Raw genomic sequence first — 86808 nt, 5'->3', positions numbered from 1 at the left:
AATAGCAAGAGTGAACCACCTGATCCCTTCCCGAACTCAGAAGTGAAACCTCTTTGCGCTGATGGTAGTGTGGGGTTACCCATGTGAGAGTAAGTCATCGCCAGCTCATTATTCCTAAAATCCCCCTTAATCTTAAGATTGAGGGGGTTTTTTTATGCAGTGATTTTTATATGCTAAAAAATCCCTGCTGAGAGAGCCTTTGATTGGATGAAGTATTTCAACAAAATGAGGGTCGAATTAATGGGTATTCAAGCTTGAACTCAAAAATGGATATAGGTTCAAGCCATATTTCTCTCATTATTTTTAGCGAGATTTGACGATTTCTCATCGTTGTATTGTGTGCAACCGATGATGCCGATATTTTAAAATTCTTTGCTGTTTCTCCCATATCTAGCAGCTTCCCTTTATCTTTTCTACATTTGCGCTTGCGATAGGCTTATTGTTTACAGGCTTAATTTCTGACCGGTTTTGTGGTAAACCAATTATGGTTTGGGCACTATTTTAGCTGCCAGCCTATTGATCCTCAGTTCACTATTTCCTATATGGGAAGTATTTTTAGGCACACGGATATTGATTGGAATTTCGGTCAGTGGTGTGGCTGCTGTGCGATGACTTATATCTGTGAAGAAATTGCAAAGAAAGATGGAGATTTTGCCATGGGCTTATATATTTCATGTACCGCTATCGCTGGAATGGGCGGTCGTGGCAATGTTAAGCTTTTTGTTGATTTTATTTTTTGCGGAACATTCTCCCTCAATTAGTGGGGTATCGATGCAATTCATACAATATCGCGCAGTAGCCTCTTCACTTTATTTATTAAGTTACTACCTATGAACTCCATTATCATTTGGGTCAGTAGTAGGGGTTGAATGTGGCAAACTCTGGTTGGAAGGGCTTGGCTAATCGGCTCCATTGGCGATCATCTTTACAAGCCTTAAATAATTAAAAGTTTAAATCTCTGTTTTTGTATATTTTTTAATCGGGAATGTAAGCGGAATTCATGGTAAAATGATCGGCTTTCATCTTTGATCTCATTTTTAAGATCTTTCATCTGCCAGCCGAGAATTTGCTATCCATGTCTACAGCTTATACCGCACAGACAGCGCCGACCGCGTTGTTTGATTACGACAAATATTGGGCGTCTTGTTTTGAACCCGCACCATTTTTGCCGATGTCACGCGAGGAAATGGATCTACTCGGCTGGGATGCCTGTGACTTTATTTTAATTTGTGGTGATGCTTATATTGACCACCCATCTTTCTGTTCAGGCATTATTGGACGTACCCTCGAAGCACAAGGCTTCCGTGTAGGGATTATCGCTCAGCCAGATTGGACCGATCCTGAAGCATTCCGTGTATTGGGTAAACCGGCCATTGCTTGGGGCGTGACTGCCGGCAATATGGATTCCATGATCAACCGTTATACGGCTGACCGTAAAATCCGTTCCGATGATGCCTATTCACCAGATAATCAGCCAAACAAACGTCCAGACCGTGCAGCAACTGTGTATTGTCAGCGCTGCCGCGAAGCATTCCCTGACGTACCTGTACTGTTAGGTGGAATTGAAGCATCATTGCGTCGTATTGCACATTATGATTACTGGTCAGACAAAGTCCGTCGTTCAGTATTGATGGATTCAAAAGCCGATTTATTGATGTACGGTAATGGCGAACGCTCGATTACTGAAGTGATGCACCGTTTGGCCAAAGGTGAAAAAATCCACGAAATTACCGATGTTCGTGGTACAGCATTTATTGTCAATAAACATAACCGTGCGTCTAAAGCCAAATTTGTTGAAATCGCATCCAATGATGTCGATAGCATTGGACGTGTCGATGCAATCATCAATCCGTATGTGATGACGGAGGATTTGGATGGTTGTGAAATTGAAAAAGACAAAGGTAATTCTTTAACTCAATATCAGAATTTCCAAAAAGAACCGGTTGCCAATCCAATTATCCGCGAAGGGGATAATCTGGATGCCGATACGCAAATTGTTCAGCTTCAAGCGGCGCCATCCAAAGCGATTAAACATAAATTACCGCCACGTGAACTGGCGGTGATTCGTTTGCCTGCATTTGAAGAAGTGGCCAGTGATCCGGTACTGTATGCACATGCCAATCGTATTTTGCATTTGGAAACCAATCCCGGCAATGCCCGTGCTTTGGTACAAAAGCATGGCGAACGCGATGTCTGGTTAAATGCACCACCCATTCCGTTAACGACGGAAGAAATGGATTATGTGTTTGACTTGCCGTATGCACGTTTGCCACATCCAGTCTATGGTGAGGCACGTTTCCCTGCATTTGACATGATCAAGTTCTCCGTGAACATCATGCGTGGCTGTTTTGGCGGTTGTACTTTCTGTTCAATTACTGAACATGAAGGTCGTATTATTCAAAACCGTTCTGAAGAATCGATTCTGCGTGAAGTGGAAAAAATTCGTGATACCGCACCTGGCTTTACCGGCATTATTTCCGATTTAGGTGGGCCGACTGCGAACATGTATCGTTTGCAGTGCAAAGATCCTGAAATTGAGAAAAACTGTCGTAAACCATCGTGTGTATTCCCGGGTGTTTGTCAAAACTTGCATACCGATCATGCACCGTTGACGCAGTTATATCGTAAGGCACGTGAACTAAAAGGCATTAAAAAGATTCTGATTAGTTCAGGTTTGCGTTATGACCTAGCTGTATTGAACCCTGAATATGTGAAAGAGCTGGTTCAGCATCATGTCGGTGGTTATCTGAAAATTGCACCGGAACATACCGAAAAAGGTCCATTATCGAAGATGATGAAACCGGGTATTGGTACCTATGATCGCTTTAAGCAAATGTTTGACCGTTTCAGCAAGGAAGCCGGTAAAGAACAATACCTGATTCCTTATTTCATCGCGGCGCATCCGGGTACTACCGATTATGACATGATGAACTTAGCGATTTGGTTGAAGAAAAATGGTTTCCGTGCCGATCAGGTACAGAATTTCTATCCTTCACCCATGGCAACAGCAACCACCATGTACCACACTGGTAAAAATCCGTTGGCGAAAGTGGCGCGTTATACTGAAAATGTGGACATTGTGAAAGGGGACAAGCGTCGTCGTTTGCATAAAGCATTCTTGCGTTATCATGATTCAAACAACTGGCCATTGCTGCGTGAAGCATTGAAAGAAATGGGTCGTTCTGACCTGATTGGTAACTCGAAACAGCATTTGATTCCGACCTATCAGCCTGTAGGCACTGAAGGTCAGTATCAATCGGCGCGTAAGAAGAATTCGACAGTTGCCGGTGATTCGCAAAAACGTAGTAGTGATAATACTGTTCGTAATCAAACTACGGGCAGCCAAAGTCGTCCTTCAAATACCAAGAAGCGTCCTGAGCGTGGTCAAATCTTGACTCAGCATACCGGTTTACCACCTCGTGAAACAGGGGATGCTAAAAAACCATTTGGTGGCCCAAAACCAAAAGGTAAATCTAAGCCGAAATCAAAAGCTTGATTTCAAAATAAGAGAGAACGCTAAGGCGTTCTTTTTTATTATTCAATAAAATCAACCATTGCTAAAACAGCTCGTCGGAATTGTCCGACAATATGCCATAGTCTTATTGCATCACGACTTAGCCTTGATATAACCTATTATAGTGTCTGAGCAGGGATTAATTTAGACCAAGATGACACAAATAAAAGAACTGCAATTTTTTGTCAGTTTTTATAATGATTTCGTCATCATTAAATGAAGTTTGTTTACTTAAAATATTTAATAAAAATACTAGCTGTATACTCACTTTCATAACAATCGGTGTGACACCGGACAGATTATAAAAATTTTAAAGGACTAAGAGGATGATGATTTACATTTTAATTGCGAGTTTGCTTCTATTGTGTGTGTTAATGATGGCTTGGAAAAGCCTTGAAAGTAATACAAAACAGCAAGATAGCGCTTTAAAGCAAAGGGCTATTTTCAATATTAATCAACAATTAACCTATACGCGACTCACGGGAATATTGCCGAAGAGTACCGTATTGGCGCATGTTTCATTTGATGCACTATTGACGACTAAATACTCTCGTACCCGCTATAAATATCGCAATATGGTGGCAGATTTTGTCTTACTTGACGAGCATCATCAAGTCACCGCCATTATTGCACTTGATGATCCCTTGGCATTAAAACATTTAAAGAATGCGCAATATCAAGATGCACTTTTAGCTATGGCGGGATATCGGGTAATTCGTTATGAAGATGTACCTGAATATTATCAGTTAAGACAAGATTTTCTTCTTGAACAATCTTCTCACCTTGTATTAGATAGCCAAGCAGAAGATACACCAAAGAAGTATAGTTTTTATCCTGAATTGGAACGAAAAAAAATCCGAATTGTGGGTTAATCATAACAAGCATGAATTCATATTTCTCATGCTTGTGCATTTATTTTCTTTAACTTCAAGCACGAACAGCAGTCACCGTCATTTCCACTAAAACATCTGGTGTATAAAGTTTTGATTCAACACAAGTTCGTGCAGGTGCTTGACCTTCAGCCACCCATGCATCCCAAACTTCGTTCATTGCCGCATAATCTTGTTCTATATCTTTTAAGAAAATCATGACTGATAAAATATGGATTTTATCCGTTCCTGCCTCTGCCAATAAACGGTCAATATTATCTAGAGTTTCTTGGGTTTGCGCTTTAATATCAAGTGAAGTGTCATTTGCCAATTGTCCGGCTAAATGAACCAGATTGCCTGAAATCGCTACTTCGCAATAACGCTTTTCTATATGAAGACGCTGAACGCTCATAAAATTTTAATCCTGTGTTTTGGGCATCATCGCCGCGGCTATAGCTGTGAGTAAACAGCCAATAGCCAAGTAATTACTACATAATGCCATGAACCATTACCCCAAATCACTAGTGAAGTGGCAATAGCAGGGATGACCACTCACCGACAATACTTGTGACCTGATCGCCAATCCTTTTGCTGCTATAACGGTATTGGCTACCCAAAAGTGACGTAAAAATCGGTTGCTGAACATTGATCACCCTATCATGGGTAATATTGGCTAGAAAATAGAAATGAATACAATTATCTAAGTGGTAGAGATTGTGATTTGTCTGATGCTTAAACCACTTTTTCAATGAATTGTTGAGCTTCATCTGGATCATGAGGGATCCCTCTCGTACTGCCGATCAAGACAATACTGACAATGACGGGTATACCTCAGCCATGCCCAAGCGGCAAAAGCGTCAACCCTCAGAGCGACAAGAATAATCGAGATTGTACCAATAGCCAAAACCAGTTCAACGCCAGCACCCTTAAAGCTGCAACGCCCCCCATTCATTACTCATGAAAGCATCGTAGCGTGACTTATAGAACCGCTGCTTACCGGCCCATGGCTGTAAAGTTGCAGAATAAAGCAATCCCGAGGGTGGACAGTGCCATTAAGACTATAGGAATGACGAGCATTTTTTGTGTTCGAGTTTGTCACCGAAATGACCAAAGACTTCCTCACTCAGTGGACGGAATGAAAAGCCAACCCCAAAAGTTGCAAGCGTAGCTAAGCTGCCGATATGGTCATTTATACTCGAAAAAATTAGTTTTTAAAAATGAGTGCGGCCATAATGCCCTAAAGTAGAAACTGGTATTAACAACCTGCAACAGTAGCAATGAAACGACTGAGTGTGGCTTTACGCGCGCGTTGTTCTTATAGATTTATAAGGTGGATTTAGAGATATTGACAGAACACAAGCAAGAGAGAGTTCCATGGTTGACAACAGAGTTGCCCTGCAACATTCGGATTTGATCGTCACGCCAATCACAGGACAGCATGCTAAAAGTAAAGGTGATTTTTAGCATCTCAGCGGCTACATGGATAAATGTATCGCGCCAATAGAGTACCGCAAAATGCGCAGTTGTGTAGTATTAATTGGCCTGATTTTATTTTTTTGGTTGAAAAATATTCAAATAATTACCACAGAGAAAGCTGGGGCTGATCTTGCTGGTCGGAAAGTTGGTAGACCCCCACTCCGATTAAACGAAATTGAAAATGTTCAGGAATCTGCATTTCAATCAGCAATTGCTGAAGTACATCCTGCAGTTGTTTTTGATTTTGCAAGGGCTGTTTAAAACTTTTGCTGTGCTGTAAAATCTGGAAATTTTTTAGCTTGAGCTTGGCTGAAATACCACGTGCACAGAGGTTTTTTTTATCTAGACTTTGCCAGACTTGCTCCATCAGTTGGGGCCAATAATTCTGGCATTGGGTTAAAGTCAGGTCATCATCAAAGGTGGTTTCCTTGGAAATTTGCTGCCGTTCCCGTTCAGTTTGGACGGGGCGTTCATCAATCCCTTGCGCATAGAGAAAGAGCTGCCTGCCATATTTGCCAAAATGCTGAATCAGCATGGCTTCTTCGATTTGCTGTAAATCGCCCAAGGTTTCCAATTGCAAATTTTTGAGTTTTTCTTGGGTGACTTTGCCGACACCGGGAATTTTCTTCAGCGGTAAATGTTGAATAAAGTTTTGCACCTGTGATGGTTTAATCACCCAGATGCCATTGGGTTTATTCCAGTCTGAGGCAATTTTAGCTAAAAACTTGTTTGGCGCGACACCGGCTGATGCGGTTAAGCCGGTAATTTGAAAAATATCTTCCCGGATTCGCATCGCGACTTCAGTTGCACTGGGAATATTTTTTAAATTTTCCGTGACATCCAAATAGGCTTCATCTAAAGACAAGGGTTCAATGAGCGGTGTATGACGCTGAAAAATCTGATGAATTTGGGTAGAGACAGCACGGTATTTTTCAAAATTGGGTTCAAGCACCACCACTTGAGGGCAACGTTTTCTAGCTTGTGCCATCGACATGGCTGAACGTAGACCAAACTCACGTGCAGGATAAGAGGCAGCACAAACCACAGCGCGTGGATGATGCGAAGAAACCACCACGGGTAAATGCTTTAACTCAGGTCGGTCTTTGAGTTCCACGGAGGCATAAAAGGCATCCATATCGATGTGAATGATTTTTCTCATGCAGCCCTAATTTTGCCTCTAATTCTATATAGCTTGAGTATCTCATCTTCATGGTTGAGAGTGTAGCGCAGGATCAAGTGGATACGACACAGGCTGACTGAGTAAAATGACGTGTGTTTTTTGTTGCTCAGCTGCTTGAATCAGAATTTTTAAGCTTTTGTCGGTGTTATCGGCCAGATAAGGCAAAAACTCCAGAGGCTGCTTCCCGGCTTGGAAAAAATTGTCCCAATGAATCGGTACTAGCAGTTTAGGTTTTAAGGTTGTGAGGGTTTGATCGAGATAGTTTTGCTGAAATGCAGCGGACTGGCGGGAAAGCTGGGCAATGCCTAAAAATAAGATATCGACCTGTATATTTTTCAGCTGATCAGGAATAGCACCGGTACTGGCTTTGACTAAAATTTTATGACCTTGATGTTCAATGAGATAATCAAAGCTATGACCTTATTTAAATTCAGAAAAGCGTGTCGGTTGTGGCAGGGGTCGGGAAATTTCTTCACCCAAATCATTATTCACTGTAGTAGGTTGGGTATATTGTGAAGGAATGGCGGTGACTTTGAACTCGGCAAAATTCATGGGCTCAAAGGGTTGAACCTGAATAAGTTGCTGTTCTGCAACCCGTCCGCCACGGGCAATATTTAAGGTACTGTTTGAACCGATAATTTTTGTATTCGTGAGCTGTTTGCCCAGTTCAGCAATGTCTAGCGCATGATCATAATGTGAATGAGTCACTAAAATGGCTTGCGTACGATGTAAATGTTGTTGCTGAATTATCAGCTGGATCATTTCAGGCTGGCTTTGAATTTTATGAAATAGGACTTGGGACAGGGAAGGGCGACTAAAAAAGCCATCAATCAAAATCTGGGTTTTGTCATTATCAAAAAGCAGCGTCGAAACACCAAAGAACTTCACCGTTAGCATCGAAGATGATGCGGTTTTTGCAGAGGCTGGATATTGCCATTTTTGAAAACTGGAAACTTGAGCAGAAGGTTGCAGTAAAAAAACCATGCCAGCCACCAAAAATAGAATAAGCAGTCCCAATGAAACCCAAATTCCTTATTTAATCGACATAATTTTCCTGTTTGTAGTTGGGTGTTGTTGTTATTGTTGATGAAGACTTGAACTTGTCTTGTTATTTTTTCGGTAAATTTTCAATTGATTTTTGAGGGTAAATCTTATTTTTTTCTAAAAAACTGATCCAGTCAGATTGCTTACCATTAAACACATTTAAGTCGACCAGTTTGGAAATGCCTTTAATGGTTCCCTGATTGGTATGTTGCCAGAACAGCCATTTTGGATTGCCTTTTAAATCCGGTTTACCTTGATATTCACGTACCCACAGCGGCGTTTTGGAAAATTCTCCCGCCAGAATAATGTTATAAAACGACTTGGAAATATAGAAAATCGGTTGTTTGCCATAATGCTGATACAGCCGATCATGCATGACCTGAATTTCTTTAAGCAGTTGTTCCTTGGTATAGGTGTTGATGCAGTTACTATCATATTCCAGATCAATTACCGGCGGTAAGGCATCGGCTTTATTGGGTACCGTTTCAATAAAGTTTTGTGCCTGAATTTCACCATCACGGCACAAGCGATAAAAATGATAGGCACCGACCATCAAGCCATGTTCGCGAGCCTGTAGCCAATAGTCCTGAAATTTTTGATCTTTAAAGTCCCCACCTTCCGTAGCTTTGAGATAAACAAACTGATAGTTCTTTGGGGAAATCTGTTTCCACTGAATATCGCCCTGATGATGCGATACATCAAACCCTTTAACCGGATAATCCTGTGCCGAGGCAGGGTTGGTATGCAATACAAAAACATAAAAGATGATTGTGACACAAATCAGCACTAGGCCTGCGCAAGAGGCATAAAGCTTTTTCTGGCTGTTCCGAGCTAATCGTTTTTTAGGCATGAATAAGTTGGCGATGATTGATCGAACACATGATAACGCGATCTGAAGCTTCAGAGCACGTTGTTTCTTCAATCCGATTAAACCGGTGTGTTTCGGGGAATATGCCAAAAAATATAGGCAGTAATAATGTTAATGCCGCCCAGTAAAATTAAGGTGCTATGGAACGCGGTAGTGATCTGTTCGACACCATAATAGGCTGTGAAAACGTTGACCAAGGTTCCTGCCAAAGCCACACCAATACTCATTGACACCATCATGATCATCGACAAGAAACTGTTCCCACTGCTGGCATCCTGCTGCGGTAAATCCTTTAAAGTTAAGGTATTCATCGAGACAAATTGCAGAGAGTTTAGCATTCCGAAAATAAAGAAGTGCACCGCGCGCAACCAGATTGGAGTGTCCGCCGTAGTGAGGGCAAAACTGGCAATACAAGCGCCGACCAACAAGGTATTGACCAGTAACACTTTTCTATAGCCAAAGTGCTGAATAATTTGCCGAATCATCGGTTTTGATGCTAAAGAACCCAGCACTGTAGGAATCATTAGCAGACCCGTTATAAAAGGCTCAAAACCAAAGGCGACCTGTAGCATCAGGGGGATGAGAAAAGGCATGGCATTGCCGCCCAAGCGGGCAAAGAAATTACCCACAATCCCAATGGCATAAATTTGATTGCTAAATAACTTGCTGCGGAACAGCGCATTTTGATGACTATGCGCATGATAGGCATAAATAGCCGCCGCCATTAAACCTGCAGTGATTAATCCAGCACTCCACCATAAGGGCTGATGAGGGCTAGAAAAGTTTTCGATTCCCAGTGAAACGCCGACCATGGCAATTACCAACAGTATAAAACCGGAAAAATCGAATGATTTAACAGTAGGCTCTGTGATATTGGGCATAGCTTTGACTGTAATTAAACAGCCTAAAAGTCCCATCGGAATATTGATGAGAAAGATCCAGTGCCAGGTTGCCACTTCGACCATCCATCCACCTAGTGTTGGGCCGATGAGTGGACCCATTAACCCTGCCAGACTCATCAAGCTCATGGCAGATAAAAACTGGGTACGCGGAATGACCTTGAGCATAGCCAAACGGCCGACCGGTAATAATAACGCTCCGCCAATCCCCTGAATAACCCGATAGACCAGCAGTTCATTTAAGCTGTTGGCAAGTCCACAGCCTAAAGAGGCCAGAGTAAAGATAATAATTGCGCTAAAGTAGGTATTACGTACCCCAAAGCGGTCTGCAAGCCAGCCACTTAATGGAATACACGCAGCCACGGAAAGCACATAGGCCACCACGACACTATGCATCTGCAGCGGATCTTCACCCAGGTTTGCCGCCATCGCAGGAATTGCGGTATTGACAATGGTGGTGTCCAAACCTTGCATAAAAAAGCCAATAGACACCAACAAGACCAAGAGTCTAAATTCAGGTTGTAAGGCTTGATGTGTTGGCGTGGCGTTCATATAAGTATAAATGTGAAATTTTTAAACAGTTTAAAGGAATCCTCTAAAGATGGTGTAAGAAAAAGTTGTTCTATTAATCGTCTGCACAGCGCAAAAAAACCGGAGATCAGACGGAAACCTTATATCCAGTCTTGATTGATAAAATGGTTGAAATTTCATACAAAGCCAATAAGATCCAGAGCACAGTTCAGCTTTTGTTCTTCTCCTCCTCATAGATTTGGTCATTTAATGCGCAGCCATTCAGTTTATTTAAAATAAAAAATGCAGATAAAAACAACATGAAGCTACTTTTTTATAGACCAGAACAAAATCTTGTTATGCTTATGTCATTAAAATGACATAAAACTGTCATAATCTGACCCAGCCTCCAGCCATGCTGGACGAGTACTTTTAATTGGTGAAAAAGGTTTTGTTTTTATGACAATCGAAATTTTGATGATTGTTGGCTTCTGTCTAGCCGCGTATTCAATTGTCGGAAATGATGTGCCGCAAACCTTAGGCACCTTTATTTCATCCAATGCCCATCGTCCTTGGTGGATACTGTGGTTATATACCAGCAGTATTTTAAGCGTGGTGTTGTTTTATGGCTGGTGGGTTTCAGGTGTTGGTGATGCGTCTTATGGCCGTCTGGAAACCATTGCTTTTCCTGAGGGCGGAATTACCTGGCTGTATATTGTTCCCCCTATACTGCTGATTATTTTGACCAAATATGGTATTCCGGTCAGTACCACATTTTTAGTCCTTACCATTTTTTCGCCCAGCAGTTTGGGTTCCATGCTGACCAAATCAATGATGGGGTATGCCGTTGCATTTGTGGTGGCCATCATTGTCTATCGTTTTGTGATTAAAGGCATTTCAGTTTATTTCAGTAAAACCCGAGATCATAAAGTCTCTCATATCTGGATAGGTTTGCAGTGGGTCTCCACCGCGTTTCTGTGGAGCCAATGGCTGATTCAGGATCTGGCCAATATTTTTGTCTATGTGCCACGTCAGGTTCCGTTGGGATTCCTGATTTTCGCGATTTCGGTTTTTGTCATTCTATTGGGCATGATTTTCTATCAACGTGGCGGTGCCATCCAGAAAATTATCGACACCAAAACCGGTGTGGCGGATATTCGTTCCGCGACCATTATTGATTTTATCTATGCCCTTATTTTGCTGGTGTTCAAAGAGTGGAGCAACATTCCAATGAGTACCACTTGGGTGTTCTTGGGTCTGCTCGCAGGTCGTGAATTTGCCATGTCGATGCATCTGGCTGAAGTGAATAAATACCGGACTTCGCGCAATGTCAGTAAAGATGCGATGAAGCTGATGATCGGCTTAATCATGAGTATTGTCTTGGCAACCACGCTACCGTGGTTCTATAACTTTATCTCGAGTTTATAAGGTAGAAAGTGTAATTAAAAAAGTGGGCTTGAGGCCCGCTTTTTTATATTCAGATTTTGACTTTAAGTATTCGCTTTAAATGGCAAAGTGTTTCGGAGCGCCAAGGTTTTTAAGCGCATTCAGAATCTGATCGGCATGATTACAAATAATCAGTTTTGCCCGATGCTGTGGCGGTAAAAAGCCTTCACTGACCGCATGATCAAGCTGGGCAATTAAAGCATCATAAAAACCATTCACGTTATACAACATCATCGGTTTTTGATGCTGATTCAACTGACCCCAAGTGGCAATTTCCAGAATTTCTTCAAAGGTACCCAGGCCACCGGGCAGGGCAACAAAAGCACTGGCACGTTCTGCCATCATGGCTTTGCGTTCATGCATGTTGTTTACAATATGCAATTCAGTCAGCTGGTGGTGTGCAATTTCATAATCGAGCATAAATTCAGGAATTACCCCGACCGTTTGCCCACCGCGTTGTCTGACCGCGTCAGCGACTTGTCCCATCAGGCCAATACTGGCTCCGCCATAGACCAGTCCAAAATCTAGGTCTGCTAGCGCTTGAGCCAGAGCAATGGCTTTTTCTTGGTAAATCGGCTTATTACCTGAACGTGAACCACAGTACAGCGCAATAAGGGGTTGAGTGGTTTTAGGAGATGGATTTTTATGTTTTGGAGTCATTTTTAATACACTGTTCGTCATTATCTTTTTCACCATAGCATTTTATTTTTTCTTGCTCTAGCTTAAGTCGGAAATATGACAAAGCCGCTAAGGTCATGCATAGACTTTGCAAAGATTTGTTAAAACCTACTGGCAGAAGGCAGGCGGAGTGCTGAAAAAAAGATGAATTTCCAGTTCATCTTGTTATACTAAAAATCTGTTTTCCAATAAATGAATCAACATGAGTAGTGGTTGTCCTCACTCTGAACATATCAATTCTTCTTCAAAAATTATACAGAATGCTGTTCATAGAATATTTGCCGATTTTAATATCAACCTCCTAAAATCAGTCCTTAAGTCCCAGCAGGAGAACATCCAATGATCTTTGAATGGATGTCAGATCCATCTGCCTGGATTGGATTGGCTACTTTAGTGGTTTTAGAAATTGTTCTCGGTATCGATAATCTGGTCTTTATTGCCATTTTGGCGGAAAAACTTCCACCAGAACAGCGCAATACCGGTCGTATTGTCGGGTTGCTGCTTGCCTTGGGTATGCGCCTAATTTTGCTGGCTTCCATTGCTTGGGTCGTGACCTTAACCCAGCCCCTGTTCCATATTCTGGAGCATCCTTTCTCCGGCCGCGACTTGATTCTGCTGTTTGGTGGTGTGTTCCTTTTATTTAAAGGCACCATGGAACTGCATGAGCGTATTGAAGGAGTTCAATCACAGAAAGAAGAAAATCCGGTGCATGCCGCTTTCTGGATGGTAATTGTTCAAATTGTGGTGCTGGATGCAGTTTTCTCTCTAGACAGTGTGATTACCGCAGTCGGAATGGTGAAAGACCTTTCGGTGATGATGATTGCGGTGGTGATCGCAGTCGGTATTATGCTGTGGGCATCGAAACCGCTGATGGATTTCGTCAACAAGCATCCAACCGTGGTCATTCTATGTCTGGGCTTCTTGATGATGATTGGTTTTTCACTCATTGTTGAAGGTTTCGGTTTCCATATTCCAAAAGGCTATTTATACGCAGCCATTGGTTTCTCGGTGGTGGTTGAGTTTGTGAACCAAACCATGCGACGGAATCAGGAGAAGATGGTCACCACCACCGACTTGCGTTACCGCACCGCTTCTGCAGTGATGCGTATGCTCGGCGGCAAGTCAGAATCGCAAAATAATGAGTCAGAAGATGTGCTGGCCACCCGTGCATATGCCGATGAAGTTTTTAATGAACAAAATGGGGCTTACCACAGTGTGATGGTGCAAGGCGTACTTGGCCTGTCTGAACGACCGGTGAAATCGGTGATGACGCCGCGCCCTGAACTGGAATGGATTGATTTAGACGAAGACAATGCGGCCATTAAAGAACAGTTGTTGAGCATGACCCATTCGCGTTTGATTGTGGCACATGGTGAGCTGGACAACATTGCCGGTGTAGTCCTGACCCATAAAGTGATGAATGAATACATTGAAACAGGTGTAATTAATTTTGAACGTCACTTACGTGAACCGGTGATTGTGCATGAAAATGCCCAGGTATTAATGGTGATGGAGCAGTTGCGTCAGGCACCGTTACAGTTGGCAATTGTACTGAATGAATACGGTTCGATTGAAGGGATTGCAACCCCGATTGATGTACTTGAAGCGATTGCGGGGGAATTCCCGGATGAAGACGAATTTGAAACAGCAGCAGAAAGTTTGGAAGATGGCACTTTAATTCTGGACGGTTCTACTGATATTCGCCACATATCCTTACTTCTAGACTGTGATCTGGTCGATGAGTCTGACCAGTATTCCACCTTGTCGGGATATATTTTGCATCACTTGGGTCATTTACCCGAAAGTGGCGCAAAACTCGAAGCGGATGGTTATATTTTTGAAGTGGTGACAATGGACGGTCATAAAATTGATAAGGTTCATATCATTCCGCAAATTGAAAACAATGCCGATGATTAACTTAACTTACGGCCGATGATCTTTGAAGCAAGATAATTGATTAAAATAGCCCGCATTGTCAGGCTATTTTTTATTGGGAAAATTTGATGTCAGAAAAAAATTGTCCATGTGGTGTTGGAATGTATGCCAGCTGTTGCCAACCGTTTCATTTAGGGCAAGCGAAAGCACAAACTGCAGCACAGCTGATGCGTTCACGTTACAGTGCATTTGTCAAGCATGAAATTGATTATATTGTCAAAACCACAGCGATTGGACAACAACAGGCATTGGATGTGGCTGCTCTTGCTGAATGGAGTAAATCTAATCAATGGCTCAAGCTTGAAGTCGTACAAGCCAAAGAAAAAATAGATAAAAATCATGCACAGGTAGAATTTAAGGCACATTACCACGATGGTCAGCAGGCACAGGTACATCATGAAATTTCACATTTTGTGCTATATAAGGGGACTTGGTATTTCCTTGATCCGACCACAGCGATGCAAATCACCATGAAGCAAGCCTGTATTTGTGGATCGGGGAAAAAATTTAAACAATGTTGTGCCCAATATCTGTAAATTTCATCTGAATTTGCCTTAGAATAACGCGCATCGATTACCCTCAGTGGAAGAAGGGCAATGTTGCTATTGGTGATTTATATTATTGCAATTACGGCCGAAGCCATGACCGGCGCTTTATCGGCTGGTCGGCGTAGTATGGATTGGTTTGGGGTAACGCTGATTGCTTGTGTGACGGCACTGGGTGGCGGTTCAGTTCGGGATGTACTGCTTGGACATTATCCACTGACTTGGGTTAAACATCCTGAATATCTGGTGCTGACCTGTGCTGCTGCCTTTGTCACCATCCTGATTGCCAAATGGATGCGTCATTTACGCTCGATCTTCCTGATTCTGGATGCCATGGGATTGATTGGCTTCACCGTCATTGGATGTCAGATTGCGCTTCAGATGGGGCATGGTTTCGTGGTTTCGGCGGTCGCTGGGGTTCTGACTGGTGTATCGGGCGGTATTCTGCGGGATATCCTGTGTAACGATGTACCCTTGGTGTTCCGCCGTGAACTGTATGCCAGTATTTCCTTTGTTTCGGTCATTTGTTATTGGGTCTGCCAGGAGATTGGTTTCTCGTTGGAAGTCACTGTGATTTCGACCCTGATTTTCGGTTTTTCTTTACGCTGTATCGCTATCTACTTTGGGCTGGAAATGCCGAAATTCATTTATAAAGATGATGATGAGCAATCGGCATCTTCCAAGGATGCTTCATAAAAAATTGCACAAAAAATGATAAATGACAGAAGATATGAGCGATCAATATTTTCAATTAGCGTATAAAAATCAGCACAATTATAAATCCTGTTGGGAAAGCAGTATGCATCCGTTCACCAAACCAGAGATCTTGTTATGGATTTAGTCTCACGTGTACAACGCTTACCCATCGGTAAGTTTCACTATACTTTGCTATGGGTGATCGGACTCGGCTGGATGTTCGATGCAATGGATACCGGCCTGATTGCTTTTATCTTGACCACCATGGCCGAAGAATGGAACATGAGCCCGACTGAAAAAGGCTGGGTGGTGTCGATTGGTTTTGTCGGCATGGCCATTGGCGCAGTTTTTTCTGGTGGATTGGCGGATCGTATTGGACGTCGTAGCGTATTCGCGATTACATTGGTGACTTATAGTATTGCCACCGCTTTATGTGCCTTTGCACCGAATCTCACCTGGTTATTGGTATTCCGTTTTATTGTCGGACTAGGGCTAGGTGGGCAGCTTCCGGTTGCGGTGACTTTGGTCAGTGAATATATTCCTGCGCAAGTGCGTGGACGTTTTATTGTTTTACTGGAAAGTTTCTGGGGTTTAGGCTGGTTGGTTGCCGCCTTGGTATCTTATTTCGTAATTCCAAATTATGGCTGGCATATTGCATTTTTAATTGGCGGTTTGCCTGCCATTTATGTATTTATGATTCTGAAAAAAGTGCCGGAATCTGTTCCTTATTTGATTAACCGGGGACGCATTGAAGAAGCCCATGTTTTGGTTCAGAAACTGGAACGTCAATGTGGCGTGGAAGTGATTCAGCACATTGAAGTCAAACCGGTTGCAGAAAAACAGAATATTTCTTTTAAACAGCTTTGGACGGGACCGTTTGCCCGTCGTACCTTAATGCTGTGGCTGATTTGGTTTGGTATTGTCTATTCGTATTATGGGATTTTTACCTGGTTGCCAAGTTTGCTGGTCAAACAAGGCTATACCATCGTGCAGTCGTTTGAATATGTACTGATCATGATTCTGGCGCAGCTTCCGGGTTATGTCGCGGCAGCATGGCTGGTAGAAAAACTGGGGCGGAAACCAACATTGGCGGGCTTTATTGGCATGTGTGCCGTTTCGGCTTATTTCTTTGGTCAAGCCGATACCGTCAACATGATTATGTTCTGGGGCTGCCTGATGTCGTTCTTTAACTTGGGCGCATGGGGTGTACTGTATACCTATACGCCGGAACAGTATCCAACCAATATTCGTGCTTTTGGTTCGGGTTGGGCCTCTGCGGTGGGACGTATGGGCGGGATTGTAGCCCCCATGGTGGTCACCCATATGATGGTGATGAACAATGGTTTCACGCATGTCTTTACCATGTTTACTGCAGTATTACTGGCGGTGGCTTTGGTGATTTTAGTCTTAGGTGAAGAAACCAAGGGCAAGACTTTAGAATCGATGGGGCTGTAAGCCTCTATAACTTATTCAAAGTGCTGAACGTCAAACATGGGGAACTAGTCGATTACCCAATGTTTGGCAGAATGCACCACATCTTGATTTAAAATCAAGGCTATGCTTTGTAAGTTAAAGCTGTCTCGCTGCTCAGGTAATTGCAGTAAAATAGGCAATCGTGTCACGCCATTTTCGCCATCGGCAAAGGCATAATGGCGTACTTTGGGATCATCCGCAGAGATTAAGTTCTTCGCCTCTAAATAAAGACTGTGCTGAGAGAATTGTTTTTGAATACGAATAATCTCAAGATAACAGCGATGATGCACTTCAAGAAGTGATGCTTTTAATTCATTTATTTTCTTAATATTATTTTCTGGTTTACTGATTAGACGTTTGAGAAAAGTGCTTTTTACCGATTGTTTAGTATTGCGTTCCAATTGACGCAACTGCTGTTGCAGAAGACGACTTTGTTCAATGGCACCATTCACCTGATCTTGCAGTTGCTCCAAGGGAGTCGTGACTAAATTGAGATGCTGTCGATAGTGAGCTTGGTCTTCAAACTGAACAAAAATATAAGCACGACGCTGCTTTAATAAATTTAGATAAGCAATCAACCGGTACTTGAATTGACGTGCATGAGGATTAAATTGAATAGCAGGTTCCTGAGAGAACACTTCAAAACTGTGCAACAATTCGGTCATTAAACGTCGAATATTTAAAAAGCAAAATTCCAACTCATCGGGTTGCTGAATACTGTTTTTGAGACCGTTTTGAAAGGGTTCAAGAATGTTGACACATAAGTCTTTTTCAATTTCCGTTAAATGCTCATTGATCAGGTGATCAATTGAAAAACCCTTAATTTCAATAATTTGAGTTATTTTTTCCCGAAGTTGATGTTGATTGTAATGATGTAATGACTCCATCAGCTCGACAATATTAGGATTCATTTGGCGTTGTAAGCCAATCATTTTTCCCATCTGTTGTTTAAAGTTTTCAAGGTAGTCTGCAACATCAAGCTGTTTAGGATCAAGCACCAAACCACTCATATAAAACTTATTCGCCACGCCAAAATTTTCTTCGGTTAAAAAGCGTCGAATAGAATAAGAAGATACTCGGCTGTCGCCAGAACTGCCAATGACAAAGTAATAATCTGAGGTTGGAATAATTTCAAAGTCACGTACAAGTTGTTCATGACTAAAATAATCTTGAAAAATAGGCAGTTCCTGCTGCGCATATTCACTGGGCAAAATATGGGCAAACCAGCTTCCCAAAATTTCACTTTTCATGAAAACTTCAAATATAAAACAGCGCACTTGATCAGATGTTAAGCCACGAAAATTTTGCGTGACTGAAAAATTGATCTGCTGAATACTCAGCGCAGCATCATATAAAAATGCACTTTTTAATAGCTGTTGGGCCTGAATATCTTTTTGGTCCTGTAGCTCTAGACTATTAATTTCATAAGTAATGGTTTCTAAATAATCAGCAATTTGGACATCAGTTTGATATTTTTCTAAATACTGAAAGGTGGCACGAATTTTTTGCGCAAGCTGTAATAGACCTGAATGCTGGATATAACTATGAAGTTCATGCAGACCAACATGACCTTTAAACTCAAAAAGTTGCGATAGATAGTTCCAATGAATATTCTTGGGCTTTAAATATTCATCTTCTATCTTGCAATGCAGATGTTCAGCTGTGGAAGCCAACAGGAGACTAAGACGCTGTTGCCAGTGCTGATCTAAAATAGGGTCAATCTGTTTTAGTTTTACCCGAAGCTGATAAGGAATATACATTTGCATAGGATGAGTCAGACGCTTCCAAAAAAATGTTGCATAGTTAAATCAAAATGCATATTAATGTGATTCATATCGCAATATTATCTAGTATAGCCAATTAAAATAATATTTATACTTAAGTTTAATAGAATTTGTACTGCTATGCGGTTAATCGTTTTCAGTTGCTTTGTAAACATAAAATGAATATTTTTACTTCATAAGACACAATTTGTCGTGCAGTATCAGTGACTGCTCTTGTGTAGTCGGCACTCGCGACTTAGCATAGCCACATAGATACAAAAACGAATTATTTAGGATTTCACGCTTTTATGACCAGCCTTGTGCATCAAGCCACAGAAAATCGTTCCGTAGCAGAATTTACTGAGCAAGCTTATCTTAATTATGCCATGTACGTGATTATGGACCGGGCATTGCCGCATATCAGTGACGGCTTAAAACCGGTGCAGCGCCGTATCGTTTATGCGATGAGTGAGCTGGGTTTAAAGCATAGTGGCAAGCCAAAAAAATCTGCCCGTACGGTAGGTGATGTACTGGGTAAGTACCATCCGCATGGTGACTCGGCCTGTTATGAAGCAATGGTGCTGATGGCACAGCCGTTTAGTTATCGTTATCCGTTTATTGAAGGTCAGGGCAACTGGGGTTCACCCGATGATCCGAAATCTTTTGCAGCAATGCGTTATACCGAAGCCAAACTTTCACTTTACAGTGAAGTGCTGTTGTCTGAGCTGGGTCAAGGTACCTGTGATTGGCAGGACAACTTTGATGGCTCGATGAAAGAACCGGTCAATCTGCCTGCACGTGTACCGAATATCTTGTTAAATGGAACCACCGGTATTGCCGTGGGTATGGCAACCGATATTCCGCCACACAACTTGCGTGAAGTGATTAAAGGCACCATCGCCCTGATTCGCAATCCGAACTTAACGGATGAAAAAATTGCCGAATATATTCCTGCACCGGATTTACCGACCAAAGCGGAAATTATTACCTCGGCTGAAGATTTGTTAAAAATTCAAACTACAGGTCGTGGCAGTTATCGCATGCGCGCGGTGTATACGATAGAAAAAAATGAAATCGTGATTACAGAGCTGCCGTATCAGGTTTCAGGTTCAAAACTGATCAGCCAAATTGCTGACCAGATGCAGGCGAAAAAGCTGCCTTTGGTCAGTGATATTCGTGATGAATCGGATCATAGGAATCCGACCCGTTTGGTGATTGTGCTGCGTTCCAATCGTATTGATGCCGAAGCGGTAATGAGTCACTTGTTCGCAACGACTGACTTAGAGTCGAGCTATCGTGTCAATATGAACATGATTGGTGCCGATGGCCGTCCACAAGTGAAATCGATTCGTCGTATTTTGCTGGAATGGATTGAGATTCGTAAGAATACCGTGACCCGTCGTCTGCAATACCATTTAAATAAAATTGAAAAACGCCTGCATATTCTGGCCGGTCTTTTGATTGCGTATCTGGATCTGGATACGGTAATTCGTATTATTCGTGAAGAGGATCATCCGAAAGCCGAACTGATTGCACATTTTGGCATTGATGAAATTCAGGCTGAAGCCATTTTGGAACTCAAGTTACGTCATTTGGCAAAACTTGAAGAAATGGAAATTCGCCGTGAACAGGAAGAATTGGAAGCGCGTGCTGCCATTATTCGTGAACAATTGGCCAATCCGGAATCCTTGAAGAATCTGATCATTAGCGAATTGAAAGAAGATGCAAAACGTTTTGGTGATGACCGTCGTTCGCCAATCGTACAGCGCACAGAAGCCGCCGCAATTAGTGAACAAGACCTGATGCCCGCTGACCCAGTGACTGTAGTATTGTCGGAAGCAGGTTGGATTCGCTGTGCCAAAGGTCATGAAGTGGATGCAGAAAACCTGAATTTCCGCGCAGGCGATCAGTACTTAAGTCATGCAACCGGTAAATCAAATCAGCGCACTTACGTACTCGATGAAACCGGACGTAGTTATGCGTTAGCGATTAACAGTTTACCATCGGCACGTGGTTTAGGTGAGCCGTTAAGCTCCAAACTTGCTCCTGCAAACGGCATTGGCTTTATTCAAGTGCTGATTGCGGAAGATGAACAGGAAATTATTGCAGTAAGCTCTAAAGGCTATGGCTTTAAATCCAATGCAAAACAGCTGGATACCAATGCCAAAGCAGGTAAAGCTTTCTTGACGGTATCGGATGATGCTAAAGCCCTACCTTTGCAAATGGTAGAGGCCCATACACATCTAGCCATCCTCAGTACCGCTGGTCGGTTACTGGTGATCGATTTGTCAGAATTACCAATGCTGAACAAAGGCAAAGGAAACAAGTTGATACAACTTGAAGCGAAAGAACAAATTTTGTCCATGACATTGCTTGGTTTAAATGAAATAATTCAAGTGGTTGCAGGACAGCAACAATTAAAACTAAAAGGTGATGATCTTCAGAAGTATATTGGTAAAAGAGCCTCTAAAGGTCAACTGTTACCACGAGGATATCAAAAAGCAAATAAACTGTTCATTCAGAGATAAAACTAGCATCCATTGATCAAAATACGTTATATATGATTCGTATTCGTGTAAATGGATGTCATGTTATGCATAAATAAGTTCAATAATGACGCATAACATTGAAAAAGAGTTGAAAACTAGGGATTACAGATTGGAGATAAGGGCATTATGGAAAAGATTTGGTTCGCTGAATACCAAAAAACAGGGATTCCGGAAACTGTAGAATTACCACCAGAAAATACCTCACTTAATGATGTTTTTGAACGTAATTTTCAAAAATTTGGTTCACGTGATGCCTTTATCTTTATGGATAAAGTCTTAACATTTAATGAACTAGAAGAAGCAAGCCGTAAATTTGCAACCTATTTACAAAGCTTAGGTTTGGCAAAAGGTGCTCGCGTTGCAGTGATGATGCCAAACGTGCTGCAATATCCAGTGGTTGCATTGGGTGTATTCCGTGCAGGTTTGGTACTGGTGAATGTGAATCCACTCTATACCTCGCGTGAACTTGAACACCAGTTGAATGATTCGGGTGCGGAAGCATTGGTGATCATTGAAAACTTTGCCACTGTTTATCAAGCTATTATTGGTAAAACACCGGTGAAACATGTGGTGGTGGCTTCCGTTGGCGATATGCTTGGTGTATTAAAAGGCACATTAGTGAATTTTGTATTGCGTTCAGTACGCAAGCAAATTCCAGCTTGGGATATTCCTGGACATATCAAATTTAATGCGGCGATGTCTAAAGTTAGTGCCAGCAATTACAAACGTCCAAGCTTGACTTTAAGTGATACTGCTGTACTGCAATATACTGGTGGTACGACTGGCGTTTCTAAAGGTGCAGAGCTGACCCATCGCAATCTTGTCGCGAACATGTTGCAGTGTGACGGTATTTTCCAAAGTAAATTTGGTGCACAAGACGGCTCTAAAGATGACCGTATTTTCTGTGCATTGCCGCTTTATCACATTTTTGCGTTCATGGTTTGTGCCATGTACGGCATGTATAAAGGTCAAGCCAACATTCTGATTCCAAACCCGCGTGACTTGCCCGCGGTCATGAAAGAATTGCGCAAATATCGTCCATCATTCTTCCCGGCAGTAAACACTTTGTTTAATGCACTGGTCAATAATGAAGAGTTTAAACAACTTGACCATAGCAATCTTAAAATGGCGATGGGTGGGGGTATGGCAGTTCTGGCTTCTACAGCAGAAGCATGGAAAAAAATTACCGGTACAAATATCATTGAAGGTTATGGTCTATCAGAAACTTCACCGGTTGCGACTGCAAACCCGCCTTCATCAATGGAATTTAGCGGCACAATTGGTATTCCGTTGCCACTGACTGAAGTTGCGATTCTTGATGATGATGGCAATGAAGTTGCATTAGGTGAGCAGGGTGAAATCTCGATTCGTGGTCCACAAGTCATGAAAGGCTACTGGAACCGTCCGGATGAGACTGAAAAAGTCATGACCCATGGCTTCTTCCGTACCGGTGATATCGGTGTGATGGATTCGCGTGGTTATATCAAGATTGTTGACCGTAAGAAAGACATGATTCTGGTTTCTGGCTTCAATGTTTATCCATCTGAAATTGAAGAGGTGATTTCTCAACATCCAAAAGTATTGGAAGTTGCAGCAATTGGTGTACCTGATGAAAAATCAGGTGAAGTGCCTAAGCTGTTTGTGGTGAAAAAAGATCAGTCTTTAACTACGGAAGAAGTCCTTGCTTTCGCTAAGGAAAACTTAACCGGTTATAAACGTCCGCGTTATGTTGAGTTTATGGATGAGTTGCCAAAATCAAACGTAGGTAAAATCTTACGTAAAGATTTACGTAAAACAGCATAAACCCTGCAATAAAAAAGCGCCGTAATCGGCGCTTTTTTTTATCCCTAAACTTTTAATCTTTCATCAACCAGCGATCAATATAAGGGCGGCCTATACCCATAATCCAGATGAAGGTTGTGATACTACCGAACTGATAAAGGTAGCGCTGTGAATCAAATGCACCAAAGCTATAGAGGTTATCAAGTACACAGTAAACAGCCACGACTGTGGTCCAGATCCAAAGGGCTTGACGCTTAATACCGACCATCCAAAGTGCGATAATTGAAATCACAATGGTGAAAATCAGAGAAAACCTGTTTAAATTGGCACACATGACTGCAAGTAAAAATCCCACAATCGGCAGCACGATTTTGAGTACACGATCCACTCTAAGTTGATGCAAGTGCTGTTTTTCCAGGACATCCAACATTTTTTGCTGATCTGGGTTGACCATAGGGGAGCCTTATTCCTCATTAATAAAAACATTATAATTTAACAAAAATTATTACTGAACCGCCATGCTATGATACTTGGCAGAAAATCTTAATGAGAAAAATGAGATGCAAAACATCAGCGGAATAATCTATCTCATCTTAATTGCATGTTTATTGCCTTACGTTTTTACCATGATTGCAAAAAAAACTTCTGGCTTTAAAGGACGAGATAACCAAAATCCGCGCGATTTTTTAGCCAAAACCACTGGCTTGGCGGCACGTGCCAATGCAGCACAGCAAAATAGTTTTGAAAGTTTACCTTTGTTTATTGCTGCCATTTTAATGGCGGAATATATGGTGGTTCCTCAAACCGTAATCATGACCTTTGGTATGGCCTATATTGTGCTGCGTATTATTTACGGCATTTGCTATTTGGCCAATTGGGCAACGTTGCGTAGCATTGTGTGGACCTTGTCTTTGTTGTGTCCAATTTGCTTATTACTTCTGGTGATTAAATTAACTTAAGATCGGCATCAGTCTGTGGAAATACATATTTTGACGTGGCGGATGTATAATCGCAAAGTTATTTAATTCTCAAAAACCGTTATAATCGTGTCGGTTTAAATAAGATTTAACTTGTTAAAGAGTGATGCTATGAGCTACAGCAATATCCCAGCGGGTAAAGATGCACCAAACGACATCTATGTCATTATTGAAATTCCTGCAAATGCAGCACCAATCAAGTACGAAATTGACAAAGATTCAGATGCTTTATTTGTAGACCGTTTCATGGGGACAGCAATGTTCTACCCAGCGAACTACGGTTATGTACCCAATACCTTGTCTCTAGATGGTGACCCACTAGACGTATTGGTGGTAACACCCTATCCAGTTGAACCAGGTTCAGTGATTCGTTGCCGCCCTGTTGGTAAATTGAACATGGAAGATGACGGGGGTATTGATGCGAAACTGGTTGCTGTACCGCATGAAAAATTGACACCGATCTATAAAGATGTTCAGGAGTACACTGATCTTCCTCCTTTATTGATCAGTCAAATCGAGCATTTTTTCCAGCACTACAAAGACTTAGAGCCAGGAAAATGGGTTAAGTTAAGTGGTTGGGAAGGTGCTGACGTTGCGAAACAAGAAGTGCTTAGCTCAATTGAAGCTTACAAAAATGCATAATTGATTTTTGGTATTTAGCACTTATTGTTAAATATCAAAAACAAAAAAACCTGCACAATGTGCAGGTTTTTTATGTCTTGAACTTACTGTGAATTAAAATAATTTCACAGGAATATCAAGGAAGATACGCCATTCATTGGTATCACCAAGGTATGCATTTTGGTATGCATCATTAGCTCGGTAAATTGAGTTACGAACGCGTAAGCTTGCATCTTTGGCAAAGCCACTTTGAACCGTGTATTTTACTTGGTTAAAGAATTCCTTTTCTTTACCTTCTTGAGCAGTGCCTACAACATTAATGTCCCAACCATAAACATATGCAGTCGTCCAGTTCAAGCCTGGGATACCATAATCATTAAAGTTCAAGTTGTATTGAACTTGTGCTGACTTTTCATGGTTACCGATGAAGTCAGACAGGTATGAGTTAGGGAGATAGATACTTTGACCACCATCAGCATTTTCACCATAGTCATAGCCTGTATTGCCAGTATTTTGCTGGTAAGCAAGCATCACAGAGTGAGCGCCCTGATTTAAAGTACCAGATAAAGACCAAATGTTGTTGCTACGGCCTTCAACATTTGAATTACCTAATGATGAAGAATAAGTCGCAGCTTCTTTATCCCATTCTGTGTGATAGCCACTGAAATCATAAGTTAAAGAGCTGTCATTTGCTAAAACTTGTTTATAGTTTGCATTTACATAATGACGTTCTAAGGCATTTTTAGAATCTAAACCATAATAAGACGCATTCAATTGATCATTGAATTTGTATTTTGCACCCCAAACTACTACACGGTCCAATTTACGGCCATCAGTATTGATTTGGTCTGAATATTGGTCTTTTGTAAATTTACCGGCAGTTAATTCTAAGCCATTAATTTCACGACTTGTAGCTAGAACACCTTCAAAATATTCAGGAACTAGACGTGCTGTGTTGCTCGCAAGAACAGGTAGGTCTAATACTTGTGTACCATATGTAACGGTGGTATTTGAAATACGCGCTTTAACGTTTGCACCACCACGAGCCCAATGGTCGTAAGTATCACCCGAGTTTTCTTCGCCGTTCAGTGTTTCACGAGGAATCATATTGTTGCCGGCATTATTGTTATCACCGATTTTGAATGAACCATCACCAACAACACCTACACCAAAGCCAACAACACCTTTAGTGAAACCTGAATCAAGTTTTATAATCGCAGTTTGTGCCAAGGAACTTGTATCATCTACACCATTCTTTTTATCACGGCTAATATAACCAGTACGGAAAAGTACAGAACCTTCAGCATCTTCAACAAAGCCTTTGGCTTCGCTTTGTTCACTGGCATAGGCTGTCGAGATTAAAGCAGCTTGAATTAAAACTGCTAAAGTTAATTTTTGTGTTTTTTGCATTGGGAGAAGGCCTTATACAAAATTGAACGAAGAAATTGGAGGAATTGTATACGTAATGTAGAGCAAAAATAATCTTTTTTTATTGATTTTATTTCATTAAAGTTATGCATTCTTTGAATATAATATTGTACCTTTTCGTTGATAAAAATATTCAAATTTTACTGTTGGTTAAAATTTTTTTACAAAACAATAATATATTTAAAGTATAAGTAACCTGATAAGTGGTTTTGAACAGTTATATCAAGCTGTAATTTACGAATTACCCTAAATTCTATGAAGCTTTCCTGCTTTAAACTTTAGTCTAGTATGGGGTAAAAGTGCTGATTGATGAATGTTCATAAAGAAGCGAGTGAACAATTAGAAATTTTAAAAAAATTGTATCTCTATGGAAATTTCATTTAAATTTTTAAGGTAAAAATTTAATTTACTTCAATATCAAGCTGACTTATTGATTATTGGTTGAATAAAAGTAAGCCAGAATGATCTGAAAAATTAACCCAAAAGTATAAAAAAGTTCTAAAATTCGCAGCCAAATTCATTGTTGAACAGAATCTTAAATAGATTCTACATAGGATAAAAATGCTGCATAATTCACACAAAGTTGCGTTATCTTTATTGCTTACCATAATCACAATGCCTGCATTTGCAGAACAACAGTCAACTTCAGCAACAACGGGAGCATTAACAGGTAATTTTGCTGTGGTGAATAAATATATTTTTCGCGGTGGTGTGGAAAATGATGATGTTGCTCTACAAGCTGGCGTTGAGTATGCACATCAAAGTGGTGTTACAGTTGGGTATTGGGGTTCAACCCTCGATTATGATCCATCTGATGACAGTGAAGATAAAGATCATGGTTTTGAACATGATTTTTATGTGGCGTATGGTGATGAAATTAATCAAAACTGGAGCTATAAAGTTCAAGGAACTGCCTATTACTATCAGGATGGCGGTACTGTATACGGCGAAAATGACGATAAACGTAAAACCACAGCATTCGATGTATTAGGTGAATTGGCTTATAAAGACTTAACTTTAGGTGCCTCGCTAATGCTTGCCGATGCTTCTTTTGCAAATGCCGGGGATGTGTATTTAAGTGCAGCATATAGTTATGCTTTGCCGCAAAACTTTATGTTGAATACATCAATTGGCGCATCTATTTATAATAGTAGCCGTGATGACAGCATGATTGAAACTAAAAATACGGTTGCTTTTAATGAAGCGCGTATTGGTGTGAGTAAAGGAATTGCAAATACGGGAGCTACAGCCTCTTTAGATTATGTGATCGGTGGTCAGGATCGCTTCGATACAGATTTTGATGATCAGGTTGTATTCGGTTTGAATTTTAGTTTTTAAGCTTAAAAACTGTAAGAATTTTTGAAAGTGTATAAATTGCTTTAAATTTGTGCACTTTTTTTAAGCATAATAAAATAATCTGCTTAAAAAATAGCCTCAAAAAGAGGCATGATGTAAGTAAATATGAATCTTGCTTTAAAGCTGAAGTGAGTTTTAATGCTGAACCAACTGGCTATAGCATCAAATAAACTAAATTTCAGATAAGCTTGTTCAACTTGCTTAAAATTTAATTAAAACAATATGATATATTTTTTTATTTTTTATTTTCGATCACTGATAGAGATCTCGTTTTGTTTTTGGCATAGCAATTGCTACTACCTCATTGAGTTTATCGAAATAACCAAAAAAACCGTCGTAGTACGATGTGGGGGAATCAAACAATGAAATCAACTTTAAATGCATTATCTCTGGCTGTATTAGGCGCAGCATCTAGCTTTACTTTCGCAGACGAGGTGCCTGCATCACCATTCGGTTTGTCTTTTAGCGGTAGTGCAGCATTGACTTCAGACTACCGTTACCGCGGTATTACTCAAGCATTCAATGATCCAGCCATACAAGCAGGTTTCCTCTTATCTCATGAATCCGGCCTATATGCAGGAGTGTGGGGTTCAAATGTGGATTTTGGTGGCCCTGCACATCTAGAACTTGACCCTTATGTGGGCTATACAACCACTTTAGAGAATTTTGCCAGCAAGCCTGTGGTAGATGTGGGCTTATGGTACTACGGCTATCCAAGTGATGGTGACCTGAATTGGTTAGAAGGTTATGCTAAATTAAGCTTTAAGGATGTATTGGTAAAAGATGCAAGCTTATTAACTGCAGTCAACTACAGCAATGACTTTTTGGGTTTAGATACCAATGCTTGGTACTTCAATGCTACTTATAGTGCACCATTTGGTTCAACAGGCTTTGGTGGTGTAGCCAGTTTGGGTTATACCGTAACTGATGATTATGACTTTGGTGGTGGTGATGATAGTTATCTTGATTGGAAAGCTGGTGTAACTTACTCATTTGCTTCTGTTGCTGGCCTTACTGCTGAATTGGCTGCAGTGGGTACAAATATCGATACTGATGGTATGACACATGTTGCGAGCCGGGGGGTCGAAACTGGTGCGGTATTGACTTTAACCAAAACATTCTAATTTCTAATACTAATCTAAGTCATTAAAAACCTCCAAAGTATGGCTTTGGAGGTTTTTTTATTGAGATGATTTAGGGGCTTCTGACCTTTCATTCCCTTGCGCTGAAAATAAAGCATCGCTTTATTTTTATTCATATTGCATAAAATGCAGCATGATAACTCACGATTCCTCAAAGAACTTTCTGACCAGAAACCAAAACCTGAAAATATTTAGCCGAAACATGTTCTAAAGTGAGTTCAGGTATAGCGTTAAAACCAAATTTAGAATAAAAATTCGCATCACTTAATACCTCAAAGCCTTTTGCGCCAATCGTTTCTAATGGACTTGGTGTGGATGGAATCAGTGCTGAACCTATACCTTGCAGTTGTCATTCAGGTAAAACAGCAATAAGTGTTCCCAGCCATATTAACCCTCTATACCTGAAGAAATTCGGATAGCAGAGGTGGCAATATGCCCCACAATTTGCTGATTTAAAACAGTGGTTAAAGAAAGAGGCAGTGCATTTGCCTTTCGAAGTACATTCACAATATATTGCGCGATATGACTCCGAATAGTGCTGATCTTGAAAAGCCTATTCGATGACCTGAAATAGCAGCCCAATCAGCAAGATTTTCACTATGGGGCAGCATTTGCATTTTGGGCTAGCCCTGTTGCGCCCGATAAGACAACGCTTCGGTTAAATGCTGGCTTTGAATCTCGGAATGCTGGGATAAATCGGCAATACTTCGCGCGACCCGTAATACCCGATGATAAGCACGGGCAGACAGGTTTAAGCGCTGCTGTGCCATTTCCATGATTTTTTGTGCCTGTGTATCGAGAGGAACAAATTGTTCAAGCTGTTTAGGGCTTAAAGCGTGATTCAGACATTGCTGTCTTTGTATTTGTAGGTTGTAGGCTTCAATCACGCGCTCACGTACGGTCTGTGAATTTTCGACTGGCGTAGTATCTTGTAGTTCATGCGCTTGTAAGGGTGGCACCTCCAGATGCAAATCAATACGATCGAGTAGTGGACCTGAAATACGATTCTGATAACGCTTAATCGCATCCGCGGAACATTGGCAACGAATATCCTGATTAAAAGCATAACCGCAAGGGCAGGGATTCATTGCCGCAATCAGCTGAAAGTTTGCCGGAAAGGTGATTTGTCGTGAAGCACGTGAAATCACTATTTCTTTAGATTCCAGCGGTTGTCTTAAGACTTCCAATACTTTTCGGTCAAATTCAGGTAGTTCATCTAAAAAGAGGACACCTAAATGGGCCAGAGTGATTTCACCGGGTTTGGGATGTGAACCGCCACCGACTAGTGCGATCGCTGAAGCAGTATGATGCGGTGCCCGAAAAGGGCGCTGGCCAAAAGGGTGCGAGTTATTGGAAACTGAATAAATACTGGCAACTTCCAGATTTTCCTGACTGTCTAAAGGCGGTAAAATACTGGCAAGCCGTGATGCGAGCAGGGTTTTTCCTGAACCGGGTGGACCTTTAAACAATAAAGAATGTCCGCCTGCTGCGGCAATTTCCAAAGCGCGCCGTGGACGCAGTTGACCTTTGACATCGGCCAAATCAAATTTGTACTGATCGGGTGCAATACACTGGCTGGCTTGATATTGCTGGATGGGCTGTTGATGAGAAAGGTGATCACAGACATCTTTTAAATGTTTGGCTGCAAACACTTCAAAATGAGGCAGTTGAGAGGCTTGCTGGGCATTTTGTTCTGGCAAGATCAGTTGATGTCCTAACTGTTGGCAGGCAATCGCAATACTTAAAATCCCGGTGATGGGACGAAGTTGCCCATCCAAAGCCAGCTCACCGATAAACTCCAGATTGTCGGGAACATTTTCAGGGATTTGCCCAGATGCGATAAGAATCCCTAAAGCAATCGGTAAATCGAGACGTGAGCCATCTTTGGGTAAGTCTGCCGGGGCTAAATTGATGGTTAAGCGCTTAGTCGGAAATTGAAAACCACTATTGATAATGGCTGAGCGGACCCGATCTTTACTTTCACGAACTGCCGCTTCAGGAAGCCCGACAATGGTTAAAGAAGGCAAACCCTGACTGACATGAACTTCAACCTCAATTAAAGGCGCATGAAGTCCAAGCAGACCTCGAGTGTAAATTTTAGCAAAAGACATTATTATTGTTCCGTTATAGTGCTTTATTTTTAATCGTTTTGTGTCTTTTAATGCACCAAATAAGTGCTTATTTATTGTTCTTGATTTTAATTTCTAATGCTTCAACGTGTTTAAGCAGTTCATTCAGTCGTAAGTTGGCATTATTGAGTGCAGTACGTTGACGTTCAATTTCATCTTTTGAAACCAGATCCATCTTGGAAACAGCTTCATTAAGCAAGGCACGCAAATTATGTTCAATATCTTTTTTGGGCTGGTCTATTTGTTCCATGATTGCTTGTAATAAAGTTTCGATCATTGTTGATTCCCTAACGGTGCAGAAGTATGAGCAGTGTAGCATTGCTCAAACCTAGACTATAGCCCCCATCGATCAGATATAGTTTTGTTCGATAAGTAAAATCGTAAATTTTATAGTAAAAATGTCTGTTTTTTAAAGATCAGACTACGTTTAAAAGTATAAAATAGGTTATAAAGAAAACTCGTGCCGAAACTCTCTATTTTCCCCCAACCTTAGAAATTTTGGCACGAAATTTGAACATAAAACCTTACTGGTGAAAGAAGCCGAAGGAAACAAACATGAAGCTCGTAACTGCAATTGTAAAACCCTTTAAATTAGATGACGTGCGTGAAGCACTCTCTGAAATTGGTGTTCAAGGGATCACCGTAACTGAAGTCAAAGGCTTTGGTCGTCAAAAAGGTCATACCGAACTTTATCGTGGCGCTGAATATGTCGTTGATTTTTTGCCTAAAGTAAAAATTGAAATTGCAATTAGCGATGATATGGTTGATTCAGTGATTGAATCAATTACGCGTGTTGCAAGTACAGGAAAAATTGGTGACGGTAAAATTTTCGTGACTAATTTAGAACAAGTCATCCGTATTCGTACCGGTGAAACAGGTGCAGATGCTGTCTAATTTGGCACGAAGTTTGCTGAGTACCTAATAACTCAAAAAATACTAGGTTGGGGGATACGAATGAAAAAAATGCTCATTGCGCTGAGTTTGTCTGGCGCACTCTTAGGTGGTTCTGTTGCATGGGCTGAAGAAGCTGTAGCAGTACCCGCTGCTTCTCAAGATGTCACAGTGGTTGAAACTGCTGACACATCGCTCACAAATTCTGAATTAGCTGTAGCACCTGCTCCAGCTGAACCAACAGTCGTGCCTGCAGAAGAAAAAGTAAAATTAGATACAGGTGATACCGCATGGATTTTAGTGTCTACAGCACTGGTTTTGCTGATGACCATTCCAGGTCTGGCACTGTTCTACGGTGGTATGGTTCGTAAGAAAAATGTCCTCGGCACAATGGCACACAGCTTTGTGGCAGCGGCAGTGGTCAGTATTACCTGGGTGGTGATTGGTTATACCCTTGCCTTTGGTGAGGGAAATGCATTCATTGGTGGCCTAGATAAAATCATGTTATCCGGCATTAGCACAGAGGCCTTAACCGGAACCATTCCTGAAATTCTGTTTGTTATTTTCCAAATGACCTTTGCCATCATTACCGTAGCCATCATTACCGGTTCGATTGCAGAACGTATGAAATTCAGCGCTTTCGTTGCATTCATTACCATTTGGAGTGTGGTGGTCTATGCTCCAATTACCCACTGGGTTTGGGGTGGCGGCTGGTTGGGTAACGATGGCGCACTCGATTTTGCCGGTGGGACTGTAGTCCATATTAACTCGGGTGTTGCAGGTCTGGTTGCTGCATACATGCTTGGCAAACGTATGGGCTTGGGCCGTGAATCAATGGCACCGCATAATCTGACTTTAACTGTGATTGGTGCAAGCCTGGTTTGGGTGGGTTGGTTTGGTTTCAATGGTGGTTCTGCACTCGGCGCCAACGGTTCTGCAGGTTATGCCTTAGTGGTAACTCAAATTGCAGCGGCAGCCGCAGCAATTGCATGGTTAATTACTGAAAAAGTGGTGCGTGGTAAAGCCTCTGTATTGGGTGGTGCATCTGGTGCGGTTGCCGGTTTGGTGGTGATTACACCTGCAGCTGGTTTTGTGACGGTAGGCGGTGCAATGGCAATGGGCCTAATTGGCGGTGTGGTGTGCTTCTGGGGTATTACTGCACTTAAACGTGCACTGAAAGCCGATGACTCTTTAGATGCTTTTGGTCTGCATGGTGTCGGTGGTATTGTCGGTGCAATCCTGACTGCAGTATTTGCGAGTGAATTCATCATGGGGGATAAAGTCCCTACCGATATGATGCATCAATTATGGGTGCAAATTGAAGGTGTACTTGCAACGATCGCTTACTCTGGCGTACTGACTTTCATCATTCTTAAACTGATTGATTTGGTGATTGGTATTCGAGTTGAGGCGGATGATGAACGTATGGGTCTAGACTTAAGTCAACATGGCGAACGCGTAGAATAATAAAAAACTGATAATCAATATATGGTGTCAAACAGCCCTTATGGGCTGTTTTTTTTCCATATCTTGCGTAAGCCTCTACAAAGTGCAGAATTTTTGCTACACTCTAAATCCGATTTGATTTGTTCAATTAAACCGCTATGCATTGTCCGTTTTGCAACGCCGCAGACAGTAAAGTTATCGATTCGCGTTTGGCTGCTGAAGGCTGTCAAATTCGTCGACGTCGTGAATGTATCAGTTGCGGAGAACGATTTACCACTTTTGAAACCTATGAAGTGGTGATGCCTCGGGTAATTAAATCTGACGGCAAAAGTGAACCTTTTGATGAAGCTAAAATGCGCCGTTCATTGATGCATGCTTTGCAAAAAAGACCCGTCACACAAGAACAGATTGAAACGGTGCTCAGCGATATCCAACTACAAATTCGTCGCCTGGGTGAGCGTGATGTGAAATCACGCATGATTGGTGAAATTGTCATGCAATCCTTGTTTGCCCTCGATCATGTGGCTTATGTGCGTTTTGCCTCGGTGTATCAAGACTTCCAGGATGTAGAAGCTTTTCGTCGTCAAATTGAACAAATGCAACAGCGTGAACACTAAAAGAGTTTAAACATGTCTAAGTTAAGTCAAGATCCCATTCACCAAGATCAGGTGTGGATGCAACGTGCGATTGAATTAGCGCGACTTGGACAATACTCAACCAAACCCAATCCCAATGTTGGCTGTGTCATTGTTAAAGACGGTCAACTGGTTGGAGAAGGCTTCCATCCGAAAGCAGGACAACCGCACGCAGAAGTCTTTGCCATGCGTCAAGCCGGTGATCTTGCTCAAGGTGCAACCGCTTATGTGACTTTAGAACCTTGTGCGCATTATGGTCGTACACCGCCTTGTGCTAAAGGTTTAGTCGAAGCCGGTGTTACTAAAGTGATCGTGGCTTGTCCTGATCCAAACCCCTTGGTGGCAGGTAAGGGTGTACAGATTCTAAAAGATGCCGGCATTGAAGTTGAAGTGGGCCTGTGTGAATCAGAAGCAGAACAACTCAATCTTGGTTTTTTAAAAGCCATGGCAACCGGCATGCCTTATGTGCGTTTAAAAGTGGCTTCAAGCCTTGATGGCCGTACGGCAATGGCATCGGGTGAATCGAAATGGATTAGCGGTAGCGCTGCACGTCAGGATGTACAGCATTGGCGTGCGATTTCTGGGGTGGTGATTACCGGAATTGAAACGGTACTTGCTGACGATTGTCTGCTTAATGTGCGTCAGCTCAATGGTATTGACGATATCACCACTATTGTTCAGCCGAAACGTCTGGTACTGGATCGTCAAGGACGTTTACCGCTTCATGCAAAAATACTGCAGCAACCCGATACGGTGATGGTCATGGGACCTTTCCGTCAGGAATTGGCTGATTTAGGTGTACTACAGCTTGCAGTACAGCCTTTAAAAGATTTGCTGCAGACTCTATCTACACAGCACCAAATTTACGATGTACTGGTGGAAGCAGGATCAACATTATCGACTGTCTTTTTACAACAACAGCTGGTCGATGAAATGATCAGCTATGTTGCACCGACATTTTTAGGTCAAACAGCACGTGCAATGTTTAGTGCGGAATTTAGCCGTATGGCAGAGCAACTTCGATTTAAGCTCATGCAGGTCACCCAATTGGGGGATGATGTGCGCTTAAGGTTAATCCCTTCTCAAGAGACAGTATGAATTCAGAGTCTTCGGTTTATCATAAACGTCGTCATTCAGCACGTACCACAGACGAATATCTTTTCAATCAGCTTGTTCCGTATCTAGGCAACAAACGGCGTTTACTTCATCTGATTTTGGAAGCACTTGAGAGTACGGGAACCTTAAATAGCAAAAATGGTCGTGCTCCGATTTTTGCTGACTTTTTTGCAGGCTCGGGCGTGGTTTCACGTCTGGCGCGTCAAAATGGTTATCGTGTGATTGCCAATGACTGGGAACCGTACAGTCATGCTTTAAATAGTGCGATTTTATCCTGTACGGAAGCGCCGGCATTTAAAGAACTGGGTGGTTATCAAAAAGCCATCGATTACCTTAACCGTTTGCCGGAAGTCAAAGGTTGGGTCACGCATAACCTGTGTCCGCGTAATGATGAAATTTATGATCCGGCTCGTGATCGTCTGTTCTTCAAACGCCGTAACGGCATGCGTATTGATGCGATTCGTCAGCAAATTGCCGCTTGGCAGGCACAAGGGGCGATTGATGATGTCGAGATGTCGGCATTGCTTGCACCTCTACTTTATTCAGCCAGTTTTGTCAGCAATACTTCAGGTGTATTCAAAAGTTTCCATCATGGTTGGGGCGGTAAAACCCAAACCGCTTTGGAACGGATTGAATCATTACTCTGGCTAACACCGAGCCGTTTTTGTGCGGTGGGTGAACCGAAAAAGCCGGCAGCAGAAATGTGGTGTGTCGATGCACAGCATCTGGCCAATCAAATGAGTAGTTTTGAAGTGGATGTAGCTTATCTTGATCCACCGTATAACCAGCATGCCTATGGTAGTAACTATCACGTACTGAATGCTTTAACCTTGTGGGATCAGACAGATTTACCCAGTCCCGATACCAAAGGCTATAAGAGCGGGATTGACCGAGCATGGCGTAAAGAGCGTCCTAGTCAGTACAACTCTTCCAAGTATGCCAAAGATGCCTATGAGAAATTGGTTGCAACGATTAATGCACGTTATATTCTGACCAGTTATTCGACCGATGGTAATATTGAAGCGGGTGATTTGCTGCAGGCGAATCTGAAACGTGGTCGTGTAACTTTGCTCACGCAAGATGTGCCACGTTATCGTGTCAGCAAGCAACGTCAGTCGGAACGCGCACGTGTATTAGAGTTTATTGTGATTACCGATACTCATGCCAAATCGGGTCCACCACTGCGCCAATTATTGGGTCAGTTGTATCATTTTGCTGAACTGGGTGGTGTCGATACCACCGGTGTGAGTACGCAACTGGCATTGTGGTAAAACAAATATAGAATTAGAGAACAGGTTATGTTTACAGGCATTATTGAAAGTCTAGGCAAAGTGGAAAGTTTACAAAGCGTAGGCGGTGATGTCCGTTTGCGTATTGGTACCCATCTCGATATGTCAGATGTGCATTTGGGTGACTCAATTGCCACCAACGGGATTTGCCTTACCGTGATTGAATGGGGTGAAAACTGGTATGCGGCTGATGTATCGCGCGAAAGTTTAAACCGTACCACACTGGGCACATGGAAAGTCGGTCAGCGCGTGAATGTGGAAAAAGCGATGTTGCCTACCACACGTTTTGGCGGTCATATTGTCAGTGGTCATGTCGATGCGGTGGGTGAAATTACCGTGGTGCGTGAAGATGCCCGCTCCATTTATTATGAAGTGACTGCGCCTGCTGAAATTGCCAAATATTTAGCTGAAAAAGGTTCGGTGACGGTCGACGGGATCAGTCTGACCATCAACCATTTACGTGGCAATGTGATTAGCCTGAATTTGATTCCGCATACGGCTGAACGAACCAATATTGGCACTTGGAAAACCGGCGCTAAAGTGAACCTGGAAGTCGATGTTTTAGCACGCTATATCGAGCGTTTAATGCTCGGTGATAAAGCGGCTGAAACCAAGGAACAATCCAAATTAAGTATGGCATTTCTGGCAGAAAATGGCTTCTTGAAGTAAAAAATCATAGAATAGAAAACAGTCTGGTTGGAAAGTCAGACTGTTTTTTTTATTTTTATTTAGGTTTTTTAGTGGGCTGGGTAGATCATGGGGCTAAAGTGGATTTGTGAAAATGCTTGATTTTTTAATGCATATTGAACAATGGTTACCGACTTTACTGGACAACTATGGTCTGTGGATTTATGCCATTTTATTTCTCATTATTTTTGCAGAAACTGGCTCTGTATTTATGTTTTTCTTGCCTGGGGACAGTTTGCTGATTGGCATTGGTGCACTGTGTTCAACTACAGATGTGATCCATTTAAACTACATGGGACTGTTACTTTTTAGTGCTTCGGTATTGGGTTATACCGTCAATTACTATACGGGGCAGGTGCTGGGATTTAAGTTTTTTCATGAACATTCACGTTTTTTAAAACCTGAATATATTGTCAAGACCAATCATTATTTTAGCAAGCATGGTGGAAAAACCATTCTGGTCGCTCGTTTTGTTCCATTTGTCCGTTCATTTGCACCCTTTGCTGCCGGGGCCGGGCATATGAGTATGTTCAGTTTTATGCTTTATAACGTGGTCGGTGGACTGATCTGGATCAGTCTGTTATTGGGGATCGGCTATGGCGCAGGCAATATGCTGGGAATTGCTGTAGATTTATTTTAGGTTTTAAGCATTTAGATGATATTTGGATTTGATTAAATTGAATAAACAATCTAATCAAAATATGAAAATAAAAATAGTCCACCAAAGTAGACTATTTGGACTGGTCTGTTTCAGTGTTTGGTAATGGTGACAGCAGTACTTTCTACCAAAGATCTTAGCGCAGCAGGTATAGAAACAGAAAATTGTCCTTTTTCAGCTTCACGAGAAATATAAATCGAAACTGAATGGAAGTCGGCATGGCTAATCAGTAAGTCTTGAGCAGATACACGCCATTGTTCTCCAGCATTTAATGCAGCAATTTGAGTGGAAATTTGCTTCAAAATATCCATTTTTCTTCCTGTTAATATGATGTTAAGTATTAAAATAGCCTATCTTTAAATGTACTGATTTAAAGATATGACCATTCTGTGACATAAACATGTCATTTATATGACAGTAGAAAAATAGCCAGATCACGAGCCATGAGAAATTAGTGTTTTGGTTTCTCTGTTGATAAATCAGAATCTTTCAAAATATAGTCAATTTCGTCTTGGCTGGCCTGATGTAACTTGGCACGAAATACCGTCACCGCCTGTTCAATCAAGTTTTCAGCTTCTAATTCGAGACGTAAACGCACGCTTTCCAGTTCAGATAGCATGGTAGTGTCAGGAATTGACCGCATGCCTTTAGAAAAATTCAGTGCTGAGCCTTCAGGATTTTTATGATAACGTGCTGTATAAACATGCGTTTCATGCTCTAAATTTTGCCGGATAAAGGCCAAGGTTTGGCTTTGTTCGTCAAACTGTCGAGCTTCATCTAACTGTAAGGCTTGAGCATAGGCAGCCTGTTCCGCACGTTTATTTTCCAGCGACTTTTCTAGTGCAAGCTGCTTGCGAATGCGTGCTTCTTCAATTAATTGTGCCTTGCGCTCTGCGTATGCATGTTCAATTCTCTCAACAGAGTGTTGTTGTGCTTCTCTATCCTTCTCTAACCACTTTTGAATATTGGTTTCTGGTTTTAGCACATTGCAGACACGGTGCAGGTCATCAATAAAGACCTGACGAACAGCTTCAGGCACATCTAACCAGCGCTGTTTAAAATCTTGACCGACATTTAATGCCACCCCGTATCTCCTTATTGCAATTGACCGGCTAAAGCTTGAAGGTTCGTGGTTCAATACCTAAACGGCGATATTGTTTAAATTTTTCACGACCCAGTTGTTTTGCCGATTCGTTATTTTCTATGATTTCTATAATGTGACTAAATTTATCAATCTGTTCAAGTGCTTGATTGTTAAAATTAAACACAACCCAGTCAGATTGCTCTGGCAGTCGAGATGAAATACAAATCGTGGCATGTTCCTGATCAATCCCATGCGGAATAAAGCTGCTGGGATCAAAACTCCACAATTGTTCATCAAGCTGTTGCTGCACGTTTGTGTCGGAACAATACAACCAGATATGTTCCGGTTGTTTCAGAATTTTGCGGCACAAACGGCAAGTGCTCTCCACTTGCCGCTCATTACTTTTTTCAAATAGATAAAAGCTAACTTTAGCCATTCGACTGCGCACGGTTTGCCAGGAATTGAACCAGTAATGGAACAGGGCGGCCAGTTGCACCCTTGGTTGTACCTGAGTTCCATGCTGTTCCGGCAATATCTAAATGTGCCCAGCGATATTCACGGGTAAAGCGTTGCAAGAAACATGCGGCAGTTACAGCGCCGGCTTTAGGCCCGCCAATGTTGGCAATGTCGGCAAATGGAGAATCCAATTGTTCCTGATAGTCTTCGATCACCGGCATGCGCCATACGCGGTCAAAACTCGTTTGACCTGCAGCGGTAATTTCAGCTGCAAGTTCATCATCGGGTGTGAACATACCGGTTAGAACGGAACCTAAAGCCACCACACAGGCACCGGTCAAGGTTGCAATATCAATTACCAGCGCAGGGTTGAAACGTTTGATGTAGGTCAGGGTGTCACATAACACCAAGCGGCCTTCCGCATCGGTATTTAAAATTTCGACTGTTTGACCGCTCATGCTGGTGACGATATCGCCCGGACGGGTGGCATGACCTGACGGCATGTTTTCAGCTGCAGCAATTGTACCCACTACATGAATTGGCAGTTTTGATTCACACAGCGCGCGCATGGTACCGAGTACGGAAGCAGCACCACACATGTCAAATTTCATTTCATCCATACCCGCACCAGGTTTGAGTGAAATACCGCCGGTATCAAAGGTCACGCCTTTACCCACCAGCACGATCGGTGCCTGTTCGGTATTGGCCTGATATTCCATGGTAATGATGCGTCCCGGACGATCTGAACCTTTACTGACTGCCAGAAACGCGCCCATGCCGAGATCAGCCATTTGCTGTTCATCAAGAACGGTTACTTTTAACAGATCAGGATATTCTACCGCCAAGGCTTGCGCCTGTTCCGCCAGATATTCAGGGAAACAGATATTGCCCGGGCGGTTGCCTAAATCACGTGCCAGGCTTTGACCCGATTGCACCGCGTGAATCAAGCTAAGTTGTTGTGCATTTAAACTGCTGTTGTTTGCAATAAGATGAATGTCTTCTAGAACAAATTCATTTTTCTTCGATTTATATTCATCAAAAGCATAGCTGGCTTGAGTTAAAGCCAAAGCAAATAAATAATGCTGTTCGGGTGCTAAAGCAGAAATATCAATGCTGATCTGTTTGAATTTTTTTTGTGACGCTTTGATAATGGTTTGTGCAATTTTTGCTAATTTGGCCGGTTGAATTTCAGCTGCCTTATCAATACCAATAAGCGCACTGTTGCTACATGTCGCCACTTTTCCGATCAGGGGGAGCGATTCAGTTAGACTGGCTTTAAATTGGGCTGCTTCAACTAAAGCATTTAAATCATTGATTTCATAAGCAGTCGCTACCTTTTGAAGCTGCTCAGAATCAACTAATATCAACAAATATGGGCTAGATGCATTCTCTTGGAATGACGTATTAATTGTCAGTTTCATGTTCTGTATTCATGCCTGTGAAAGTTTGCAAACCATTAAACCATTGAAACATTTCTATGAATAGAGTTTCAATGCGCAACAACAGTATAGGTTTTATATTTTCACCATTCGGGTAAACTAGCGCTAGTTTTTATTAGCCTCTTTTTTGGAAGAATTAATTTGATTATTCGGCGTTATCTGGTCAAGCAAGTGGTGTCTACATCCTTGGTTGTGATTGCCTTGCTTACCTTGATCATGATGGGTGGTCGACTGATCAAGTACTTTGGCGTTGCGGCACAAGGTCGTTTAGATGTCAGTATTTTGTTCAGTATTATTGGTTATCGACTGCCGGAATTTTTAACCCTGATTCTTCCCCTGGGCTTTTTTATCGGCTTGATGCTGGTATTTGGCCGTCTGTATGTCGATCACGAAATGGCAGTCCTCAACGGCAGCGGTGTCAGTCGCCATCAACTGGGCCGGTTACTGATTCCGCTGGCTCTGGTATTTCTGGCTGTTCAAACCGTGTTGATGGTATGGATGTCTCCTTGGGGGCTGCGTCAGTTTGAAGAGTTGACCACCAATCAGGCGGTCAGAACCGGTTTCGATTTGGTGCGTCCGAAAGAGTTTATTTCCTCCGGTCCTTACACCATTTATGCCGGAGACCTGTCAGAAGACCGTCGTAATCTTAAAGATGTGTTTTTCTATCAACGCGCAGAAAAACCGGGTAAACCGGATGTCATGATTTTGGCGAAAGAAGCCACGCGTGTAGAAATGGCCAATGAAACGGCCAGTATTGTCGATTTATCTGAAGGCCGCCGTTACGAAATTTTTCCGGGAAAACCAAAATATACCCAAACAGAGTTTCAATCCTATCGTTTACGTTTAGAAAGTGATGCCGAAGCCAAATTTGAAAGTGCAGAAGTTGAAGCATTGCCGATTGGCAAGCTCTGGAACAACCGTACTGACCCTGTTGTGGCGAGTGAACTGGGCTGGCGGATCTTCGTGCCATTTTCAGTGCTTGTAGCTTTAATCCTGGCAGTTGGACTTTCAGAAGTGACTCCTCGTCAAGGACGTTATTTAAAACTATTTCCGGCTTTGCTGATTTTCGCTAGTTTGATTGTGGCACTAATGGCATTGAAAACCCGTGTCAGTAAAGACGAGTTGGGAATTTGGGCATATCCTTTGGTCTTGGTCGTGTATGGTATTGCGGGAGCCTTGTTCTCCCGAAAACAAAAGCTTGCGCCTAAAATCAAGAAACGAATTCAGCAGGCGAGGTCTTAAAAATGTTAGCACGTCGACTAATTGCCAAACATGTGACCAAAACCACGGCATTGGCCATGCTGGGGGCAACAGCAGTGCTCTGTGTTTTACAGGTACTGTTTACCTATTTGGGTGAACTGGGTTCACTGAACGAAGACTATGGTGCCTGGCAGGCATTTCTCTATGTCTTATGGGGTGCACCGCGCTATCTATATGAAATTTTACCGATCTCTGCCTTAATTGGTGCTGTACTCGGTTTAGGCACTTTAGCCTCCAATAGTGAACTGGTGGTGATGCGTTCAATCGGCATTAGCTTATGGCGTATTGTCGGTTGGGTGATTCGCTCCGCATTAATCTTGGTGGTGTTATCCTTTGTGTTAAGTGAATGGGTCATTCCCTATACCAATGAGCAAGCCAAAAGCGTAAAAGATCACCGCAGTGTAAGTTCACTGGGTGAAGTCAGCGGTTATTGGACCCGCGAAGGTCAGCGTTTTATATATATTGATTATGCCAATGCACAAGGGCAACTGAAACATGTCCAAGTGATCGATTTTGATGATGATTACCACTTGAAAGGTGTTTTAAATGCCGAGCAGGGGCAGTTCCTTAAAGACGGTGCCTGGAATCTGAAAAGTGCTGCGCAAATGGATATTTTGCCGCAGGGTAATTCAACTTTGATCAAAACCGATCAGCTGCCTTTGGCCTTAGCCTTGCAACCGAAATATGTGCATATGGTCACCATTGACCCGGAAGATTTATCACCGAGCCAATTGGTGAGCTTTATGAGTTATATGCATGAATACAGCCAAGTCCCGAAAACCTATAAGCTGGCATTTTGGCAAAAAGTCGGTTCGCCATTTGCACTCATTGCTTTGGTACTGATTGCATGTTCGTTTATTTTTGGGCCTTTGCGTCAACAGTCGATGGGTTTCCGTTTGGTCATCGCCTTATTTATTGGCTTGGGATTTTTCTATCTGCAAGATTTCTTGGGCTATGCAAGTCTGGTGTATTCACCTTCACCGGCATGGTTCGTATTTGTACCAATTGTGCTAATGATGCTGGTGGGCGGTTATTTACTGCGACGTGCACGTTAACAGACTTAACAGTGATAAAAACAATGTGCATGATCAGCTTTAGTCATGATCTGCACATAGAGTCTTGACTGAAAATTCGTTAAGATATCCCGATGAAATTGTAAACAAAAGAGTGTTCATTATGACGGATGCAACTGCAGGCAAAATCCCTCACGTATTGGTAATTATGGATGGTGTGGGTCATCGCGAAGCGGTCGAAGACAATGCTTTCTTGGCAGCAAAACGACCGAATTTAACTGCTATGCAACAAAAGCATCCACATGGTTTGATTTCAGGTTCGGGCGAAGATGTCGGTCTGCCTGATGGTCAAATGGGCAACTCTGAAGTGGGTCATATGAACCTAGGTGCAGGTCGTGTGCTGTATCAGGATTTCACCCGCATCACCAAGGATATTCGTACTGGTGCTTTTTTTGAGCATGAAGTTTTGCTTGATGCGGTAGAGAAAGCCAAAGCTGCAAATGGCGTAGTACATATCTTGGGCTTGTTGTCACAAGGGGGCGTGCATGCGCATGAAGACCATATTGTTGCCATGTGTGAATTGGCATTAAAACGTGGGGCAAAAGTGTATCTGCATGCTTTCCTGGATGGTCGTGATACGCCACCGAAAAGCGCGCAACCGTCTTTGGAAAAATTGGATGCAGTTTTTGCCGAATATCCGGGTCAAGGTCGGATTGCGACCATGATTGGACGTTATTTTGCCATGGATCGTGATAATCGTTGGGATCGGGTTGAACAGGCCTATCGTCTATTGACTGAAGGGGAAGCTGCACGTACCGCAGCAACAGCAGTTGACGGTCTGGAACAGGCGTATGCAGCGAATGAGTCGGATGAATTTGTGAAAGCCACCCGTATTGGTGAGCTGGCTAAAATTCAGGATGGCGACAGCGTTGTATTTATGAATTTCCGTGCCGATCGTGCGCGTGAGATTACCAAAGCCTTTGTCGAAAAAGAGTTTGCCGGTTTTGAACGTAAAGTGGTTCCCCACCTGTCTAAATTTGTGATGTTGACGCGTTACCAAGCGACGATTGATGCAGCTGTTGCCTATATGCCGGAAGCGTTGAAAAACTCGATTGGCGAATACTTGTCGAATTTGGGTAAAAAGCAGTTGCGTATTGCGGAAACAGAAAAATATGCCCATGTGACGTTCTTCTTTAGCGGTGGCCGTGAAGATGAATACCCTGGCGAAAAACGTATCCTGATTCCATCGCCAAATATTGCAACTTATGATCTTAAGCCTGAAATGAGTGCTTATGAAGTAACCGATGAACTAGTTGCTGCAATTAACTCGGGTGAATATGACTTATTGGTGGTGAACTTTGCCAATGGTGATATGGTTGGGCATACCGGTGTATTTGATGCGGCGGTACAAGCCGTTGAAGCTGTCGATACCTGCCTCGGTCGGGTATATGAAGCAGTGATGGCAAAAAAAGGTCATATGCTGATTACTGCTGACCATGGTAATGTCGAGCAAATGCAAGACTACAAGAGTGGTCAGGTACATACACAACATACCACAGAACTGGTTCCCTTCATTTATGTGGGACCAACTTCTGCGAGCATTGCTGAAGGCGGTGTACTGGCAGATGTGGCACCAACATTATTGAGCTTAATGCAAATTCCTGTACCGGAAGAAATGCAAGGTCGTAATTTGATTACTTTAAAATCATAAAATTAACACGATAAACAGGTGGAAGGATGGTTTTACAACGCTGGAAGATGGTTGTCGCTTTAACAACGTTATTCATCTGTGTGAGCCATTCTGCACTTGCGGCTGTGAAAAACCAGCCTGTCTTGGATTTTGATGATGAAGTCGAACAAAATTATGCTGAAGTTCCGGTGGAATCGATTCAGCAATTTGTACAAATTTATAGCATTGTCAAAGAAAATTATGTGGATGCGAAAAATGATGATGCTTTGTTTCAGCAAGCCATTCGAGGTTTGGTCAGTGGCCTAGACCGTTATTCTCGTTACCTTAGTCCAGAAGATTATAAACAGCTGATGCAATATACCGAAGGTGATATTGCCTCTGTCGATTTTGAACTGATCTATGATCAGCAGTTACATCAATGGGTGATTCAAGGTTTAAAGGATAAAGCTGATTCTACCAAGCAAGGTTTACGCAATGGCGTAACGGTATTTAAGATTGATGATCAAGAACTGAAGAAACTCAATCCCGATCAGGTCAATAGTCTGCTCAATGGCTCAATTGGTTCGACCTTAACTTTGCAACTGGCACAAAATAGTACGCCTATAATTTTGGTACGCAGTAAAAAAATAGAAACAGATATCCAAGCCAGCGTTTTGCATAATCAGGTTTTAGTGATCAAGGTAAAAGTTTTTCAGCAAGATACTGCCAATGAAATTAAACGCTTAATTGAAGATTATTCTTCTTCACGTCTCAAAGCAGTGTTGCTTGATTTAAGAAATAATCCCGGTGGATTATTGTCTGCTGCAGTTGAAACAGCGGATTTATTTTTAAATCAGGGGGTGATTGTCTCTACCAAAAGCCGTTCTGAAGGCGCTCAACAATTTCAGGCCCTACCGAGTTTTGAGTTTCAAAATTTAAAGCTGGGCATCTTAATCAATAACCGTTCTGCTTCAGCCGCTGAAGTCTTTACTGCCGCAATGCAAGACCATGGCCGCGCCTGGGTCATCGGTGAGAAGAGCTATGGAAAAGGCGTGGTACAAAAGCTATTCCCGCTTTCCAATGGTGCTGCTTTACAGATGACGGTATCGCATTATTACACCCCGAAAGGGCAGATGATTGAAGGTGTCGGAATTCAGCCGAATCAGCAATACCTGCTGCAACATGAGATGAAAGAAGAAAACTATCTTGAACATGTTGCAGAAATTATTCTAAACCGTAAATAAGCATTTATTCCTCATCGGTATCTAGGCCAAATTTCTTTAAGCGGTAACGTAAAGAGCGGAAAGACATGCCGAGTTTTTTGGCTGCCAGCGTTCTGTTCCAATGAGTCAAGTTTAGCGCATTGAGTAAAATATCTTTCTCAATATTCTCCAGATAAAGCTCTAAACCTTCATTCGGTAACTTTTTAGCAGAGACCAAGATGTCACTACGAAAAGCAGGGCTGGCTTCTTGCTGATGATCTAACGGTGCTGCTGTTGGATAACGCAATGGTGCGCTTTGTAAATGTGGTAAATCAATTTTATCTTCATCACTGAGCGTGATAGCACGTTCAATAATATTGCGCAGCTCACGGACATTGCCAGGATAATACTGGCCCAGCAAAAAGTTTTTCGCACGTTCAGTCAGTTGTTTTTGAGGAATGCTCCATTCCTGACTGATTTTTTGAATAAAATGATGCGCCAATAAAATAATATCATCACCCCGTTCACGCAGCGGCGGAAGGACCAGATCCATCACATGAATACGGAAGAATAAATCTTGTCGAAATCTGCCTTGTTGCACCAATGCATCCAAGTCCTGATGACTGGCGCTGATCACGCGAAAATCGACATCAATTTCAGCATCTGAACCGACTGGACGAATCCGTTTTTCCTGCACCGCACGCAGCAGTTTGACCTGCATGGTTAAAGGCAGTTCAGCAATTTCATCTAGAAAAAGACTGCCACCATGTGCAGATTGAATCAGACCTTGTTTGTCTTGCGTTGCACCGGTAAAGCTGCCTTTCTTATGCCCAAACAGTTCACTCTCCATCAATTCAGTGGGAATGGCACCACAGTTAATCGCAATAAAAGGGCCTTCATTACGATTGCTGAGTCGATGCACCAGATTGGCAATGACTTCTTTTCCTGTCCCGGATTCACCGCTAATAAAGACAGGCGCTTGAGAGCGGGCAATTTTATTTAAGGTAATGCGTAATTGCTGAATCGGCAGAGACTGGCCAATCAATAATTTTTGTTCTAGCGTATCTTCTTTGCTTTGGAAATTTTCGACCGGTTTGTTCAACGCTTTTTGTAAGAGTTGCTCCAGATGTTTCTGATTGATGGGTTTACTGACAAAATCAAAAGCGCCGGCTTTTAATGCCGCAATCGCAATTTCCATATTGCCATATGCAGTCAATACCGCTACAGGTAGGGTAGGAAAATGTTGACCAATCCATTCTACCAATTGCAGTCCATTACCATCCGGTAAATTTAAATCCGTTAAACAGGCATCATATTCGTTTTCGGATAAGCATTTTTTGGCCTGTTCAAGACGATATGCGATATGGGTCTTGATGCCCATGCGTGATAAAGACATTTGCATTAAAGTACACAAATCTTCCTCATCATCTACTAATAAAACAAGTGGTTGTCGTTCCAAAATTACACCCCAACACTATTAATTTAAAGCACCATCCAGGCATTCTATTCGAAAGCATGCGCCTTGTTTTTGTTCTACATAGTCCAGTTTTGCTTGGTTCGCCTCACAAAAACTATGTGATAAGTATAATCCTAAACCAGTTCCCGTGATTTCGGTACTAAAAAAAGGTTGAAATAAGTAGGTCAAATCTTGGGATGCCACCCCTGAGCCAAAATCTTGGACTTCAATTCGGACATTGGATCCATGTGAATAAATATTTAATTCAATATGTGAATGCTCAGGTGAATTGTGCCGAATTGCATTACGAATCAGATTAATCAGAACTTGGCGAAATTGTGCTTCATCAAAAGTAATTGAGATTTTATTTTGTATGGTGCATCGAATTTGATTGATGATATCAGATAAATCTTCCTGGATCATTTGTGGGATAAATTGATTCAGATGGATCTGTGCAGGATGTGTTTCCCTATTTCGCACCATATTCAAGGTGTCTTGGATGATACGGTCAATGCGCTGTGCTTGTTTTGCAATCATCTGACTTAATAGGTTTTGTTGGTTTGAATCACTATCAGGCAACAGTTCGTTGGCTTGAACAATAGCTGCTAAAGGATTGCGAATTTCATGGGCGATACTGGCAGACAATTGTCCTAAAGCAGCCAGTTTTAACTGTTGTACCCGTTGATTGATTTTACCCGCATCTTGCAGCATCAACAGGGTGAGGGTCTGATGCGGAACCATGAGTTTTTGCACTTCGATATGCATATGATAGCGGCTCAGCTGTGACTCGAATTGAAATCTTTCTCCATCTTGTAGCTGATCGAACTTAATCAGTTCAAACAGATCAGGTTGTGTTTTGTATAAAGGATATTTGTCATAGGCATAGAGTGGGGGAATGCCTAGCAGCATACACGCCGCAGGATTACTCAGTACGATATGACAGTTTTCATCCAGAACCAGATAACCGAGTTCAATCTGTTCCAGAATATAACGGTTCAGATTTTGCAGCCGATTGAGTTCCAAGGATTGAGAAAAATTTAAATTCTCCAGCAACTGGAAACGTCGTACAGCCACTTGAGCACTGCCATAAACCACAAAAAACAGAAATGCCAATAAGGCACTATTGCCAATATTATTTAATGAAGAGAAATCAAAAAGACTGCCTACAAATAGTTGATAAACAACACTGATAACGGCAATCAGGGTGATAATTAAAGCTTGTTGGGCATTTAAGAGTAAAGACGCGGCAAAAATGGTAATCACAAACAGGAGACTTAAATGCAGATTCGGACCATCCATCGCGAAAGTAAGTAAACTTAAAGCAATGACGTCGACAGCAAATACAAGCTCCAGTTGTTGTGGAACTCTGGAGCGTATTTTTTTTAGGCTCAGTAACTGTATGCAGCTTATCGATACTAAGCAAATCAGGACGTAAAGATAGAGCTGTGGATAGCGATAATCTGTATTTAAATGCTGGTAGGTGAGTAAAAAAATCAGCAGAAGACAGCTGGCAATGATCAGTCTGTAGGCGCCATACCAAATGCCTAAATGATACTGATTAAACTCAAAATTTTGGGTATGCTGCGTCATGCATGTCTTCTAGAAAGCTAAATCAAAAGCATTAAAGTTTAATCAGTCCATAACGAATGGCCAAATGGGTCAGTTTCACGTCACTATCTAAATTTAACTTTTCAAAGATACGATAACGATAAGTATTGACGGTTTTAACACTGACAAAAAGCTTATCGGCAATTTCTTGGGCACTAATACAATTCACTACCATCATCGCGACTTGCATTTCACGTTCAGAGAGGGAATCAAATGGCGATTGCTGGGTATCTGAAAGATATGAACTGGCCAGCTGTTCAGCAATGTCTGCACTGAAATATTTGCCACCTTGCATGACTTTATTGATGGCACGAACCATTTCGGTGACCGGTGCGCCTTTGGTGATATAACCTTTTGCGCCGGCTTTAAGCAATAAGGACGGATAAGGTTCTTCAGCCAAACCACTCACCGCGACAACTTTGGTTTCAGGTGCGCTTTGCAAAAGACGGCGCGTGGTTTCTACTCCACCGATGCCCGGCATATTGACGTCAAGTAAAACCACATTCGGATGATGGTGACGGACCAAGGTAATCGCTTCTTCCCCAGATTCAGCCTGACCAATCACTTGAACATCCGCATGGTCTTCGAGCATTCGGCAAATCCCGGTACGTACTAATTCATGATCATCTACTACTAAAACTGTGATCACCTATTTCTCCCCTCATATAAAAAAAGCAATTTTTTTGTTACATAAAGCAAAATAAGCTTGCAATGAAATGACAAAATTAGCAATCCTATTATTCATCTTTAAATGAAATGTTAAGCATAAAGGTTTATGCGTAAAAAGTGTTCACCTTTGTGTTTAAATGTAAGGCATATTTGAGGTAATACACAAATGTATCTTGCCTCCATGAGTTGAGTAAACCACCGTGAAAAATTCGAACAAGTCTTTAATACATGTGCTAAGTATGTCTATCTTACTTAGTCTGAGTTCTACCAGTTTTGCAGAACTTATCATGGATGCTTCTGGAGGCACAGGTCAAGCTGCTTTAAACTGGTCTTCTGAAGAGGCCAAACAATTACTCAATGGCGATGTTTCGACATTGAGCGAAGAACCAACGCCACTAGGTTCAACTAAAATTACCACTTCAGTGCGTAGTTCTAATGGTGTGATTAGTCATTCTGCACCTAAAACTGTACAAATTTTAGATAATTCAGGTTATAGCAATCAGCCTTCTGTTAACGCACGTGCTGCCTTGGTGATGGATTCACAAACAGGTGAAGTGCTATATAGTAAAAATAGTAACACCGCATTACCGATTGCCTCCATTACTAAGCTGATGACTGCAGTGGTAATTTCAGATGCTCGACTGAACATGTCTGAAAAAATCACTTTGCAATCGATTGATTTCGCAGGAGCGGGCGGTAAAAATTCGAGTTCGACCTTGCGTGCCGGCGATTCAATGAACCGCGCGGAAGCGTTATTGTTTGCATTGATGAAATCGGAAAATCCGGCTGCTGCTGCTTTGGCTCGAACTTATCCAGGGGGACGTGCTGCTTTTGTTTCAGCAATGAATGCAAAAGCAAAATCTTTAGGCATGAATTCGGCTCATTATTATGAATCGACAGGTCTTGACCCACGTAATGTGGCTTCTGCACGTGATTTAGGTATTTTGGTGAGTGCAGCTTCGCAATACAGTTTAATCCGTCAATTCTCAACCACACCAAGCTATGATTTTAATTTGGGCTACCGTGTATTGAAATCAAATAATACCAATGCTCTAGTGCGTAATGGGGGCTGGAATATTAATATTTCCAAAACCGGTTATATCAATGAAGCAGGGCGTTGTGTGGTCATGCATACCACTTTAAAAAATCGTCCAGCTGTGGTAGTGCTTCTTGGAGCAGATTCATCTGCCGCACGTACCAATGATGCCACCCGTTTAATGAACTGGGCGAGCCAACTTCCAAAACGTATTTAATCTTTGCTTTATGTGTAGCGAAAAAAAGCCCCGCAATTGCAGGGCTTTTTTATTTCTAACGATGCTAAAAAGAATTACATATTAGAAAGAATAGATTCTTTAACTTGGTTCATTGTCGCATCGATTGACAGCATCACAGCATCAGAACATTGTTTGATGGCAGTATCAGGGTCTTTCAAGCCATTACCAGTCACGGTACAAACAATCACTGAACCTTCAGCAATTTTTCCGGCTTTAATGTCACGGATGGCACCACCTACAGATGCTGCAGAAGCAGGTTCTACGAACACGCCTTCGTACATTGAAAGTAAACGCTGTGCTTCAAGAATCTCGCTATCAGTTAATTCATCAAACCAACCATTCGAATCACGAACAACCGCTTTGGCATGGTTCCAGCTTTGTGGATTACCAATACGGATCGCAGTCGCAACAGTTTCAGGGTTGGCAATAGGAGCACCACGTAGGAACGGTGCAGCACCCGATGCTTGATAACCCGCCATGATTGGAAGACCAGCAGGTTTAGGACCAGTGAAAGTATCTGTTTCAGCGTCGTAAATCACTTGCTCAAATTCTTCTTTCGGCTGATTGGCAACCGCTTCGGTATACCCCATCCAGTGTGCAGTGATGTTACCCGCATTACCGACTGGCAAGCAGTGATAATCAGGTGCACGACCCAAAGCTTCAACGATTTCGTAAGCAATGGTTTTTTGACCTTGCAAACGATAAGGGTTGATTGAGTTTACGATGGTTACCGGCGCTTGATCAGCCACTTCTTTAACCAAGCGCATGCCGTCATCGAAGTTACCGCGAATTTGCATGGTGATTGCACCGTACATCATTGCTTGTGCCATTTTGCCCATGGCAATTTTGCCTTCCGGGATTAACACGAATGCTTTGATGCCTGCGCGTGCAGCATAAGCCGCAGCAGCAGCAGAGGTATTACCGGTAGAAGCACAAATAATGGCTTTAGAACCTTCTTCAACCGCTTTGGTCACCGCCATGGTCATACCACGGTCTTTAAATGAGCCGGTCGGGTTTAAGCCTTCGTACTTCACATAGATTTCAACGTCTTTACCAATAATGCGTGGAATGTTCTCAAGCTTGATCAGTGGGGTATTACCTTCACCTAAAGAAATAGCACGAGTGGTTGCAGATACGGGTAAACGGTCGCGATAACGGTCAACTAAACCAGTATAACGATTGGCATTAGACATGATGATGTTCCAATTGTGTGTAGAGCTTGGCAAGGGGAATACTCCCCTCAACCCGATTAATTATCAAGCGATTCTAAACGAATTCGTACAATTTCGCCATGAATGAAAGGCAATGCTTGAATTTGTTGCATCGCTTCATCCATTTTTGATTCCACGATAGGATCAGTTAAAATCACGATCGGAATCAGGTCTTTTAAGCGTGGTTGCTGCATGATGGCGTCAATACTGATTCCGGCACGACTTAAAATAGTCGTCACATCGGCAAGTACGCCCATTTGGTCTTCGGCATTAATACGAATGTAGTAACCCGTGGTCATTTGTTCACGCGTTAAAATTGGTAAATCCGTTAAAGCTTCAAAGGCCAGTTGCGGAATAGTTCCGGCGCCATCTTCGGTATAAATAATATCACGCACAATATCGACAACGTCAGCAACCACCGCAGAAGCGGTTGGACCTGCACCAGCACCAGCACCGTAATACAGTGTTGGACCGACTGCATTGGCTTGTACCAAAACGGCATTTTTCACGCCGTTGACATTGGCAATCAGCTGGTCATCTGGAATTAAAGTTGGATGCACACGTAATTCAATCCCTGCATTGGTACGGCGTGCAATACCCAAATGTTTGATGCGGAAACCCAAGTCTTCTGCATATTTCACATCTTGTGCAGTGACTTTGCCAATCCCTTCAGTAAACACTTTATCAAGCTGTAATGGAATACCAAAGGCACATGAAGCCAGAATGGTCAGTTTATGTGCAGCATCAATTCCTTCTACGTCAAAGGTAGGATCGGCTTCGGCATAACCGAGTTCTTGCGCTTCTTTCAGCACATCTTCAAAAGCGCGGCCCTTTTCACGCATTTCACTTAAGATGAAGTTGCCTGTGCCATTAATAATGCCTGCCAACCAGTCAATTTTATTGGCTGCCAAACCTTCGCGAATGACTTTGATAATTGGAATACCGCCGGCAACAGCTGCTTCATAGGCAATTTGCACGGCGTTGTCTTCTGCCGCTTTAAATAGTTCATTACCATGTTCAGCAAGTAAGGCTTTATTGGCAGTGACAATATGCTTGCCATGTTTCATGGCTTCCATGATAACTTCATAGGCAGGGTGGATACCGCCCATCACTTCAACCACAACGTCAACATCCGGCTGACGTACAATTTCTAAAAGATCAGCACTTTGTTTGATTGATTCTGGAAGATCCAAATCAGGACGCGGACGACGTGTACCCACATGGGTAATTTCAATTTCCCGACCGGTGCGACGTCTAATCTCAGCAGCGTTTTCTTTTAAAAGTTTAAGGGCACCACCACCTACAGTACCAAGACCGAGGATTGCCAGACGAACTGGTTTCACGTCACACTCCAATATCTAATCAATTTTAAGCGAACCTAGATCATAGCTAAAAAAAGCATGAGACTCTAGGAAAGAAATCACTTTATCTTCAACCATAAAAAACAGTAATTTAACGAATAAAAATTAGTTATTTAAACGTTCTGCCAATTCTTCAGGAGACAGGTATCCTCCCAGATAAACACCAGCTTCATTGTAAATTGCCGGTGTGCCATTTACGCCCATATTCAGACCAAGTTGGTATTGATCTCTAACGGGGTTTTTGCATGTTGCTGGGGCAAGAGGCGCACCAGCAATCGCTTGATCAAAAGCAGCCTGACGGTCTTTGCTGCACCAGATGCTTTCCATGGCTGGCATGAACTGTTCGCCACGTGGCCATGCGATATAACGCACTTCAATGCCTTTGGCATTAATTTCGCTCATGTGTTCATGCAGTTTATGGCAATACGGGCAGCTGGCATCGGTAAATACATACACAATATGTTTGGTTTTGCCTTGCGCCTTATAAACTAAAAGATCTTCAGTTTTTAAGCCAGCCAGAAGCTTTTTGTTGGCTGCGGATTGTAGGTTTTCACTGACATTGTGAATTTTGCTGTCGCCCAAACGAAGCACGTCGCCTTGAATAATGTATTTACCATCTGCGGTTGCATAGACAGACGACATGCCTTCCAGGTTGACCCAATACAGGTTCGGTACTTCAGTGGCTTTAATATCCACCACTTTGGCATTGATATTGGCTTTTTTAAAGTGCTGTTGCAGGGTGTTAATCAAACGCTGCTGTGCATTGCGCTCGGAAATATTCGATGCCTGTCCGGTTGCCGGAGCGCTAGCCGTTAAAGTGCCTTGCTTTTTTTCATCGTTATTTGAGTTGGAACACGCAGTGATGAGCAGGCTGCTTGCCAAAGTGCATGCAATAAAAATTTTTGAGCGGGTAAGTGACATAAACAACCCTTTCTTTTAGCTATATAAAAATTGATGGCCTAGCATAACAAAAAAAAAGCCCGGCTCGTTAACACTTCTTAGTCTTAGATGATCAATGAAGATCAGACTAAGCGCGAGGGTGATGCGTGGCGTGCAGCTGCTGCATGCGAACTTGGGCAACGTGGGTATAAATTTGGGTAGTAGATAAATCACTATGACCCAATAACATCTGAACTACACGTAAGTCCGCGCCATGATTGAGTAAATGGGTAGCGAAAGCATGGCGTAAAGTATGTGGAGACAGTTCGGCCTGAACCCCGGCTTGTAATGCATAGCGCTTAATGGCATACCAAAAATTTTGCCGGCTCATAATGCCGCCGTGCTGAGTCAAAAAAACATAGTCGGTGGCAGATTTATATAAACTGGAACGTGCTTCATTGAGATATTTCTCAATCCACTCACAGGCCACTTGTCCTAAAGGTACCAGACGTTCCTTATTGCCTTTGCCGACAACGCGTAAATAGCCCTGTTTTAAATTAATCAGTTCTAGGCGTAAATTGAGCAATTCCGTCACCCGTAGCCCGCAAGCATAAAGTACTTCAAGCATGGCACGATCACGCAAACCCAAAGCTGTTTCAATATTCGGGGCATGAATTAAAGCCTCCACTTCTTGTTCGGAAATATCTTTAGGCAGCGAACGGCCAATTTTGGGGGTTTTGTGGGTCGCCACCGGATTGTCGGAGCGGAGTTTTTGTTCACGTAAAAACTTATAAAAAGAACGCAGTGCAGAAAGGGATCGGGCAATTGAGCGCGGACTTTTGCCCTGTTTGGTTAATGCCAGGAGAACATCAGAAATGTCATCGCTGGACCAATTCGGCATGGAATTAGAGTTGCATTCACTACATTGAACCAAATCAGACAGATAGGCATTGCGAGTATGCGGACTGACGGTTTGTGCAATTAAATAATCTCGGAAACCCTGTAAAAAACTTAAATGTTCAGGAATGCTCACCGGAGCAGGAATACGAGGTTTTTTATTGAGCATGACAGTTCTACATTGAATGAAAAATCCAAGTTTTTCTTGGCTTGGGTCAATTTAGAACAATTCCTTGCCAATGTCGATCTGAGAGAGCAGATGAGAATTGGAATCAAACCTTACTTGGTAATTATTCTCATTTGTTTGTATACTGTTCAAAATATTTTAGGATTAGATGCGGTGCGTTTATCTGATTTAAAAGTGAAACAAACGGCCATCATCAGCAAAGTCAATAAAACTTTAGATGGCAATATTTCTCAAAACGATTTGGTCGCAAGCCGTTTAGAAACGCTAGGGTTTGTTCCGGGCACAAAAGTAAAGGTGATTACCAAAGGTGTTTTTGGTGGCGATCCGATTTTGATTCAAGTTGGATTTACCCGATTCGCACTGCGTAAAGTTGAAGCTGAAAAAATTGAAATTAATTTTGACGGAGCACCTGCATGAGTGATGCGCTACGTATTGCCCTGGTAGGTAACCCAAACTGTGGTAAAACATCATTATTCAACCATCTGACCGGCACCCGGCAAAAGGTGGCCAACTATGCCGGTGTCACGGTCGAGCGTAAGGTGGGACAGTTCACCTTGCCATCAGGCAAACCGGTTCGTGTTCTGGATTTACCCGGAACCTACAGCTTAAATGCGACCAGCCCGGATGAAGCAATTACCCGCGATGTGGTGCAAGGAAAAATTGCCGAAGAAGGGCAGCAAGATGCGTTCTTGTGTGTGGTCGATGCCACCAATTTGAAACTGCATTTAGGTCTGGTGCTCGAGATGATCGAGCTGGGTCGTCCGATTCTACTTGTGCTGAACATGATGGATGAAGCGCGTCGCCGTGGTATGCAAATCAATACGCAAAAACTGGCGCAACGTTTAGGTATTCCAGTGGTGGAAACCGTTGCGGTACGTAATTCAGGCATTGAAAACCTGATGAATGCGCTCGATCAAGGTAAATATTCGACTCCACATACCGAACTCAGCGGATTAACTGGCGATAATCATCATAAAATCAGCACGATTTTGCATGATGTGGTGCAGTCAGTTGATCAGGAAGATAAACGCTCCGATTTCCTCGATAAAATATTTTTACATCCAGTCTTAGGTTTGGTCAGTCTGGCACTGATGATGTTTGTGGTGTTTCAGGCAGTATTTGCTTGGGCTGCACCCTTTATGGACGGTATTGAAGCCTTCTTTGGCTGGTTCGGTGAATTTGTTGGACAACACATTCCGCATCCTTTGCTGAACAGTTTGGTGGTTGATGGCGTGATTGCTGGAGCCGGGGGAGTGGTGGTGTTCCTGCCACAAATTCTGATTCTGTTCTTCTTTATTCTCGTCCTCGAAGAATCAGGTTATTTACCGCGTGCAGCTTTCTTGCTGGATAAGCTGATGTTTAAAGCCGGTTTAAGTGGTCGTGCGTTTATTCCATTGCTGTCTAGTTTTGCCTGTGCGGTTCCTGGAATTATGGCAACCCGCAGTATCAGCGACCCACGCGATCGTTTAACCACGATCTTTGTTGCACCGCTAATGACCTGTTCTGCCCGTTTACCGGTATATGCGCTACTCATTGCCGCATTTATTCCAGAGTATATGGTTTGGGGGGTGTTTAACCTGCAGGGTCTGGTGCTGTTTGCTTTATACATGGCCGGAATTGTCAGCGCATTGCTGGTTTCTTTTATCTTAAAGTTTTTCCAAAAAGACAAATCACAACATATGTTGCTGATGGAATTGCCAAGCTACCGTTTTCCCGACGTGAAAAGTATTTGGATTGGTTTGCTCGACCGCGGCAAAATCTTCTTGAAACGTGTCGGTGGCATTATCTTCGCGTTATCAATTTTGCTTTGGTTCTTGTGTACTTTTCCGCAGCCTCCAGAAGGCGCGACTTTACCTGCAATTGATTACTCGCTCGCAGGTATGCTCGGGCACGTGATGCAACCGATTTTTGCCCCGCTGGGCTTTAACTGGCAGATCTGTATTGCCTTGATTCCTGCCATGGCGGCACGTGAAGTTGTGGTCGCGGCACTGGGTACGGTTTATGCCTTGTCTGCAACCGATGATGATGCAATATCGCAAGGTTTGTCATCCATTATCAGCAGTGATGGTCACCTTGGCTGGTCGCTGGCGACCGGTTTATCGCTTTTGGTCTGGTTTATTTATGCACCGCATTGTCTGGCAACCTTGGCAACGGTGAAACGTGAAACAGGTTCATGGAAAACTGTGAGCTTTATGACCGCTTATTTATTTGGTTTGGCTTATTTAATGTCGTTCCTGACCTATCAAGTTGCGACCCACTATTTGGGTTAATTGAGTCAGGTTAAGTTGACTGAAAATAATCTGCACAGGAGATTGAGATGATTGAAGTTGTGATTGTTGCGGCATTGGTGATTTGGAGTGCAATTGTGGTCTTCAAAAAGGTATTTCCTCAGACGGCAAACTCAGTCTTCACGCAGTTGTCCAGTCTTTGTGATACGCAAGGGTGGCCAACACTGGCCAAATGGTTAAAACCTGCCATGGTCTCTGGCTGCGGTGGAAGCTGTGGATGTTCTGCAACGCAAGACAACACCCAGAAAAAACCGGAAGTTCAAGCGGTAAAATGGAAGTGATTTTCTAATTTTTGCCCAATTTAAAAAAACCGTCTTTTTTATGACGGTTTTTTTACGCGCGGACACAAAAAAAGACGCATAAAGTCAAAACAGAAAAAGCATTCAAAAGAGCAAAGTGCTAACATTTTGTCAGTTTTAAAACATACCAACCTATGGGGTAAAAATGTTAATTCAACGTGGTGGATTAAAAGTCGTTGCAGGACTCGGAATTTCAGGTGTTGCAGCAGTAAATTTCTTACATGAACATGGCTACCGCGTTGCAGTAACAGATTCTCGGAAGACGCCTCCGGGACACGATCAAATTCCAGGCGAAGTTCAAACCAGTTTTGGTCAGCTCGATCAAGAGATGCTATTACAAGCTGAAGAAATTGTGATAAGCCCGGGGCTAGATCCCAAAACGCCTGAAATTCAGGCCGCCATTGCCAAAGGCATTCCTGTAGTCAGTGAAATCCAGATTTTACGTCGTGCCACCGATAAGCCAATTATGGCAATCACCGGTTCAAACGCCAAAAGTACAGTGACTACGCTGATTGGCCTAATGGCGAAAGATGCCGGAATCAAGGTGGCAGTCGGTGGCAACCTGGGTCGTCCGGCTCTGGATTTAAGCAAAGATGATCCTGAACTGTATATTTTGGAGCTTTCCAGTTTTCAGTTGGAAACCACATCTAATCTAGATGCAGCAGTCGCAGTCATCCTTAATTTAAGTGAAGATCACTTAGACCGTCATGGTGACATGATGGGCTATCACACCGCAAAACACCGTATTTTTCAAGGAGTGAAAAAAGTAGTCCATAACCGCGATGACTCACTGACACGTCCATTGGTTCCAGATGTAACTCCGATGCAAAGCTTTGGTTTAAATGCGCCAGATATGAATCAATATGGCATCTTAAAAGAAGATGATGGTACCCTCTGGTTGGCACGAGGTCGTAAGCGTTTACTGAAAAGTTCCGACATGTACATTCAGGGAACTCACAATGTAGCCAATGCTCTGGCATGTCTGGCTTTGGGTGAAGCGATTGGTTTGCCGCTTGAGTCGATGCTGGAGACTTTAAAAACCTTTAAAGGTTTGGAGCATCGCTGTGAATTCGTAAAAGAAGTGAATGGCGTACGTTATTACAATGATTCCAAGGGCACCAATATTGGTGCGACCTTAGCTGCAATTGATGGTCTGGGCGCTGCCATTGAACCTCACCAAGGCAAAGTAGCAATTATTTTAGGCGGTCAAGGTAAAGGGCAGGATTTTACAGCCTTAGGGGATGCCTTAAGCAAATATGCCAAAGTTGCGGTACTGATTGGTGAAGATCGTGCAGTGATTGAACAAGCCATTGCCGGGACAACGACATTGCTTCATGCGGAATCGTTAAAAGAAGCGGTGGAATTATGCCAACAACATACCCAAGCCAATGATGTGGTGCTATTGTCACCTGCATGTGCAAGTTTTGATATGTTTAAAGGTTATAGTGAACGTGGACACCAGTTTGTTGCATGTGTGAACACACTTGCTTAGAAGAATGATAAGGAACGTTGTATGGCTGGGTTAGCTCAGACGACCATAAGTAAAATTAATCAGGTCTATAATGAGTGGGGAGCAAAAATCCCTGCTGAAGTTACACCGCGTAATGTGCTGATTTTTTGTGTGATTGCCTTGTTGTGTATAGGCTCAATCATGGTGGCATCGGCCTCGATGCCCTATGCCGACCGTCTACATGAAAATGCCTTTCATTATGTGATCCGACATGGTATTTCAATTTGTGTGGCTGCTGTAGCCGCATTTTTAACCTATAAAGTATCGTTGAATATCTGGTTCAATAACACCTTTCCCTTGTGGATCATGACCATTCTGTTGCTGACTGTGGTTTTAGTCGTCGGCACCGAAGTGAATGGTTCGACCCGTTGGATTCGGATTGCCGGCTTTACCTTGCAGGCATCCGAAGTCGCCAAAGTGATGATGGCTATTTTCACCGCCGATTATGTGGTACGCAGGGCACAAGAGGTTCGAAATAATCTATCCGGTCTGTTCCGCTTAGGTGGGGTCATGATTATCACTGTCGGTTTAATTCTGGCTGAACCGGACTTGGGTGCAACTGCGGTTATTGTCTTGATGATTTTGGGGGTGTTCTTTTTAGCCGGTGCTCCACCAATTCAGTTCATTGGTTTCATGGTGGCGATTATTCTAGGCTTAGGAGCTGCAATTATTTTTGAACCCTACCGCTTACAACGGGCCTTATCCTTTACCGATCCTTGGGCAGACCCATTAGGAACCGGTTACCAGCTTTCCAACGCACTGATGGCCTTTGGTCGGGGTGAATGGGTTGGGGTGGGGTTAGGGCACAGTATCCAGAAAATGTCTTATCTGCCTGAAGCACATACCGACTTTATGCTGGCAATTTTAGGTGAAGAGTTTGGCTTCTTTGGTATTAGCACGGTACTGGTGTTGTCCTTTGTGATGCTGGTGTGTTGTATCAAAATCGGACACCGTGCTTTGCAACATCAATATTTACGCGCAGGCTATTTGGCCTATGGCATCAGTATCATTTTTCTGCTGCAAATTCTGGTGAATGCGGGGATGAATATGGGTATGTTGCCAACCAAAGGTTTGACCTTGCCCTTTATTAGTTATGGTGGTTCATCGTTAATTATGTGTGCAGTGATGATTAGTCTAGTGCTGAAAATTGATGCCACCACGCAAAAAGCCAATCCGAGTAAAGAAGAATCAAGCTTCTAGCTTTTTTCTGGATGTAATTCTGATGCTCAATCCTGCTGGGTATGGGTTAATACCGTACTCGGCATTTCAGTCCCACAATTTAGACATTTCACAAATTCTCCTTTCGCTTTTGAAAGGGGAATCAGTGGGATAAAAAATAAAGAAAAATAATTACGTTGTTGTTTTAGTTCATAAGCACTTCTGCTTCTGCATACCGGACAAACAAACTGACTTTTCTCAATAACTTTGGTTTTAGGCCCGATTCCAAAAATAAAAAACATACACTTCTCTATTTTCTGAAGATTAGCTTTGAGCTTAGCGCATTTTTGATTTTATAAATAAGTGCCTTGCAGTTCTTTTGTGTGGGGAATGTGTTGTATATCCCACTGGGCAATGGCTTGTTTGAGCATGTGGGCTGGGGTGTCTAAATCAACTTCTGGCTGATGCAAAGCACGAATCGCTTGTTGTAATAGTTCGGGGGCACGCTTGAGATCGAGCGCTTGCGCCATGTTCTGTTTGGAAAGCTTTTGTCCCTGATCATTCATCGCAAGCGGCAGGTGCATATATTCAAGTTTTGGATAGCTCAAGATCGAACCAAGCCATATTTGCCGTTCCGTGTTATCCAGCAGGTCTGCACCACGCACTACATGGGTCATGCCTTGCAGATAATCATCCACCACCACAGCCAGTTGATAGTTAATAATGTCATCCCGACGCTTGAGCACAAAATCACCCAGATCCTGCTGTAGATTAGAACAGTGGCTGCCTTGCAGACGATCGTTGAAACAAATTTCCTGATCGGATACTTTGACACGAATGGCTTGCTGCTGAAAAGGCAGATTTAAATCTCGGCAAGTTCCCGCATAGATATGATTTGAACCCAGCATTTTTCGGGTGCATTGGCAGGCGTAGACCAGACGATTTTGATGGAGTTGATCGATGACTGCATCGTAGAGGTCTAAGCGGTCTTTCTGGAAAATGATTTCTGCATCAGCTTCGAACTGAAATGCATCTATTGAACGCAGAATATGCGCTTCACTGCCGGGATAAATACGCGGAATATCGGTATCTTCAATCCGGACCAGCCATGTGCCGTTATGCGCACGTGCATCGCAATAACTGGCCACAGCAGTGATGAGTGAGCCAAAATGCAAAGGGCCGGTTGGCGATGGCGCAAACCGACCCACATAAGCCATCCTGTTATCCCCCTCCTGTATTGAAGGAGGGGGCAGGGAAGGATTATTAAGCATTAACTGTAATTAACCGTTATTTTGCTTCTCTTTGATTTCTGCTAAAGTTTTGCAGTCAATACAAAGGGTTGCAGTTGGACGTGCTTCAAGACGACGCAGGCCAATTTCAATACCACACGTTTCACAGAAACCATAGTCATCGTTTTTAATCGCTTCAACTGATTGCTCAATCTTACGGATTAACTTACGTTCACGGTCACGGGTACGGAGTTCAATTGCAAACTCTTCTTCTTGTGTCGCACGGTCATTCACGTCAGGCAATGCAGTATTTTCATCCTGCATGGTATTTAAGGTACGATCCACTTCAGACATTAGCTCTTCTTTCCACGCCAACAGAATTTGGCGGAAATGTGCAAGCTGTCCTTCGGACATGTATTCTTCATTTTTTTTCGGCTGATAAGGTGCAATACCAAATAAGCTAGCAGTAGAACCACTTTCTGACGCTTTTGGCTTGGTTTTTCGCACGCGTTTTGTAGATTTTTCGTCTACAACATCAGTTTGTTCATCCAAGACTTGATTTTGGTTGTCATTCGCCATATAGGGCATTCCTCATCATATACGCATTATCTATACGCAAAAAATATGGTGATATGCAAGTGTTTTTATCCAACCCTTAGGAGATTCTCCTTCGAGGGCCGTCATCATATAGACTTTTTGTGCTTTTTGATAGTCTTTGATGCCTGGATTCCATCTATCACGCTTTGTTTTGAAGCCATAAAGTAATGGAAAAAAAGCAAAATGAAAAGTTAATAACCTGAAATTTCAATATTAATTTTTTGCTGATCAGTTTCGGTGCGATAAATTTCAGTTTGTAACTCGCCATTTGCTTTCAAATGTAGTACACGAAACCCAGGTGCTTCTTGATCTAGCGCAAAATCATCACTTAAAGGTTTGAACTGGACACAGGTTGAAGGTGTTGAAAAAAATTGAATATTTTGCCATGCATTCAAGGAGTCCTGATGAACATGACCACTTATGACTGCTTTTACATTGCTGTGCTTGGCTAAAATATCGGTTAAATTCTCAGTATTTTTCAGTTTATGTTGATCGATCCATTTTGACTGCATATCAAAAGGATGATGATGACATGCAACAACCACAAATTGCTGTTGGAATTTAGATAAAATTCGATCCAGTTGTTGCAGTTGCACATCCTCAATCCAGCCATCCGTTTTGCCACGCACTGCGCTATTTAGTAACACGATGCTCCATCTGCCAAAATGAATCGCATGAACCTGATTTTGATTGTGATAGAAAGGGAACAGGTCAATATTGTCATGATTTCCCGGAATTTGATAAAACGGGATACCTAAATGCTGCATAAATGCCAAATAACGGCTATAGGTTTCTTTTACGGGCACTTGGGCTAAATCACCGGTATGGATGATGGCATCCACCTTTGGATATTGCTGCTGAATGTGCTTCATCACGGCATGAAAGCTTTGTTCAGGGTTCATAGACACAAATTCTAAATCTTCCTGATTCATCAAATGTGTATCTGAAATTTGAATAATGGTCCAGTCATGCTGGTCGTCATTGTAATTGGATAAAGTCATGTCTGACTCCTTAGACATTCCTTGTCTTTTTAATATGTTGTTGCAACCATTGCAATGCCATAATGACCGGTGCATTTCTTAATCGACCATTGGTGAGGAGATTTTTAATTTCGCTGTAGTCAATCAGATGCAACTGAATATTTTCACCTTCATCCGGCATGCCAAAGACACCGCCTTTTTGAGGAAGATTAGCTTGTGCACTGTATAAATGGAACAGTTCAGAGCAGGCACCAGCAGATGGATAAAAGCTGAATAGATGCTGTAATTCATCAATTTCACAGCCTGATTCTTCCAGACTCTCACGGCGGATACAGCTTTCCGGTGATTCATCACCATCGAGTACCCCGGCAATGATTTCCAGTTGCCAAGGTGAATCCGAATCATCCATCGCACCCACACGGAATTGTTCAATCAAGGCAAATTTTTGTTGGGCATCATCATAAATCACTACCCCGGCAGCTTCAGGCCGGTGAATCAGCTCACGTTGAATGATAGGCGTATATTCAGTTTGATTAAACAAACGATGACAAAGACTGACTTTCTCAACCTGAATGAAGCCACGGAAAAGATATTCGCGAGACTGAATTTTGACTTCATCGCTATTATATGTGGCTTGCTTAATAATATTCATATAGCTCAGTCAGGATGAAAAACAATCACTCATCCTAACTGAGAATTTCATGAAAATAAAAGATTTTTTTTGCCAAATTAAAGCTTGTGATACAGTTTTTGGCCATGTTGTTGATAGGTGGTTTTCATGGTTTCGAATCCCGCGGCTATCTCTGCACTCTGTTCTTGGGCATGCTCAACCTTGCTTTGATTTTTCGCATAATCTCTCACGTTTTGAGTGATTTTCATCGAACAAAATTTAGGTCCACACATCGAACAAAAGTGCGCTGATTTATGGGCTTCCTTCGGCATGGTTTCATCATGCATGCTGCGTGCAGTATCGGGGTCAAGACTCAAATTAAACTGGTCTTCCCAGCGGAATTCAAAACGCGCTTTAGACAAGGCATTGTCACGCACTTGTGAACCCGGATGACCTTTGGCTAAATCGGCAGCATGCGCGGCAATTTTATAGGTGATGATGCCATCTTTAACATCTTTTTTGTTCGGCAAGCCCAAATGCTCTTTCGGTGTGACATAACACAGCATGGCGGTGCCATACCAGCCAATCATCGCGGCACCAATCGCTGAGGTAATATGGTCATAACCTGGGGCGATATCCGTGGTTAAAGGACCGAGGGTATAGAAAGGTGCTTCTTGGCAGACTTCAAGTTGCAAATCCATATTTTCCTTAATCATATGCATGGGCACATGCCCCGGGCCTTCAATCATGACTTGAACATCATGTTGCCATGCGCGATGGGTCAGTTCCCCCAACGTGCGTAATTCTGAAAATTGCGCTTCGTCATTGGCATCCTGAATACAGCCCGGGCGTAAACCATCACCTAAACTGAAAGATACATCATAGGCTTTCATGATTTCGCAGATTTCATCGAAATGGGTATAGAGGAAGTTTTCTTGATGATGGGCCAGGCACCACTGCGCCATGATGGAACCGCCACGCGAGACAATCCCGGTTAAGCGGTTTGCAGTGAGCGGAACATAGCGCAGCAGTACGCCAGCATGAATAGTAAAATAATCCACACCTTGTTCGGCTTGTTCAATCAGGGTGTCTTTAAAGATTTCCCAGGTTAAATCTTCGGCCACACCATCGACTTTTTCCAAGGCTTGATAGATCGGAACCGTACCAATTGGAACAGGCGAATTACGGATAATCCATTCACGGGTCTCATGGATATTTTTCCCGGTCGATAAATCCATAATGGTGTCTGCGCCCCAGCGGGTGGCCCAGGTCATTTTCGCCACTTCTTCATCAATGCTTGAACCCAGTGCCGAGTTGCCGATGTTGGCATTGATCTTGACCAGGAAATTACGTCCAATAATCATCGGTTCAATTTCGGGGTGGTTAATATTGGCAGGAATAATCGCACGGCCTTCAGCCACTTCCCGACGGACAAATTCAGGCGTAATTTCAGTTAGGTTTTTTGCCCCGAAGTTTTGCCCCACATGTTGACGTGCATCTACACCCTCAAGTTGGCGTTGATTCTCACGGATCGCAATATATTCCATTTCAGGGGTAATGATGCCCTGACGTGCATAATGCATTTGAGTGACATTTTTGCCTGCTTGGGCACGACGCGGCTTTTGAATATGGGCAAAGCGAATCTCTGCGGTACGAATATCTTTTAGACGTTCTTGTCCAAAGGCAGAAGTCAAAGTATCTAATCGTTTGGTATCTTGACGTTCTTCAATCCATGCTTCACGTACATTAGGTAAACCTTTATTTAGGTCTATGGCAACGTTAGGATCGGTATACACTCCTGAAGTGTCATAAACCAGAATATCAGGATTCTGTTCGCCGCCTAAACCCGTCGGGGTATCGGTCAGTTCAATGGCACGCACCGGCACTTGAATATCCGCGCGAGAACCTTGGATATAGACTTTTTTTGAAGCGGGTAAAATACGGGTGAGATCTTTAGCATCTTGCTCGTGTTGAGCAGAAATATCTGTTGCAGATAGATTCGTTAACTGGTTCATTGCAATGATCCTTATGAATGACATCAACGAATCAAGCACGACCAAAAACGTAGCAGATTTATCTGGTTTAATTTATTGAGAATATCAACAATGCAGATAGATTTGGGGCTTCAGTTTTTAGATGCTTGATTCCTACGCAGGTCTTAACCTGATCAGGTTCAACGGTACTTGTGCTTAAGTTTTTTATAGAAAAAACTGACACAATCTCAGCGAGCAGTTACTCGCGCTCCGTCAAGCGATGGACAAATATTAACATGCCCAAATACTAAAAACATTCACATTAAATACCGCTTTTATCTCGTTGTATAAACTTTTAATTTAATCAGAAGATTAAAGACAGACTGCATCACTAAAACAATCACGTGTTTTAGATAGGCTTAAATTTTGCAACGCTAAATACTGATCTAATTGTTTCAGTGTGAGCTGATTTTCAGACAGCGACTGTTGTTCTTTAAGGCTTAACTGAAGGGGAATTTCTTTTAAGCGCTGCGGTTTAGATAATTGTAGAAATTGCAGAAATTTTGTCGCTTGAAGTGCCAAATACGAATTTTTGACTTGAGCTAATTTTTCAATTTCATCCATCGAACTACTTTGGATTGCATATTTATCAAGATAAGTATCCGAGACAGGCGAGTCGTTCATGCCTTTAAATAAAAACAGGGTGTATATCTGTAGAAGATACTCTGCATCTTTGCGATAGCTGCTTTTAGGATATTGATTTAAATATTCTTCCCAAAATAAGGCACGGGTTACAATTTCGTGCGGCTCAATCATTAAGGTATTTTCAACAAATACGGGCATCATATTTTGGGACGCCAAATTTTCAATAAAGACTTGTTCCGCTCGCGGCATGTAGGGAGCAAAAATTTTGGCTAGATATTCAGGACTGCGACGATAATTGACTAAGCCTTTGCCTGCATCGAACAGCTCGATATAGGCTTGACCCTTATGTTTCAATAAATATTGGTCACGTAAATTCAGTTGTTCAAAATGGTTTTGTTGAATGGTGGGATGCTGAGCCAAATCAAAAGCATGCTCTTCAAAAGCCATTTGTTGCGACGGTGTTCTATCTACCGCTAAGAAGTTGCTATACATTTGATTAGACAGGACCAACAAATGCTGTTGTTCAGCAAATGTAGAGAGCGGCAGGCATAATTTTAAATCTTGATTGATCTGTTCCAAGGCAAAAGTGGTACGTTCCGCATTAATTTCTGCCATATTCTTTTCAATATTTTTGCATAATAAAGATAAATCGACTGTTTCATCTTGCCGCGATTGTTTTTGTACCTGTTCTGGCATAGGCTGAGGTTCAGGTTTTTGACAGCCGAGCAAAAGCATAAAAAAGACAAGAGGGAAGCATCGCTTTATAGAGAATATTGTTTTGAAAGAAAGAGTCATTCGATATCTGGATGCATACGGCAATGAATTTAGAGCAGTGTGGCTATTTTATAGCTGAAAAGGATTTTTTCTGTGTAGTATTGTGAAGGAGTTTAGTTACGCGGTGTGAGCATTCACTGGCATTTTATAAAGTATCGAGATAGCATCAGTAGATGGTAAAAATTAATAAAAATCATACGGAAAATTAAGGAGATCATTCTAATATTGCATAGTTTTCTGAGAAACATGCATGTTTGCAGATGGTCTGATAGGGTGCAGGGATTTAGCATAAAAAATGAATATAAAAATAGTTATCAGTGCATGTGTTTTACTGGTAAGTCCATGCAGTTATGCTTTGGATTTGGTTGAGGCTTATCAACGTGCAAAAACTACAGATCCAAACTGGCAAGCTGATCTTTTGCAGTATGAGGCAGATCAATTAAATCTGGGGATTGCGAAAGGAAACTTGCTTCCCACCATTACGGTTTCGGGAAATGTCACCCGTAAAAGTCAAGATGCGAATCAGACCAGTATTCCAGGTTTTCCTGCGGATGCTTTTAGTGCATCTTCCTCAACCACCAAACAAATTGCCATGACTGTACGGCAACCGATCTTCCGTTGGGATGCTTGGGAAGGTTTAAAGCAGGTGAAAACTTCCGTGAGTTTGAGTGAGGTCAATTTAAAATTACAACGTCAGGAACATATTTTAAATGTCTTTGAGTCTTATTTTAATGTGTTACGTCAACAGAGTTTAACCACTGCAAATCTACAAGAAGAAAAAGCCTTGTTGGAACAGCTGAATGTGATGAATGCAAAATTGCGCGAAGGTCTGGTGGCAAAAAGTGATGTTAGTGAAGCCAATGCCCAATATCAAAGTGCAAGAGCTAACCGTATTGCAACTCACGTACAATTAATTTTGGCCCAAGAGCAGCTGGTACAAATCATTGGACCCTATCGTGAAAATTTGGCGATACTCAGAGACGATTTTCAATTTCAAAAACCCTATCCTGCTGACTTGGATGCCTGGACGGCTTTAGCGCAGAGTCAGAATCTGTCCATTCAGCAAGCCCGGCTACAACAACATTATGCAGAAGATCAAAAGCGGGTAGAAAAAGCCGCGTTATATCCACAAATTGAGGCGGTGGGCACTTATGGGTATGCCAAGCAATCTCCACAAAATGTCATCTCCAGTGACGGTCAGTTTGATCAGATTGGTGTGGAAATGAACTGGAATGTGTATAACGGCGGGCGAACGCAAAAATCCATTCAAAAAGCTGCGGTGAATGTGAAAAAAAGTGAAGCTCAGCTGGATGCCGCAATTCGTAAAGCCAATACCGATGTAAAAAAATCCTATATGCAGGTGGAAACCGATCAGGCCAAACTACAAGCGCGTAAAGCAGCCATGGATTCCTCCGATGTGGTATCTCGAGCGTCCAAGGCTCAATATGAAGAAGGCTTGAAAACCTTGGTCGATGTGCTGTTGGCGCAACGAAATGCTTTTTCGGCCAAGCAAGATTATTTGAATGCACAATATGATTATTTAATTAATGTACTTCGCCTGAAGGCCTCGGTTGGAAAATTAACAGAACAAGATGTTGAAGAAATGAATGCCTGGCTGATCGAGAAAGTCACCGCGCAACCCAGCTAAAGATTTGGATTTTTGTCATGAAAGGTTCATATTAGATATGATTTAATATTGAACAAAATTTTTCATCCTGAAATCGCTGTTGTGGAGTAAGTCCCTTGCCAAATAATCCGGTGTTGAATCACCATATTTCTTCGCAATTTAATGAAGAATTGCAGGATGTAAATACCAAATTTATGACCATGGGCGGCTTGGTGGAACAACAAGTGGCCAATGGTATTCGTGCCTTATTGGACACCGATGCAAGCCTGGCGATTGATGTGCAATTTCAGGACAATATCGTCAATCGTTTAGAGACGGAAATTGATGAAGCCTTAACCCTGATTTTGGCGCGCCGTCATCCGGCGGCCATTGATTTGCGTATGGTAATAGCCATGTCGAAAGCCAATACCGATTTAGAGCGTATTGGTGATGAAGCGGCAAAAATTGCACGGATTGCCCAGAATTTGTGTGAAGAAGGCAATTCACCGCGCGGCTACATGGAAACCCGTCATATTGGCAATCAGGTACGGGTCATGATTCATGATGCTTTGGATGCCTTTGCGCGTTTAGATGTCGATCAAGCTTTGCGTGTATTACTTGCCGATGCCGATATTGACCGTGAATATCAATCGGCAACACGTACTTTAATGACCTATATGATTGAAGATCCACGTCATATTTCACGTGTGATCAATGTATTATGGGTACTGCGTTCTTTAGAGCGTATTGGTGACCATGCACGAAATATTTCTGAACAAGTCATTTATATGGTCAAAGGTTTGGATGTGCGTCATACCAGTGTTGAAGAAATTGAAGAAAAAGTTCAAAAACGCTAATTTCTGAATCAATTCTCAACAAAGCCTCAACATGGATTGAGGCTTTTTTATCAGGATCAGATTCATTAAAACCAGATTTAAAGCACAGATTCTAAAGAGAGCAGGTGGTTAACTATGCGTCTCTTCCTCAGGATACTCTTCAAAAGTTTTGGCAATTTTTTCAATGTTTAAACTCTTGGCCATGGCATCAAAAATTTCTTTATATACGCCTTCTTGATGATAGAGCGCGTCATGTTCGCCGTGTTCGGCAATGTAGCCTTCTTTCATCACATAGGTGTAATCGGCATCAATGATTTGCGACAAACTATGCGAAATCATAATCACAGTTCGCCCTTGCTTGATTTGATCCAGACTGTGTTTGATTTGCTCCGAAGCAATCGCATCTAAACTGGCGGTCGGTTCATCCAGAAAAATAATCGGCGGATTCTTTAAGAACATGCGGGCAAGGGCAATGCGTTGTTGTTGTCCGCCTGAAAGCATCAGGGCATCAGCATCATAGGCATGTGGAAGCTGTAAAATTTGTTCATGAATCGAGGCTTTTTTGGCAGCCGTCATGACATCTTCGATACTGGCATCGATTTTGCCATAGCGAATATTTTCAAAAATAGACCCTTGGAAAATATGATTTTTTTGCAGTACCAAGCCAATATGATCGCGTAGATATTGGGTATCAATGTCTTCTAGATTTATGCCATCGAGTTGAATCTCACCAGACATGGGCTGATAAAATTTATCCAGCAAGCTGATCAAGGTCGATTTCCCGGCACCGGATAAACCGACCAAAGCGGTGATTTTATTCGGTTGAAACACCATGTTGATATTCTTTAAGGCATGGTGGCCATTGGGATAGTAAAATTCGACATTTTTAAGTTCGAACTTGCCTGTGAGCACCGGTTTTTGTGCACCACTCGGCTCGATTTCATGATCGGCTTCCAAAATTTTAAAGAAGCTTTCCGAGTAAATCATCGCGTCATTCACTTCATCATAAATACGATGCAAGGAGCGAATCGGGGCGGAGACGTTATTGAATAACAGCACATGGTACATAATCATGCCGATACTCATCTGACCATCCAGCACAAAATAAGCCGTTAAAATAATGATCAGTACAATACCAATCTGTTCGATAAAGGTTTTTAAGCCGTCAAATAAAAAGCTGGTTTGACGGGTCTGCATTTGATTGTTGGTCAGTTCTTTTTGTAGTTTGAGCTGTTTTTCGGATTCAATCGATTCACGGTTAAAGGATTTAATCACGGTAATCGAGTTGATAATGCTGAGGATACCTTGGCTCTTTTTTTCACGTCCATCACGCAGTTTACGTCGCCATCCGCCCAGTTTTTGCGCTTGCTTAAAGGTCAGCCAAAAATAAATCGGCACGATACTTAAAGCCACCAAGCCAACATAGAAATTGGCATAGAACATCAGGCCAAGTGCTACAATTGCGCTGGTAAATAGCGGTAAAATATCAATAAAGAAGATTTGCACCAGACGCGTTAGCGAACCAATACCGCGGTCAATACGGGTTTGCAATTTACCGGCCTGGTTATTGTCTTCATTAAAAAAAGCCAGTCGATAGGTCAGGAATTTCTCAATGATGCCTTGGGCCAAATCCTGCGAGACGAAAATTCGCAGCTTTTCGCCATAAAATTTTTGTCCAAATTGCACAAAGGCATTGATGACTTCCTTACCCAGTAAAATGGCAGAGATGGTAATTAGAATATGCCAGCCTTCAGACAGTCCTAAACCTGCTTCAATCAGGCGATTAATATTATCAACGGCATATCTTAAAGTCAGTGCATTGACCTGTGCAGTGAGCGATCCAATCAGGGTTAAAATAAGGGTGGCGATGACCAATACGCGATAAGGACGGACAAAAGATCGAAGTTTTTGAAATAAGTGCCATAAATTCATATGCAATTTTTTTATTGTCCAGCTGGATTTCAGTTTAAGCCCGATTTTCTGATGTCACAAGCGCATACAATGTTTTGAATTGTGAGCAGAAATAATCCGCTAAAATAAAAGTGAATCGTACATTTATTCCTGACTCTGTATTTTCGCCCATGAACTTTGAATTGTTTGCACCTGAAGCTCAAGCCAATCTCTTGCCCTGTGACGGGATTGTAGAAGATTATGGGCTGATTTTAACGCCTGAGCAGAGTGAAAAATATTTGCAGTATTTTTTAAGCAATTTAGCTTGGCAACATGATCAGGTGTTTCTATTTGGACAGCATCATATCACCCAGCGCCAAGTGGCTTGGTATGGCGATGAAAATTATCGCTATCACTATTCCGGCACGGTAAAGCAGGCACATGTATGGAATCCTGCGTTATTTCGTTTAAAGCAGCATATTGAAAAATTGGTTGGACATCGTTTTAATTCCTGTTTGGCGAATCTGTATGAGGAGGGTACTCAGGGCCTAGGCTGGCACAGTGATGATGAAGCGACATTGATTTCCGATAGCGGACAAGAAACCGTGATTGCTTCTTTAAGTTTTGGTGCAACCCGTAAATTCAGTTTTAAGCATAAACACAAAGCAGAAAAAGTCGCTGTAATGTTACATAGTGGTCAGCTGATTGTGATGCGAGGCCAAACACAGCAGTACTGGAAGCACGCCTTAATGAAATCGACACGAATAGTTGAACCCAGAATTAATCTGACTTTCCGTTATTTTTTTTAAAGAATAAGGCGTAAATCTGAAAGGCTAAAAATAAATAAAGGTAAAAAAAAAGCTCATGCATAGGCACAAGCTTTTTCTCTGAGGATATCGCGCAAATTGTCATGGAATACAATTGGCTACATGAAGAACAATAATCATATTATGAGAATAATTTTAATATTACAATGGTTAAGATAAGCTTTATTTTGCATAAATTGATATTTGATTGAATTTTAATACAATTTTAAAGCTCATTCTCTCTAGATATTTCAGCAAATTTTTTCTCAATCAATGCTGCATTTTCCTGCAATATTTCAATCAGTTTCTCGAAATTAATAAATTCAAAGCGATTTTTAGAGCCTAATAAGGTTAAAGCTAAAGGCGGTTCCTTGCTGGAAAATTTCACCGCAATAGAAAGAGTGGAAAAATTCGGATCCACTTCTCCATTGGAAAAATAATAGCCCTGCTTTTTAATCTGTTTCATCTGTAACAAAAATTCTTCTTCGCTATGGGCAAATTTGACTTCAGAAAATTCAGTTTTAAAGCGCTGGTAATAATCCAAAATCTGTTTTTTGGACAAATGCGCCAGAATCACTTTGGCAGAAGAACCCTTATAGATGGGGCGAGGGCTACCACGACCATACGTCAGTGTCGTCATGTCTTTATACAGTTCGTGATGAATATCGATACATGAGTCGTAATTCAAATGCGTGAGCAGACAGCCGAATTCAGTACGTTCCACAATTTGCTGCATAAACGGAATACTAATTTGCACCAACGGATCTGTGGTACGGGAAATATAGTCCAGTACTGCAATCTTAGAACCCAGCGTATAGTCACCTGAAGTACCACTTAGGCGCTGTAATAATTCTGTGGATACCAGTTCTTTCAAATACCGGTAACTGGTGGGTTTAGACAGTCCTAATTCTTCACTAATGATATCGACATTAATGATAGGGCGAGACACCGAAAACAGATTCAAAACGGTGAGAATCTTACCAAAACTAGAAATTGCCATAAATACCTGCTTGGTCAAAGCATATAAAAAGAGAAAGTAACATGCATTACTTTATAACAAAAAATTAGCCAGAGGAGAGCTTTTGTTGCGACAATGCTGTATTTGTCAGCATTTAAAAATATTTTATTTCCAGCATGAGAAATTTAATAACACTGAGTAAAAGATACTCTTTTAATTTAATGAGTATTATCATAAAAGGATATTATTATTGACTTTTTGTTGGTTTATTGAAAAAATAGCCAGATCAAATATCTAATGATGAATCTTTAACCTTATTGGTTAGCTGTTTTTTCTATTTTATTTCGCATAAATAATAAGATGCGAAAATTTCTCCATTCATTTTGAATGACGATCATTTCTGATGACATATTTATACATGTCTATTTTTTACACGATGTACCTTAAAGGTAGATCGTGCACTTTAGTCGTCGTTAAAAAATCACTGTGGTGAAGCGTTAAACCTTAATCTGAGATAAGCCAATGCTGCTGACCAAACAATTACTCGCATTTCGCCCAAACAAAATGGATTGGATTTTTGCGACTAAAACTTTTGTGGCAGGCATGTTGGCGCTTTATGTTGCATTTTCTTTGAATCTGGCTTATCCGATTTGGGCGGTGGGTACGGTCTTTGTTATTGCCAACCCCTACTCAGGCATGACCTCGTCAAAAAGTATTTATCGGGTTTTGGGAACCTTGCTGGGAGCTATCGTCTCAATTGCAGTCACCCCATTTTTGATAAATACGCCGTGGTTATTTACCTTTTTCTTGGCAGTTTGGGTGGGATTCTGCCTGTATATTTCATTGCTGGATCGAACCCCGCGCAGTTATGTTTCTATGCTGGCAGGTTATACCACGGTCATTATTTGCTACAACATTGTTTATTATGCCGATACGGTATCTATCTTCGATATGGCGATCGGACGTTTTCTGGAAATCACCGTTGGGGTAGTCTGCAGTGCCATTGTCACCACGACTATTTTTCCGCTGAATATCGGACCGGCTGTGGAAACCCGAGTTTCAAAAACCATTCAGGATACCAACGCATTATTTGACCAGATCTTGCTGGATCAAAAACAACTGCACCATTACAACCAGTTACTTGGCAATATTACCCGGGATACCTCCGATATCCATACCATGGCGGTACATTTATCGTATGAGAAATCCAGCCTTCGGGGCATGACCAAGCCGCTTCAGGAAATGCTGCATCAATTAACCGTATTGGTGGCAAATCTGGTGGCAATGTCGGAACGCATGAAACAGCTCGACCAAATTGATATGAGCTATCGTGCCAAGCTAAAAGATGTACATGCGCATATTGCAGAATTTTTAAAAGATGAGCATGAGATCAAGCCACAAGAACTGAATCTTTTGCCCAGTCAGTATGAAGCTGATTTTGAGGTCTTGGTGACCGCAGCGCGACCTGAACAGGGGGTCATTTTAAATAGCTTGAAGATGGATATCCGGCATTTTATTCAGAATGTTCGCGCAGTGAAACTGATTTGGCAGCGCATTCAGCAAGGCGATGATTCCTTGCCTGAAAGTATGAGTCCTTTAACCACCATCTACCCGAGTTTGCATCGAGATCATGGCATGGCCATACGTGGCGGCATTTCAGCATTCATTATTATTCTGATTGCCACTGCTTTCTGGATTTTAAGTGGCTGGAAAGCAGGATTCATGTTGGCAGAAATGGCTGCAATCACTGCCTGTATTTTAACTGCCATGGATAATCCGGTACCGGCATTGAAAATGTTTATCCGGGGCAATATTTATGCGATCGTGGTGGTCTTTATCTATGCCTACGGGATTTTCCCGCATGTCACCACCTTTTGGGAACTGGGGTTGGTTCTTGCGCCATTCATCATATTTTGTCTGATGCTATTTCCGCATCCACCTTTAACCGGACTGGGCCTACCTTTACTGATGGGAGCGGTGATGGGGCTGAATTTTCAGAACAGGTATTCGCTCAATCAGATTACCTTTTTTGATGCATCGATTGGTTCGCTGATTGGTCCGATAATTTCGGTTTATGTGATTCATCTGGTTCGTGCGATGTCCCCCGATATTACCGTACAGCGCATTTTGGCTTTGCATTATAAGGCAGTCCGCAAGGCCTTGTATCTGCCTTATGGTGCCGAATTTAAACGGCATTTGCGTAGCATGCTGGATCGGATTGGAGTGCTCAACAGTAAAGCTGCTATTGAGTCACAAAGTTTAAAAAAAGATATTAATTTGGCATTGATCGAAACCAGTGCAGTAATTGACTTGGCGCGACTGCAGGAGCTGATCGACAAATTGCCCGAGCAAGAATCTATTGTTTCTTCGATTGAAGAGTTGCAGCAGTCGCTAGATGACTATTTCCGTGCCAAAGAAATGCAGCGACCGCATGCCGATATTTTACAAAATTTATTGCACAGTATTGCGATGGTTCAGTCTGTAACCGATGAAGTCGAAAATGCGGATGTTGCCCAGCGCCTGAAAATTTCACTCAACAATATCTGCAGCAGTCTATGTCATCAAAACACCGTAAATATGAATGAACAGAAAATTTTGGCAGGGAGCTAAGCATGGGCGAACTTAATCTGTATGGGGTTTATGTCCCGATCCTTTTAATCCAAAGCATGCTTGCTTATGTGCTGCTTAAAATAGTGATGCTTGGAACAGATCGACTGGTTGATCAGGGCTGGATTGTATGGCCGAGCATATTTAATTTGTGCCTGTATGTCGTGCTGCTTTTTCTGGTGCATTGGCTCTTTATTCTGTGTGCCATCTAAGATGAACATCACTACTTCCCAAATTGAAATAAATGAGGTAAACCTGAAATGACATCCTTTGATCTACGCAAAATAATCCGACCGATTGTTTTGCTGGTAGTGGTACTGATCGCGATTTTCGCCATTATCCATATCTGGAACTATTACAATTCAGAACCGTGGACGCGTGATGGTCGTGTACGTGGCGATGTAATTCAGGTGTCTTCTGACGTTTCGGGTCTGGTGACTGAAGTCTTGGTACAAGATAACCAAAGCGTTAAAAAAGGGCAGGTGCTGTTTAAAATTGATGTCGCCCGTCAAGCCATTGATGTCGAGCAAGCCAAATCTGATTTGGCCAAGGCCAAAGCGGGTTTAGCTGCAGCTGAAGCAGAATTGGCCCAAGCTCAAGCCAACGTGGTGGAGTCGGAAGCCAATATTAATTGGGCTGATAAAAATGCCAACCGCTATTCCAATTTAATGGATGGCGCGATTTCAAAGCAAGAACAAGAGCAGATGTTTGCAACGCGTGATCAATCGCATGCAGAACATGAACAAATGCTTGCAGCCATTGCACAGGCCAAAGCCCATATCGTGCAGCAAAAAGCGCTTATTGAAGTGGCGACCAGTAATCTGCACCTGACAGAACTGAATCTGCATCGCTCTGAAGTGGTTGCACCTGCGGATGGAACCTTATCCAATTTCGAACTGCAACAAGGTAATTATATCAAAGTGGGACAAGCGGTTGCCGCACTCGTAAACCGTCAGCAGTTATACATTGTCGGTTATTTTGAAGAAACCAAGCTGAATAAAATTTATGTCGGTGCGCCTGCAACCATTCAATTGATGGGCGATTCTGAAAAGTTAAAAGGACACGTCCAAGGGATTGCATCGGGTATTGAAGACCGGGAACGTAGCTCGACCTCTGGACTGTTGGCCAATGTGAATCCAACCTTTAGCTGGGTGCGTTTGGCACAGCGCGTACCGGTAAAAATTGTCCTGGATGAAATGCCGAAAAATGAATTGGCTTTTGTCGCTGGACGTACTGCAACCATTCATATTGAAAAAGCCGCCAAGTAATCAAATTTATTATTCATTTCAATAAAAAAGCCATTCAGTGTTGAATGGCTTTTTTACATCATTAATGTTTCATAAAACTAGGGCTTAAGCCCTTCAGGATTGCGATACCAGCTTTCAATAAAAAGTGCCGCTGCAACACTGTCCGCAGACAGATTTTTTGCGCGGCCTTGGGCTTGATAATGACCCAGTTCATCACGCGCTTCACGGGTGGTCAAGCGCTCGTCCACCATCAAGGTTTCAATATTGGTTTGATGGCGCAAACGGCGGGCAAACTTGCGTGAACGTGCCGAAAGTTCAGATTCGCTATCATCCATATTCAACGGCAATCCCACTAAAAATAAAGTAGGCTGATACTGTTTCACAATTTTCAGTAATTCATCCCAGTTCGGAATGCCATCTTTCATCGGAAATAGGGCAAGCGGATTGGCACTTTCAATCATTGATTGACCGACCGCCATGCCCATTTTTTGTGTACCAAAATCAAATGCCATAATCAGTTGGGGTTGTGATAAATCAGGCATGTCCAATCTCTGATGAAAGCCAGGTACGGTCTACGCCCATTTTTTTATAGGCAGCATCCCAACGGTCGTCATAAGGTAAGTTAAAAATTAAATCCATATCCGAATCACAGATGAGCCAGTCGCCACGTGCCAGTTCTTTTTCAAGCTGGTTTTTGCCCCAACTGGCATAACCCAAGGCAATTTGATAACGCCCAACGCCTTCGTTATGTGCAATGGCATCCAGGATATCTTTAGATGTGGTAATACAGACATTATCACCCACGGCAATGGATGAATGCCAGGTCGGCTGACCGGTATGCAGTACAAAGCCTGCTTCCGGGCGTAATGGTCCACCCTCTAATACCTCATGGGGATTGACATTATCCGCTTCAATTTCCAGATCATTCAGTAATTCTTTGATTGAAAGACCAGTAGGGCGGTTAAGGATAATGCCTTGAGCACCATCTTCATCATGTCGGACCAAATAAATGACCGTACTAGCAAAAAAATCATCGGCTGAATCAGGAGGTGCAATCAGACAGCGATGTGTTAGATATTGTTTAGTCATCTAAGCCATTTCCTCCTTAAAATCAGAAAAATCTGATTAAATTAATAATAATGCTTTTATGCGTAACTTACTTAACTAATTGAGTTTCGCCGATAATTTTATGGGATTTACCCTACAAAATTATACCTGATGAAACTTAAGTTGACGTAATTGCTTGGCATGTTGCAGGGTCGTGTCGTTAATTTCCACTCCACCGGTCATACGCGCCAGTTCATCAATTCGTTGTTCTTCGCTCAGATCAATAATGGTACTGCTTGCAGGATCCGTTTGGCGCTTCTTCACCAGCAGGTGTTGATCGGATTGTGCAGCAACCTGAGCTTGATGGGTGATACATAAAATCTGTACATGTCGGGCTAAACCTGCCAACAAGCGTCCCACCATTTCTGCCGTACCGCCACTGATGCCGACATCAATTTCATCAAAGACCAAGACTTCGGACTCGGTCTTTTCCGCATTCATCACTTGCATGACTAAAGCAATACGTGACAGTTCACCACCGGATGCGACACGTGCCAAAGGCTGTGCCGGAATACCTTTATTGGCAGTAAACATCAGCTGAATAAAGCTGAGGCCTTCTGATGACGCCTGTTCCAGCGCTTCAAACTTGAATTCAAAATAAGCTTCCGGCAACGCCAGTTGCTTCACTTGTTCGGTGAGTTTTTTCGCTAAAGGAGTCGCAGCTTCGCGACGAATCTCATCTAAGTGTTGGGCTTTGGCTAAAAAGTCTTGATGAGACAATTCCACTTGTTCAGCTAAAGTTTCAGGATCTTCCAGCTGATGCAGCTGTTCAAGTTCAGCCTGCCATGCTTCATATTCTTTTTTCAAGCTTTCAGGCTGGCTACGGTATTTACGCGCTAAACGGTGGAAGACTTCCAGTTGCGAATTCAGCTCTTCCATGCGTTCAGGATCAAAACTTTGACGGTCAATAAAGAGATGCAAATTTGCCGTTGCATCGGCCAGTTCACTTTGCGCATTGAGTAATGAGTTATAAATTTCCGCGAGTTGTTCACTCCGACCGGCATGCGTTTCGAGGCGGCGAATAATCGAAGAAATTTCCTGGGTAATATTGGGTTCTGCTTCATCCAGCACATTTAAACTATAACTACAATCCAGCATGATATGTTCATGGTGACTTAAACGGTCGAACTCTTGCTCAATCTCTTTATAGTCAATATGAGTAATTTCTTCGAGTTCTTCGAGCTGTAATTCCAGGGTTTCGATGCGTTGTTTACGGGTCGCTTGTGCATCCAATGCAGCTTGATGCTGGCGAATATCTTTTTGCCAGGTGCTGTAGGCGTCCCGGACATCTTGTGCCGGTTGATAAAAGTTGTTGTAACGGTCTAGCCAGTGCTTGGGATAAGGATGTTCCAGCAATTGTTGCTGACTATGCTGACTATACAGCTGTACCAGTAAACGACCAATTTCTTTCAGTTCAGCCAAACTGCTTGGGCGACCGTTAATCCAGGCTTTACTGCGACCCGTCGCAAAAATCACCCGTCTTAAATGGATTTCGCCAGATTCATCATCCAGCTCATGTGTTTTAAGCCATTCAGCTTCGGGACTTTGTTCTTTATAACTAAAAACAGCCGTGACATCGGCTTTGTCGGAGCCAAAACGGACATAATTGGTATCGGTGCGTTCACCCAAACAGGCAGACAGGGCATCCAGCAATAAAGATTTACCCGCACCTGTCTCACCGGTCAGAACATTGAAACCTGGTTCAATATCAATGGCTAAATGATCGGCTAAAGCAAAGTTGATCAGAGTTAAGTGTGTCAGCATAAACGCATCCGGGCTGCGAAAAGTTTTAATCTAAGATAGTGAAATTTTGTTTTGGTCACAAGCCAGCTTTATTTTTAAGATGACGTAAAACATCACTATTTTACCCGATATTTATAATGAAAATACCTTTTACCGAAGATACCCTATAAAAACAACATCTGCTGCAATTGAATTCACTATTACTCCGCTATTCGTGAACATGTTGCCAAGCCTGCCAGAATAGGAATTACACAGATAAACTTATGTGAGTTATGCTCAAATACTCTGCGTGAGTTAGATCAGTGTATCCAGTTCATTTCAGAAATATTGTTCAGCTGCGATATTTTTCATCTGATTGAAAACAAGTTGCACGATCATACAAAAATGACTCAATTGCTGTGGGTGCACCTCCTGGATCGTCATTTTTGAGAGGGTATCTTGGGGCGGGCTTTAAATAGCAAATTGTGTCAGCCCGCTTGGCTTTAGACCGATAGAAAATTACTAGGTTGAGGTTGATTATTTTGCTACAAGAATTGCTTATTGGGGCTGCGAATAAACCTTTAGTCGATACAATACAAAAACTTATTTGTGCTTATGCTAAGCTTGATTTAGACTCTCGCAAACTCGTGCTAAATCTTGCGCTGATTGATGCAGAACAAGAACTGCAATAATTTGTAAAATATTGATTTAGCCGTATGAAACACCGATTGATTAGTGGCATGCAGCTCTTTAAACTACATCAATCAAAAATTATAAATGCGCATTATCTGGAGAATACGCATGTCAAATCAGTTTGATCATGTTTCTGTTATCAAAAAATCGAATGTTTACTTCGGCGGTTCATGTATTAGTCATACCGTACAATTCGAAGATGGCACAAAAAAGACACTCGGGGTAATTTTACCGACTGAACAGGCGCTGACTTTCGAAACGCATGTACCTGAACGGATGGAAATTATTTCAGGTGAATGCCGTGTCCAAATCGCGGATAAAATCGAGAGTGAATTGTTCCGTGCAGGGCAGTCTTTTTATGTCCCAGGCAATAGCCGTTTTAAAATTGAGACCGATGAAGTGCTGGATTATGTTTGCCATTTAGAAGGCTAAACATAAGTCGGACTAAGGCAAAGAAATTTTAGCCTGAATCAGTTAAACTAGATTTAAGCATCAATCCTGTAAAGTCAGCTTTGCAGGATTTTTCTTTTTTACCTTGTATAAATACATTTTAGAGGCCGTTCATGGCAAAAACCGAATATTTTTATGGCGTTCACTCAGTGGAGTCATTACTTGAGCTTGAGCCAGAGCGTGTACTTACTTTATTTACGCTAAAAGGTCGTGACGATCAGCGTTTAAAAAATGTTTTGGCTTTGGCAGATCCTTTTGGCATCAGTGTGCAACAAGCCAGTCGTGAAAAACTGGAAAAATTGGCAGGTCAGCCTTTTCATCAGGGGGTAGTTGCCGCTGTTCGTCCTCATCCAACCTTGAATGAACAGGATCTGGATGATTTACTGAAACAAAATCCTCAAGCCTTGTTGTTGGCTTTAGACCAGGTTACTGATCCACATAACTTGGGTGCGTGTATTCGTACCGCAGCGGCAATGGGTGTTGAAGCGGTAATTGTATCGCGTGATCGTTCTGCAAGCTTAACCCCCACAGCACGTAAAATTGCTGCAGGCGGTGCAGAAAAAGTCAAGTTTATTCAAGTGACCAATCTTGCACGTACCTTGAGTAACATCAAAGATGAATTCAATGTACGGGTTGTCGGTACCATGCTCGATGAAAAAGCATTACCGGTGCAGCAGTTTGACTTTACCGGAACAGGCATCTGTCTGGTGATGGGCGCTGAAGATACAGGTTTACGTCCAATTACTCAGTCACAGTGTGATCAAACGGTTTACATTCCTATGGCAGGAAACTTGCAAAGTTTAAATGTCAGTGTGGCAACCGGTATGGCTTTATATGAAGCTTGCCGTCAACGTAATGTGTAATTTTATTATTTAAGTTTAAAAGTTGTTGGTTATGTCTCCCCGGTCTCAAGGTTATCTCTATATCGCTATTACCATGTGTATTTGGGGAGGATTTACCATTACGTCCCGCTTAAATGCACAGTGGGGGATCAGCGCTTGGGATATCACGGCTTTACGTTTTGCTCTGGCCTTTTGTATTTTAATGCCGATCTTGATCTATAAAAAAGACCTGACCTTTTTATGCAAAAAAGAACCTTTTCTTTTGGCGATGATTGGCGGGGTCGGATACTGTTTGACCTCGTATAGTGCATTTCATTATGTACCTGCAGCCCATGCAGCTATTTTTTTAAATGGCTGCATTCCTTTGTGTACAGCACTTGCCGGATTTTTCCTCTTTAAACATCCTTTTGATAAACATACCTGGATCAGTCTGATTATTATGCTCGCTGCCATCAGTGCAATGAGCTTTTTGATGTATCAGGAAACAGGCGTAGCTTTTGGCTTTGGAGACATGCTGTTTTTGTTGAGTGCAGTCTGGTGGGGTGTTTTTACCGTCTTATTGCGGCAATGGAAACTTTCGGCATGGCATTCCATGGCCGGTGTCGCCATCTGGTCAGCGATCGTTTATGTGCCGATTTATTTACTATTTTTACCAAAAAATTTAACCGAACCTGAGCCGCTCCATTTATTGATGCAGGTCATTTTTCACGGTATTTTTGTGGTGATTGTGGCGACACTGACTTATGTCGAAGCCATCAAGCGACTGGGTGCTTTCAAGACCGGCAGTATCGTGACTTTGGCTCCTTTTATGGCAGCCATTCTAGCTGTGCCGCTATTAGGTGAACCTTTAAGTCTGGCGATTATGTGTGGCTTAATCGGTATGGCGATTGGTGCTTTGCAACCGTGGCGCTGGATCATGCATAAAGACAGTTTGCAGCAGCGACTTGATCAACAAAAAAAGCAGTCTTAATCGGCTGCTTTTTTTTGCCTGCTGCGTTCTAAATAAGCATGATGCAACGGTTTTAAATGGTTATATAAATGCTCAAGATGTCCGTCATTCAGCACGATATCGTCGGCCAGGCTTCGTTTCTGCTGACGTGGCATTTGTGCCTGAATAATTTTCTGAATCTGTTCAATGGATTGGCCATCACGTTGGCTGGCGCGCTGAATTTGTAAATCTTCAGTTGCATCAATGAGTAAGGTATGGTCAGTTAATTCATGTTGATTGGTTTCAAACAGCAGGGGAGAAACCAGAATGGCATAGGGACTGGTTGAGGTATGCAGTTGTTGAATAATGGATTGACGGATAGCAGGGTGGGTGATGCTTTCCAGTAATTTACGTGCGTTCGGATCTATAAAAATATGGTCACGTAAAGCACGGCGATTCAGTTCTCCATTGTCTAACAGAACCCAATCCCCAAATGCAGCATGAATTTGTTGTAACGCAGGTTGTCCTTTTTCTACAATCTTACGTGCCACTAGGTCTGCATCAACAACAGTGATGCCTTGGGCTTCAAACCATGTACTTGCTGCAGATTTTCCGCTGCCAATCCCACCTGTTAAACCCAAGATAAAAGTCATTTACTCACCAAAAATTATTGTCCTAAATAGACTTTCATAATCTGCTCGCCCCAAATAAAGGCAATCCAACCCGCAATGGCAATATAAGGACCAAAAGCAAAAGGCTGATTTTCTTTACGTATTTTGAGCAGAATAATACCAATGATTGCTCCCACCATGGATGAAAGTAGCACAATCAACGGCAGCATTAAAGGACCCATCCAGGCACCTAAAGCCGCAAGTAACTTGAAGTCTCCATAGCCCATGCCTTCCTTGCCGGTAATGATTTTAAACAGGTAATACACAATCCAGAGACACAGGAAACCAATAATATAACCCCATATTGCCGAGGTTGGAGAGGTATAGATGGCATAGCTATTAACACCCAAACCTAGGGCTGCTAAAGTTAAGGTGTAACGGTCAGGTAAAAGCTGGGTATCAAAATCAATAAAGGTCAGTGCAATGAGGATCCAAGTCAAAAGCAAACCAAAGAGCATTTGTAGGGTCGGTCCGAAAACCGCAACAATCACCAATGAGCAGGCTGCTGTGAGTAGCTCGATTAAAGGGTAACGAATACTGATTGGATTCTGGCATGAACCACATTTACCGCGTAAGACCAGCCAACTGAGGACAGGAATATTTTGATACCAGCGAATTTCAGTTTGGCATTGAGGACAGGTGGATGCAGGTTTACTTAAGGTAAGCTTGGATTCATCAATGATCGGCTGTTCCGGATGCAAAAACAGTTGGCAGTCGTTACGCCATTCTTGCTCCATCATCTTCGGTGTACGGTAGATGACGACATTGAGAAAACTACCAATGCAGAGACTAAAAAGCCCAACTGCAAAATAAAGTGCAGTTGGGTTGTTGATGAAATAAGAGATAAATTCTTGCATTACACCACAGAACCCATTTGGAAAATTGGCAGGTACATGGCAATGACTAGGCCACCCACAAGGACGCCAAGTACAGCCATAATTAAAGGTTCCATCATTGAGGTTAAGCCGTCGACCGCATTGTCGACTTCATTTTCAAAATGGGTCGCTACTTTATCCAGCATACTGTCCAGCGCACCTGACTCTTCACCAATTGCAACCATTTGCACGGCCATGGAGGGGAATTTATTGGTGACACGCATGGCAAATTGCAATTGTTGACCCGTGGCAACATCATCGCGAATTTTCATTACGGCTTCTTCATAGACACAGTTGTTGGTCGCACCCGCAGTAGATTCTAAAGCATCAATCAGGGGGACACCGGCAGCAAACGTAGTCGCTAAAGTTCGGCTGAAACGCGCGATAATGGCTTTATAAACCAGATCACCAAAAATAGGGGCTTTGAGCGCTGCTTTATCGAGGAAATCACGGAATTTTTTACTGCGTTTTTTTGCTTCCATAAAGCCGGCAATAATGGCACCAATGGCAATAATCAGCACAAACCAGTATTTCTGCATCCATTCCGACATACCGACAACCATTTGAGTAAATGCCGGTAAATCTGCACCAAAGGAACTAAACAAATCCTGAAAGACAGGAACCACTTTCACCATCAAAATAATGGTCACCACAAGTGCAACCACAATAACAGCCATAGGATATTTCATGGCCTTTTTAATTTTTTGCTTTAAAAGTTCACTTTTTTCTTTATAGATGGCAACCCGGTCAAGCATGGTTTCCAAGGCACCCGACTGTTCCCCTGATTCAACCAGTGAGCAAAATAAGTTATCAAAATATTGAGGATACTTTTTAAGGGCGCCGGCAAAGGTATTTCCGCCTTCGACTTCACCTTTAATGCCTAAGACCACTTCACGCATAGAGGGATTTTCTAGTCCTTCAGCCACAATTTCAAAGCTTTGTACCAGCGGCACACCCGCTTTCATCATGGTGGCGAGTTGGCGTGTGAAAATAGTGATATCAAGTGTAGATACCTTTTTTTTCATTAAGCCTTCGAGAATGTTTTTTCTCTTTTCCCGAATCGTCTTAATGGTAATTCCTTGCTTGCGTAAGGTCACTTTGGCAAGTGCCATATTACGTGCAGGTAATTCCCCTTTAAGTTTTTCCCCTTTACGATCAACCCCTTCATAACTGAAGGTTGGCATCATCTTTGCTTTTTTGACAGCCATTAATTTATCCTTATTTTTAAATGCTTAATCTATTCGCTGGTCACACGATTAACTTCTTGAAGAGAAGTCACCCCCTGCATGACCTTGATTAATCCTGAACGACGTAAATTATTAAACCCCGACCTTAAAGATGCTGCAGCAATTTCAAGTGCATTGCCATCTGCCATAATAATTTTCGAAATTTCAGGTGTTACTTTCATTACTTCATAAATACCGACACGACCCTTATAACCTTCACGACATTCTGAACAGCCGACAGGTTGATAAACTTTAAAGTCTGGATGTTTAAGATCTTCTTCTTTAAATCCCATTTCCAATAAACTTGGTTCTGGAACATCAGCGGGAATTTTGCATTGTGGACATAAACGTCGCGCTAAACGTTGTGCAATCACCAAGTTTACCGAGGTCGCAATATTAAAAGAAGGTACGCCCATGTTCCTTAAGCGCGTCAATGTTTCCGGCGCACTGTTGGTGTGGAGTGTCGACATCACCATATGCCCGGTCTGAGCCGCTTTAACGGCAATTTCTGCCGTTTCTAAATCTCGAATCTCACCGACCATGACAATATCAGGATCCTGACGCAGGAATGACTTCAGAGCAACAGAGAAGGTTAGGCCGACTTTCGCATTCACATTGACCTGATTAACGCCTTCCAAGTTAATTTCCACCGGATCTTCGGCGGTTGAGATATTGGTATCTTCACGATTGAGAATATTCAAACCCGTATAGAGTGATACAGTTTTACCTGAACCTGTCGGACCTGTGATCAGCAGCATGCCTTGCGGTTTGTCTAGCGCCTGCATGAATAACTCTTTTTGCTCAGGTTCATAGCCCAATGCATCAATACCCAACATGGCACTGGATGGATCCAGAATACGCAGTACTAATTTTTCACCAAACAAGGTGGGTAAGGAGTTGACACGGAAGTCGATGGCTTTGCTTTTTGAAAGTTTGAGTTTAATCCGTCCATCTTGGGGTAAACGCTTTTCTGAAATGTCCATTTGGGACATCACTTTTAAACGCGACGCTAAA

Annotated in this window: 76 protein-coding genes, 1 rRNA gene, 2 pseudogenes and 1 riboswitch (1 of these 80 cut by a window edge); of the genes and pseudogenes, 41 read left to right on the top strand and 38 right to left on the bottom strand. The window is 42.4% G+C overall.

Going from position 1 to position 86808, the window contains the following annotated elements:
- From rrf to E0H80_RS04665, 4 genes and pseudogenes are all read left to right on the top strand, one after another.
- Window positions 1–106, top strand: a 5S ribosomal RNA gene (gene rrf / locus E0H80_RS04680); the annotation flags it as partial.
- 179 nt (window positions 107–285) lie between these two features.
- Window positions 286–734: pseudogene (locus E0H80_RS04675) on the top strand (MFS transporter); the annotation flags it as partial.
- 341 nt (window positions 735–1075) lie between these two features.
- Window positions 1076–3496 carry a YgiQ family radical SAM protein gene (locus E0H80_RS04670; RefSeq protein ID WP_131363587.1) on the top strand — a complete coding sequence of 807 codons (2421 nt, stop codon included), beginning with the start codon at window positions 1076–1078 and terminating at the stop codon, window positions 3494–3496.
- Window positions 3497–3840: 344 nt separating this feature from the next.
- Window positions 3841–4386 carry a DUF2726 domain-containing protein gene (locus E0H80_RS04665; RefSeq protein WP_131363585.1) on the top strand — a complete coding sequence of 182 codons (546 nt, stop codon included), beginning with the start codon at window positions 3841–3843 and terminating at the stop codon, window positions 4384–4386.
- A 55-nt stretch (window positions 4387–4441) separates the two neighbouring features.
- Here E0H80_RS04665 and E0H80_RS04660 read toward each other — a convergent pair whose 3' ends face one another.
- The 5 genes and pseudogenes from E0H80_RS04660 to mdtD form a co-directional block, all read right to left on the bottom strand.
- Complete coding sequence (locus E0H80_RS04660; RefSeq protein ID WP_131363583.1) at window positions 4442–4795, bottom strand: RidA family protein; 354 nt, start codon at window positions 4793–4795, stop codon at window positions 4442–4444.
- A 1167-nt stretch (window positions 4796–5962) separates the two neighbouring features.
- Window positions 5963–7018, bottom strand: a complete 1056-nt coding sequence (dinB, locus tag E0H80_RS04650; protein WP_131363581.1) for a DNA polymerase IV — start codon at window positions 7016–7018, stop codon at window positions 5963–5965.
- A gap of 48 nt (window positions 7019–7066) precedes the next feature.
- Window positions 7067–8023 (bottom strand): annotated as a pseudogene (locus E0H80_RS04645) (MBL fold metallo-hydrolase).
- A gap of 124 nt (window positions 8024–8147) precedes the next feature.
- A complete protein-coding gene (locus E0H80_RS04640; RefSeq protein ID WP_131363579.1) occupies window positions 8148–8933 on the bottom strand; it encodes a GH25 family lysozyme in 786 nt (261 codons plus the stop codon).
- 77 nt (window positions 8934–9010) lie between these two features.
- Window positions 9011–10402, bottom strand: a complete 1392-nt coding sequence (gene mdtD / locus E0H80_RS04635; protein ID WP_131363577.1) for a multidrug transporter subunit MdtD — start codon at window positions 10400–10402, stop codon at window positions 9011–9013.
- A gap of 417 nt (window positions 10403–10819) precedes the next feature.
- On the opposite strand from mdtD, the gene E0H80_RS04630 reads away from it, so the two are divergent.
- Window positions 10820–11788 (top strand): hypothetical protein, encoded by a 969-nt coding sequence (locus E0H80_RS04630; RefSeq protein WP_131363575.1) that lies wholly within the window; start codon window positions 10820–10822, stop codon window positions 11786–11788.
- Between the two features lie 75 nt (window positions 11789–11863).
- Here the strand turns inward: E0H80_RS04630 and E0H80_RS04625 are convergent, their stop codons facing one another.
- On the bottom strand, window positions 11864–12487 hold the full coding sequence (locus E0H80_RS04625) for a TIGR00730 family Rossman fold protein (RefSeq protein ID WP_131363572.1): 624 nt from the start codon (window positions 12485–12487) through the stop codon (window positions 11864–11866).
- A 336-nt stretch (window positions 12488–12823) separates the two neighbouring features.
- On the opposite strand from E0H80_RS04625, the gene E0H80_RS04620 reads away from it, so the two are divergent.
- The 4 genes from E0H80_RS04620 (at window position 12824) to E0H80_RS04605 (ending at window position 17115) form a co-directional block, all read left to right on the top strand.
- Complete coding sequence (locus tag E0H80_RS04620; protein WP_131363570.1) at window positions 12824–14401, top strand: TerC family protein; 1578 nt, start codon at window positions 12824–12826, stop codon at window positions 14399–14401.
- Between the two features lie 86 nt (window positions 14402–14487).
- Window positions 14488–14955, top strand: coding sequence for a YchJ family protein (locus E0H80_RS04615; RefSeq protein WP_131363568.1), 468 nt, complete (start codon window positions 14488–14490; stop codon window positions 14953–14955).
- Between the two features lie 60 nt (window positions 14956–15015).
- Window positions 15016–15660 (top strand): trimeric intracellular cation channel family protein, encoded by a 645-nt coding sequence (locus E0H80_RS04610; protein ID WP_067865945.1) that lies wholly within the window; start codon window positions 15016–15018, stop codon window positions 15658–15660.
- Window positions 15661–15795: 135 nt separating this feature from the next.
- Entirely contained in the window at window positions 15796–17115 is a 1320-nt protein-coding gene (locus tag E0H80_RS04605) for an MFS transporter (protein ID WP_131363566.1), read from the top strand.
- A 44-nt stretch (window positions 17116–17159) separates the two neighbouring features.
- Here the strand turns inward: E0H80_RS04605 and E0H80_RS04600 are convergent, their stop codons facing one another.
- Window positions 17160–18899 (bottom strand): hypothetical protein, encoded by a 1740-nt coding sequence (locus E0H80_RS04600; protein ID WP_131363564.1) that lies wholly within the window; start codon window positions 18897–18899, stop codon window positions 17160–17162.
- A 305-nt stretch (window positions 18900–19204) separates the two neighbouring features.
- Between E0H80_RS04600 and parC the strand changes: the two genes are divergently transcribed.
- Together parC and E0H80_RS04590 are read left to right on the top strand one after the other, a co-directional pair.
- Window positions 19205–21424, top strand: a complete 2220-nt coding sequence (parC, locus tag E0H80_RS04595) for a DNA topoisomerase IV subunit A (RefSeq protein ID WP_131363562.1) — start codon at window positions 19205–19207, stop codon at window positions 21422–21424.
- 147 nt (window positions 21425–21571) lie between these two features.
- The gene (locus E0H80_RS04590) at window positions 21572–23248 is read left to right on the top strand and encodes an AMP-binding protein (protein ID WP_131363560.1); all 1677 of its coding nucleotides are present in this window, start codon (window positions 21572–21574) and stop codon (window positions 23246–23248) included.
- A 52-nt stretch (window positions 23249–23300) separates the two neighbouring features.
- Here E0H80_RS04590 and E0H80_RS04585 read toward each other — a convergent pair whose 3' ends face one another.
- Entirely contained in the window at window positions 23301–23681 is a 381-nt protein-coding gene (locus tag E0H80_RS04585) for a hypothetical protein (RefSeq protein ID WP_131363558.1), read from the bottom strand.
- 106 nt (window positions 23682–23787) lie between these two features.
- Between E0H80_RS04585 and E0H80_RS04580 the strand changes: the two genes are divergently transcribed.
- Together E0H80_RS04580 and ppa are read left to right on the top strand one after the other, a co-directional pair.
- A complete protein-coding gene (locus E0H80_RS04580; RefSeq protein ID WP_131363556.1) occupies window positions 23788–24186 on the top strand; it encodes an MAPEG family protein in 399 nt (132 codons plus the stop codon).
- Window positions 24187–24315: 129 nt separating this feature from the next.
- The gene (ppa, locus tag E0H80_RS04575; RefSeq protein WP_131363554.1) at window positions 24316–24846 is read left to right on the top strand and encodes an inorganic diphosphatase; all 531 of its coding nucleotides are present in this window, start codon (window positions 24316–24318) and stop codon (window positions 24844–24846) included.
- A 93-nt stretch (window positions 24847–24939) separates the two neighbouring features.
- Here ppa and E0H80_RS04570 read toward each other — a convergent pair whose 3' ends face one another.
- Entirely contained in the window at window positions 24940–26235 is a 1296-nt protein-coding gene (locus E0H80_RS04570) for an OprD family outer membrane porin (RefSeq protein ID WP_131363552.1), read from the bottom strand.
- A 579-nt stretch (window positions 26236–26814) separates the two neighbouring features.
- Between E0H80_RS04570 and E0H80_RS04565 the strand changes: the two genes are divergently transcribed.
- Together E0H80_RS04565 and E0H80_RS04560 are read left to right on the top strand one after the other, a co-directional pair.
- Window positions 26815–27591: a TorF family putative porin gene (locus tag E0H80_RS04565; protein WP_131363550.1), complete on the top strand. Its 777-nt coding sequence runs from the start codon at window positions 26815–26817 to the stop codon at window positions 27589–27591.
- Between the two features lie 380 nt (window positions 27592–27971).
- The gene (locus E0H80_RS04560; RefSeq protein ID WP_131363548.1) at window positions 27972–28733 is read left to right on the top strand and encodes a TorF family putative porin; all 762 of its coding nucleotides are present in this window, start codon (window positions 27972–27974) and stop codon (window positions 28731–28733) included.
- Between the two features lie 641 nt (window positions 28734–29374).
- On the opposite strand, the gene E0H80_RS04555 is transcribed toward E0H80_RS04560, so the two are convergent.
- A complete protein-coding gene (locus E0H80_RS04555; RefSeq protein ID WP_131363546.1) occupies window positions 29375–30862 on the bottom strand; it encodes a YifB family Mg chelatase-like AAA ATPase in 1488 nt (495 codons plus the stop codon).
- A gap of 67 nt (window positions 30863–30929) precedes the next feature.
- Complete coding sequence (locus E0H80_RS04550; RefSeq protein WP_067865987.1) at window positions 30930–31157, bottom strand: accessory factor UbiK family protein; 228 nt, start codon at window positions 31155–31157, stop codon at window positions 30930–30932.
- A 278-nt stretch (window positions 31158–31435) separates the two neighbouring features.
- Here E0H80_RS04550 and glnK point away from each other — a divergent pair, with 278 nt between their 5' ends.
- The 7 genes from glnK to E0H80_RS04515 all read left to right on the top strand — a co-directional run bounded on the left by glnK (window position 31436) and on the right by E0H80_RS04515 (window position 37584).
- A complete protein-coding gene (gene glnK / locus E0H80_RS04545) occupies window positions 31436–31774 on the top strand; it encodes a P-II family nitrogen regulator (RefSeq protein WP_005094485.1) in 339 nt (112 codons plus the stop codon).
- Between the two features lie 60 nt (window positions 31775–31834).
- Window positions 31835–33238 carry an ammonium transporter gene (locus tag E0H80_RS04540; protein ID WP_131363544.1) on the top strand — a complete coding sequence of 468 codons (1404 nt, stop codon included), beginning with the start codon at window positions 31835–31837 and terminating at the stop codon, window positions 33236–33238.
- Between the two features lie 137 nt (window positions 33239–33375).
- Window positions 33376–33834: a transcriptional regulator NrdR gene (gene nrdR, locus E0H80_RS04535; protein ID WP_067865992.1), complete on the top strand. Its 459-nt coding sequence runs from the start codon at window positions 33376–33378 to the stop codon at window positions 33832–33834.
- A gap of 12 nt (window positions 33835–33846) precedes the next feature.
- Window positions 33847–34950, top strand: coding sequence for a bifunctional diaminohydroxyphosphoribosylaminopyrimidine deaminase/5-amino-6-(5-phosphoribosylamino)uracil reductase RibD (ribD, locus tag E0H80_RS04530; RefSeq protein ID WP_131363542.1), 1104 nt, complete (start codon window positions 33847–33849; stop codon window positions 34948–34950).
- Entirely contained in the window at window positions 34947–36239 is a 1293-nt protein-coding gene (locus tag E0H80_RS04525) for a DNA adenine methylase (RefSeq protein ID WP_131363540.1), read from the top strand. Before ribD ends, E0H80_RS04525 begins: the two co-directional genes overlap by 4 nt.
- A gap of 27 nt (window positions 36240–36266) precedes the next feature.
- Window positions 36267–36926, top strand: coding sequence for a riboflavin synthase (locus tag E0H80_RS04520; protein ID WP_131363538.1), 660 nt, complete (start codon window positions 36267–36269; stop codon window positions 36924–36926).
- A gap of 112 nt (window positions 36927–37038) precedes the next feature.
- Window positions 37039–37584, top strand: a complete 546-nt coding sequence (locus E0H80_RS04515; RefSeq protein WP_067866004.1) for a VTT domain-containing protein — start codon at window positions 37039–37041, stop codon at window positions 37582–37584.
- Between the two features lie 110 nt (window positions 37585–37694).
- On the opposite strand, the gene E0H80_RS04510 is transcribed toward E0H80_RS04515, so the two are convergent.
- The 4 genes from E0H80_RS04510 to E0H80_RS04495 all read right to left on the bottom strand — a co-directional run bounded on the left by E0H80_RS04510 (window position 37695) and on the right by E0H80_RS04495 (window position 40563).
- Complete coding sequence (locus E0H80_RS04510; protein WP_131363536.1) at window positions 37695–37913, bottom strand: hypothetical protein; 219 nt, start codon at window positions 37911–37913, stop codon at window positions 37695–37697.
- 140 nt (window positions 37914–38053) lie between these two features.
- A complete protein-coding gene (locus E0H80_RS04505) occupies window positions 38054–38686 on the bottom strand; it encodes a hypothetical protein (protein ID WP_131363534.1) in 633 nt (210 codons plus the stop codon).
- A 28-nt stretch (window positions 38687–38714) separates the two neighbouring features.
- Window positions 38715–39122: a DNA polymerase III subunit chi gene (locus E0H80_RS04500; protein WP_131363532.1), complete on the bottom strand. Its 408-nt coding sequence runs from the start codon at window positions 39120–39122 to the stop codon at window positions 38715–38717.
- Window positions 39115–40563, bottom strand: coding sequence for a leucyl aminopeptidase (locus tag E0H80_RS04495; protein ID WP_131363530.1), 1449 nt, complete (start codon window positions 40561–40563; stop codon window positions 39115–39117). Before E0H80_RS04495 ends, E0H80_RS04500 begins: the two co-directional genes overlap by 8 nt.
- 159 nt (window positions 40564–40722) lie before the next feature.
- Between E0H80_RS04495 and lptF the strand changes: the two genes are divergently transcribed.
- The 4 genes from lptF to E0H80_RS04475 all read left to right on the top strand — a co-directional run bounded on the left by lptF (window position 40723) and on the right by E0H80_RS04475 (window position 45767).
- Window positions 40723–41823, top strand: a complete 1101-nt coding sequence (gene lptF / locus E0H80_RS04490; RefSeq protein ID WP_131363528.1) for an LPS export ABC transporter permease LptF — start codon at window positions 40723–40725, stop codon at window positions 41821–41823.
- Window positions 41824–41825: 2 nt separating this feature from the next.
- Window positions 41826–42896 carry an LPS export ABC transporter permease LptG gene (gene lptG / locus E0H80_RS04485; RefSeq protein WP_131363526.1) on the top strand — a complete coding sequence of 357 codons (1071 nt, stop codon included), beginning with the start codon at window positions 41826–41828 and terminating at the stop codon, window positions 42894–42896.
- Between the two features lie 121 nt (window positions 42897–43017).
- Window positions 43018–44565 carry a 2,3-bisphosphoglycerate-independent phosphoglycerate mutase gene (gene gpmI / locus E0H80_RS04480; protein ID WP_131363524.1) on the top strand — a complete coding sequence of 516 codons (1548 nt, stop codon included), beginning with the start codon at window positions 43018–43020 and terminating at the stop codon, window positions 44563–44565.
- Between the two features lie 26 nt (window positions 44566–44591).
- Window positions 44592–45767, top strand: a complete 1176-nt coding sequence (locus tag E0H80_RS04475; protein WP_131363522.1) for a S41 family peptidase — start codon at window positions 44592–44594, stop codon at window positions 45765–45767.
- Window positions 45768–45771: 4 nt separating this feature from the next.
- Here E0H80_RS04475 and E0H80_RS04470 read toward each other — a convergent pair whose 3' ends face one another.
- The 3 genes from E0H80_RS04470 to E0H80_RS04460 are packed head-to-tail and all read right to left on the bottom strand — an operon-like array spanning window position 45772 to window position 49438.
- A complete protein-coding gene (locus E0H80_RS04470) occupies window positions 45772–47187 on the bottom strand; it encodes a sigma-54-dependent transcriptional regulator (RefSeq protein ID WP_165494279.1) in 1416 nt (471 codons plus the stop codon).
- 15 nt (window positions 47188–47202) lie between these two features.
- Window positions 47203–48771, bottom strand: a complete 1569-nt coding sequence (locus tag E0H80_RS04465; RefSeq protein ID WP_131363518.1) for a sensor histidine kinase — start codon at window positions 48769–48771, stop codon at window positions 47203–47205.
- Window positions 48772–48802: 31 nt separating this feature from the next.
- Complete coding sequence (locus tag E0H80_RS04460) at window positions 48803–49438, bottom strand: response regulator (RefSeq protein WP_131363516.1); 636 nt, start codon at window positions 49436–49438, stop codon at window positions 48803–48805.
- 220 nt (window positions 49439–49658) lie between these two features.
- On the opposite strand from E0H80_RS04460, the gene pbpG reads away from it, so the two are divergent.
- Window positions 49659–50711 carry a D-alanyl-D-alanine endopeptidase PBP7/8 gene (pbpG, locus tag E0H80_RS04455; RefSeq protein WP_131363513.1) on the top strand — a complete coding sequence of 351 codons (1053 nt, stop codon included), beginning with the start codon at window positions 49659–49661 and terminating at the stop codon, window positions 50709–50711.
- Window positions 50712–50785: 74 nt separating this feature from the next.
- On the opposite strand, the gene thrC is transcribed toward pbpG, so the two are convergent.
- From thrC to xerD, 4 genes are all read right to left on the bottom strand, one after another.
- Window positions 50786–51925 carry a threonine synthase gene (gene thrC / locus E0H80_RS04450; RefSeq protein WP_131363507.1) on the bottom strand — a complete coding sequence of 380 codons (1140 nt, stop codon included), beginning with the start codon at window positions 51923–51925 and terminating at the stop codon, window positions 50786–50788.
- Between the two features lie 56 nt (window positions 51926–51981).
- Window positions 51982–53286: a homoserine dehydrogenase gene (locus E0H80_RS04445; protein ID WP_067866044.1), complete on the bottom strand. Its 1305-nt coding sequence runs from the start codon at window positions 53284–53286 to the stop codon at window positions 51982–51984.
- Window positions 53287–53409: 123 nt separating this feature from the next.
- Window positions 53410–54225 carry a DsbC family protein gene (locus E0H80_RS04440; protein ID WP_131363505.1) on the bottom strand — a complete coding sequence of 272 codons (816 nt, stop codon included), beginning with the start codon at window positions 54223–54225 and terminating at the stop codon, window positions 53410–53412.
- A gap of 106 nt (window positions 54226–54331) precedes the next feature.
- Window positions 54332–55249, bottom strand: a complete 918-nt coding sequence (gene xerD / locus E0H80_RS04435) for a site-specific tyrosine recombinase XerD (protein ID WP_131363504.1) — start codon at window positions 55247–55249, stop codon at window positions 54332–54334.
- 171 nt (window positions 55250–55420) lie between these two features.
- Between xerD and E0H80_RS04430 the strand changes: the two genes are divergently transcribed.
- The 5 genes from E0H80_RS04430 to ftsW all read left to right on the top strand — a co-directional run bounded on the left by E0H80_RS04430 (window position 55421) and on the right by ftsW (window position 60564).
- On the top strand, window positions 55421–55684 hold the full coding sequence (locus tag E0H80_RS04430; RefSeq protein WP_067866608.1) for a FeoA family protein: 264 nt from the start codon (window positions 55421–55423) through the stop codon (window positions 55682–55684).
- Complete coding sequence (gene feoB / locus E0H80_RS04425; RefSeq protein ID WP_131363502.1) at window positions 55681–57537, top strand: ferrous iron transporter B; 1857 nt, start codon at window positions 55681–55683, stop codon at window positions 57535–57537. Before E0H80_RS04430 ends, feoB begins: the two co-directional genes overlap by 4 nt.
- Before the next feature lie 47 nt (window positions 57538–57584).
- Entirely contained in the window at window positions 57585–57836 is a 252-nt protein-coding gene (locus E0H80_RS04420) for a DUF6587 family protein (protein WP_131363500.1), read from the top strand.
- A gap of 163 nt (window positions 57837–57999) precedes the next feature.
- Window positions 58000–59346 (top strand): UDP-N-acetylmuramoyl-L-alanine--D-glutamate ligase, encoded by a 1347-nt coding sequence (gene murD / locus E0H80_RS04415; RefSeq protein WP_131363498.1) that lies wholly within the window; start codon window positions 58000–58002, stop codon window positions 59344–59346.
- A 21-nt stretch (window positions 59347–59367) separates the two neighbouring features.
- Window positions 59368–60564 carry a putative lipid II flippase FtsW gene (gene ftsW / locus E0H80_RS04410; protein ID WP_131363496.1) on the top strand — a complete coding sequence of 399 codons (1197 nt, stop codon included), beginning with the start codon at window positions 59368–59370 and terminating at the stop codon, window positions 60562–60564.
- Between the two features lie 26 nt (window positions 60565–60590).
- Here ftsW and E0H80_RS04405 read toward each other — a convergent pair whose 3' ends face one another.
- The 7 genes from E0H80_RS04405 to E0H80_RS04375 form a co-directional block, all read right to left on the bottom strand.
- On the bottom strand, window positions 60591–60824 hold the full coding sequence (locus tag E0H80_RS04405) for a zinc-ribbon domain-containing protein (protein ID WP_131363494.1): 234 nt from the start codon (window positions 60822–60824) through the stop codon (window positions 60591–60593).
- A 51-nt stretch (window positions 60825–60875) separates the two neighbouring features.
- Window positions 60876–61793, bottom strand: coding sequence for a tRNA glutamyl-Q(34) synthetase GluQRS (gene gluQRS, locus E0H80_RS04400; protein ID WP_171457805.1), 918 nt, complete (start codon window positions 61791–61793; stop codon window positions 60876–60878).
- A 9-nt stretch (window positions 61794–61802) separates the two neighbouring features.
- Entirely contained in the window at window positions 61803–62330 is a 528-nt protein-coding gene (gene dksA / locus E0H80_RS04395; RefSeq protein WP_131363490.1) for an RNA polymerase-binding protein DksA, read from the bottom strand.
- A gap of 209 nt (window positions 62331–62539) precedes the next feature.
- Window positions 62540–63349, bottom strand: a complete 810-nt coding sequence (gene cpdA / locus E0H80_RS04390; RefSeq protein ID WP_131363488.1) for a 3',5'-cyclic-AMP phosphodiesterase — start codon at window positions 63347–63349, stop codon at window positions 62540–62542.
- Between the two features lie 10 nt (window positions 63350–63359).
- Window positions 63360–63980: an NUDIX domain-containing protein gene (locus E0H80_RS04385; protein WP_131363486.1), complete on the bottom strand. Its 621-nt coding sequence runs from the start codon at window positions 63978–63980 to the stop codon at window positions 63360–63362.
- 77 nt (window positions 63981–64057) lie between these two features.
- Window positions 64058–65953: a phosphomethylpyrimidine synthase ThiC gene (thiC, locus tag E0H80_RS04380; RefSeq protein WP_131363483.1), complete on the bottom strand. Its 1896-nt coding sequence runs from the start codon at window positions 65951–65953 to the stop codon at window positions 64058–64060.
- Window positions 65954–66065: 112 nt separating this feature from the next.
- Window positions 66066–66194: riboswitch (TPP riboswitch) on the bottom strand.
- An 89-nt stretch (window positions 66195–66283) separates the two neighbouring features.
- On the bottom strand, window positions 66284–67351 hold the full coding sequence (locus E0H80_RS04375; protein ID WP_213073395.1) for a hypothetical protein: 1068 nt from the start codon (window positions 67349–67351) through the stop codon (window positions 66284–66286).
- A 274-nt stretch (window positions 67352–67625) separates the two neighbouring features.
- Here E0H80_RS04375 and E0H80_RS04370 point away from each other — a divergent pair, with 274 nt between their 5' ends.
- Together E0H80_RS04370 and phoU are read left to right on the top strand one after the other, a co-directional pair.
- Entirely contained in the window at window positions 67626–68978 is a 1353-nt protein-coding gene (locus tag E0H80_RS04370; protein ID WP_131363479.1) for a TolC family outer membrane protein, read from the top strand.
- Window positions 68979–69073: 95 nt separating this feature from the next.
- Window positions 69074–69793, top strand: a complete 720-nt coding sequence (gene phoU / locus E0H80_RS04365) for a phosphate signaling complex protein PhoU (protein ID WP_067866087.1) — start codon at window positions 69074–69076, stop codon at window positions 69791–69793.
- A gap of 108 nt (window positions 69794–69901) precedes the next feature.
- On the opposite strand, the gene E0H80_RS04360 is transcribed toward phoU, so the two are convergent.
- Entirely contained in the window at window positions 69902–71704 is a 1803-nt protein-coding gene (locus E0H80_RS04360) for an ABC transporter ATP-binding protein (protein ID WP_131363477.1), read from the bottom strand.
- A gap of 149 nt (window positions 71705–71853) precedes the next feature.
- On the opposite strand from E0H80_RS04360, the gene E0H80_RS04355 reads away from it, so the two are divergent.
- Window positions 71854–72471: an alpha-ketoglutarate-dependent dioxygenase AlkB family protein gene (locus E0H80_RS04355; RefSeq protein ID WP_131363607.1), complete on the top strand. Its 618-nt coding sequence runs from the start codon at window positions 71854–71856 to the stop codon at window positions 72469–72471.
- A 223-nt stretch (window positions 72472–72694) separates the two neighbouring features.
- Here the strand turns inward: E0H80_RS04355 and E0H80_RS04350 are convergent, their stop codons facing one another.
- Complete coding sequence (locus tag E0H80_RS04350; protein ID WP_131363475.1) at window positions 72695–73468, bottom strand: IclR family transcriptional regulator; 774 nt, start codon at window positions 73466–73468, stop codon at window positions 72695–72697.
- Between the two features lie 480 nt (window positions 73469–73948).
- Between E0H80_RS04350 and E0H80_RS04345 the strand changes: the two genes are divergently transcribed.
- Genes E0H80_RS04345 through E0H80_RS04335 form a run of 3 tightly spaced genes read left to right on the top strand, consistent with a single transcriptional unit; the run spans window position 73949 to window position 77301 of the window.
- On the top strand, window positions 73949–76036 hold the full coding sequence (locus tag E0H80_RS04345) for an FUSC family protein (protein WP_131363473.1): 2088 nt from the start codon (window positions 73949–73951) through the stop codon (window positions 76034–76036).
- Between the two features lie 2 nt (window positions 76037–76038).
- Window positions 76039–76245, top strand: coding sequence for a DUF1656 domain-containing protein (locus E0H80_RS04340; protein ID WP_131363471.1), 207 nt, complete (start codon window positions 76039–76041; stop codon window positions 76243–76245).
- A 48-nt stretch (window positions 76246–76293) separates the two neighbouring features.
- The gene (locus E0H80_RS04335) at window positions 76294–77301 is read left to right on the top strand and encodes an HlyD family secretion protein (protein WP_131363469.1); all 1008 of its coding nucleotides are present in this window, start codon (window positions 76294–76296) and stop codon (window positions 77299–77301) included.
- A gap of 77 nt (window positions 77302–77378) precedes the next feature.
- Here E0H80_RS04335 and ruvX read toward each other — a convergent pair whose 3' ends face one another.
- From ruvX to recN, 3 genes are all read right to left on the bottom strand, one after another.
- A complete protein-coding gene (ruvX, locus tag E0H80_RS04330) occupies window positions 77379–77822 on the bottom strand; it encodes a Holliday junction resolvase RuvX (RefSeq protein ID WP_131363467.1) in 444 nt (147 codons plus the stop codon).
- The gene (locus tag E0H80_RS04325) at window positions 77815–78369 is read right to left on the bottom strand and encodes a YqgE/AlgH family protein (protein WP_131363465.1); all 555 of its coding nucleotides are present in this window, start codon (window positions 78367–78369) and stop codon (window positions 77815–77817) included. Before E0H80_RS04325 ends, ruvX begins: the two co-directional genes overlap by 8 nt.
- Window positions 78370–78489: 120 nt before the next feature.
- Window positions 78490–80151: a DNA repair protein RecN gene (gene recN / locus E0H80_RS04320; protein WP_131363463.1), complete on the bottom strand. Its 1662-nt coding sequence runs from the start codon at window positions 80149–80151 to the stop codon at window positions 78490–78492.
- Between the two features lie 759 nt (window positions 80152–80910).
- Here recN and E0H80_RS04315 point away from each other — a divergent pair.
- From E0H80_RS04315 to E0H80_RS04305, 3 genes are all read left to right on the top strand, one after another.
- Window positions 80911–81234, top strand: coding sequence for a pyrimidine/purine nucleoside phosphorylase (locus E0H80_RS04315; protein ID WP_067866108.1), 324 nt, complete (start codon window positions 80911–80913; stop codon window positions 81232–81234).
- Between the two features lie 131 nt (window positions 81235–81365).
- Window positions 81366–82115 (top strand): 23S rRNA (guanosine(2251)-2'-O)-methyltransferase RlmB, encoded by a 750-nt coding sequence (gene rlmB, locus E0H80_RS04310; protein WP_131363461.1) that lies wholly within the window; start codon window positions 81366–81368, stop codon window positions 82113–82115.
- Window positions 82116–82146: 31 nt separating this feature from the next.
- A complete protein-coding gene (locus E0H80_RS04305) occupies window positions 82147–83064 on the top strand; it encodes a DMT family transporter (protein ID WP_131363459.1) in 918 nt (305 codons plus the stop codon).
- Here E0H80_RS04305 and coaE read toward each other — a convergent pair.
- The 4 genes in view from coaE to pilB are tightly spaced (at most 29 nt apart) and all read right to left on the bottom strand, a layout consistent with a single transcriptional unit that may run on beyond the window.
- On the bottom strand, window positions 83061–83675 hold the full coding sequence (gene coaE / locus E0H80_RS04300) for a dephospho-CoA kinase (protein ID WP_131363457.1): 615 nt from the start codon (window positions 83673–83675) through the stop codon (window positions 83061–83063). The two genes, E0H80_RS04305 and coaE, sit on opposite strands and share 4 nt — an antisense overlap.
- Window positions 83676–83689: 14 nt before the next feature.
- Complete coding sequence (locus E0H80_RS16970; protein WP_131363455.1) at window positions 83690–84550, bottom strand: prepilin peptidase; 861 nt, start codon at window positions 84548–84550, stop codon at window positions 83690–83692.
- On the bottom strand, window positions 84550–85776 hold the full coding sequence (locus tag E0H80_RS04290; protein WP_131363453.1) for a type II secretion system F family protein: 1227 nt from the start codon (window positions 85774–85776) through the stop codon (window positions 84550–84552). Before E0H80_RS04290 ends, E0H80_RS16970 begins: the two co-directional genes overlap by 1 nt.
- 29 nt (window positions 85777–85805) lie before the next feature.
- Window positions 85806–86808: the 3' portion of a type IV-A pilus assembly ATPase PilB gene (gene pilB, locus E0H80_RS04285; protein WP_131363451.1), read on the bottom strand. It continues 710 nt past the right edge of the window; 1003 of the gene's 1713 nt are visible here — the last part of the coding sequence; the start codon falls outside the window, past its right edge — the gene reads right to left on this strand; the stop codon is at window positions 85806–85808.

Origin of the sequence: Acinetobacter sp. ANC 4779, from assembly GCF_004331055.1 — a bacterium.
GTDB lineage: Bacteria > Pseudomonadota > Gammaproteobacteria > Pseudomonadales > Moraxellaceae > Acinetobacter.
This window is presented reverse-complemented; position numbering and strand designations above follow the sequence as displayed.

What these genes read in the sequence shown, in the direction of transcription:
- E0H80_RS04670 (WP_131363587.1), top strand. Translation starts at nt 1,076, where the DNA reads ATGTCTACAGCTTATACCGCACAGACAGCGCCGACCGCGTTGTTTGAT.
- E0H80_RS04665 (WP_131363585.1), top strand. Translation starts at nt 3,841, where the DNA reads ATGATGATTTACATTTTAATTGCGAGTTTGCTTCTATTGTGTGTGTTA.
- E0H80_RS04660 (WP_131363583.1), bottom strand. Translation starts at nt 4,795, where the DNA reads ATGAGCGTTCAGCGTCTTCATATAGAAAAGCGTTATTGCGAAGTAGCG.
- dinB (WP_131363581.1), bottom strand. Translation starts at nt 7,018, where the DNA reads ATGAGAAAAATCATTCACATCGATATGGATGCCTTTTATGCCTCCGTG.
- E0H80_RS04640 (WP_131363579.1), bottom strand. Translation starts at nt 8,933, where the DNA reads ATGCCTAAAAAACGATTAGCTCGGAACAGCCAGAAAAAGCTTTATGCC.
- mdtD (WP_131363577.1), bottom strand. Translation starts at nt 10,402, where the DNA reads ATGAACGCCACGCCAACACATCAAGCCTTACAACCTGAATTTAGACTC.
- E0H80_RS04630 (WP_131363575.1), top strand. Translation starts at nt 10,820, where the DNA reads ATGACAATCGAAATTTTGATGATTGTTGGCTTCTGTCTAGCCGCGTAT.
- E0H80_RS04625 (WP_131363572.1), bottom strand. Translation starts at nt 12,487, where the DNA reads ATGACGAACAGTGTATTAAAAATGACTCCAAAACATAAAAATCCATCT.
- E0H80_RS04620 (WP_131363570.1), top strand. Translation starts at nt 12,824, where the DNA reads ATGATCTTTGAATGGATGTCAGATCCATCTGCCTGGATTGGATTGGCT.
- E0H80_RS04615 (WP_131363568.1), top strand. Translation starts at nt 14,488, where the DNA reads ATGTCAGAAAAAAATTGTCCATGTGGTGTTGGAATGTATGCCAGCTGT.
- E0H80_RS04610 (WP_067865945.1), top strand. Translation starts at nt 15,016, where the DNA reads ATGTTGCTATTGGTGATTTATATTATTGCAATTACGGCCGAAGCCATG.
- E0H80_RS04605 (WP_131363566.1), top strand. Translation starts at nt 15,796, where the DNA reads ATGGATTTAGTCTCACGTGTACAACGCTTACCCATCGGTAAGTTTCAC.
- E0H80_RS04600 (WP_131363564.1), bottom strand. Translation starts at nt 18,899, where the DNA reads ATGCAAATGTATATTCCTTATCAGCTTCGGGTAAAACTAAAACAGATT.
- parC (WP_131363562.1), top strand. Translation starts at nt 19,205, where the DNA reads ATGACCAGCCTTGTGCATCAAGCCACAGAAAATCGTTCCGTAGCAGAA.
- E0H80_RS04590 (WP_131363560.1), top strand. Translation starts at nt 21,572, where the DNA reads ATGGAAAAGATTTGGTTCGCTGAATACCAAAAAACAGGGATTCCGGAA.
- E0H80_RS04585 (WP_131363558.1), bottom strand. Translation starts at nt 23,681, where the DNA reads ATGGTCAACCCAGATCAGCAAAAAATGTTGGATGTCCTGGAAAAACAG.
- E0H80_RS04580 (WP_131363556.1), top strand. Translation starts at nt 23,788, where the DNA reads ATGCAAAACATCAGCGGAATAATCTATCTCATCTTAATTGCATGTTTA.
- ppa (WP_131363554.1), top strand. Translation starts at nt 24,316, where the DNA reads ATGAGCTACAGCAATATCCCAGCGGGTAAAGATGCACCAAACGACATC.
- E0H80_RS04570 (WP_131363552.1), bottom strand. Translation starts at nt 26,235, where the DNA reads ATGCAAAAAACACAAAAATTAACTTTAGCAGTTTTAATTCAAGCTGCT.
- E0H80_RS04565 (WP_131363550.1), top strand. Translation starts at nt 26,815, where the DNA reads ATGCTGCATAATTCACACAAAGTTGCGTTATCTTTATTGCTTACCATA.
- E0H80_RS04560 (WP_131363548.1), top strand. Translation starts at nt 27,972, where the DNA reads ATGAAATCAACTTTAAATGCATTATCTCTGGCTGTATTAGGCGCAGCA.
- E0H80_RS04555 (WP_131363546.1), bottom strand. Translation starts at nt 30,862, where the DNA reads ATGTCTTTTGCTAAAATTTACACTCGAGGTCTGCTTGGACTTCATGCG.
- E0H80_RS04550 (WP_067865987.1), bottom strand. Translation starts at nt 31,157, where the DNA reads ATGATCGAAACTTTATTACAAGCAATCATGGAACAAATAGACCAGCCC.
- glnK (WP_005094485.1), top strand. Translation starts at nt 31,436, where the DNA reads ATGAAGCTCGTAACTGCAATTGTAAAACCCTTTAAATTAGATGACGTG.
- E0H80_RS04540 (WP_131363544.1), top strand. Translation starts at nt 31,835, where the DNA reads ATGAAAAAAATGCTCATTGCGCTGAGTTTGTCTGGCGCACTCTTAGGT.
- nrdR (WP_067865992.1), top strand. Translation starts at nt 33,376, where the DNA reads ATGCATTGTCCGTTTTGCAACGCCGCAGACAGTAAAGTTATCGATTCG.
- ribD (WP_131363542.1), top strand. Translation starts at nt 33,847, where the DNA reads ATGTCTAAGTTAAGTCAAGATCCCATTCACCAAGATCAGGTGTGGATG.
- E0H80_RS04525 (WP_131363540.1), top strand. Translation starts at nt 34,947, where the DNA reads ATGAATTCAGAGTCTTCGGTTTATCATAAACGTCGTCATTCAGCACGT.
- E0H80_RS04520 (WP_131363538.1), top strand. Translation starts at nt 36,267, where the DNA reads ATGTTTACAGGCATTATTGAAAGTCTAGGCAAAGTGGAAAGTTTACAA.
- E0H80_RS04515 (WP_067866004.1), top strand. Translation starts at nt 37,039, where the DNA reads ATGCTTGATTTTTTAATGCATATTGAACAATGGTTACCGACTTTACTG.
- E0H80_RS04510 (WP_131363536.1), bottom strand. Translation starts at nt 37,913, where the DNA reads ATGGATATTTTGAAGCAAATTTCCACTCAAATTGCTGCATTAAATGCT.
- E0H80_RS04500 (WP_131363532.1), bottom strand. Translation starts at nt 39,122, where the DNA reads ATGGCTAAAGTTAGCTTTTATCTATTTGAAAAAAGTAATGAGCGGCAA.
- E0H80_RS04495 (WP_131363530.1), bottom strand. Translation starts at nt 40,563, where the DNA reads ATGAAACTGACAATTAATACGTCATTCCAAGAGAATGCATCTAGCCCA.
- lptG (WP_131363526.1), top strand. Translation starts at nt 41,826, where the DNA reads ATGTTAGCACGTCGACTAATTGCCAAACATGTGACCAAAACCACGGCA.
- gpmI (WP_131363524.1), top strand. Translation starts at nt 43,018, where the DNA reads ATGACGGATGCAACTGCAGGCAAAATCCCTCACGTATTGGTAATTATG.
- E0H80_RS04475 (WP_131363522.1), top strand. Translation starts at nt 44,592, where the DNA reads ATGGTTTTACAACGCTGGAAGATGGTTGTCGCTTTAACAACGTTATTC.
- E0H80_RS04465 (WP_131363518.1), bottom strand. Translation starts at nt 48,771, where the DNA reads ATGACGCAGCATACCCAAAATTTTGAGTTTAATCAGTATCATTTAGGC.
- thrC (WP_131363507.1), bottom strand. Translation starts at nt 51,925, where the DNA reads ATGTCTAATGCCAATCGTTATACTGGTTTAGTTGACCGTTATCGCGAC.
- E0H80_RS04440 (WP_131363505.1), bottom strand. Translation starts at nt 54,225, where the DNA reads ATGTCACTTACCCGCTCAAAAATTTTTATTGCATGCACTTTGGCAAGC.
- xerD (WP_131363504.1), bottom strand. Translation starts at nt 55,249, where the DNA reads ATGCTCAATAAAAAACCTCGTATTCCTGCTCCGGTGAGCATTCCTGAA.
- feoB (WP_131363502.1), top strand. Translation starts at nt 55,681, where the DNA reads ATGAGTGATGCGCTACGTATTGCCCTGGTAGGTAACCCAAACTGTGGT.
- E0H80_RS04420 (WP_131363500.1), top strand. Translation starts at nt 57,585, where the DNA reads ATGATTGAAGTTGTGATTGTTGCGGCATTGGTGATTTGGAGTGCAATT.
- murD (WP_131363498.1), top strand. Translation starts at nt 58,000, where the DNA reads ATGTTAATTCAACGTGGTGGATTAAAAGTCGTTGCAGGACTCGGAATT.
- ftsW (WP_131363496.1), top strand. Translation starts at nt 59,368, where the DNA reads ATGGCTGGGTTAGCTCAGACGACCATAAGTAAAATTAATCAGGTCTAT.
- E0H80_RS04405 (WP_131363494.1), bottom strand. Translation starts at nt 60,824, where the DNA reads ATGTTTTTTATTTTTGGAATCGGGCCTAAAACCAAAGTTATTGAGAAA.
- gluQRS (WP_171457805.1), bottom strand. Translation starts at nt 61,793, where the DNA reads ATGCTTAATAATCCTTCCCTGCCCCCTCCTTCAATACAGGAGGGGGAT.
- dksA (WP_131363490.1), bottom strand. Translation starts at nt 62,330, where the DNA reads ATGGCGAATGACAACCAAAATCAAGTCTTGGATGAACAAACTGATGTT.
- cpdA (WP_131363488.1), bottom strand. Translation starts at nt 63,349, where the DNA reads ATGACTTTATCCAATTACAATGACGACCAGCATGACTGGACCATTATT.
- E0H80_RS04385 (WP_131363486.1), bottom strand. Translation starts at nt 63,980, where the DNA reads ATGAATATTATTAAGCAAGCCACATATAATAGCGATGAAGTCAAAATT.
- thiC (WP_131363483.1), bottom strand. Translation starts at nt 65,953, where the DNA reads ATGAACCAGTTAACGAATCTATCTGCAACAGATATTTCTGCTCAACAC.
- E0H80_RS04375 (WP_213073395.1), bottom strand. Translation starts at nt 67,351, where the DNA reads ATGACTCTTTCTTTCAAAACAATATTCTCTATAAAGCGATGCTTCCCT.
- E0H80_RS04370 (WP_131363479.1), top strand. Translation starts at nt 67,626, where the DNA reads ATGAATATAAAAATAGTTATCAGTGCATGTGTTTTACTGGTAAGTCCA.
- E0H80_RS04360 (WP_131363477.1), bottom strand. Translation starts at nt 71,704, where the DNA reads ATGAATTTATGGCACTTATTTCAAAAACTTCGATCTTTTGTCCGTCCT.
- E0H80_RS04355 (WP_131363607.1), top strand. Translation starts at nt 71,854, where the DNA reads ATGAACTTTGAATTGTTTGCACCTGAAGCTCAAGCCAATCTCTTGCCC.
- E0H80_RS04350 (WP_131363475.1), bottom strand. Translation starts at nt 73,468, where the DNA reads ATGGCAATTTCTAGTTTTGGTAAGATTCTCACCGTTTTGAATCTGTTT.
- E0H80_RS04345 (WP_131363473.1), top strand. Translation starts at nt 73,949, where the DNA reads ATGCTGCTGACCAAACAATTACTCGCATTTCGCCCAAACAAAATGGAT.
- E0H80_RS04340 (WP_131363471.1), top strand. Translation starts at nt 76,039, where the DNA reads ATGGGCGAACTTAATCTGTATGGGGTTTATGTCCCGATCCTTTTAATC.
- E0H80_RS04335 (WP_131363469.1), top strand. Translation starts at nt 76,294, where the DNA reads ATGACATCCTTTGATCTACGCAAAATAATCCGACCGATTGTTTTGCTG.
- ruvX (WP_131363467.1), bottom strand. Translation starts at nt 77,822, where the DNA reads ATGCCTGATTTATCACAACCCCAACTGATTATGGCATTTGATTTTGGT.
- E0H80_RS04325 (WP_131363465.1), bottom strand. Translation starts at nt 78,369, where the DNA reads ATGACTAAACAATATCTAACACATCGCTGTCTGATTGCACCTCCTGAT.
- recN (WP_131363463.1), bottom strand. Translation starts at nt 80,151, where the DNA reads ATGCTGACACACTTAACTCTGATCAACTTTGCTTTAGCCGATCATTTA.
- E0H80_RS04315 (WP_067866108.1), top strand. Translation starts at nt 80,911, where the DNA reads ATGTCAAATCAGTTTGATCATGTTTCTGTTATCAAAAAATCGAATGTT.
- rlmB (WP_131363461.1), top strand. Translation starts at nt 81,366, where the DNA reads ATGGCAAAAACCGAATATTTTTATGGCGTTCACTCAGTGGAGTCATTA.
- E0H80_RS04305 (WP_131363459.1), top strand. Translation starts at nt 82,147, where the DNA reads ATGTCTCCCCGGTCTCAAGGTTATCTCTATATCGCTATTACCATGTGT.
- coaE (WP_131363457.1), bottom strand. Translation starts at nt 83,675, where the DNA reads ATGACTTTTATCTTGGGTTTAACAGGTGGGATTGGCAGCGGAAAATCT.
- E0H80_RS16970 (WP_131363455.1), bottom strand. Translation starts at nt 84,550, where the DNA reads ATGCAAGAATTTATCTCTTATTTCATCAACAACCCAACTGCACTTTAT.
- E0H80_RS04290 (WP_131363453.1), bottom strand. Translation starts at nt 85,776, where the DNA reads ATGGCTGTCAAAAAAGCAAAGATGATGCCAACCTTCAGTTATGAAGGG.